This is a genomic window from Kibdelosporangium philippinense (genome assembly GCF_021390435.2).
Taxonomy (GTDB): Bacteria; Actinomycetota; Actinomycetes; order Mycobacteriales; family Pseudonocardiaceae; genus Kibdelosporangium; species Kibdelosporangium philippinense.
Genome location: NZ_JAJVCN010000002.1, coordinates 1,772,189 through 1,884,641, shown reverse-complemented (window position 1 = coordinate 1,884,641; position 112,453 = coordinate 1,772,189). Strand labels below are relative to the sequence as shown.

The 112,453-nt window shown below is 65.9% G+C and carries 113 protein-coding genes and 1 pseudogene (2 of these 114 cut by a window edge); 56 read left to right on the top strand and 58 right to left on the bottom strand.

The genetic code is table 11. From position 1 onward, the window contains the following. The 4 genes from LWC34_RS27480 to LWC34_RS27465 all read right to left on the bottom strand — a co-directional run. Positions 1-425 carry the 5' portion of an aminoacyl-tRNA hydrolase gene (locus LWC34_RS27480; protein WP_233728005.1) on the bottom strand. 337 nt of this gene lie to the left of the window's left edge, so 425 of the gene's 762 nt are visible here — the first part of the coding sequence; its start codon is at positions 423-425; its stop codon lies beyond the left edge, outside the window. After that, positions 422-1,648: a phosphoserine phosphatase SerB gene (gene serB, locus LWC34_RS27475; RefSeq protein WP_233728004.1), complete on the bottom strand. Its 1,227-nt coding sequence runs from the start codon at positions 1,646-1,648 to the stop codon at positions 422-424. Before serB ends, LWC34_RS27480 begins: the two co-directional genes overlap by 4 nt. A gap of 78 nt (positions 1,649-1,726) precedes the next feature. After that, complete coding sequence (ctaD, locus tag LWC34_RS27470) at positions 1,727-3,487, bottom strand: aa3-type cytochrome oxidase subunit I (protein ID WP_233728003.1); 1,761 nt, start codon at positions 3,485-3,487, stop codon at positions 1,727-1,729. A gap of 154 nt (positions 3,488-3,641) precedes the next feature. Then, positions 3,642-4,877, bottom strand: coding sequence for an aldehyde dehydrogenase family protein (locus LWC34_RS27465; protein WP_233728908.1), 1,236 nt, complete (start codon positions 4,875-4,877; stop codon positions 3,642-3,644). Between the two features lie 49 nt (positions 4,878-4,926). On the opposite strand from LWC34_RS27465, the gene LWC34_RS27460 reads away from it, so the two are divergent. Genes LWC34_RS27460 through LWC34_RS27450 form a run of 3 tightly spaced genes read left to right on the top strand, consistent with a single transcriptional unit; the run spans position 4,927 to position 8,629 of the window. Further along, positions 4,927-6,324 (top strand): amidase, encoded by a 1,398-nt coding sequence (locus tag LWC34_RS27460; protein WP_284051653.1) that lies wholly within the window; start codon positions 4,927-4,929, stop codon positions 6,322-6,324. Beyond that, entirely contained in the window at positions 6,321-7,049 is a 729-nt protein-coding gene (locus tag LWC34_RS27455) for a class I SAM-dependent methyltransferase (RefSeq protein ID WP_233728001.1), read from the top strand. Before LWC34_RS27460 ends, LWC34_RS27455 begins: the two co-directional genes overlap by 4 nt. A gap of 38 nt (positions 7,050-7,087) precedes the next feature. After that, a complete protein-coding gene (locus LWC34_RS27450; RefSeq protein WP_233728000.1) occupies positions 7,088-8,629 on the top strand; it encodes a hypothetical protein in 1,542 nt (513 codons plus the stop codon). A 51-nt stretch (positions 8,630-8,680) separates the two neighbouring features. Here LWC34_RS27450 and LWC34_RS27445 read toward each other — a convergent pair whose 3' ends face one another. Then, entirely contained in the window at positions 8,681-9,388 is a 708-nt protein-coding gene (locus LWC34_RS27445) for a M50 family metallopeptidase (RefSeq protein WP_233727999.1), read from the bottom strand. Positions 9,389-9,452: 64 nt separating this feature from the next. On the opposite strand from LWC34_RS27445, the gene LWC34_RS27440 reads away from it, so the two are divergent. Both LWC34_RS27440 and soxR read left to right on the top strand, forming a co-directional pair. After that, positions 9,453-10,673: a putative hexosyltransferase gene (locus LWC34_RS27440; RefSeq protein WP_233727998.1), complete on the top strand. Its 1,221-nt coding sequence runs from the start codon at positions 9,453-9,455 to the stop codon at positions 10,671-10,673. Positions 10,674-10,709: 36 nt separating this feature from the next. After that, complete coding sequence (gene soxR, locus LWC34_RS27435) at positions 10,710-11,243, top strand: redox-sensitive transcriptional activator SoxR (protein WP_233727997.1); 534 nt, start codon at positions 10,710-10,712, stop codon at positions 11,241-11,243. Here the strand turns inward: soxR and LWC34_RS27430 are convergent. Continuing rightward, the gene (locus LWC34_RS27430; RefSeq protein WP_233727996.1) at positions 11,215-12,027 is read right to left on the bottom strand and encodes an ABC transporter permease; all 813 of its coding nucleotides are present in this window, start codon (positions 12,025-12,027) and stop codon (positions 11,215-11,217) included. The genes soxR and LWC34_RS27430 overlap by 29 nt on opposite strands. Then, positions 12,024-12,941, bottom strand: coding sequence for an ABC transporter ATP-binding protein (locus tag LWC34_RS27425; RefSeq protein ID WP_233727995.1), 918 nt, complete (start codon positions 12,939-12,941; stop codon positions 12,024-12,026). The genes LWC34_RS27430 and LWC34_RS27425 overlap by 4 nt, the downstream gene beginning before the upstream one ends. Before the next feature lie 30 nt (positions 12,942-12,971). Here LWC34_RS27425 and LWC34_RS27420 point away from each other — a divergent pair, with 30 nt between their 5' ends. From LWC34_RS27420 to LWC34_RS27410, 3 genes are read left to right on the top strand one after another with little or no spacing between them, the layout of a single operon-like run. After that, positions 12,972-14,300, top strand: coding sequence for a sensor domain-containing protein (locus tag LWC34_RS27420; RefSeq protein WP_250109452.1), 1,329 nt, complete (start codon positions 12,972-12,974; stop codon positions 14,298-14,300). 39 nt (positions 14,301-14,339) lie between these two features. Further along, the gene (locus tag LWC34_RS27415; RefSeq protein WP_233727993.1) at positions 14,340-15,002 is read left to right on the top strand and encodes a sensor histidine kinase; all 663 of its coding nucleotides are present in this window, start codon (positions 14,340-14,342) and stop codon (positions 15,000-15,002) included. Further along, positions 14,954-15,607, top strand: coding sequence for a LuxR C-terminal-related transcriptional regulator (locus LWC34_RS27410; protein WP_233727992.1), 654 nt, complete (start codon positions 14,954-14,956; stop codon positions 15,605-15,607). Before LWC34_RS27415 ends, LWC34_RS27410 begins: the two co-directional genes overlap by 49 nt. A 7-nt stretch (positions 15,608-15,614) precedes the next feature. Here LWC34_RS27410 and LWC34_RS27405 read toward each other — a convergent pair whose 3' ends face one another. Beyond that, positions 15,615-16,235: a response regulator gene (locus LWC34_RS27405; protein WP_443667756.1), complete on the bottom strand. Its 621-nt coding sequence runs from the start codon at positions 16,233-16,235 to the stop codon at positions 15,615-15,617. A 496-nt stretch (positions 16,236-16,731) separates the two neighbouring features. Here LWC34_RS27405 and LWC34_RS27400 point away from each other — a divergent pair, with 496 nt between their 5' ends. The 6 genes from LWC34_RS27400 (at position 16,732) to LWC34_RS27375 (ending at position 20,863) form a co-directional block, all read left to right on the top strand. Next, entirely contained in the window at positions 16,732-17,238 is a 507-nt protein-coding gene (locus LWC34_RS27400) for an RNA polymerase sigma factor (protein ID WP_233727991.1), read from the top strand. A gap of 72 nt (positions 17,239-17,310) precedes the next feature. Continuing rightward, complete coding sequence (locus tag LWC34_RS27395) at positions 17,311-18,213, top strand: ABC transporter ATP-binding protein (protein WP_233727990.1); 903 nt, start codon at positions 17,311-17,313, stop codon at positions 18,211-18,213. 73 nt (positions 18,214-18,286) lie between these two features. Next, positions 18,287-18,496, top strand: a complete 210-nt coding sequence (locus tag LWC34_RS27390) for a hypothetical protein (RefSeq protein WP_233727989.1) — start codon at positions 18,287-18,289, stop codon at positions 18,494-18,496. Next, positions 18,466-19,014, top strand: a complete 549-nt coding sequence (locus LWC34_RS27385; RefSeq protein WP_233727988.1) for an ABC transporter permease — start codon at positions 18,466-18,468, stop codon at positions 19,012-19,014. Before LWC34_RS27390 ends, LWC34_RS27385 begins: the two co-directional genes overlap by 31 nt. Before the next feature lie 5 nt (positions 19,015-19,019). Continuing rightward, positions 19,020-20,246, top strand: a complete 1,227-nt coding sequence (locus LWC34_RS27380) for a sensor histidine kinase (RefSeq protein WP_233727987.1) — start codon at positions 19,020-19,022, stop codon at positions 20,244-20,246. Then, positions 20,243-20,863: a response regulator gene (locus tag LWC34_RS27375; protein WP_233727986.1), complete on the top strand. Its 621-nt coding sequence runs from the start codon at positions 20,243-20,245 to the stop codon at positions 20,861-20,863. Before LWC34_RS27380 ends, LWC34_RS27375 begins: the two co-directional genes overlap by 4 nt. A gap of 146 nt (positions 20,864-21,009) precedes the next feature. On the opposite strand, the gene LWC34_RS27370 is transcribed toward LWC34_RS27375, so the two are convergent. The 4 genes from LWC34_RS27370 to LWC34_RS27355 are packed head-to-tail and all read right to left on the bottom strand — an operon-like array spanning position 21,010 to position 25,090. Then, positions 21,010-23,460 (bottom strand): NAD(P)/FAD-dependent oxidoreductase, encoded by a 2,451-nt coding sequence (locus tag LWC34_RS27370; RefSeq protein WP_233727985.1) that lies wholly within the window; start codon positions 23,458-23,460, stop codon positions 21,010-21,012. Then, positions 23,461-23,667, bottom strand: coding sequence for a ferredoxin (locus LWC34_RS27365; protein ID WP_233727984.1), 207 nt, complete (start codon positions 23,665-23,667; stop codon positions 23,461-23,463). Beyond that, positions 23,664-24,269 carry a ferric reductase-like transmembrane domain-containing protein gene (locus LWC34_RS27360; protein ID WP_233727983.1) on the bottom strand — a complete coding sequence of 202 codons (606 nt, stop codon included), beginning with the start codon at positions 24,267-24,269 and terminating at the stop codon, positions 23,664-23,666. Before LWC34_RS27360 ends, LWC34_RS27365 begins: the two co-directional genes overlap by 4 nt. Then, positions 24,266-25,090, bottom strand: coding sequence for a DUF4142 domain-containing protein (locus LWC34_RS27355; RefSeq protein ID WP_233727982.1), 825 nt, complete (start codon positions 25,088-25,090; stop codon positions 24,266-24,268). The genes LWC34_RS27360 and LWC34_RS27355 overlap by 4 nt, the downstream gene beginning before the upstream one ends. Positions 25,091-25,370: 280 nt before the next feature. Here LWC34_RS27355 and LWC34_RS27350 point away from each other — a divergent pair, with 280 nt between their 5' ends. Genes LWC34_RS27350 through LWC34_RS27320 form a run of 7 tightly spaced genes read left to right on the top strand, consistent with a single transcriptional unit; the run spans position 25,371 to position 31,167 of the window. Next, positions 25,371-25,895 carry a sigma-70 family RNA polymerase sigma factor gene (locus LWC34_RS27350; RefSeq protein ID WP_235730070.1) on the top strand — a complete coding sequence of 175 codons (525 nt, stop codon included), beginning with the start codon at positions 25,371-25,373 and terminating at the stop codon, positions 25,893-25,895. A gap of 7 nt (positions 25,896-25,902) precedes the next feature. Next, complete coding sequence (locus LWC34_RS27345; protein WP_233727980.1) at positions 25,903-26,610, top strand: anti-sigma factor family protein; 708 nt, start codon at positions 25,903-25,905, stop codon at positions 26,608-26,610. 55 nt (positions 26,611-26,665) lie between these two features. Beyond that, positions 26,666-27,520 carry an AAA family ATPase gene (locus tag LWC34_RS27340; protein ID WP_233728905.1) on the top strand — a complete coding sequence of 285 codons (855 nt, stop codon included), beginning with the start codon at positions 26,666-26,668 and terminating at the stop codon, positions 27,518-27,520. Beyond that, positions 27,517-28,860 (top strand): vWA domain-containing protein, encoded by a 1,344-nt coding sequence (locus LWC34_RS27335; RefSeq protein WP_233727979.1) that lies wholly within the window; start codon positions 27,517-27,519, stop codon positions 28,858-28,860. Before LWC34_RS27340 ends, LWC34_RS27335 begins: the two co-directional genes overlap by 4 nt. Then, on the top strand, positions 28,860-29,927 hold the full coding sequence (locus LWC34_RS27330) for a sensor histidine kinase (RefSeq protein ID WP_233727978.1): 1,068 nt from the start codon (positions 28,860-28,862) through the stop codon (positions 29,925-29,927). The genes LWC34_RS27335 and LWC34_RS27330 overlap by 1 nt, the downstream gene beginning before the upstream one ends. Then, positions 29,918-30,562 carry a response regulator gene (locus LWC34_RS27325; RefSeq protein ID WP_233727977.1) on the top strand — a complete coding sequence of 215 codons (645 nt, stop codon included), beginning with the start codon at positions 29,918-29,920 and terminating at the stop codon, positions 30,560-30,562. The genes LWC34_RS27330 and LWC34_RS27325 overlap by 10 nt, the downstream gene beginning before the upstream one ends. A gap of 44 nt (positions 30,563-30,606) precedes the next feature. Continuing rightward, positions 30,607-31,167, top strand: coding sequence for a histidine phosphatase family protein (locus tag LWC34_RS27320; RefSeq protein ID WP_233727976.1), 561 nt, complete (start codon positions 30,607-30,609; stop codon positions 31,165-31,167). Here the strand turns inward: LWC34_RS27320 and LWC34_RS27315 are convergent. Continuing rightward, on the bottom strand, positions 31,139-32,566 hold the full coding sequence (locus LWC34_RS27315; protein WP_233727975.1) for an MFS transporter: 1,428 nt from the start codon (positions 32,564-32,566) through the stop codon (positions 31,139-31,141). The genes LWC34_RS27320 and LWC34_RS27315 overlap by 29 nt on opposite strands. Positions 32,567-32,667: 101 nt before the next feature. Here LWC34_RS27315 and LWC34_RS27310 point away from each other — a divergent pair, with 101 nt between their 5' ends. Both LWC34_RS27310 and LWC34_RS27305 read left to right on the top strand, forming a co-directional pair. Beyond that, positions 32,668-33,507, top strand: a complete 840-nt coding sequence (locus LWC34_RS27310) for a helix-turn-helix transcriptional regulator (RefSeq protein WP_233727974.1) — start codon at positions 32,668-32,670, stop codon at positions 33,505-33,507. A gap of 72 nt (positions 33,508-33,579) precedes the next feature. Next, positions 33,580-34,476 (top strand): LysR family transcriptional regulator, encoded by an 897-nt coding sequence (locus tag LWC34_RS27305; protein ID WP_233727973.1) that lies wholly within the window; start codon positions 33,580-33,582, stop codon positions 34,474-34,476. Positions 34,477-34,760: 284 nt separating this feature from the next. Here LWC34_RS27305 and LWC34_RS27300 read toward each other — a convergent pair whose 3' ends face one another. The 3 genes from LWC34_RS27300 to LWC34_RS27290 form a co-directional block, all read right to left on the bottom strand. Next, positions 34,761-35,945 (bottom strand): glycine C-acetyltransferase, encoded by a 1,185-nt coding sequence (locus tag LWC34_RS27300; protein WP_233728904.1) that lies wholly within the window; start codon positions 35,943-35,945, stop codon positions 34,761-34,763. After that, positions 35,945-36,976 carry an L-threonine 3-dehydrogenase gene (gene tdh, locus LWC34_RS27295; protein WP_233727972.1) on the bottom strand — a complete coding sequence of 344 codons (1,032 nt, stop codon included), beginning with the start codon at positions 36,974-36,976 and terminating at the stop codon, positions 35,945-35,947. The genes LWC34_RS27300 and tdh overlap by 1 nt, the downstream gene beginning before the upstream one ends. Positions 36,977-37,085: 109 nt before the next feature. Next, positions 37,086-40,163, bottom strand: coding sequence for an amidohydrolase family protein (locus tag LWC34_RS27290; RefSeq protein WP_233727971.1), 3,078 nt, complete (start codon positions 40,161-40,163; stop codon positions 37,086-37,088). 196 nt (positions 40,164-40,359) lie between these two features. Here LWC34_RS27290 and LWC34_RS27285 point away from each other — a divergent pair, with 196 nt between their 5' ends. After that, positions 40,360-41,016, top strand: a complete 657-nt coding sequence (locus tag LWC34_RS27285; protein WP_233727970.1) for a response regulator transcription factor — start codon at positions 40,360-40,362, stop codon at positions 41,014-41,016. A gap of 61 nt (positions 41,017-41,077) precedes the next feature. On the opposite strand, the gene lpdA is transcribed toward LWC34_RS27285, so the two are convergent. Next, positions 41,078-42,463 (bottom strand): dihydrolipoyl dehydrogenase, encoded by a 1,386-nt coding sequence (gene lpdA, locus LWC34_RS27280; protein WP_233727969.1) that lies wholly within the window; start codon positions 42,461-42,463, stop codon positions 41,078-41,080. A 58-nt stretch (positions 42,464-42,521) separates the two neighbouring features. Here lpdA and LWC34_RS27275 point away from each other — a divergent pair, with 58 nt between their 5' ends. Next, positions 42,522-46,016 carry an AAA family ATPase gene (locus LWC34_RS27275; protein ID WP_233727968.1) on the top strand — a complete coding sequence of 1,165 codons (3,495 nt, stop codon included), beginning with the start codon at positions 42,522-42,524 and terminating at the stop codon, positions 46,014-46,016. A 229-nt stretch (positions 46,017-46,245) separates the two neighbouring features. Here LWC34_RS27275 and LWC34_RS58170 read toward each other — a convergent pair whose 3' ends face one another. Continuing rightward, entirely contained in the window at positions 46,246-47,637 is a 1,392-nt protein-coding gene (locus LWC34_RS58170; protein ID WP_233727967.1) for a GGDEF domain-containing protein, read from the bottom strand. Between the two features lie 88 nt (positions 47,638-47,725). Between LWC34_RS58170 and LWC34_RS57115 the strand changes: the two genes are divergently transcribed. Next, complete coding sequence (locus LWC34_RS57115; protein ID WP_284051652.1) at positions 47,726-47,860, top strand: hypothetical protein; 135 nt, start codon at positions 47,726-47,728, stop codon at positions 47,858-47,860. A gap of 201 nt (positions 47,861-48,061) precedes the next feature. On the opposite strand, the gene paaE is transcribed toward LWC34_RS57115, so the two are convergent. The 6 genes from paaE to paaZ are packed head-to-tail and all read right to left on the bottom strand — an operon-like array spanning position 48,062 to position 53,675. Next, positions 48,062-49,129, bottom strand: a complete 1,068-nt coding sequence (gene paaE, locus LWC34_RS27265) for a 1,2-phenylacetyl-CoA epoxidase subunit PaaE (RefSeq protein ID WP_233727966.1) — start codon at positions 49,127-49,129, stop codon at positions 48,062-48,064. 1 nt (position 49,130) lies between these two features. Continuing rightward, positions 49,131-49,619 carry a 1,2-phenylacetyl-CoA epoxidase subunit PaaD gene (gene paaD / locus LWC34_RS27260; RefSeq protein ID WP_233727965.1) on the bottom strand — a complete coding sequence of 163 codons (489 nt, stop codon included), beginning with the start codon at positions 49,617-49,619 and terminating at the stop codon, positions 49,131-49,133. Then, on the bottom strand, positions 49,613-50,434 hold the full coding sequence (paaC, locus tag LWC34_RS27255) for a 1,2-phenylacetyl-CoA epoxidase subunit PaaC (protein WP_233727964.1): 822 nt from the start codon (positions 50,432-50,434) through the stop codon (positions 49,613-49,615). The genes paaD and paaC overlap by 7 nt, the downstream gene beginning before the upstream one ends. 6 nt (positions 50,435-50,440) lie before the next feature. Continuing rightward, positions 50,441-50,722, bottom strand: a complete 282-nt coding sequence (gene paaB, locus LWC34_RS27250; RefSeq protein ID WP_233727963.1) for a 1,2-phenylacetyl-CoA epoxidase subunit PaaB — start codon at positions 50,720-50,722, stop codon at positions 50,441-50,443. Beyond that, positions 50,719-51,645: a 1,2-phenylacetyl-CoA epoxidase subunit PaaA gene (gene paaA, locus LWC34_RS27245; protein ID WP_233727962.1), complete on the bottom strand. Its 927-nt coding sequence runs from the start codon at positions 51,643-51,645 to the stop codon at positions 50,719-50,721. The genes paaB and paaA overlap by 4 nt, the downstream gene beginning before the upstream one ends. Further along, the gene (paaZ, locus tag LWC34_RS27240; RefSeq protein WP_233727961.1) at positions 51,642-53,675 is read right to left on the bottom strand and encodes a phenylacetic acid degradation bifunctional protein PaaZ; all 2,034 of its coding nucleotides are present in this window, start codon (positions 53,673-53,675) and stop codon (positions 51,642-51,644) included. Before paaZ ends, paaA begins: the two co-directional genes overlap by 4 nt. Positions 53,676-53,737: 62 nt before the next feature. Between paaZ and LWC34_RS27235 the strand changes: the two genes are divergently transcribed. After that, complete coding sequence (locus LWC34_RS27235; RefSeq protein WP_233727960.1) at positions 53,738-54,508, top strand: enoyl-CoA hydratase/isomerase family protein; 771 nt, start codon at positions 53,738-53,740, stop codon at positions 54,506-54,508. Here the strand turns inward: LWC34_RS27235 and LWC34_RS27230 are convergent. After that, positions 54,505-54,828 carry a hypothetical protein gene (locus tag LWC34_RS27230; RefSeq protein ID WP_233727959.1) on the bottom strand — a complete coding sequence of 108 codons (324 nt, stop codon included), beginning with the start codon at positions 54,826-54,828 and terminating at the stop codon, positions 54,505-54,507. The two genes, LWC34_RS27235 and LWC34_RS27230, sit on opposite strands and share 4 nt — an antisense overlap. A gap of 96 nt (positions 54,829-54,924) precedes the next feature. Between LWC34_RS27230 and LWC34_RS27225 the strand changes: the two genes are divergently transcribed. Continuing rightward, positions 54,925-55,422: a hypothetical protein gene (locus LWC34_RS27225; protein ID WP_233727958.1), complete on the top strand. Its 498-nt coding sequence runs from the start codon at positions 54,925-54,927 to the stop codon at positions 55,420-55,422. 6 nt (positions 55,423-55,428) lie between these two features. Here the strand turns inward: LWC34_RS27225 and LWC34_RS27220 are convergent, their stop codons facing one another. Then, complete coding sequence (locus LWC34_RS27220) at positions 55,429-56,604, bottom strand: thiolase family protein (RefSeq protein WP_233727957.1); 1,176 nt, start codon at positions 56,602-56,604, stop codon at positions 55,429-55,431. 75 nt (positions 56,605-56,679) lie between these two features. Here LWC34_RS27220 and paaI point away from each other — a divergent pair, with 75 nt between their 5' ends. Beyond that, the gene (paaI, locus tag LWC34_RS27215; RefSeq protein WP_233728903.1) at positions 56,680-57,048 is read left to right on the top strand and encodes a hydroxyphenylacetyl-CoA thioesterase PaaI; all 369 of its coding nucleotides are present in this window, start codon (positions 56,680-56,682) and stop codon (positions 57,046-57,048) included. Further along, positions 57,045-57,629 (top strand): TetR/AcrR family transcriptional regulator, encoded by a 585-nt coding sequence (locus LWC34_RS27210; protein WP_233727956.1) that lies wholly within the window; start codon positions 57,045-57,047, stop codon positions 57,627-57,629. The genes paaI and LWC34_RS27210 overlap by 4 nt, the downstream gene beginning before the upstream one ends. A gap of 72 nt (positions 57,630-57,701) precedes the next feature. On the opposite strand, the gene LWC34_RS27205 is transcribed toward LWC34_RS27210, so the two are convergent. Together LWC34_RS27205 and LWC34_RS27200 are read right to left on the bottom strand one after the other, a co-directional pair. Then, positions 57,702-58,085: a histone-like nucleoid-structuring protein Lsr2 gene (locus tag LWC34_RS27205; RefSeq protein WP_233727955.1), complete on the bottom strand. Its 384-nt coding sequence runs from the start codon at positions 58,083-58,085 to the stop codon at positions 57,702-57,704. Between the two features lie 154 nt (positions 58,086-58,239). Beyond that, the gene (locus tag LWC34_RS27200) at positions 58,240-59,631 is read right to left on the bottom strand and encodes a glycoside hydrolase family 28 protein (protein WP_233727954.1); all 1,392 of its coding nucleotides are present in this window, start codon (positions 59,629-59,631) and stop codon (positions 58,240-58,242) included. A gap of 197 nt (positions 59,632-59,828) precedes the next feature. On the opposite strand from LWC34_RS27200, the gene LWC34_RS27195 reads away from it, so the two are divergent. From LWC34_RS27195 to LWC34_RS27175, 5 genes are read left to right on the top strand one after another with little or no spacing between them, the layout of a single operon-like run. Then, positions 59,829-60,524 (top strand): energy-coupling factor ABC transporter permease, encoded by a 696-nt coding sequence (locus LWC34_RS27195; protein WP_233727953.1) that lies wholly within the window; start codon positions 59,829-59,831, stop codon positions 60,522-60,524. After that, positions 60,521-60,856, top strand: coding sequence for a PDGLE domain-containing protein (locus LWC34_RS27190; RefSeq protein WP_233727952.1), 336 nt, complete (start codon positions 60,521-60,523; stop codon positions 60,854-60,856). The genes LWC34_RS27195 and LWC34_RS27190 overlap by 4 nt, the downstream gene beginning before the upstream one ends. Next, complete coding sequence (gene cbiQ / locus LWC34_RS27185; protein ID WP_233727951.1) at positions 60,857-61,618, top strand: cobalt ECF transporter T component CbiQ; 762 nt, start codon at positions 60,857-60,859, stop codon at positions 61,616-61,618. It begins immediately after the preceding gene. Then, positions 61,609-62,346, top strand: a complete 738-nt coding sequence (locus LWC34_RS27180) for an energy-coupling factor ABC transporter ATP-binding protein (protein WP_372496590.1) — start codon at positions 61,609-61,611, stop codon at positions 62,344-62,346. Before cbiQ ends, LWC34_RS27180 begins: the two co-directional genes overlap by 10 nt. After that, positions 62,343-62,981, top strand: a complete 639-nt coding sequence (locus tag LWC34_RS27175) for a histidine phosphatase family protein (RefSeq protein ID WP_233727950.1) — start codon at positions 62,343-62,345, stop codon at positions 62,979-62,981. Before LWC34_RS27180 ends, LWC34_RS27175 begins: the two co-directional genes overlap by 4 nt. 52 nt (positions 62,982-63,033) lie before the next feature. Here the strand turns inward: LWC34_RS27175 and LWC34_RS27170 are convergent, their stop codons facing one another. From LWC34_RS27170 to LWC34_RS27130, 9 genes are all read right to left on the bottom strand, one after another. Further along, positions 63,034-63,309, bottom strand: coding sequence for a hypothetical protein (locus LWC34_RS27170; protein WP_233727949.1), 276 nt, complete (start codon positions 63,307-63,309; stop codon positions 63,034-63,036). Positions 63,310-63,715: 406 nt separating this feature from the next. Further along, the gene (locus tag LWC34_RS27165) at positions 63,716-63,871 is read right to left on the bottom strand and encodes a hypothetical protein (protein WP_233727948.1); all 156 of its coding nucleotides are present in this window, start codon (positions 63,869-63,871) and stop codon (positions 63,716-63,718) included. Continuing rightward, positions 63,868-64,869 carry a proline racemase family protein gene (locus LWC34_RS27160; protein ID WP_233727947.1) on the bottom strand — a complete coding sequence of 334 codons (1,002 nt, stop codon included), beginning with the start codon at positions 64,867-64,869 and terminating at the stop codon, positions 63,868-63,870. Before LWC34_RS27160 ends, LWC34_RS27165 begins: the two co-directional genes overlap by 4 nt. Position 64,870: 1 nt before the next feature. Next, positions 64,871-65,773, bottom strand: a complete 903-nt coding sequence (locus LWC34_RS27155; protein WP_233727946.1) for a dihydrodipicolinate synthase family protein — start codon at positions 65,771-65,773, stop codon at positions 64,871-64,873. Beyond that, positions 65,770-67,026 carry an FAD-dependent oxidoreductase gene (locus LWC34_RS27150; protein WP_233727945.1) on the bottom strand — a complete coding sequence of 419 codons (1,257 nt, stop codon included), beginning with the start codon at positions 67,024-67,026 and terminating at the stop codon, positions 65,770-65,772. The genes LWC34_RS27155 and LWC34_RS27150 overlap by 4 nt, the downstream gene beginning before the upstream one ends. Further along, positions 67,023-67,226 (bottom strand): 2Fe-2S iron-sulfur cluster-binding protein, encoded by a 204-nt coding sequence (locus LWC34_RS27145; protein ID WP_233727944.1) that lies wholly within the window; start codon positions 67,224-67,226, stop codon positions 67,023-67,025. Before LWC34_RS27145 ends, LWC34_RS27150 begins: the two co-directional genes overlap by 4 nt. After that, entirely contained in the window at positions 67,217-68,365 is a 1,149-nt protein-coding gene (locus LWC34_RS27140; protein ID WP_233727943.1) for an NAD(P)/FAD-dependent oxidoreductase, read from the bottom strand. The genes LWC34_RS27145 and LWC34_RS27140 overlap by 10 nt, the downstream gene beginning before the upstream one ends. Positions 68,366-68,434: 69 nt before the next feature. Further along, the gene (locus tag LWC34_RS27135) at positions 68,435-69,013 is read right to left on the bottom strand and encodes a helix-turn-helix domain-containing protein (protein WP_233728900.1); all 579 of its coding nucleotides are present in this window, start codon (positions 69,011-69,013) and stop codon (positions 68,435-68,437) included. A 79-nt stretch (positions 69,014-69,092) separates the two neighbouring features. Further along, positions 69,093-70,322, bottom strand: coding sequence for a branched-chain amino acid ABC transporter substrate-binding protein (locus tag LWC34_RS27130; RefSeq protein WP_233727942.1), 1,230 nt, complete (start codon positions 70,320-70,322; stop codon positions 69,093-69,095). A gap of 420 nt (positions 70,323-70,742) precedes the next feature. Here LWC34_RS27130 and LWC34_RS27125 point away from each other — a divergent pair, with 420 nt between their 5' ends. Both LWC34_RS27125 and LWC34_RS27120 read left to right on the top strand, forming a co-directional pair. Continuing rightward, positions 70,743-72,296: a methionine--tRNA ligase gene (locus tag LWC34_RS27125; RefSeq protein ID WP_233727941.1), complete on the top strand. Its 1,554-nt coding sequence runs from the start codon at positions 70,743-70,745 to the stop codon at positions 72,294-72,296. Positions 72,297-72,439: 143 nt separating this feature from the next. Next, positions 72,440-72,979 carry an AAA family ATPase gene (locus LWC34_RS27120; RefSeq protein ID WP_233727940.1) on the top strand — a complete coding sequence of 180 codons (540 nt, stop codon included), beginning with the start codon at positions 72,440-72,442 and terminating at the stop codon, positions 72,977-72,979. Positions 72,980-73,014: 35 nt separating this feature from the next. On the opposite strand, the gene LWC34_RS27115 is transcribed toward LWC34_RS27120, so the two are convergent. Next, positions 73,015-75,330: a penicillin acylase family protein gene (locus LWC34_RS27115; RefSeq protein WP_233727939.1), complete on the bottom strand. Its 2,316-nt coding sequence runs from the start codon at positions 75,328-75,330 to the stop codon at positions 73,015-73,017. Positions 75,331-75,682: 352 nt separating this feature from the next. Between LWC34_RS27115 and LWC34_RS27110 the strand changes: the two genes are divergently transcribed. Beyond that, complete coding sequence (locus LWC34_RS27110) at positions 75,683-75,949, top strand: hypothetical protein (RefSeq protein WP_233727938.1); 267 nt, start codon at positions 75,683-75,685, stop codon at positions 75,947-75,949. 16 nt (positions 75,950-75,965) lie between these two features. Here the strand turns inward: LWC34_RS27110 and LWC34_RS27105 are convergent, their stop codons facing one another. Next, on the bottom strand, positions 75,966-76,568 hold the full coding sequence (locus tag LWC34_RS27105; protein WP_233727937.1) for a CGNR zinc finger domain-containing protein: 603 nt from the start codon (positions 76,566-76,568) through the stop codon (positions 75,966-75,968). 60 nt (positions 76,569-76,628) lie between these two features. Here LWC34_RS27105 and LWC34_RS27100 point away from each other — a divergent pair, with 60 nt between their 5' ends. Both LWC34_RS27100 and LWC34_RS27095 read left to right on the top strand, forming a co-directional pair. Continuing rightward, positions 76,629-76,988 carry a nuclear transport factor 2 family protein gene (locus tag LWC34_RS27100; RefSeq protein ID WP_233727936.1) on the top strand — a complete coding sequence of 120 codons (360 nt, stop codon included), beginning with the start codon at positions 76,629-76,631 and terminating at the stop codon, positions 76,986-76,988. Next, positions 76,985-77,383: an SRPBCC family protein gene (locus tag LWC34_RS27095; RefSeq protein WP_233727935.1), complete on the top strand. Its 399-nt coding sequence runs from the start codon at positions 76,985-76,987 to the stop codon at positions 77,381-77,383. The genes LWC34_RS27100 and LWC34_RS27095 overlap by 4 nt, the downstream gene beginning before the upstream one ends. 29 nt (positions 77,384-77,412) lie before the next feature. On the opposite strand, the gene LWC34_RS27090 is transcribed toward LWC34_RS27095, so the two are convergent. From LWC34_RS27090 to LWC34_RS27080, 3 genes are read right to left on the bottom strand one after another with little or no spacing between them, the layout of a single operon-like run. Beyond that, positions 77,413-77,613, bottom strand: coding sequence for a hypothetical protein (locus tag LWC34_RS27090; RefSeq protein ID WP_233727934.1), 201 nt, complete (start codon positions 77,611-77,613; stop codon positions 77,413-77,415). Next, positions 77,588-77,983 carry a carboxymuconolactone decarboxylase family protein gene (locus LWC34_RS27085; RefSeq protein WP_233727933.1) on the bottom strand — a complete coding sequence of 132 codons (396 nt, stop codon included), beginning with the start codon at positions 77,981-77,983 and terminating at the stop codon, positions 77,588-77,590. Before LWC34_RS27085 ends, LWC34_RS27090 begins: the two co-directional genes overlap by 26 nt. Then, positions 77,980-78,675 carry a dienelactone hydrolase family protein gene (locus LWC34_RS27080; protein ID WP_233727932.1) on the bottom strand — a complete coding sequence of 232 codons (696 nt, stop codon included), beginning with the start codon at positions 78,673-78,675 and terminating at the stop codon, positions 77,980-77,982. Before LWC34_RS27080 ends, LWC34_RS27085 begins: the two co-directional genes overlap by 4 nt. A 37-nt stretch (positions 78,676-78,712) precedes the next feature. Between LWC34_RS27080 and LWC34_RS27075 the strand changes: the two genes are divergently transcribed. Continuing rightward, a complete protein-coding gene (locus tag LWC34_RS27075; RefSeq protein WP_233727931.1) occupies positions 78,713-79,738 on the top strand; it encodes a right-handed parallel beta-helix repeat-containing protein in 1,026 nt (341 codons plus the stop codon). 112 nt (positions 79,739-79,850) lie between these two features. Then, on the top strand, positions 79,851-81,122 hold the full coding sequence (locus LWC34_RS27070) for an MFS transporter (RefSeq protein WP_233727930.1): 1,272 nt from the start codon (positions 79,851-79,853) through the stop codon (positions 81,120-81,122). Here the strand turns inward: LWC34_RS27070 and LWC34_RS27065 are convergent. Both LWC34_RS27065 and LWC34_RS27060 read right to left on the bottom strand, forming a co-directional pair. Then, positions 81,030-82,073, bottom strand: coding sequence for a FecCD family ABC transporter permease (locus LWC34_RS27065; protein ID WP_233727929.1), 1,044 nt, complete (start codon positions 82,071-82,073; stop codon positions 81,030-81,032). The genes LWC34_RS27070 and LWC34_RS27065 overlap by 93 nt on opposite strands. Further along, positions 82,070-83,113, bottom strand: coding sequence for a FecCD family ABC transporter permease (locus tag LWC34_RS27060; RefSeq protein WP_372496589.1), 1,044 nt, complete (start codon positions 83,111-83,113; stop codon positions 82,070-82,072). Before LWC34_RS27060 ends, LWC34_RS27065 begins: the two co-directional genes overlap by 4 nt. Positions 83,114-83,201: 88 nt before the next feature. Here LWC34_RS27060 and LWC34_RS27055 point away from each other — a divergent pair, with 88 nt between their 5' ends. The 4 genes from LWC34_RS27055 to LWC34_RS27040 are packed head-to-tail and all read left to right on the top strand — an operon-like array spanning position 83,202 to position 88,287. Further along, positions 83,202-84,875, top strand: coding sequence for an ABC transporter ATP-binding protein (locus tag LWC34_RS27055; protein WP_233727928.1), 1,674 nt, complete (start codon positions 83,202-83,204; stop codon positions 84,873-84,875). Then, positions 84,872-86,572, top strand: a complete 1,701-nt coding sequence (locus LWC34_RS27050) for an ABC transporter ATP-binding protein (protein WP_233727927.1) — start codon at positions 84,872-84,874, stop codon at positions 86,570-86,572. Before LWC34_RS27055 ends, LWC34_RS27050 begins: the two co-directional genes overlap by 4 nt. A 13-nt stretch (positions 86,573-86,585) precedes the next feature. Next, the gene (locus LWC34_RS27045; RefSeq protein WP_233727926.1) at positions 86,586-87,569 is read left to right on the top strand and encodes an iron-siderophore ABC transporter substrate-binding protein; all 984 of its coding nucleotides are present in this window, start codon (positions 86,586-86,588) and stop codon (positions 87,567-87,569) included. A 4-nt stretch (positions 87,570-87,573) separates the two neighbouring features. Then, complete coding sequence (locus LWC34_RS27040; protein WP_233727925.1) at positions 87,574-88,287, top strand: SDR family NAD(P)-dependent oxidoreductase; 714 nt, start codon at positions 87,574-87,576, stop codon at positions 88,285-88,287. A 4-nt stretch (positions 88,288-88,291) separates the two neighbouring features. Here the strand turns inward: LWC34_RS27040 and LWC34_RS27035 are convergent, their stop codons facing one another. From LWC34_RS27035 to LWC34_RS27020, 4 genes are all read right to left on the bottom strand, one after another. After that, entirely contained in the window at positions 88,292-88,570 is a 279-nt protein-coding gene (locus LWC34_RS27035; RefSeq protein WP_233727924.1) for a YggT family protein, read from the bottom strand. 63 nt (positions 88,571-88,633) lie between these two features. Further along, positions 88,634-88,831, bottom strand: a complete 198-nt coding sequence (locus LWC34_RS27030; RefSeq protein ID WP_233727923.1) for an MbtH family protein — start codon at positions 88,829-88,831, stop codon at positions 88,634-88,636. Positions 88,832-89,457: 626 nt separating this feature from the next. After that, entirely contained in the window at positions 89,458-89,802 is a 345-nt protein-coding gene (locus LWC34_RS27025) for a hypothetical protein (RefSeq protein ID WP_233727922.1), read from the bottom strand. 16 nt (positions 89,803-89,818) lie between these two features. Further along, positions 89,819-91,120: a lysine N(6)-hydroxylase/L-ornithine N(5)-oxygenase family protein gene (locus LWC34_RS27020; protein WP_233727921.1), complete on the bottom strand. Its 1,302-nt coding sequence runs from the start codon at positions 91,118-91,120 to the stop codon at positions 89,819-89,821. 112 nt (positions 91,121-91,232) lie between these two features. Between LWC34_RS27020 and LWC34_RS27015 the strand changes: the two genes are divergently transcribed. Then, entirely contained in the window at positions 91,233-92,177 is a 945-nt protein-coding gene (locus tag LWC34_RS27015; protein WP_233727920.1) for a methionyl-tRNA formyltransferase, read from the top strand. A gap of 1 nt (position 92,178) precedes the next feature. Here the strand turns inward: LWC34_RS27015 and LWC34_RS27010 are convergent, their stop codons facing one another. Together LWC34_RS27010 and LWC34_RS27005 are read right to left on the bottom strand one after the other, a co-directional pair. After that, positions 92,179-94,272: a putative bifunctional diguanylate cyclase/phosphodiesterase gene (locus LWC34_RS27010; RefSeq protein WP_233727919.1), complete on the bottom strand. Its 2,094-nt coding sequence runs from the start codon at positions 94,270-94,272 to the stop codon at positions 92,179-92,181. Positions 94,273-94,902: 630 nt separating this feature from the next. Then, complete coding sequence (locus LWC34_RS27005; RefSeq protein WP_233727918.1) at positions 94,903-95,334, bottom strand: MarR family winged helix-turn-helix transcriptional regulator; 432 nt, start codon at positions 95,332-95,334, stop codon at positions 94,903-94,905. Between the two features lie 46 nt (positions 95,335-95,380). Between LWC34_RS27005 and LWC34_RS27000 the strand changes: the two genes are divergently transcribed. Genes LWC34_RS27000 through LWC34_RS26990 form a run of 3 tightly spaced genes read left to right on the top strand, consistent with a single transcriptional unit; the run spans position 95,381 to position 98,589 of the window. Next, a complete protein-coding gene (locus tag LWC34_RS27000) occupies positions 95,381-96,892 on the top strand; it encodes an MFS transporter (RefSeq protein WP_372496587.1) in 1,512 nt (503 codons plus the stop codon). Positions 96,893-96,929: 37 nt separating this feature from the next. Beyond that, positions 96,930-97,445, top strand: a complete 516-nt coding sequence (locus LWC34_RS26995) for an ImmA/IrrE family metallo-endopeptidase (protein ID WP_233727917.1) — start codon at positions 96,930-96,932, stop codon at positions 97,443-97,445. After that, on the top strand, positions 97,438-98,589 hold the full coding sequence (locus tag LWC34_RS26990) for an MAB_1171c family putative transporter (protein WP_233727916.1): 1,152 nt from the start codon (positions 97,438-97,440) through the stop codon (positions 98,587-98,589). The genes LWC34_RS26995 and LWC34_RS26990 overlap by 8 nt, the downstream gene beginning before the upstream one ends. Here the strand turns inward: LWC34_RS26990 and LWC34_RS26985 are convergent. Continuing rightward, positions 98,543-99,310, bottom strand: a complete 768-nt coding sequence (locus tag LWC34_RS26985) for an SGNH/GDSL hydrolase family protein (protein WP_233727915.1) — start codon at positions 99,308-99,310, stop codon at positions 98,543-98,545. The two genes, LWC34_RS26990 and LWC34_RS26985, sit on opposite strands and share 47 nt — an antisense overlap. Before the next feature lie 33 nt (positions 99,311-99,343). Here LWC34_RS26985 and LWC34_RS26980 point away from each other — a divergent pair, with 33 nt between their 5' ends. Beyond that, positions 99,344-100,438: an FAD-dependent oxidoreductase gene (locus LWC34_RS26980; RefSeq protein WP_233727914.1), complete on the top strand. Its 1,095-nt coding sequence runs from the start codon at positions 99,344-99,346 to the stop codon at positions 100,436-100,438. A gap of 112 nt (positions 100,439-100,550) precedes the next feature. Continuing rightward, positions 100,551-103,124: a PEP/pyruvate-binding domain-containing protein gene (locus LWC34_RS26975; protein WP_233727913.1), complete on the top strand. Its 2,574-nt coding sequence runs from the start codon at positions 100,551-100,553 to the stop codon at positions 103,122-103,124. On the opposite strand, the gene LWC34_RS26970 is transcribed toward LWC34_RS26975, so the two are convergent. After that, the gene (locus LWC34_RS26970; protein ID WP_233727912.1) at positions 103,121-104,047 is read right to left on the bottom strand and encodes a helix-turn-helix transcriptional regulator; all 927 of its coding nucleotides are present in this window, start codon (positions 104,045-104,047) and stop codon (positions 103,121-103,123) included. The two genes, LWC34_RS26975 and LWC34_RS26970, sit on opposite strands and share 4 nt — an antisense overlap. Before the next feature lie 889 nt (positions 104,048-104,936). Between LWC34_RS26970 and LWC34_RS26965 the strand changes: the two genes are divergently transcribed. After that, positions 104,937-105,389 (top strand): helix-turn-helix domain-containing protein, encoded by a 453-nt coding sequence (locus LWC34_RS26965; protein WP_233727911.1) that lies wholly within the window; start codon positions 104,937-104,939, stop codon positions 105,387-105,389. Here the strand turns inward: LWC34_RS26965 and LWC34_RS26960 are convergent. Both LWC34_RS26960 and LWC34_RS26955 read right to left on the bottom strand, forming a co-directional pair. Then, positions 105,346-106,506: an MAB_1171c family putative transporter gene (locus tag LWC34_RS26960; protein WP_233727910.1), complete on the bottom strand. Its 1,161-nt coding sequence runs from the start codon at positions 106,504-106,506 to the stop codon at positions 105,346-105,348. The two genes, LWC34_RS26965 and LWC34_RS26960, sit on opposite strands and share 44 nt — an antisense overlap. Before the next feature lie 30 nt (positions 106,507-106,536). Next, positions 106,537-107,016, bottom strand: a complete 480-nt coding sequence (locus LWC34_RS26955; protein ID WP_233727909.1) for a hypothetical protein — start codon at positions 107,014-107,016, stop codon at positions 106,537-106,539. Positions 107,017-107,062: 46 nt separating this feature from the next. On the opposite strand from LWC34_RS26955, the gene LWC34_RS26950 reads away from it, so the two are divergent. After that, positions 107,063-107,947, top strand: a complete 885-nt coding sequence (locus LWC34_RS26950) for a TIGR03854 family LLM class F420-dependent oxidoreductase (protein ID WP_233727908.1) — start codon at positions 107,063-107,065, stop codon at positions 107,945-107,947. A 32-nt stretch (positions 107,948-107,979) separates the two neighbouring features. On the opposite strand, the gene LWC34_RS26945 is transcribed toward LWC34_RS26950, so the two are convergent. Continuing rightward, complete coding sequence (locus tag LWC34_RS26945; protein WP_233727907.1) at positions 107,980-108,483, bottom strand: hypothetical protein; 504 nt, start codon at positions 108,481-108,483, stop codon at positions 107,980-107,982. Between the two features lie 81 nt (positions 108,484-108,564). Here LWC34_RS26945 and LWC34_RS26940 point away from each other — a divergent pair, with 81 nt between their 5' ends. After that, entirely contained in the window at positions 108,565-109,683 is a 1,119-nt protein-coding gene (locus LWC34_RS26940; RefSeq protein ID WP_233727906.1) for a glycosyltransferase, read from the top strand. Here LWC34_RS26940 and LWC34_RS26935 read toward each other — a convergent pair. Together LWC34_RS26935 and LWC34_RS26930 are read right to left on the bottom strand one after the other, a co-directional pair. Then, positions 109,663-110,620: pseudogene (locus tag LWC34_RS26935) on the bottom strand (sigma-70 family RNA polymerase sigma factor). The gene LWC34_RS26940 and the pseudogene LWC34_RS26935 overlap by 21 nt on opposite strands. A 70-nt stretch (positions 110,621-110,690) precedes the next feature. Further along, positions 110,691-111,713, bottom strand: a complete 1,023-nt coding sequence (locus tag LWC34_RS26930; RefSeq protein ID WP_233727905.1) for a hypothetical protein — start codon at positions 111,711-111,713, stop codon at positions 110,691-110,693. Between the two features lie 101 nt (positions 111,714-111,814). Between LWC34_RS26930 and LWC34_RS26925 the strand changes: the two genes are divergently transcribed. Beyond that, positions 111,815-112,186 (top strand): VOC family protein, encoded by a 372-nt coding sequence (locus LWC34_RS26925; RefSeq protein WP_233727904.1) that lies wholly within the window; start codon positions 111,815-111,817, stop codon positions 112,184-112,186. 17 nt (positions 112,187-112,203) lie between these two features. Here the strand turns inward: LWC34_RS26925 and LWC34_RS26920 are convergent, their stop codons facing one another. Continuing rightward, a protein-coding gene (locus LWC34_RS26920; RefSeq protein WP_233727903.1) for a class I SAM-dependent methyltransferase crosses the window boundary here: on the bottom strand, positions 112,204-112,453 show its 3' portion. Its footprint extends 530 nt past the window's final position; the window shows 250 of its 780 coding nt (coding positions 531-780); its start codon lies off the right edge, out of view; its stop codon occupies positions 112,204-112,206.

The following is a 112,453-nucleotide window of genomic DNA, read 5'->3' as shown; positions in this document are numbered from 1 at the left end:
TCGCTGCCGGAGATCTGCAAACGGCTGATCTCCTTGGGCGTCTCCACAACCAGCCCAGGAACCAGTGCGCGCACCGCGGCACCGTCCACTTCGACCGTCACGCCTGGAAACGCCTGCGCGGCTTGCCAATGCGCGCCGCGTGCACGACGGGAGACCTTTCGGATGTGCCCGGCGATCCACGCACTGACCGGCTCGTGCCACTCGCCTTCCGGCTCGGAACGCGGGTCAAGGCACACAGCGATGGCCGCCGCGGCCGCAGCTTCGAGCAACGCGGTCCGCGTCGGGACCGGGTCGCGTTCGATGCGGAGGATCACCGGCATGGCGCGGACCAACTCAGGTTCGGTTTCGACCTGGTTGGTCTGGTCCGCCGGAAGAGCCAGCCACGACGCATAGCGCGCGGCCAGTGGAGCAAGGATCGTGGTCACAGCCGTTCGCCGTCGATGCCGTCGGCCGCGTCAGCTGCCTCGACCTCAGCACGGGTCACGCCGAGGACGAAAAGAACAACGTCCAAGTACGGGTGGGACAACGCCGTGTCGGCGACCTCGCGCAAAGCTGGCTTGGCGTTGAACGCGATCCCCAAACCGGCTGCGGAAAGCATGTCGATGTCGTTGGCCCCATCGCCCACGGCGACGCACTGAGCCAACGGCACGTCCGAATCGTCGGCGAAGCGGCGCAGCGCGACCGCCTTCTCCGCCCGGTCGACGACCTGGCCGACCACACGTCCGGTCAGTTTGCCGTCCGCGACCTCGAGTTCGTTGGCCGCACAGAAGTCCAGGCCCAAATCGTCGACCAGGGGCTGGATCACCCTGGTGAACCCACCGGACACGACGCCGCACCGGAACCCGAGCCGCTTGAGCGTGCGGATCGTGGTGCGCGCGCCGGGCGTTAACTCCAGCGCCTTGGACACGTCGTCCAGCACGGATTCGGGCAGGCCAGTCAAAACGGCCACCCGCCGGTTCAGCGATTCGGTGAAGTCGATCTCGCCGGCCATCGCGGCGTCGGTGATCTCCTTGACCTGCTGTTCGCAGCCCGTGTGCGCGGCGAGCATCTCGATCACTTCGCCCTGGATCAACGTGGAGTCCACGTCGAACACGATCAGCCGCTTCGCCCGCCTGGTCAGGCCTTCCCGTTCGACCGCGACATCGAGGCCCACCCGGGAGGCCACCTCGACGAGCGCGTTGCGCAGCAAGCTGTCGGATTCAGGCGTGTCGTCGGCGACCGAGACGTGCAGTTCGAGCCCGGTCACCGGGTAGTCAGCTATCCGCCGGATCGCGTCGATGTTGACGCCAAGCGCGGCCATCCGGCGGGCGACTTCGGTGAACGCCCGCGCCGTGACCGGCCTGCCCAGAACGACCACAGCGTGGGTGGAACCGACCCGGGCCGGAGTCAGCGTGTCGGCGCCGACCTCGACCTCGACCCGCATCGCCACGGTCGCCATCGCCTGCTCGACGAGTTCCTGCAGGCCTTCCGGGTCGTGGTCGGTGCCGACCAGCACACCCAGGACGAGCTGGCCGCGAATCACGACCTGCTCGACATCCAGGACCTCCACGCCGTGCCGGGTCAGCACCGCGAACAAAACCGAGGAGACACCCGGCTTGTCCGGGCCGCTCACCGTGATCAGTACAGGCGTGCTCAGTGGACCGGGCAAGGCGTGTCTCCTCGGTGCGAAGCGGGGCTGTGCCTACCTCGTTGTGGGCCGCCTACCTTGGGGGTCTTGCGGGCAGAACTACCGCTGCTTGGGGTCGCCGCCGGTGATCTCGTCCGGCTGGGTCTTCTCAGCGAGCACACCCGACGGCGGCACCTTGTGGCCGACACCGGAGTACGCCTCGGCCCGGAACCGCTCGACCATGTGCGGGTAGTGCAGCTCGAACGCCGGACGCTCCGACCGGATCCGCGGCAGCTCCTTGAAGTTGTGCCGCGGCGGCGGGGACGAGGTCGCCCATTCCAGCGAGTTTCCGTAGCCCCACGGGTCGTCCGCCTCGGCGATCTGGCCGTAGCGGTAGCTCTTGAACACGTTCCAGATGAACGGCAGCGTCGAGGCACCAAGGATGTAGGCGCCGACCGTCGAGATCGTGTTGAGCGTGGTGAACCCGTCGGACGCCAGGTAGTCGACGTACCGGCGCGGCATGCCCTCGTTACCGACCCAGTGCTGGACGAGGAACGTGCCGTGGAAACCGATGAAGGTCGTCCAGAAGTGCAGCTTGCCGAGTGGTTCGTCCATGAACCGGCCGGTGATCTTCGGGAACCAGAAGTAGATTCCGGCGAAGGTGGCGAACACGATCGTGCCGTAGAGCACGTAGTGGAAGTGCGCCACCACGAAGTACGTGTCCGAAACATGGAAGTCGATCGCGGGCGCGGCCAGCAGGATGCCGGTCAGGCCACCGAAGAGGAACGTGACGAGGAAGCCGATCGAGAACATCATCGGCGTCTCGAACGTCAGCTGGCCCTTCCACATGGTCAGGATCCAGTTGAAGAACTTCACACCGGTCGGCACCGCGATCAGGAACGTCATGAACGAGAAGAACGGCAGCAGCACGGCGCCGGTCGCGTACATGTGGTGCGCCCAGACGGCCACCGACAGCGCCGCGATCGCCAGCGTCGCGTAGACCAGCGGCTTGTACCCGAACAGCGGCTTGCGGCTGAACACCGGGATGATCTCGGAGATGATCCCGAAGAACGGCAGCGCGACGATATAGACCTCGGGATGGCCGAAGAACCAGAACAGGTGCTGCCAGAGGATCACGCCACCGGACGCGGGATCGAAGACATGGGCACCGATATGGCGGTCGGCCAGCAGACCCAGCAAGGCCGCGGTCAGGATCGGGAAGGCGATCAGCACGAGGATCGCGGTGATCAGGATGTTCCAGGTGAAGATCGGCATCCGGAACATGGTCATACCCGGTCCGCGCAGGCAGATCACGGTCGTGATCATGTTGACCGCGCCGAGGATCGTGCCGAGACCGCTGACCACCAGGCCGGAAATCCACAGGTCGGCGCCGACGCCAGGGGAATGGATCTTGTCCGACAGCGGGGTGTAGGCGAACCAGCCGAAGTCGGCGGCGCCACCCGGGGTCAGGAAGCCGGACAGCACGATGATGCCGCCGAACAGGTACAGCCAGTACGAGAACGCGTTCAACCGCGGGAACGCCACGTCCGGCGAGCCGATCTGCAGCGGCAGGACGAAGTTGGCGAACCCGAACAGGATCGGCGTCGCGTACAGCAGCAGCATGATCGTGCCGTGCATGGTGAACAGCTGGTTGTACTGCTCCTGCGAGAGGAACTGCTGTCCTGGCACGGCCAGCTCGGTACGGATCAGCATGGCCATCGCGCCGCCCACCATGAAGAAGGCGAACGCGGTGACCAGGTACATGATCCCGATCTGCTTGTGGTCCGTCGTGCGGAACAACCGCAGGAGGTACGAACCCTTGACCGTCTTACCCGCCGGGAACGGTCGGGTCGCGATCGGCTTGGGGGCTACCGCCGTCACTCCGTGCCTCCAGTGGTGGATCTCGTTCGGGGCCGCGCCGAGACAGCTGTCCGGGCGACGGTCTGGATACTATCCCCCGCTACATATCCGGGCGCGCGAGGGGAGCCAACCGCATCTTCACCGACGGCAACTCGTCGGATGTGTCAGGTTTGGGCTAGTGAGCTGGGACGACGGCGTACTGCCTGAGCGTGAGGTCGGTGTAGGTGACCGGTCCGCGAGGACCAGGCACCTTGTCGATGTTGATGCCGGTCTCGGGCACCGCGAGCAGCTTGAATCCGTCGAGCAGCCTGGTCGTGGCGTTCCAGAACACGCCGGTGCCGGTGTAGGCGTCCATGAATTTCTCGGCGGTGGCTGAGTTCTCCGTCACGATCCCAGCGGCCAGGCCCGAGGTCTTCTCGTTGGCCACCTGCGCCGCTTGGACGGCGTCGTCGACCGGCGAGACGGTCACGGTGGCCTCTTTCTCGGAGTCCAGCGCCCACTCGTAGCCGATCGGATGCTCGTGCGGCGGCAACGACGCGCGCACCCCCGCCTTCTCCAATGTCTCCAAGACGCTTGGAAGAACATCTGCATAGACGGCCGAGTCGATCAGCAGCAGGTTGAGCCGGTTGCACACGCCCAACCGGTCGAGGCTGCGCGCGATCAGGTCGTACGCCTTGGCCAGATCCGCCCCACCGTCCAGGTAGAGCACGCCGCCGCCGTCCGCGTGAGCCAACGTCCGCACGCCGTGTTTGGCGGCCTCGAACCCCAGCTCACGAGTACTGTCGCCGCTGCCACGCAGGATCACCAGCGGGACGAGGTCGGGAAAACGGACCAGAGCCGCGGCGGCCGCCCGGTCGGCGCTGGGGACGAGCTGGATGACGGCCGGGTCGATGCCCGCGTCCTTGAGAGCAGGCGCGATGACCTCACGAACCAGGGCGGTGGCCGAGCCGAGCGCGGCCGAACCCGTGCGCAGGACGCCCGCGTTGCGTGACTTGATCAACTGGGAGGCGACGTCCACGGTGACGTTCGGCCTGGCCTCGTAGTTGGCGCCGATCACACCGACCGGCCTGCGGCGCTCGACCAGTTTCAGGCCGTCCGGCAGGTCACGGACCGGGGTCTCACGTTCCGGATGCGGCACGCCAGCGAGCAGGACCAAAGAATCGGCCATGGCCGTGAGCCTGGCCTCGGTGATGGTCAGCCGGTCCAACAGGCCCGAACTCATCCCCGCGGCCTTCGCGGCCTCGACATCCTGGGCGTTCGCATCGAGCACGGCGTCCGCGTTGGCCCGCAGCCGCTCGGCCATCCCGGTCAGCGCGGCATCGATGGCCTGCTCGGATGCCGTGGCCAGTGAGGGCGCCGCCTGTTTCGCCGCGCGTGCGCAAGCCTCGACAACCTGATCAACCACCGGTATCTCCTCTCCAGCGAGGTGACTAGTCTGCCGCACGGGATGGCACCATCCCATGCGAGGCGAAACACAAGTCCACAGGAGGCGCGTCGTGACGGAGTTCGTGGGCCTGCAGCGGACCGCTGAACTGGTCGCTGCCGGCGCGACGAGCTCGGTCGACCTCGTCACCGAAGCGCTTGACCGGATCGAGAAATCCCAGCCGAGCCTGAACGCGTTCCGACGGCTGCGCAGGGACGCCGCCCGTGCCGAGGCCGCACAGGCCGACGAACGTCTGGCGGCTGGCGACAAGGCCCCATTGCTCGGCGTGCCGATCGCGGTGAAGGACGACACGGACATCAAGGGCGAGCCGACCGCGTTCGGCTGCGCGGGCGAGTTTCCGCGCAAGACCGCGGACTGCGAGATGGTCCGTCGGTTGCGCCAGGCCGGTGCGGTGATCGTCGGCAAGACCAACACCCCGGAGTTCGGCCAGTGGCCGTTCACCGAGGGGCACGCGTTCGGGGCCACCCGCAATCCTTGGGACATCAGCTACACGCCCGGCGGATCGTCGGGCGGATCGGCCGCGGCTGTGGCCGCGGGCCTCGTACCCGCCGCGACAGGTTCTGATGGCCTTGGCTCGATCCGGATCCCGGCCGCGTGGACCGGGTTAGTGGGCGTGAAGCCAACTCGTGGGTTGGTGTCCAGCGAGCCGTTGCCGGATATGTGGAACGGTCTCGCGACGCACGGACCGTTGGCGAGGACCGTCGAGGACGCGGCGCTTTTGCTGGACGTAATCGCCGCCACCGGCACCCGGATGCGGGACGGCGCGAAAAGCGCGCCGGGCCGGTTGCGTATCGCGTTGGCGCTGCAGGTTCCGTTCACTCTGCTGCCCGCACGGCTTGAGCCGGAGGTGCGGTCGGCCGTGGTCCGGCTCGGTCGGGTGCTTGCCCGGCTCGGGCACGAGGTCACTTTGGCGAGCCCGCACTATGGCTTGGTCGGGCTCGGCGTCTTCGCCCGATCGCTCGAGGGCCTGAAGGACGCGGCGCTCGACGTGCCGGACATGCGCCTGCTGGACAAGCGCACGCAGCAGAACCACCGGATGGGGCGGTTGATCGCGCCCCTGGTCAAGTTTTCACGCCTGCACGAACGGGTCGAGCGCCAACGGATCGGCCGGATCTTCGAGGCGGCCGACGTGATCCTCGCACCGACCACCGCGACTTCGCCGACTCCCGTCGGCCATTACGACGGACTGTCGAACTTCGGCACGACACGGACCATGATCGCGGCGTGCCCGTATGCGTGGCCGTGGAACATCCTGGGGCTGCCGGGCGTGAACGTGCCCGCTGGGCTGACGAACAAAGGTCTGCCACTGGGTGCACAGCTTGTCGGGCCAGAGAATTCCGAGCCGTTGTTGCTGTCGCTCGCCGCGCAACTGCAGAAGGAAGAGCGCTGGCACGAGCGCGTTCCGCCAGGATGAACGCGCGCCTGGTCGACCTGCTGACCGCCGAGCCGGTGGAAATCGGCGAGTACGTGGACGTGCTCGGCGACATGGACGAGCCGCCCACTGGCTTGGCGCAGCGGCTGATGCGCACGAGCTTCGTGCCGCAGATCTACGAGCGCTACTGGCGGCCGACGCTCGGCCGGGTGGCGAAAGGCTTGACCGGGCCAAGCATGGCCGAGGAGCACCAGTTCGCATTGGAGAACCTGGCGCTGCGCAAGGGTGATGTCGTGCTGGACGTCGCGTCCGGCACAGGCGGTTTCACCAGGGACTTCGCTCGGGTGGTCGGTTCTGAGGGCCTGGCGATCGGCCTGGATTCGTCCCGCACGATGCTCGCCCGCGCGGTCGCCGCGGGCGGCGGCGCCGTCTATCTACGAGCTGACGCCGTTCGACCGCCGCTACGCGATGAGTCGCTGGACGCGGTGTGCTGCTTCGCGGCGCTGCACATGTTCGCTGAGCCGATGGTCGCGCTGGACTCGTTCGCGCGCTTGCTCAAACCCGGTGGCCGCGTCGCGTTGCTGACCAGCGGGCGCCGGACGTGGGAGCCGATGCGCACAGTGGACACCGTGTTGGGCCAGGCCAGCGGGCAGCGCATGTTCGACCGAGGCAAGATCGCGGAGTCCTTGCGTGCCAGGGGTTTCACCGCAGTGGTCGAACGGTACGCCGGTGTCACCCAGCTGGTCGCGGCCCGCAAGGGTGAATGACCTGGCCGGGGTTCGCACGGTCGAGGACGCTGACAGGAGTGGCCTCCTCTCGGCAGAAGCATCTGAACCAGGCGCTGATGCGCATCCCACGGCGAGCCGAGAACACCGATCGCGATTCCTTGGCCGCGACCTACGTCTCGGCCGGATCCTTCTCGGCGATGTTGCATTCGACCGACCACCAGATCCTCTACGGCCGTAGAGGCACCGGCAAAACGCACGCTTTGCTGCACCTGACCGATCTGGTCAGGCAGACCGGAGACGTGGCCGTGTACGTGGACCTGCGGACAATCGGCTCCACCGGCGGGGTCTACGGCGATCCCACGGTGAACCTGGCCCAGCGGGGAACCCACCTGCTCGTGGACACGCTCGAAGCGCTGCATGACGAGCTGCTGTCCACGGCTGTGGAGGTGGACGGACGCGAGGCGCTGCTGCCCGCGTTGGACGCTCTGGCCGAGGCTGCTACATCTGTACAAGTCGTTGGACAAGTGGAGCATGAGACCAAGGTCGGCGACGGATTCTCACAGCACCAAGGCGTCCATCTGGCCATGCGAGGCGCTCGGATCTCGACCGGCCGCCACGACATGGCCAACCGCGAAAGCCGCCTGCGGCGCAGCGGCATCGAGCAGCACCACGTCGTGTTCGGTCCACTCAACCGGGCGCTGCGCGACATCGTCCGCGCGCTCGGCGGCGCCCGGTTGTGGCTGTTGTTGGACGAGTGGAGCAGCATCCCGCTCGATCTGCAGCCGCTGCTCGCCGACCTTGTGCGGCGCGGGATCCTGCCGGTCACCGGGGCGACGGTCAAGATCGCGGCGATCGAGCGGCGCTGCCAGTTCCGGAGCGGCCCGAGCGCAGGCAGCGACTACTTGGGGATCGAGGTGGGCGCGGATGCGGCGCACGCGGCGAGCCTGGACGACTTCCTGCTGTTCGACCATGTCCGCGGCCGTGCCCAGGACTTCTTCCAGCGGCTGTTCCACAACCACCTGAGCCTGCGGCTGTCCGAAATGCTCGGTGAGCCGCAGTCCGATGTGCTCGACCAGATTTTCAAGCGTGGCGCGTTCACCGAACTCGTCCGTGCCTCAGAAGGCGTCCCGCGAGACGCGATCAACATCGCCGCGCTGGCCGCGCAGAACGCCCGCGACGAACCCATCGGCGTCGCGGACATCCGACGCGCGGCCCGTGACTGGTTCCTGCGCGACAAACAGACCGCGATCACGAGCAACGAGCCGACACGGCAGACCCTGCGGCTGTTGGTCGACGAGGTTGTCGGCAGGCGCGGATCGAGGACATTCCTGATCAGCCATCTGGCGTGCCCGGACGCGATCGACGAGCTGTACGACGCGCGTCTCCTGCACGTGGTGCGGCGCGGTGTGGCCGACCGGCGCCACCCGGGCCATCTGTACGACGGATTCGCGGTGGACTTCGGCTGCTACGTCTCGCTGCTGCTTGACGGCTGCGTCAGCGGCCAGCCGACGGACAAGAGCGGCTGGCTCACCTCAGCCAAAGGGATCCCGCCCGCCGGGTTCAACTTCGCCAAGGAAGCCATCGACCTCGCCAGGCTCGGCCACCCCGCCAGCGATTGACCAGGCGTTTTTGACATACGTTCAACTCGTTGGACAAACGCACAACGGCCCTCACGTGGTGATTGCTGGTTCCACCAACCACATGCCGCCAAGGAACAGCGCGCCGATCGCGATGACCATGAACATGCCCACCCAGAACAGCCCAGGCGCGCCGGTCAGCCGCGCCAACTGGTCGGCGTCGGAATCGCGGGCCTGCCTGCGCCGCCGTTTGGCCTGCAGTTCCCAGACCGGCCGGACCCCGCCGAACAGCAGGAACCACGCGACCAGGCACGCGAACGCGGCCTGCACCTCAGGCGAGGTCACGAGCGATACCGTGACCAGGACGGCGCCGGTGACCACCACGGACACCACGCCGAAGACGTTGCGGATCATGATCAGCACGGCCAGCATCAGCGCGGTCATCACCCACAGCAGCAAGGTGATCTTGCCAGCGACCATCAGTGCGGCCAGGCCGAGACCGACGAGGGACGGCGCGATGTAACCCGCGAACGCGGTCAGCACCATTCCGGGTCCCGTGGGCTTGCCGCGTGACACCGTGACACCCGAAGTGTCCGAATGCAGGGTGATCCCACGTAGCCGACGGCCAACCAGGACGGCCATCAGGGCGTGACCTGCCTCGTGCACGATCGTGATCACGTTCCGGGCCAGTCGCCACGGCTCGCCGGACAGCACGAGCAGCAGGGCCACACCGCCGGTCACCAAGATCACCGCGGTGGGCGGGTCCGGCTGCGTGCCGAACAGCTCATCCCAGAAATCCACCGCGACACCTCACCACACGCCGTGTTGGCGGCCGGTGAACTCCCAGGTCAGTGCTGGTGGCGCGGTGCGGCGACCTACGCTGTTGATGAAGAACGAGCGCAACGACGATCTGCACCGCAGAATGTCTCGCACCATGCCCAAAGGACTGACCATGGCGACGATCGCCGTGCGTGCCCGGCCGTACCTGCACGCCATCGGCGTTTTCGTGCTGGTCCGGCTAACCGGTCTCGTCCTGCTCGCAATACTCGCGGGCAACCGTCACCGCGAGCTGTTCGACGTGTTGAAGTCATGGGACGGCGACTGGTACCTGGCAATCGCCGAGAACGGTTACGACAACGTTCCCCCACGGTTCGTCGACGCGGGCGGGCAACGAACACCGACCACGCCGCTCGCGTTCTTCCCGCTATATCCGACACTCATTCGCGTTGTCGCGCCGATCACCGGTTCGGATAGCGCGACGGCGGCTTTGCTCGTCAGCTTGATCGCGGGGTGTGTGGCGGCCGCGGGCATCTTGCGGGTCGCGCGGGTCATCGATCCACGGCCGAAGACCGGTTTGTTGCTGATCGCATTGTGGGGCGGCGCGCCAATGGCCATCACGTTGTCGATGGCGTACACCGAGGCGCTTTTCACCGCCCTTGCCGCATGGGCTCTTGTTGGCGTACTGGAACGAAACTGGCTTCTGGCCGGAGTGTGTACCGCGTTCGCCGGACTGGTCCGGCCGTCGGCGTCGGTTCTGGTCGGCACGGTCGCACTCGCCGCGATCGTGGCCGTGTTCCGGGCGGGAAAGACCTGGCAGGCCATGGTGTGCGCGGTACTGAGCCCGGTCGGCCTGTTCGGCTGGTGGGGCTACGTGGCCAAGCGGACCGGCAGCCTGACCGGCTGGTTCGACATTCAGCGGCAGGGCTGGTTCAGCTACTTCGACGGTGGCCAGCAGACGGTGCGATTCTTCGGCGACATCATCGACACCGGCAATTCCGTGATGGAAACCGTCACGATGCTGCTGGTGATCGCCGCGGTCGTGCTCACGATCTTGATCATTTCCGCGCGTATTCCGTGGCCATTGTGGCTCTACGGCGGCGGAACGGTGTTGATGGTGCTGGTCACCGCGGGAATCACGTACTCGAAGGCCAGGTTTCTGATCCCGGCATTCCCGCTGTTGATCCCGGTCGCGCGGGGACTGGCCAATCGCAAGCGCCACACGATGATCGCCGCGACCATCGCCTACGTCCTGTTCGGCAGCTGGTTCAGCGCGTATTCGCTGACCGGGTGGACGCTCGCGATCTGACGCACGCTGCCCACCAGCGCGGATACCATCGCGGACATGTCCCCCAATACCGAGCTCACCGTCGGCGAGATGGCCAGACGGGCCGGTGTCCCCGTTTCGACGTTGCACTTCTACGAGGCCAAGGGGCTGATCTCGAGCCGGAGAACCGCAGGCAACCAGCGCCGGTTCCGCCGGGACACGCTGCGCCGGATCGCGTTCATCCGGATCGGCCAGCGGGTCGGCGTCCCGCTCAACACCATCGCCGAAGTACTCGACCAACTGCCGGAAGGCCGCGTACCCAACCGCATGGACTGGGAACGGGTGTCTGAGTCCTGGCGGGCCGAACTGGACGCCCGGATCGAGCAACTGCTGCAACTACGCGACGACTTCAGCGACTGCGTCGGCTGTGGCTGCCTGTCGCTTGACCGCTGCGCCCTGGCCAACAAGGACGACCAACTCGCCGTGCACGGGTCTGGGCCACGCAGGCTCATTGAGGCACGCGGGCGGAAATCCGCGGACCCGCTCCCCTCCGGCGAGTCCGCGGATTGTGATCCCTGTGGGGTCATTCCCACCGGAACAGGCGGCTGCTGACGAACCCGAGCCCGATCGTGTACGCGAGCAGCACCACCAGGTGCAGTGGCTCGGGAAACGAGCCTTCCCACGCCCGCAGCATCGCCTGCGAACCGGCGCCAAGTGGCGAGAAGTCGGAGATCTTCCGTACGACGTCGGGCATCAGCGGCCCTGGCGTCCACACGCCCGCCAGGAAGGCCAGCGGGAAGAACACCATGGTGCCGATCCCGTTCGCGGCCTTGCCGTTGGGCGCCAGTGCGGAGATCAGCAGGCCGACCGCGAACATCGCCGCGACGCACAGCAAAAAGGCCAGCACAAACCCGAAGAACTGACGCGGGACAGGCACATCGAACGCCAACGCGGCCAGCGCGAGCACACCTGCGGTGACCGTGGTCAACAACGCAAGGTTCACGATGCCCTGCGCCAGCAGCAGTGCGACCGGGCGGACCGGCGTCACGGCCAGCCTGCGCAGGATCCCGCGCTCCCGATACGTGGCCAGCACGCTGGTCAGCGCGTTGAGCGCCATCATCCCAATGATCATCGTGACGACCGGCGGCAGGTAGTAGTCGATGAACCGGCCGCCGCCGAACTCCTCGCTGGGATTGCCGGTCGACGGGAGCAAACCGAAGATCATCACCAGCAGGACCGGAATGAACGCCACGAAGAAGATCAGCCCAGGATCGCGCAGCATCAACCGGAACTCGCTCCCGGTCAGTTTGCCAAGCCTGGTCAGTACGCTGCCCCGTCCCGTCGTCACGTTGAAGTGGCTCATTTCCTGTGCCTTGTCCATGACCTGCGTACTCACGATTCCTCCACCAAACGTCGGCCCGTCAGCGCGACGAACGCGTCTTCCAAGTTCGTTTGCTCGACCCGGAGATCGAGCGGCACCACGTTGCGGCTGGCGAGCGTGGCGCTCACCGCGTGCAGCAGGTTCCCGTTGCCGCTCACCACGATCTGGCTCGCTGTGTGCGCCACCTTCGTGACCTCGGGCAGATCGCTCAGCACGCGGTCGTCGAACGCGGTGGACGCACGGAACCGCACCCGCTGCCCGCCACCGTCCACTCGGGACACCAGGCCTGCCGGGGTGTCGAGGGCGACCACGCGCCCCGCGTCGACCAAGGCGAGGCGATCACAGAGGCGCTCGGCTTCCTCCATGAAGTGGGTGACGAGCACGACGGTCACTCCCCTGTCCCGGATCTGCTCGACCAGCTGCCAGGTGTCGCGCCTGGCCTGCGGGTCCAGGCCTGTGGTCAGCTCGTCGAGGAAGGCGACCTCCGGGTTGCCGACCAGCGCCAACGCGATCGCCAAGCGCTGCTGCTGACCGCCGGACAGCTTCTTGAACGGCGTGCGGCGCTTGCTGGTCAGGCCGAGATCGTCCAGCAGCTTGTCGCCGTCGGCGGGGTTCGGATAGAAGGACGAGTAGAGGTCCATCGCCTCGGCCACCCGCATCTTCTCCGGCAGTTCGCTTTTCTGCAGCTGCACGCCGACTCGCCGGCGTACTTCCCAACCGTCCTTGCGGGGATCGAAACCGAGGACGGAAATGTTCCCGCTGTCCGGAACACGCAATCCCTCGACGCATTCGACGGTCGTGGTCTTGCCCGCGCCGTTCGGACCGAGAATTCCGAATATCTCGCCACGCTCGACCGTGAAAGAAACGTCTTCGACGGCGACTTGTTCGCCATATCGCTTATGCAGATTCCGTACCTCGATGACTGCCATTCCCGGCTCCCCTCGAATGTTCCACTTTCGATGGGAAGAACGTTATTCATCGCACTGGCCGGTGCGAATCCGTCTGGAACCAAACCTGAGGTGGGGCTAGCTATACCCCAGCACCTACGCCTGCGGGCAGTGCGCGGCGAGGCACGGATCGGCCAGACTTACCGCGTGCTGCGCGAACACGCCCTCGCCCTGGTCCGTGGGCTGGCGCTGTTCGCACTGTCTTTGCTGGCCACAGTGCAGAGCGCGGTCGCGCTTGTCGTCTCGTGCGTCGGGGTGCTGGCGGGGTTCAAATGGGAACGGTGGTTACAGAATCTGGTCAGACGCCTGGTGGCGCGCTGGACTGACCAGCAGGTTCCGGTCCCGTACTGGCCGAAGCCGGGACCGCCGCAGCCGGACCGGGACGGCTTCTATCGCTGGCACAACCAGCTCTATCAGAAGCCCGGCCAGGTCGCCCGGATGGAGCGCTTCGTCTGGCTGCTCAAGGACCCGGCCACCCATCGCGACCACCTGTGGGCGCTGACAGCCCCGCTGACCAGCGGTTTGACCGTGGGCCTGCCTGTGGTTCTCGGCGTGGCCGGTTTCCTGGTCCACCCGCTGTGGGCGCTGCTCGGGGTCGTCGTCGGGTTGGCGATGGCGCCGGTCACGCTGCGGACCTACTGTCAGTGGACCGGCGGGCTGCTGCGGCCACCCGGCCGGGCCGGGCGTACGTCGTTCTGGTCGTGGCTCGTGGCGGGCGGAATGGACCAGCTCCGGCTCGCCGCCACGTTCGGCCTGTCGTTGCTGGGTATCCCGGTCATCGGCGCAGCGGTCGCGACGATCAGCGGAGTCCTCGGACCTTTGGGCGTTCGGTACCAACCGGCAAGGGCGTTCCTCCGAGACCGCCGACGGCAGATCGGCAACTGGTCAGGCGTACCGATTGCAGACCCGTATCTGCCGAAGCCGCCACCGCCGACGCCTCGGCCGGACGGCAAGTACCAGCACGGCCGGATGCTGTACGACTCGCCGAACATGATCGTGTACGTGCAAACGGCGAAGGCGTTGCTGCACGACAAGGCCACCTGGCGTGACCTGCTGTGGCTGATCCTGGATCCGCTGGTCACGCTCGTGCTGGCGGTCGTGCCTGTAGTGCTGTTCGTTGTCGGATTCCTCGGCTACTTCTGGACGTGGGTGTGGTCGCGCCCGATCAACCTGGTCGTCGGCTCCGACATCGGCAAGGACTGGGCGTATCTCGGCGACGCCATCCCGTCGCTGCGCGACCTTCCCGGCTGGGTCACCCCGCTCGCCGGGCTGGTGGCGGCCGCAGTTGGCCTGCTGGTCACGGAGTCCTGTCTCACGGCGCACGGCTACTGGAGCAGGTGACTGCTGGGGCCGACCAAGTCCGCTGAGCTGGCACAACGCGTGGCCCACCTGAGCGAGACCAGGACCGACGCCACCGACACCCAGGCCGCCGAACTACGCCGGATCGAGCGCGATCTACACGACGGCGCCCAGGCCAGATGGGTGGCCATGGGATTGAACCTCAGCGTGGTTGAGCGCCTGATCGACCAGAATCCGGAGGCGGCCAAGAAACTTCTAGCCAGCGCGCGTGACGCGTCGGCGGAGGCTTTGGTCGAGTTGCGTCAGCTGGTCCGCGGCATCATGCCGCCGGTGCTGTCCGAGCGCGGGCTCGGCGACGCCGTGCGGGCGTTGGCATTGGACAACCCGCTGCAAGTGCACGTGTCCGTCGCAATCCCTGGCCGAGTGGACGCGCCAGTCGAGGCGGCCGTGTACTTCGCGACCAACGAATTGCTCACCAACGCGGCCAAGCACGGCCACGCCGAACGAGTCAGCGTCGACCTGAGGTTCGTCGACGGAAAACTGCGGGTCACGGTGGCCGACGACGGCCGGGGCGGGGCTGATCCGGCAGGTGGCAGCGGGTTGCACGGCATACAGCGCCGACTCGCTACATTCGACGGCGTACTCACCCTGACCAGCCCGCCGGGCGGGCCGACCACCGTGACCTTGGAGGTCCCGTGCGCGTTGTCCTCGCCGAGGACCTCTACCTCCTCCGAGACGGCCTGACGTTACTGCTGGAAGCCAACGGATTCGAGGTGGTCGCGGCCGTGTCGACCGGCCCTGAGCTGGTCAAAGCCTTGGATGAACAGCGCCCGGACGTGGCCGTCGTCGACGTCCGGCTGCCGCCGACGTTCACCGACGAGGGCCTGCAGGCGGCTCTTGAAGCGCGCCGCAAGGTCCCCGGCCTGCCGGTGCTCGTGCTTTCCCAGCATGTCGAGCAGTTGTACGCACGGGAGCTGCTGGCAGATGGTGCCGGCGCGATCGGCTATCTGCTGAAAGATCGCGTGCTCAATTCGGACCAGTTCATCGACGCGGTCCGCCGGGTCGCCAACGGCGGCACCGCCATGGATCCAGAGGTCATCTCCAAACTCCTGGCCAGCAACGCGCGCCACGAGCCGCTCGCGGAGCTGAGCCCTCGGGAGCGCGAGGTCCTCGAGCTGATGGCCAGCGGAAAGTCGAACGCCGCGATCGCGGCTCAGATGTTCATCAGCGAGGGCGCGGTGGGTAAACACACGGCGAACATTTTCTCGAAGCTCCGGCTGGCGCCGTCCGACGACACCAACCGCCGGGTGCTCGCCGTGCTCGCCTACCTCAACAGTACGGAGGCGTAGGCCCAGATCAGAGGCGGTGGCGCACTTCCGCGGCCAATACCGCGGCCTGGGTGCGCCTGCGCAGCCCGAGCTTGCCGAGCACGCTGGAGACGTAGTTCTTGACCGTCTTCTCCGCCAGGTTGAGCCGCTCGGCGATCTGCCGGTTGGTCAGGCCCTCGCCGATCAGCCGCAACACCGAGCGTTCCCGCCGGGTCAGCGCGTGCAACGGATCACGGGCCTGCTCCGGCTGGGGTTCCTCGGAGAGCCTGCCACCTGCGCCGACGATCCGGATCGCGCTGGTCAGCTCGGCTCCGGCGACGTGTTTGGGCACCACTCCGGCCGCGCCTGCCTCGATCGCCGCAGTCATGGTCTCCGGGTCGACGAACGGGGTCAGCATCAAGCACCGCACCTCTGGGCAGCGCAGCTGTAGGTCCCGGCACAGTTGGACGCCGTCGCCGTCCGGCAGGCGGACATCTAGAACGGCCACATCGGGGAGCTGCTCCGGGACCTGGGCCAACGCCTCGACCACGGTGCCGGCCTGGCCGACCACCAGCATGTCGGTCTCATCGGCGAGCAAGGACGCAAGACCGCGCCGGACCAATTCATGATCGTCGACGATGAAGACGCTGGTCATCACTGTTTCAGTCACGAGCTAGTCGGTGCGCCGCGCGGCACATCTAGATATGCCGCGCGGCGCACCCGCGCCCGGTCGAGCGGCGCGGCCCTGCCCCGCGTCGCTCGACCGCCGGTGCCTTCAGCACCGGGGGTCTCGTGAGGTACTACGCAACGACTCCGCGGTGACGGAATTCTGTCGATCAAAATAACCGCAAAAGAATTCAACCTCACCGGAACTCGACCGAGTCGCAACGTCTCCCACGCTACGTTTTTCGTTTGAGGGCGGCCCATCTGATGGAGGTTCACTCGAATGGCCGAAGTTAGCTCTCGCCGTACCGCCGTTACAGTGAAACGCCTTATATCAGTTGAGATTCTCACCACATGGGACACGGGCCGAATGGCCCTCCCGGGCCCGTGTCACTCGGTAGATGCTTCCATCGAAACATCGAAGAAATATGTTCAATTAACAACTACTCGACATCGAGACGGCCTTGCACTGGGAACGTGCTGGGCCGATCGGGGGTGTGGTAATGCCGGTCCCGGACGCACGTACGCGTACCGACGACTACTGGCAGGAGTGCATCAAGATCCGACCGACGCTGGTCAGGATTGCCGCCCGGCGTTGCGCGGCACCGATGGACCCCGATGACATCGTCAACGAAGCCCTGATCCGCGGGGCCGAATTCGACGACCTGGACATGAGCAGGGTCGAACAGTTCCTGGTCTCCACAGTCACCCGGCTGTGCGCGGATGAGGCCAGGCGCCGCACAGTGGCCACCCGGATGGCCAACCACCCACGGCTGGTCCCCCCATCCGCCGAGGATCCCGCCGAGTTCGCCTGCGACAAAGCCGAAGCACGGTGGCTCGCGATCAGGATCCTCGCTCTGCCCCGGCGCGACCGTGCGTTGGTCGACATGCTCGCGGACGGAAAACCGCACAGCGAGATCGCGCGGGAGCTCGGTACGACGACACAGGGCGCGCATTCGGCGCTCTACCGCCTGCGCAAGCGGATCGGGGCGCATCGACCAATCGGTTGATACGCATATCCGCCACTCCGATGGCTGGTGAGGCGATCCGGTAACCCGCCCACTCAACGCATGCTGCGTGGCATGTCAGTCATCGAGGTAGCCAACCTGCACAAGAGGTACCGCGACAAGGTCGCGGTACGAGACGTGTCCTTCAGCGTGGCCGAGGGTGAGATCTTCGGCATCCTCGGCCCCAATGGTGCGGGCAAGACGACCACGGTCGAGTGTGTGGCCGGTCTGCGTGTCCCCGACAGCGGCAGGATTCGCGTGCTGGGCAAGGATCCCCGCCGCGACGCGGCGCAGCTGCACACCCAGGTCGGCGTGCAATTGCAGGAGAGCCACCTACCGGAACGGCTGAAGGTACGGGAGGCACTGCACCTCTACGCCTCCTTCTATCCCGACCCGGACGACTGGGAGCGCCTGATCGACGAGTGGGGCATGGCCGAAAAACGCGCCACCCCTTACGGCAAGCTCTCCGGTGGCCAGAAACAGCGGTTGTTCATCATGCTCGCGCTGGTCGGCAGGCCACGTGTGGTGTTCCTTGACGAGCTGACCACCGGCCTTGACCCGGCGGCGCGCCGGGAGACGTGGGGTCTGATCGAGCGGCTGCGGCAGACCGGCGTGACCGTCGTACTCGTCACGCATTTCATGGAAGAGGCCGAGCGGCTGTGCGACCGGCTCGCCGTGATCGACGACGGCGCCGTCGTCGCCATCGACTCACCGGGCGGGCTCGTGTCCCGGATGGACAGCCATCAGGTCATCCGCTTCCGCGTCGACCGGCCGTTCGACCAGGGCTTGCTGACGACGATCCCCGAGGTCAGCGAGGTGGCGCAGAACGGACGCCATGTCGTTGTCACCGGCCGGGGCGACCTGCTCTACGCGGTGACCGCGGTGTTGGCCCGTAACCACATAGTCGCCGCCGATCTCCGGGTCGAACAAGCCAACCTGGACGACGCCTTCGTCGCGCTGACCGGCAAGCGTTTCTGACCCGGTTCCTGTTCATCGTTTGCACTTCCGAAATTCACGCCGTCCGTTAAGCACGGCTTCATTAGGAGAACCCATGTCCGGCACCGGCACGCTCACCATGACCGAGCTGAAACTCTTCCTGCGCGACCCCGCGTCGACCATCGTCACCATCGCGCTGCCCGTCGCGATCGTCGTCGTCTTCGGCGTCATCGCACAGCCCAACGGCGACAAAGATCCGATCATGACGTACTTCCCGACCATGGCGCTCTCGCGTTGGGCCTCGCCCAGCTGGCGCTCAACCTGACGCCGACGACGCTGGCCGGATACCGGGAGAAAGGCATCCTGCGCCGGATGTCGACAACGCCGATGAACCCGTCCAAGGTGCTCACCGCACAACTGGCGATCAGTTTCGGCCTCGCCACGATCGCGGGCATCTTGGTCGTCCTGGTTGGCCACGTGGCCTTCCAGTTCACGTTGCCGCAGCACATCGGCGGCTTCTTGGCGGCGTTCGCACTCGGCTGCACGGCATTGTTCGCCGTCGGCCTGCTCGTCGCGGCGATCGCACCAAGCGCCCGTATCGCGACCGGGATCGGGGTCGGTCTGTTCTTCGCCAGCCTGGTGTTCGGCGGGGTGTTCATGCCCGCCGAGAACCTGCCGTCGTTCCTGGTCCGGATCGGCGACTTCACCCCGCTCGGCGCCGCCATGCAGTCGCTTCGGGCCAGCTGGGGTGGCACCATGCCGGAGCCGCTGCACCTCGCGGTGCTCGGCACGTACACGCTCGTCGCCGGTCTTGCCGCGGCCCGGCTCTTCAGGTGGGAATGAGGTCGATGCTGCAGATCGGAGAGACACACGCGCACCGGGCCAGGTGGATCTACACCGGGATCGCGTACGCCGCACTGGCGGCCGCGGTCTTGTGGAGCCTGGTCGACCGGAGGGCCGCACCACAGCCACAGTTGACGGTGGTGCTGGCCGTGATCGCGGCGATCTGGATCGCCGTGGTCGCCATGTGGTGGCCGGTCTGGCCGCGCGACCGGGTCTGGGCGGTGGTCGCGTATCTCGGCCTGCTGGCCACGAGCACCGCGCTGATCTCCACGAGCGACGCGTTCTCCTCGTACGTGTGGATCGGCTTTCCATACGCTTTCGCGATTTTCCCGGCCCGGTGGGCGGTTTTCGCGGTGACCGCGAACGCGATCAGCACATTCGTGATCCAGGAAGGCGCGTTCCAGACTTCGCCCTATGTGGTGATGCTCGCCGTCGCCGGGCCGGTGATCTTCGCGGGGTGGGTCGCCGGGCTGGAGAGCGAACGCCGCAAGCAGGCGATCAGCCAGCTCACCGAGACGAACGAGCGCTTGGCCAAAGCAATGGAGGAGAACGCGGGCCTGCACGCACAGCTGCTTGTGCAAGCCCGCGAGGCTGGCGTACTGGATGAGCGTCAAAGAATGGCGCGCGAAATCCACGACACACTGGCGCAGGAGCTGGCCGCGCTGATCCGCCAGTTGCACGCGGCCAACCGGGTTCGTGAGCAACCCGAGAAGTGGCAGCACCACATGGATCAGGTGCAGCTGTTGGCCGAGCGCGGCCTGTCCGAGGCGCGCCGATCCGTCCAGGCGCTACGCCCGGAGCCGTTGGAGAAATCCAGGCTGCCCGAGGCGATCGAAGAGATGGCGCGAAACTGGAGCCAGGTCTCCGGCGTGCCAGTTCGCACCGAGACAACAGGCACGCCGGAGCCGATGATCGCGGGCATCGAGGTCGCTCTGTTCCGTGTCGCCCAAGAGGCGCTGGCGAACATCGCCAAGCACGCGGCCGCAACCCGCGTGGGCATCACACTGTCCTATATGGACGACGTCGTTCTGTTGGACGTCCGCGACGACGGCGCCGGGTTCGACCCCGGCGACACCGCGCCGGGGGACGTGGGCGGATACGGTCTTGGCACGATGCGCCAGCGGCTGCTCGGAGTTGGTGGCACGCTGGACATCGAGAGTACGCCGGGCGAGGGCACCGCGATCGGAGCCAGCGTCCCGGCGATCCGGGCAGAGGGTGAGGCGATACCGTGATCCGGCTGTTGATCGTCGACGACCATCCGGTGGTCAGGGACGGACTTCGGGCCACGTTCACGGGCGAGCCGGACATCGAGGTGGTCGGCGAGGCTGGCAACGGGCGCCAGGCCGTGGACATGGTGGCCTCGCACAACGCCAACGTCGTGCTGATGGACCTGCGAATGCCCGAACTGGACGGCGTGCGCGCGATCCGCAGGCTCAAGGAAACCGCGCCGGACACCAGGGTTCTGGTGCTCACCACGTTCGACACCGACAGCGACGTGCTGCCCGCGATCGAGGCTGGCGCGACGGGTTACTTGCTCAAAGACGCGACCACCGAGGAGCTGCTCAAGGCGGTCCGTGCCGCGCACCAAGGCCAGTCGGTGCTTTCGCCGTCCGTGGCCAACCGGTTGATAGGCCAAGTGCGTAAGCCGCAGCGCGGCACGTTGACCCCGCGGGAGCTGGAAGTGCTGAGACTCGTCGCGGCGGGTGCCACGAACCGGGAAGCGGCGTCGAAGTTGTTCATCAGCGAGGCCAGCATCAAGACGCACTTGTTGCACATCTACGCCAAGCTCGACTCGCGCGACCGGGCATCCGCTGTGGCCGAGGCTTATCGACGTGGGCTACTGGATTGACCGGTTTTCGCGAAGCCGCGCTTTATTAAGTGGGGCTTACAAAAAAGCCCCCTCGTCAGCGAGCGGTCGGGTTGCTCGCAGCGAGGAGGCTGCACCGCGACGGCCGAGGGCCCGGCCGCCGCGGCGTTGCTCAGCTAGCCGTGTCTCTAGCCGAACCCTCTGACCGCTTCGCCTGCCGGGAAGCGGCTGTCTTCTGCGCCAGGCCGTGCGACTGGTTGCATCGACGGGAATGACGGGTGTTCCATGCCTGGCCGCGCGACGGGCTGCATCGCCGGGAACGACGGATGCTCCATCAACGGCATGGGCGGACGTTGAACCGGACGCATCGCCGGGAACGACGGATGTTCCATCATCGGATCGACCGGTCGCTGCACGGGTTGCATGTTCGGGAACGACGGGTGCTGGTTGGCAGGCATAGGCGGCACGGGCGGAAGCGGCTTGCGCTCCGCGCGTTCCGGCCGACCCGCCCGACGCTGCCGCGATGGCGGCGGTGCGGGACGCATCGCGCCCGCTGGCGTGTCCGGCACGTCGATGTTCGGGATGGACAGGTTCGACAGCGACAGGTTTGGCGCTGACAGGTTCGGAATCGCCGTGGTCGGCGGCAAAAGCGGCTCCGACCGCACCGGCGGGATCTGCTCGGTCATCGGACCGCCGTCCTGACCGAACCTCGGCATCTCCGGCTTGGCGTGCCTGCCGGACGGCTGCTCCACCGGAGCCATCGCACGCATCGACGGCGGCTCCACTGGCGGCATTCCGCGCATCGACGGCGGTTCAACCGGTGGCATCCCACGCATCGACGGCGGTTCAACGGGCGGCAAACCACGCATCGACGGCGGCTCGACCGGAGTCATCCCACGCATCGACGGCGGCGGTACGGAAGGCATCCCACGCATCGAAGGCGGTTCAACCGGTGGCATCCCACGCATCGACGGCGGCTCGACTGGCGGCAAACCACGACGCGACGGCGGTTCCACCGGCGGCATCGCACGCATGGAAGGTGGCTCCGCGGACATGCCACGCATCGAAGGCCGTTCAACCGGAGTCATCCCACGCACGGACGGCTGCGGCATCTGACCGGAGCTCATCGCCGCCCGCGGCATCGCGGGCATCGGACGCGACATCTGCGGCCGGTTCACCGGAGGCGGCACCGGCTGCATATTCCGGCCAGTCCCGGGCGGTGGCCCGACCGGCGCTGGTGGCCGGGCCACCGGCTGCATCGCGGGCACGGACATCGACGGTCCGACGCGCGCGGGTGTCACCGCTGCCATCGCGGGAACCTGCGTTGGCATCTCTGCCAGGGTGTTCTGGCGTGCGGGCGGTGCCGGTGGCCGCTCAGCCGACTGTGCGGCAACGGGTTCGGTGACCGGTGCCTTCGACGGCTTCGGCACGACCGGGCGACGGCCCTTGGTCTCGGTGGGAAGCGGCATTTCCTCGTGCAGCTTCTCGGTCCACTTGATCATCGCGCGCGGCGCGTCCCAGCCGCAGACGCCGACCAGCTTGCCGTTGCGCACATATCCGGTGATGCCAGGCGTTCCTGGGGCGCCATCGGCCAGGTGCACGGTGTCTTTCCCGAGGGACGGGACACCGGAGATCTGCAGGCGCACACCGTACTGTCCGGACCAGACACGCGGGATCGGCATGAACGGCGTGGCCTTTTCCCTGCCGAGCAGGAGGTTCTCGGCCGCGTGCCGTCCCATCTCGACCGCGTTGATCCAATGCTCGACGCGCCGTGGCGTGTCGTCGATCCGCAGGTTGGGCCAGCGGCCGCAGTCACCGGCCACCACCACATCCTGCGCACCGGCGGCGAACAAAGTGGACTCACACAGCACGCCGTCCTCGAGGATCAGACCTGATCCACGCATCCACTCGACGGCGGGGATCGCGCCGACCGCCATGATGACGGCGCCCGCGACCAGCAGCTGGCCGTCAGTGGTGTGCATCGCGACGGAATCGTCGGCACAGATCCAATTTCGGATATCCGTGCCCATCGCCATCCGCACGCGGTGCTTGCGGTGCAGCTTGTCCACCGCGGCGGCGACATCGTTGCCGAGGTTGCGCAGCGGGAACCGGGAACGGCCGACCATGACCACGTCCCGGCCCATCTTGCGGGCACTCGCGGCGACATCACATCCGATATAGCCGGTGCCGAGCACCACGATCGGCAGGTCGCTGCGGGAGATGACCTTCTTGACCGCCAACGCCTCGTCCACTGTGCGCAGTGTGTGCACGCGCGGGCTGTGCCGCGGGACACCCTTGAGGTGCCGCGGTTCCACACCTGTGGCGATGATCAGGCCGTCGTACTTGATCTCCTCGCCACCCGGCAGGTGCACGACTTTGCGCTGTGTTTCAAGTCGTTCCGCGCGGGTACCCAAGCGCCAGCGGGCGCCGGTGTCGATGTGACGCTGCAGGGTCAGATCGGCCGGCCGGTCGCTGCCTGCCAGCAAGTCCTTTGACACCAACGGCCGGTGGTATGGCCACCGCGCCTCGTCACCGATGATCACCAGCTCGCCGTCGTAGTCGAGTTCCCGGAGGCGTTCCGCGGCCCGTAAGCCCGCGACCCCCGCGCCCACGATGACGATGCGTTCGAAGTCGGTCATCTAAACCCTGTCCACCTTGATGGCCTGCATGGGGCAGCAGCGTGCTGCTGCGGCCGCCTGCTCGACCTGATCCTCTTCCGGTCTCTTCGTGTAGAAAAGCCGCCCGTCGGGGCTCAGTTCAAACAGGTCGGGTGCCTCCATCTGGCAAATCGCGTACCGCTCACAGCGGTCGTTGTCCACTTTGACCCGCAGCTTGCGGCCTCTCATACCTGTTCCTCCACCAGTCCGATCTGGACGAGCATCGTGGTGGGAACGAACCGGAGAACTGAGAGAGTCACCGCTGGGATCAGCAATGTCAATCCGGCGAGCCATAGTACCGAGAGGTGACTATTAGCAGCAGCAGCGAGGATCGAGTGTACGACCAAAAGCGGGAGCGCGGCGTAGGCCGTTCGGTGTACGAATTGCCAGCGACGGGAGGAAGTCCAGCGATGCAATCCGGCCGTGAGGAAGATTGCGATCATCAATTCGAGGCCGATGATCGCGATCGCGTACCGGAAGAAAACGCCGTCGCCGAAAGGCACACTGATCTGCGCGAACGTGAATGCGCCCTCGGCAAGGAAAAGGAAGCCCATCGCGTGCACGCAGCCGAACGTGATCGTAAGTGTGGCGAGGACCATATGCCCCGCACGCAAGGTCTTGCGCTCACCGAACCTGCGCGCCCAGCCAGTCTTGGTCAGTACGCCCCAGCAGATCGTCAGGCACATCAGGGCATACGAGGCACGGGCCGAGACCGCAGCGACACCGCGCAGGCCCTCGTCTCTCGGTCCACCGACCGCGAGCACAACCGTGTCTGTAACCGTATGGATCACCGTGCGAGTTCCTTGTCTACGAACAACCTGCTCCGCTTACCGTCTCCGCCACCACGACCGTTGCGGCCGCCGCGACCGCGACCGCGGTCATCATCGTCGTCATCGTCGTCATCGTCGTCATCGACGCGCCGCGCGACCGGCTCTTGCCTGCCACGACGACGATTGCGGCTGGTGGCGAGCCACAGCAGGAACACCGTGATCGCGACCAGCAGAGGCACCAACGTAACCGCGACGACCATATCGGTGCCCTGGGCGTCCTGCGACAGCTTCAGCGGTGTCGCGTCGTCCAAGTTGGCGAAATCCACATTGTTCGTGCTTTCCAGGATCGTCATGTGCTTGAGCACGATCGTGTTGGCGGTTGTCACGAACTTGCGGATCTCAGGATCCGTTGTACTCGCGCGAACCTGAGCGATCAGCGGGAAGATCATCCCGTGCGCCGAGCGCAACCGCATCGCCCAAACAGAGTCAAACTGCGCGCCGGTCGATGTGGCCATCTCGGTGAGCCAGCCCTTTTGCGCGTCGTTCGGCTCGGCGGGCAACTCGAAGGCGTACAACGACGCGACGCGGCGTACTTCCTGGTCAAGGACAGCGTGATCGGTCATCAGGGTGCGACCGACCTCTTGCACCTTGGGGTCCGAGGAACGCTCCTGCGCCATCTCTCCGGCTGGCATCTCCCATAAGCCCGCTAGCCGGACCTTGGTGAGCAGTTCGCCGTCGATGTCGCTGAGCGGCGGGGTTCCCGGCTGCGCGGCTGCCGCCGCCTGACCCGCCATGAACAGCGTGATCAGCAGGAACACCAACGACGCGAGCGATCGCTTCACGGCATCCTTCCTTGTCTCTCCGGGCGTCCGCGATGGACGGACACATAAGCGACGTTGCTGGAAAAGGCCGTGCTAGGTCCACACAGGACACTCGCATGTCCCGCGCTTGCCCACTGGTGTGTCCTCGCGGGGCACCCGGTTTACGCCTTCATCGATGGATACGGGCGGGGTCGCCGGGCGGTTCAAACAAAAATTCCGCAACGATTTGGCACTGGACGGACAACGGTCGTCCCACCAGGATGTCAGCGTGGGACGCCACAGCCATTCCGCAAGAGCCCTACTGGGTGACGAGCTACGCCGTCACGGGCATACCGAAGAAGACCTGGCCACAGCCTTGTACCGGGACTTCGGCACGCCACTGATGGCGTTCGCGCTCAAGCTGACCGGCAACGACCGGCACTGGGCGGAGGACGTCGTCCAGGAAACCCTGATCAGGGCTTGGCGCAACGCCGAGAAGCTGGACCGCAGCCCGGACATGCTGCGTGCCTGGCTGTACACGGTCACCCGGCGGATCGTGATCGACGGACGGCGCAGCCGAAAGGCGAGGCCGCAGGAAGTCGAGGAGCCGGATGCCAACTCGGTCGGCGTGCCCGACGAATCGGACCGCACCCTGAGCGCGATGGTCGTCTACGACGCGTTGCGGGTGTTGTCGGACGAGCAACGCGAAGCGATCATGCAGACCTATCTACGTGACCGCACGGTTAATGACGTAGCCGAGACACTTGGCGTTCCTCCGGGTACGGTCAAGTCGAGGCTGTACCACGCGGTCCGTGCATTGAGGCGCGCGCTGCGCGATCGGGGGTGAGTCGGGAATGGTGCATGCGTCAGGTCATGTCGATATAGCCGCGTACATTCTCGGCGCGCTCGACGAGCCCGACAACACGGCGTTCGAGCAGCATCTGCTCGACTGCGCCCGGTGTCAGCTGGACTTGGTCGAGCTACAGGATGTGCCCGACCTGCTGGACAAGGTCAAGCACGACGCGCCCGCGTTGCTCGTGCCTGTGCCTGGCCCGCAGGTGCTGTCCTCGTTGCTCGAAGAGGCCACCAAATCGCGCCACCAACGCAGGCACCGGCAGTGGTTCGCCGCGGCGGCCGCCGCGGTCCTTATCGTCGCCGCGCCAGTGGTCACGATCATGGCGACCAGCGGCGATCCGGTGCCGATCGCCGCGACGCCACCGTTGAACGTGAAGATCGAGCAGCCTCCGCCACCGACGAGCGACTCGCCGCAGATCCTCAACGGGGTCGGCGGCGAGATGGACGCCAACGTCACCATGTTGTCGCAGGACTGGGGCACCCAGATCTCGATGGAGCTGCGTGGCGCGGTCGGTCCGCGCAAGTGCCTGCTCGTGGCGGTGTCCACGCGTGGCGAATCGGAGACGGTCACCAACTGGCTGGTGCCGCCCGGCGGCCGCAGTGAGCCGCTCAAGCTCAGTGGTGGCACGACTTTTCAGCCAAGCGACATCGCGCGTCTGGAAGTTCAGGACGACAAGGGCCAGGTCCTGCTGTCCGTGGCTGGCTGAGGGTCCCGACCAGCTAATCTGAGTGAGCAAGCGCTCACTCAGGAGGACGCCCGTGTTGTTCGACTCCGTTGACGAGGTGGCCCAGCGGCTGGCCGGTGCCGGCTACCTGACGTCGACCGCGATCGCGACCACGGTCTTCCTTGCCGACCGGCTCGGCAAGCCGCTGCTGGTGGAAGGTCCCGCCGGGGTCGGCAAGACCGAGCTCGCGCGGGCCGTGGCCACCGCGACCAGCTCGGAACTGGTGCGCCTGCAGTGCTACGAGGGCATCGACGAGGCCAGAGCGCTCTACGAGTGGAACCACGCCAAGCAGCTGCTGCGGATCACCGCGGGCCGTGACGAGGGCTGGCACGAGGCGCGCGCGGACATCTTCACCGAGGAGTTCCTGCTGCCGAGGCCGCTGTTGTCGGCCATCCGCAACCCGACGCCGACGGTGCTGCTGATCGACGAGACCGACAAGGCGGACGTCGAGATGGAGGGCCTGCTGCTGGAGGTCCTCGGGGATTTCCAGGTCACGGTGCCTGAGCTGGGCACGATCACCGCGACCCGCAAGCCGTTCGTCGTGCTGACGTCGAACGCCACTCGTGAGCTGTCCGAGGCGTTGAAGCGCCGTTGCCTGTTCCTGCACATCGACTTTCCCGAGGCGGATCGAGAGCTGGAGATCGTGCGGATGCAGGTGCCGGAGATCTCCGGCGCGCTTGCCGAGTCCCTCGTCCGGGTCATCGGCGCGCTGCGCGGCCTTGAGCTGCGGAAATCGCCATCGATCGCGGAGACGATCGACTGGGCGCGCACCTTGCTGGCGCTCGGCGCGGACCACCTGGACGAGTCGGTCGTGCACACCACGCTCGGGGTGGTGCTGAAGTACGAGGCCGACAAGAAGCGCGCGGCCGCCGAACTCAAGGTTTTCGGGTGAGCGTTCCGGAGCGCCTCGTGGAGTTCGTCGAGGCGCTGCGCGAGCACTCGATCCTCGCCGGACCAGGCGAGACTGTCGATGCCGCCCGCGTACTGACCGTGCTGGGGATGGACGACCGGGAGCGTGTCCGCGAAGGCTTGGCGGCTGCTTTGCTGCGCCGCTCCGGCCAGCGCACGGTGTTCGACCAGGTCTTCGACCTGTACTTCCCAGGCTCGGTGGGTGGCCCAACCGATGAACCAAGCGACCTGGAGTCGCTGCGAGAGCAGCTCATACAGGCGTTGGCTGCCGGGTCCGCGGCCGATCAGCAAGCGCTCGCGCAGGCAGCGGTCGAGGCGTTCGGCCGCTTCGGCGAAGGCACCCAAGGCGCGGGCGGATGGTCGGCGTATCAGACCTTGCAGCGTCTTCGTCCGGAAACGCTGCTGGTCAGGGTCCTTGCCGCACTCGGGGCCGAGGATCCCGGGTTCCTCGCGGACGTCCGCCGCGACGAGATCCGCAGGCAGATCGGCGGGTTCCGGCGGATGGTCGAAACGGACGCCCGGCGCCGGACGGCCGAGCTGCGCGGCCGGGAGACCGTGGCCCGAAACGCTGTCGCGCCGCCGTCGGACCGGGTCGATTTCCTCACCGCGGGCCGCACGCAGCTCGCAGATATGCGTCGCGCGATCTATCCGCTCTCCCGAAAACTTGCCACTAGATTGGCCGCGCGAAGGCGTCGGGCGCGGCGTGGCGAGATCGATGTGCGGCGGACGTTGCGACGCTCGATCGCCTTTGGTGGCGTTCCCATCAAGCCTGCTTACCGGCACCACCGCCCCGGCCGCCCAGAGCTGGTGCTGCTGTGCGACATGTCCGGGTCCGTCGCGGGCTTCGCGAACTTCACACTTCTACTCACGCAGGCGCTGCGCGATCAGTTCAGCAAAGTGCGGGCCTTCGCGTTCGTTGAGACGACCGACGAGGTCACGCACCTGGTCAAGGCCGGCGCCGAGGACCCGGCCGGGCTGGCCACCCGGATACACCAGGAAGCCAAGCTGACCAGGTGGGACGGGCATTCCGACTACACGCACTCGCTGCAGGTGTTCGTGGACGAATACCTCGACGCGGTGGGCCCGAAGACCTCGGTGCTGATCCTCGGCGACGCCCGCAACAACGGCGGCGACCCGAACCTGGCCGCGCTGCGCCGGATCGCGCGGAATGCCCGACACACATACTGGTTGAACCCAGAAGCACAACGATTGTGGTCTACCGGGGACTCCCTCGCGCACGAGTACGCCGACGTCGTCGAGATGCACGAATGCCGGACCGTGCACCAGTTGTCCGAGCTGATCACGCGATTGCTCCCGGTCTGATGGTCCGTCGTTGGGCCCGGTTGGTCGTCGGCCTGGCGATCGGCGCGTGCCTGGCTGTGGTCGAGCTCCTCTACGTCGCGGTCCGGTGGCCGCGTAGCTGGGCCGTGGCGCTGGCCGAGGTGGAACGCCGCAGGTTGGCGCGGTGGCACGACGTCGAAAGCTCGTCTGATTACGACCACCGGGCTGCCGTGAAGTACCTGGCGCTTCGCTCGTTGGTCGGTCTGCTCGGCGGCGGCACGTTGGTCGTGCTGGCCTACGGGTTCGGCGCGGCGGCGATGGGCGTGTGGCAGCTGACCGACGGCGTGATGCAGCCGCTGCAACTGCTCGCGGTTGTTCCGCTCGGCCTCGTCCTGTTGTACCTGGCCATTCAGGGCCTGGTCGGCGTGACGGCGCTCGAGAAGAGCCTCGCGCTGCGCTACCTCGGGCCGAGTGAGCAGGAGTTGCTGCGTCGGCGGATCACTGAGCTGTCGCTGAGCCGGGCCGGGGTGGTCGAGGCGGTCGACGCCGAACGCCGCCGGATCGAGCGGGACCTGCATGACGGCGTCCAGCAGCGGATCGTCGCGTTGGCCATGCTGTTGGGCCGGACCCGGCGCCGCCCGGTGGACGACCGGGACGATCTGCTGGCCCAGGCCCACGACGAGGCGCAGGAAATCCTGAACGACCTGCGGGATGTGGCGTGGCGCGTCTATCCGACCGTGCTGGACAACCTTGGCTTGGCGGAAGTGCTCGCCGGGGTGGCCGAACGCGCCGGAATTCCTGTGAAGTTGAGCTTCACCGTCCCGGATCGTTTGCCAGCTCAGCTGGAAACCGTGGCGTACTTCGTGGCCTCAGAGGCGGTCACCAACGCGGCCAAGCACTCCCGCGCCGACCTGGTCACGATCGAAGTGGCCGGGCACGAGAACATGGTCATCGTGCGGATCACAGACAACGGGATCGGCGGCGCCGACACGACCGGAAGCGGCCTGTCCGGTCTGGCCCGCCGGGTGGCCGCACTGGATGGCCGCTTCACTGTGACCAGCCCTGATGGCGGACCGACGGTCGTGACCGCCGAGTTGCCATGCGGATAGTTCTCGCCGAGGACTCGACCCTGCTGCGCGAAGGCCTCATCCGCCTGCTCGCTGAAGAAGGCCACGAAGTCGTCGCCGCGGTCGGCGACGGAACCGCGCTCGTCGAAGCAGCCGCCGCGAAGCAACCGGACGTATGCGTCGTGGACGTGCGCATGCCGCCAACACATACCGACGAGGGCCTGCGGGCCGCGTTGGAGATCCGCGAACGCTGGCCGGAAATCGGCGTCCTCGTGCTGTCGCAGTACGTGGAGAAGCGCTACGCGACCCAGTTGATCACGTCCGACGCGGGCGCGGTCGGCTACCTGTTGAAGGACCGGGTCGCTCAGGTCGGCGAGTTCCTCGACGCCCTGGACCGCGTCGGCGCGGGCAACGCGGCCTTCGACCCGGAGGTCGTCCGGCAACTGCTGGCGCGCACCACGCACACCGATCCGCTGTCCCGTCTGACATCTCGCGAGGTGGATGTCCTCAGACAAATGGCGGAAGGTTGTACAAATGACAAAATCGCCAGCTCACTGCACATCTCCCGGAGCGCTGTGGAGAAGCACGTGAACTCGATCTTCGACAAGCTCGACCTGCCTCGCAGCACCAGCCTCAACCGCCGGGTCCTGGCCGTTCTGCGATACCTCGGTACCTGAAATCACAGTCCAGGCCCGGTGCCCGCGAACTACGGTCTAGTTACGTGACCATCTACCTCGCCAGGCACGGCCAGACCGCCTACAACCAGACGCGCCGGTTCCAGGGACAGATGGACGTCCCGCTTGACGAGACCGGGCACCAGCAGGCCAAGCAACTGGCCATCAAGGTCGCCGACCTGGGCATCGTGGCGCTCTGGGCGAGCCCGTTGGCCAGGGCGCGGCAGACCGCCGAGGCGGTGTCGGCACATCTGGGGTTGCCGATCCAGTTCGACGCCCGGTTGATGGAAACCGACACCGGAATCTGGACCGACAAGATGTACGACGACCTGGCCGCCGCAGATCCATACGCCTACGAGGGCTGGGTGACGGCAAGGCCGGACTTCGGGTTCGAAGGCGGCGAAACGTACGTCCAGCAGACTGAGCGTGTGATGGCCGCGCTCACCGAGATCGAGCAGGGACCGGGTCCGGCTCTCGTGATATCCCACGGGATGTCGATGCGGCTGGCCCTGACCCGGCGAGGCGGGGACACCTGGTTGGCCAAAGAGGCCATCCCGAACACCGCGGTGATCGAACTCCCTAACGCGGGTCCGGCAACCGACGGCTGAACAAGGCGACCACCGCCGCGACAACCGCCTGAACTCCCATCACCACAACGAACGCGTCGCGCATCCCCAGCACGTCCGGTTCGCTCAGCCACAGGAACAGCGAGCCGAGCGTGGCGACACCGAGCGCGATGCTCACTTGTTGGACCGTGACCAATGAACCGCTACCGACACCAGCCAGCTCGGCGGGCACGCGCGACAGAATCACCCGGAACAGCGTGGTCACCATCAGGCCCTGACCGAAACCGGTGACCACCATCGCGGGAGCCAACGTCAGCACGGTCACATCGGGCCACGCCACGAGAATCGTCGCGATCGCAAGGACGACGCCACTGCCCTGGATGGTGGCGCCGACCGTGAGCACGCCGCGCCCGAATCGAGCCACTAACTGACTCGATATCAAGGACGCGACCAGGAACGCCACCGCCATAGGCGCAATTGCGAGCCCAGCTGCCAACGGGCCGTAGAGCAGGCCTTCCTGCAGAGTTAACGCGGCGACGAACGTGAAAGCGCCGTATGCAAGGAAAAACGGTCCGCTCAACAATAGCCCGCGCTTGATACTCCGCATCCGCAAGACGGCTGGCGGAAGCAACGCGATCCGTCCGGCTCGTTCCATGCGCCGCTCCACTATGACCAGCCCGGCGAACAGAATCGGGCTGGCCGCGAGGAGCAGCCATGTCCACAGTGGCCAACCAGCCGCGTGGCCTTCGGTCACTGGCAACAGCAACGTGAACAGGCCAAGGCCAAGCAGCGCGGTACCGGCAACGTCCACAGTGGCTGGGTTGGCCGACCTGGTCTCCGGGATGCGCCGCGCGAGCACCAACCCCAACAGTCCAATAGGGACATTCACAAGGAAGATCGGCCGCCAGCTCGTTCCCGCGATGTCCGCTGCCACAAGCACACCGCCGACCAGCTGCCCCAGAACCATGGCCATCCCCGCGTTGGCCCCGTACAGCCCGAGTGCCCGCGAGCGGTGCTCCCCCGCCGTTGTCGCCTGGATCGTGGAAAGGACCTGCGGGAGCATCATCGCTGCCGCCGCACCCTGCGCGATCCTGGCCGCGACCAGCACACCCGCGGTCGGCGCGAGACCACAGGCCAATGAAGTCACCGTGAAAGAAGCCAGGCCGAACTTGAAGAGCCGCTTACGCCCGTAGGTGTCGCCCAATCGCCCACCGAGAACCAGCAGGACGCCATACGCGATGCCGTACCCCGCAACGACAAGCTCAAGCATGGTGGCCGAGGCATTCAGGGTGCGGTCGATCGTCGGCAGGGCCACGTTGACGATGAAGAAGTCGAGAATCGGGAGGAACGCGCCAAGCAGCAACGTGATGAGCCCCGGCATCGTCAGGCTCGCTGCCTCAACCGGCGCCGTCGTGCCGCGCCGGATCGTGGGTGTGGTCATGGCGTTCACGATTCGCCCGGCCTTAGCCTGGTACCAGAGCGTAGTTATCCAGGTGTGCCCACTACCTGGTAACAGGATCAACTGCCAGGCATCCTGGAACCGTGACCGCCCCACCACTGGCCAAGGCACGCGATGACGTGCGACGCAGCGAGCTGGCCGCGTTCCTGCGCAGCCGCCGTGAACGCATCAGCCCGGAACAGGTCGGCCTGCCGCCGGGTGGCCGCCGCCGCACGCCAGGTCTGCGCCGCGAGGAGGTCGCGCAGCTCGCCGGGGTCGGCGTCACCTGGTACACGTGGCTCGAACAGGGCCGTGACATCCGAGCGTCCGACCAGGTGCTCGACGCACTCGCCAGAACCCTCCGGCTGGACGCGCACGAACGCGCCCACATGTTCACGCTTGCCGGGTCAGCCCGGCCGGTCGCGGCGAGCACGTGCCGCGCCCTGTCACCGCAGATGCACCTGATCCTGGAACAACTCGGCCCGATGCCAGCCGCCGTGTTGAACGCGCGAATGGACATCCTCGGCCACAACCCTGCTTATGGATGGGTGTTCGGGCTCGACGACGTCCCCTTCGAAAGCCGCAACGCGATGTTGCTGTTGTTCACTGATTCCCGGCTGCGTGAGCGCCTGCTGGACTGGTCGGACACGGCGCCGAGGGCGGTCGCGCAGTTCCGCGCGTCCATGGCCGAGCACGTCGCCGATTCGAGCTGGAAGTGCCTGGTCCGCGACCTGCGAGCGAAGTCACCGGAGTTCGACACGCTCTGGGACCAGCACGAAGTGCGCTGGATGGAGAACCTGACCAAACGGTTCGACCATCCCGACGCCGGGCTGCTGAAGTTCGACTACACCAACTTGTGGTTCGGGCCACGAAGTGAGACCCGATTGTGTACGTTCACGCCATCCACACCGGACACGTGGACCAAGCTCCGAGCCCGTTTTTGATCGTTCCATCCCAGGTCCGGCGACATTCAGGCCATCGGAAGGCAAGTCCGGCGAAGATGGAGAATGGGTCGTGTGATCGACCCTCGACGGTTGCGAGTGCTACGAGCGCTGGCAGACCACGGGACAGTAACCGCAGCGGGTGAGGCTCTACACCTCACACCGTCCGCGGTGTCCCAACAACTGGCCGCGCTCGAATCCGAGACCGGCCAAGAACTCCTGCGCCGACGCGGTCGGCGCGTGTCGCTGACGCCTGTCGGCGAGTTGCTCGTCGAGCACGCCAACGCCGTCGCGGCCGAGTTGGAACGTGCGCAGGCCACGCTCGCGTCGTTCGCCAGCGGCACGAGGGGGCGCGTCGAACTGGCCAGCTTCGCGTCCGCCATCACGCAGGTGGTTGCGCCCGCGATGCGCAAACTCCGGTTCATCACCCCGGACATCACGCTGGTCGTCCGGGATGCCGAGGGCCACGCGAGCGTGCCGTTGCTGCTGGACGGCGAGATCGACATCGCGATCACCGAGGACAGCCGCCTGAGCCCGCGGACCGATGACTCCCGGTTGATCCGGTATCCGCTGTACACCGAGCCTTTCGATGTGGTCGTGCCCGAGCGCCACCCGCTGGCCAGCCAGAAAACCATCACCATCAGGGACCTCGGTGACGACGAGGACTGGATCGCCCCGTTGCCCGGCAACCCATGCCGGGACATCGTCGAGGTGGCCGGAAACAACCCGCGCATCACGCACACGTCAGACGATTTCCGTGCGATCGTCGCGTTGGTCGCGGCCGGGGCTGGTGTCGCGTTGGTGCCACGCAATGCGTTCACCAAAACGCGCGGCGCGGTCCGGATCCCGATCGCGGAGGCGCCACCTGAGCGCCGGGTTTTCGTCGCCGTTCGGCGTGGGAGTGGCGAGCATCCGCTGTTCCAGATGGTCCTCGGCGCCTTGGTCGAAGAGGCTCGCGGCGGTTCGAAATGAAGTTCGGCTTCAAAGTTCAGATGATGGCCACGGCAGCTCCAGGTGAAGCTCTACTTCACAGGCCGGTGCCGACCGCAGCAGCGGGTATGAAGTTCCGCTTCACAAGACCGGCAGCACACGCGGCGGTGAAAGATGAAGCCCGCCTTCACAGTCCACCCACCTCGCCAGTGTGCCCATAAAGTCCCGCTGCACAACAACAGCACCACTCACGGCAGCGAGAAATGAAGCTCTCCTTCATAGACCGTCGGCATGCCGATGATTGGCGAGGTCTGGACGAAACGGGTTCAGCTGTCCAGTTTTGCCCGTGCCGCAACGAAAGCGTCCACCGCGCGATTGACGTCGTCGGTCGAGTGCGCGGCCGACATCTGGGTCCGGATCCGGGCCTTGCCGTGCGGGACGACCGGATAGGAAAAACCGATTACGTAGATCCCCTGATCCAGCAACAGATCCGCGAGTTTGCCTGCCAGTGCCGCTTCGCCGATCATCACCGGGATGATCGGGTGCTCGCCGGGCAGCAGGTCGAAGCCTTCGTCGGTCATCCGCGACCGGAACAGCGCGGTGTTCTCACGCAGCTGCGTCAGCAATTCACCCGACGAGCTGAGCAACTCCAACGCAGCCAACGAAGCCGCGGTGATCGACGGCGCGAGCGAGTTCGAGAACAGGTACGGTCGCGAGCGCTGCCGGAGCATTTCGACGATCTCCGCGCGACCGGAAACGTAACCACCGCTGGCACCACCGAGGGCCTTGCCGAGGGTGCCGGTCATGACGTCGATCCGGTCGGTCACGCCGAATAGCTCAGGCGTGCCACGGCCGGTCGGGCCGGTGAAGCCAACCGCGTGCGAGTCGTCGACCATCACCAATGCGTCGTAGCGCTCGGCCAAGTCGCAAATTTGGTCAAGGGGCGCCAGATAACCGTCCATCGAGAACACGCCGTCGGTCGCGATCAGCCGGTAGCGGGCGTCGGCGGCGTCCTTGAGCTGGCGCTCCAGGTCGTCCATGTCGCGGTTCTTGTAGCGGTAACGGCGGGCCTTGCAGAGCCGGACGCCGTCGATGATCGACGCGTGGTTGAGCTCGTCGGAGATCACCGCGTCCTGGTCGGTCAACAGCGTCTCGAACAACCCGCCGTTGGCGTCGAAGCAGGAGCTGTAAAGGATCGTGTCCTCGGTGCCGAGGAACTCCGAAAGCTTGGCCTCGAGCTGCTTGTGCGGCTGCTGGGTGCCGCAGATGAACCGGACCGAGGCCATTCCGAAGCCCCACTCGTCCAGCGCGTCCTTCGCCGCCGCGACCAGCGTCGGGTGGTCGGCGAGGCCGAGGTAGTTGTTGGCGCAGAAGTTGAGCACCTCGTCGCCGGAACCGACCCGCACGGCCGCCCGTTGCGGAGTGCCGATCACCCGCTCGGCCTTGTAGAGGCCCGCCGCGCGGATCTCGTCCAGCCCGGCCCGCAGGTTCTCGCGCATCGCGCCGTACATCAGCTCTCCGTCCAATCCAGAATGACCTTGCCGCAGTTGCCGTCCCTCGCGGTGGCGAACGCAAGGTCGAACTCTTCGGCCTTGTACCGATGGGTGATCACGGGGGTCAGGTCCAACCCGGCTTGCAGCAGGACCGACATGGAGTACCAGGTCTCGAACATCTCCCGGCCATAGATGCCTTTGATGTGCAGCATCTTGAGCACGACCGTGCTGAAGTCGATCGGGAACTCGGCGGCTGGCAGGCCGAGCATCGCGATCCGGCCGCCGTGGGACATGTTGGCGATCATGTCGCGCATCGCGGTGGGCTGGCCGGACATCTCCATGCCCACGTCGAAGCCTTCGGACATGCCGAGCACGGCCTGCGCGTCGGCGATCGAGGCGTGGCGCACATTCAGCGCCAGGTCCACGCCGACACGTTTGGCCAGTTCAAGCCGGTGGTCGCTGACGTCGGTGATGGCGATATTGCGGGCTCCGGCGTGCCGGGCGACGGCCGCGGCCATGATCCCGATCGGACCGGCGCCGGTGATCAGCACGTCCTCGCCGATGACCGGGAACGACAGCGCGGTGTGCACGGCGTTGCCGAAGGGGTCGAAAATCGCGGCCACATCCAGATCGACCGGGTTGCGGTGCACCCAGACGTTCTGTTCGGGCAGCACGGCGTACTGCGCGAAGGCGCCGTTGCTGTGCACGCCGAGGCCGCGGGTGTTGGCGCACAAATGACGCCTGCCCGCTTTGCAGTTGCGGCACTTGCCGCAGACGAGGTGGCCTTCCCCGCTGACCAGGTCGCCGACCTTGGCCGTGGTCACGGCCGCGCCGACCTCCACGACCTCGCCCGCGAACTCGTGGCCGACCACGAGTGGCGTGCGGATGGTCTTGGCGGCCCAGTCGTCCCATGCGTCGATGTGCAGGTCCGTGCCACAGATACCTGTGCGCAGTACGCGCACCACCACGTCGTTCGGGCCCGGTTCGGGGTCTGGGACGTCGGTGAATTCCAGGCCCGGGCCCTCGACCAGCTTGACGAGTGCCTTCATGCGGGCAGTGTGGACCCGGGCCTGTTGTGCAGTCCATCAGGACTTTCTGAAGTCGCTTGTTAGCGCAGCTTGATTAGCCTCTCTGGTTGGACACTGACCTGGGGATCTGTCAGTGGTCGCAGCAGATGTGGTTCGCCCATTCGGGTTCGTGCCACCAGTGCCGCTTCTCCGCCGACGGCAACGCGGGCAGCACCGTGTTGGCGACCTTGCCCTGTGCCAGAGCCTGGCTTCGGAAAGGCGCCAGCAGGTCGTCGACGGTGTGCTGCACACCGCCGATGAACGTGCGCCGCACGGCAGCCGCCGCCTTGATGTCTGCCAGCGGGTTGCCGTCCACGAGCGCCAAGTCCGCGTAAGCGCCAGGTTTCAGCACACCGATCCGGTTCTCCAGGCCGAGCCAGACCGCCGGGTTTCGGGTCGCGGTGGTCAAGGCCTCGCGCGGGGTGAACCCGTGCTTAACCATGGCCCGGAGGTTCTGGTGCAAAGAAACAGCCACGTTGTCCAGCGGCGCGTCCGTGCCACAGATGACCAGCCCACCGCCGCGGTGCACACGCAGCACCATGTTGACGTTCGCCGCGAGGACCTTGTCGAAGTACGTCGACATCGGTGAGCCGAGCCCGTCGATGACGCCCTTCAGCAAGTCGTACTCCCATTGCGGGAACAGGACTTTGGTGCGTTCGTCGGTGAACAGCGACTTGTCGTCGCCGTAAAGCACCTTGGACTGGAACAACGTCGGCGTCACAGACATACCGGATCGGGTGAAAAGCGTGACCGCGTCCTGATAAGCCCGGCCGATCCGGCTGACCGTGTGCGAATATCCCAGCCGGTTGGTCGCGCCGGTGTGCTCCATCCCGTCCATGCCGATGTTCGCGGCCGGGTACAAATAATGCGACGACAGCGGAAGACCAGCGGTGTGCGCGGCCCGGATGACCATCTGCTGGTATTCCACCGGCATCCGGACGTACGTCTTGATCATGTCGTATTCCAGCGCGATCGCCCGGGACATCTCCAGGTCGAGTTGCTTGCGCGACAACGTGGGACGCATGAAGTTGTAGTAGATCCGCGAGCCGTCGACCGCCTCGCCGGTGGCCAGGAACCGCGGCCCGATCTGGCTGCCGGATTCCAGCGACTCCCTCGTCTCCATCATCTGATACGCCGGATCGCCCGGCGAGCGCGTGGTCGTGATGCCGTAGCTCAGCCACAACCTGCCCTGCCTGGCACCCCATTCCCGGCCACGCAAATGCCAGTGCACGTGTGCGTCGATCAACCCGGGCATCGCGACAAGCCCGCTGGCGTCAACGGTTTGCGAGCCAGCGCGATGCGGCCGGATCTCGGCGATCCGCCCGCCCTCGACCACGATGTCGATGTCGTTTCGTATCCGATCGGATTCACCGTCCCACACCGCACCGGCGTGAATGATCGACCGCTCCGGCGGGCGTGGACGGCGCCAGGTGGACGTCAACCTGATCGAACGCGGTCGTCCACCACTGATCTTGGCCACGCGCAACCGCCCATTGGACATATACACCAACGAGTGAGAGCCTTGCCAGGCAAGCGAATCTGTGACCTCGTCGGTCACCTGCCTCGGGTCGCCGATCAGTTTGCCCGCCGCGTCGACCGGCGCGATCCAGGCGACACTCTCCACCACGAACGCCAGGTACTTGCCATCCGGCGACCACAGTGGACCGTCGTACGCCCTGGTCGCGATCGACCGGAACGGCATCGGCTCGGCGTACCTCAGCTCGCCGCTGCGCAGGTCCACGGTCAGGATTTGGCTTGTGCCCTCACGAAAACGCCGGGAGAACGGTTTGACCGCGGCCAGCGCGATCACGGTGCCGTCCGGCGACCAGCTCGGCCGTCCCGGCTGGAACAGCTCGGGTGTGACCTTCTGGACGTTGCCGGTGGCCACATCGAGTGTCCACAGTGCACCGCCCTGGTCGATGTAGGCGACCTTGCGCCCGTCCGGCGACCAGCGTGGCATTGTCTGCGCGCCAGGCAGTGACGTCAGAACCGTGTCCGTGCCGCTGGCCAGATCGCGGACCCACAGGTCGGCGGTGCCCAGCCGGTCGCTGGCGTAGAGCAGGCGCGTGCCGTCCGGCGAGAAGTCCGGGTCGGCGTTGAAGTAGTCGTCGGCCACGATCCGTTTCGGTGTGCCCCCAGTGCTGGACACGAGGTAGATCGCGTTGAGCGCGCGGTAGGCGATCTGTGTGCCGTCCGGTGACACCGCCGGGCTCACGATCCCGCGTACCTGCTTGGGCGCCTGCGAGTCGAGATCCCGCACGCGGTGCCGGTAGTTGCGTTGGGCGACCGTGACGCCAGCTTCGATCGGGATGTCCTTGACCGTCTCGCCGGACCTGCGCCGGATGCGCCCGTCGGCCACGTAGAGGACGTCCTGCCCGGCCCACGAGGCCGCGAACCCGAAGACGTCCTCGTCGCTCGTGAGTTGCCGGTCGCCAAGCATCAGATGGGTTTCCGCGCCGCGTTGCCGCATATAGCTCGGTGTTTGGTCGTCCGGGCCGAATGCCGGGCCGTAAAATCGGTCCACCCCAGTGGCCGTGACGAGGCGCCTGCGCTCGCCGGTCGCGACGTTGATCGAGTCGATCGCCGTGTCGTTGGCTGTGAAGACAAGGCGCTGTCCGTCCGCCGACCAGTTCGGCGCCGCTTCCTCGTCTGGCGTCGCCGCCGTCACCGCTGTCATCGTGCCCGAGGCCAGATCCAACAGCCAGATTCCGTAGCCACCGTCCCGGTCGCTGCTGAACGCCAGGCGTTTGCCGTCTGGTGAGAAGGCCGGTTCGCGATGGTCGAACGGGCCGTTGGTCAGTTTGCGCGGCGCCCCACCATCCGCGTCGATGATGTAAAGGTTGAAGTTGCCGTCGCGGTATGACTGGAACGCGATCTGCTTGCCGTCCGGTGACCACGATGGCAGCGTCGCGTCCTGCAAGTCGTCGGTGAGCCGTTTCGCCCGTCCTCCAGTCGCGGGCACCACCCAGATCCCGGTCACCAGGTCGATCACGATTCGCTTGCCGTCGGGGGACAGCGCCGCGGACATGTTGGTGCCCTCACGTAAGACGATTTGGTCTTGGCCTTCCGGGGCGGCCACCGCGTTCGCCCCGCTCGCGATGGTCAGACCTGCGGCGACTTGCCCGCTGCGTAAAAGAAGTTCCCGACGTGTCAATCCTTCAGGTGACATTCTTACCTCCCCCGGCAACTATGCCGCGCCGGTTGACCGGAGTCCATCGGCGTTGACCACACGGCGGGTATATCCCGCTACTGACCGCTAAGCTCGAATGTCCATAGGGAGGTGGGCATCGCATGGACGACCGGGGGCCCCGGCGCTACACAGTGGACAGTCAGCGAGTTCCCGGCCGCGCGGGCAGGATGGAAAGGTGAACCGGAAGGCTGTGCCGCGCCTGCTGATCGTGGCTGACGACGAAGAGCTCATCTCCCGGCTCGGCGAGTTGCTTGACGGCGCCGGGTACGCCCACGACGTCGACCCGAGCATGGCGAGGGCACTGGACTCGTACTACGACGTCGTGCTCGTCGACCGGGGCACGGACAACCTGGAAACCCTCGCCGCGATGCGCCGCAAGGCGATGACGGCGCGCGCGTTGGTGCTCTCCACGATCGGATCCGACAAAGATCAGGCCGACGCGATGGCCGCGGGCGCGGACGACTACCTGACCACGCCTTTCCTGCCAGCGCGGCTGCTCGGCAAGATCCGCGGCCTGCTGCGCAGGCACATCGACAACGCCGAGACGATCCCGTTCGGGCGCGCACAGCTGGACGTCCGAAAATACGAAGTTGTCCTGCCCCGCGGCAAGCGAGTGTCGTTGTCAGTCCGGGAATTCGACCTGCTGCGCACGCTGGTGGCCCGGCCGACCGTGATCTACCCGAAGGCGGAACTGCGCACGCGGGTGTTCGGCACCGACGCCAGCGAGTCCACCGTGGACACCTACGTCTACTACCTGCGCAAGAAACTCGGCCAGGGCGTGGTCCGTTCGGTGTACCGGCTCGGCTACAAAGCTGGCGCGATAGCACCGTAAATCCGGGGGGATCCGGGGGTCGGTGCGAACTTCCCGCGTTCGCACCGACTGAGCCCCGGGATCAGAAGTTGATCATGTGGCCGGCCAGGCCGTGCACGGCTTCCTTGACCGCTTCGCCCAGCGTCGGGTGGGCGTGCACGTTGCGGGAGACCTCGTGCACGGTGAGGTCCCACTGCTGCGCGAGGGTCAGCTCGGGCAGCAACTCGGTCACGTCCGGGCCGATCAGGTGCGCGCCGATGATCTCGCCGTACTTGGCGTCCGACAGGATCTTCACGAAGCCAGCGGTGTCGCCGAGGCCGTGCGCCTTTCCGTTGGCGGTGAACGGGAACTTCGCGACCTTCACGTCGAAGCCGCGCTCCCGCGCCTGCGCCTCGGTCCAACCGAAGCTGGCGATCTGCGGCTGGCAGTAGGTCGCGCGCGGGATCATCACGAAGTCCAGCTCCATGGTCTCCGCACCGGCGATCGTCTCGGCCGCCACGATGCCCATCGACTCGGACGCGTGCGCCAGCATCAGCTTCGCGGTCACGTCACCGATCGCGAAGATGTGCGGCACGTTGGTGCGGCCACGCGCGTCGATGTCGATCGCGCCACGGTCGGTCAACTGCACGCCGGTGTTCTCAAGGCCGTATCCCTCGACCATCGGCTGGAACCCGATCGCCTGCAGCACCTTGTCCGCCTCGAGGACCTGCTGCTGGCCGTTCTTGGACACCGTCACCCGGACGCCGTTGCCGGTCTCCTCGATCGTCTCCACCTTGGTGGAGGTGAGCACGTCGATGCCCAGCCTGCGGTAGCGCTTGAACAGCTCGGCGGACACCTCTTCGTCCTCAAGCGGGACCATCCGGTCGAGGAACTCGACGATCGTGACCTTCACGCCGTAGTTGTGCAGCACGTACGCGAACTCCACGCCGATCGCGCCAGCACCGGCGATCACGATGCTCTGCGGCACGTCCTCGGCGAGGATCTGTTCCTCGTAGGTCACCACGCGGTCGCTCTTGCTGGTGCCCGGCAGCAGCCGCGGCTTGGCGCCCGCGGCGATGATGCAGTGGTCGAACGTGATCCGCTCGCCGTTGACCTCGATGGTGTTGGCGTCAACGAACGTGCCACGGCCATTCACCTCGGTGATGCCGTTCTTCTTCATCAGGAAGTGCACGCCTTTGACGCGCCCGTCCGCGACCTTGCGGCTGCGGCGGAACGCCTCGCCGTAGTCCAGGCTGACCGTCCCATCCACCTGGATGCCATACGACTTGGCTTCCTTGGTGAAGATGTGCGCCAGTTCGGCGTTGCGCAGCAGCGCCTTCGACGGGATGCAGCCGACGTTGAGGCATACGCCGCCCCAGTAGCGCTCCTCGACGACGGCCGTCTTCAGGCCCAGCTGTGCCGAGCGGATCGCGGCGACATAGCCGCCGACACCGGCCCCGAGGACGACGACATCGAAATGTGTGGTCATGGTCTTAACCCTATGTCGGTCCGATTAGGGTGACCGAACCGACGAGAGGGGGCTCACGATGGGACGTGCGCGACTACCGGACCACCTGCGGTTACTGCTGGACGAGCAGGCCGACGTGATCGACCTCTATTCGTTCGGCCCGTGGCAGGTTCCGGCCGGGTTGCTCGCCGAGATCACGGAGCGAGCCCGCGCCCTCAACAATGACCCCCGCGTCGCCGAGCTGCCGTATCAGCTCAACGATTTCTACAGCGAGAAAGCCACTGTCGTCGCTGCCGAGCTGTGGGGCATGATCCCGTGGCTTGCCGGAGTGGCCGCCATCCGCGGCGGCACCTGCGCCGACCTGGAAAGCCGCCTGCTTGAGGATTTCCGCGCGGAGAAACGGCTGGCCAGCTTCGCTTCCACCTGGTTCACCGCGCCGACCAGCAAGTTCCGGCCGCCGGGCGAGTGGCTGGTCGCCGCGGCAGGCGATGACCTGGACAAACGTGCGCTGGCGGTCCAGCTGGCCAGGGAATGCCTCGATGTCTTCGCCGGGATCGAGCCGTTCGAACGGCGCCGCCAGGCGACCATCGCCTTGTACGAGCTGAACATGCCGGACGTTCGTAAGCCCATAGCGCACACCGACCTGGCTAATCATTGGGCTCGTTCGGCGACCGACGACATCCTGGCCGATCTGCCCGAGCTGGCCGGAACCGTGAACTACCTGGAGTGGGTGGTCCAAGGGTTCGTCGCGGCCCACGACCGGCTCCGGTCGGTGATCTCCGGGTGGGAGGCCGCGTCGGCCGTCGCGTGCCTGGCGCAGCAGGCGGGCATCTGGGAGAGCCCGAGCGAGTTTTCCGTGTTCAGCGATGGAAACCTGTACGAGGACGTCAAGAAGTACATAGGTCAGCCGTTCGCCGAGGGCTGGGCGAACGAGGTCCGGGCTTGGCTGGCGCGCGGTGTGGTCGAGGGCGAGGTGGACGCGTGCCGGGCGTGGCTGGACATGGGCGTGCGCCTGGAAGCGTGCCTGCGCGGTCTGCCGGACTTGCCGAACTCGGCGGGTTCGCAGCTGCCGGTCGGTTCCTTTCAGCGGACTGTCAACGATCTGTTCCGTCGGCGCCCACTGGTCAATCCGCTTGAGCAGAAGTTCGCGGTGGCCACCCGGGAACGCCAGGAGCCCGCTGTCGCGACACCCGAGATCTCCCTGGTGGGGCAGCCTGAACTGACGGCCGCTCTGCGTGACCTCCGAGTCGAACGGCCAGGTGCGGGCCATCAGGTCCGGCTGCTGGTCGCTGGGCAGGACGCGACCGGGCGCCGGACAGCCGTGAGCGCGTTGATCCAGAACCTCGTGGACAACCACGTGGTGTCCTCGTCTCGCTGGGTTTCCGATCCGATATATGCCGCCCTCGACGCGAGCACCGCTTTGCAGCAGCTGACCAGGGATGTCCGCGAGTGCCTCGCGGAGAAGACACTGCTGGTGATCGACGGGCTCGACCGGATCATCGGCTTCGACCGATGCGGCACGGCCGTGGCCGAGGAATTGCGCCGCAGCCTCAAACGGCATCCGGAGCTCAACGTCATCGTGGTCTGCGGGCCGGGTGGCGACACGAGGCTGTTCGATACGAATCCCGCGCTGTACCAGTTGTTCCGCGTGGCCAGGACGACCGAGTTCACCGACAAGCACTACGCGGAACTGCTCAAGCGGGCCGTTGCTCGCCGGGGCGCGACGATCAGCCGTGCCGTCAGCCTCGGCGCGGGCGTGCTGCTCACGCGCACTCCCCCGTTGCTGAACCTGCGCGGGGCACGCCTGGTCGAGCACCTCGCCGAGCAGTCAGTGCGCGCGGCACGTAAACGCGCGAAGGTCGGGCCGTCCCGGTCGGTGACCGTGACCGAGGCCGATCTGCCACGCCAGCTCGTTCCTGGCGACCTCGCCGGATCCGACCCGCAGGCCGAGCTCGACTCGTGCGTGGGCCTGGAGAAGATCAAGCGGGAACTGGCGCTGCTGGTGGCCGAGGAGAAGGCGCACCGGATGCGCCGCGAGGCAGGCATGGTCGTCGACGCCCGCGCCCGGCACATGGTCTTCACCGGTCCGCCCGGAACTGGGAAAACGATGGTGGCCCGGATTCTCGGCCGGATGTTCGCGGCAACTGGGGTCCTGACTTCGGGGCACATCGTGGTCGTCGACCGCGCGGATCTCGTCCATGGCGAGGGCTGGGAAATCGGGCCGCGGGTGCGTCGGCTGGTCGACCGGGCCGTTGGTGGCGTGTTGTGCGTCGAGTCCGCGCACGAACTGCAACCCAGCGAGGACGACTGGCGCAACCGCGAGACCGTGAACGCGTTGGTTGCCGCCGTGCAAAGTCACGCCAAGGACCTCGTGGTCGTGCTGACCGGTCCGGACGCTGGCGTCAACGGGCTGTTGAAGTCCGAGCCGGATCTGGCCGCGTACTTCCCTTCCGTGCTGCGGTTCCCGGCGCTGACCGAGGACAATTTCGTGACGCTGTTCGAGGCCAAGTGCGAGGCCGCCGGATTCACGCTGCGGGACGGCGTCGTACAGAAGGTCCGCAGTCTGGTGAAGTCGACGCCGACCGGGAACGCCCGGCTGGCGATCGGACTACTCGAACGCGCCATCGCCCGACAGGCCCGACGCGTGCTGGCCGATGGCGTGGTCGCGGAGAACGAGTCCCTGCACGAGATTTTGGTGGAGGACGTGCCGGACACGCTGGCCACGACCTCATGGGTGGAGCTGCCGCACGACCCGCTGTCGGAGATCGACAAGCTGATCGGGCTGGATTCGGTCAAGCACGAGGTCCGGCTCTTGGTTGCCGAGGCCAAGGCCGACCGGATGCGCCGCGAGGCCGGGATCCCGTTGGCCGTGCCGACCCGCCATCTTGTTTTCACTGGCAGTCCGGGCACCGCGAAGACGACCATGGCTCGGCTGCTCGCGGCGGTCTATGCCAAGCTCGGCCTGCTCTCGTCCGGGCATCTGGTCGAGGTCTCCCGCGGCGACCTGATCGGCGAATACCTCGGGCAAACCGCACCCAAGGTGCGCACGGCCGTGGCCAAGGCACTCGGTGGTGTGCTGTTCATCGACGAGGCGTACTCGCTGACCGAGGCGTGGTTCGACGACTACGGCTCGGAAGCCATCGCCGAGCTGATCAAGCTCATGGAGGAGCACCGTGAGGACTTGGTTGTCATCGTCGCCGGGTACGACGCGAAGATGGCCAAGTTCCTGGACAAGAACCCGGGCCTGGCGTCCCGGTTCCCGTCCAAGCTGCGATTCGGTGACTACACCGACGACGAACTGGTCGCGATCTTCAAGGCGATGACCGAGAAGGCTGGCTACGAGCTGCACGCCGATGTCGGCCCGGCGATCCGCAAGCTGCTCAAGCGCACGCCGCGGGGCGAGTCGTTCGGCAACGGCCGGTTCGTCCGCAACGTGTTCGACCGGGCGGTGGCTCTGCAGGGCCACCGAATCACCAGCAGCGCGGAGTCCCCGGAAGTCCGGCTACTGCTGGCCAAGGACCTGCCAGAAGCGCTGGACACAGGCCCAGATGTGGCAACTGGCCAATACCTCTGACATTTGCACAAAGGCGAAACCCCAGGTCAGGAGATTCTCGCTCGCGACCCGCCGGAGCCAAGCACCGACCAGGCGATTCTGACACTTGGATGGCGCCTCTTACATTCGTACGAGGATAAAACCCAAGGTCGGAAGCACATCAATCCCGCCCGCCAAAACCCGCCGCTGACCAGGCGTTTATGACAACCGGATGAGGCCTCTTACATCTGCACAACGAGGAATCGGCTGGTCAGGACGGGATGTCCGTGCGGCGGCGCAACGGATTCGCCTGTAAGGGAATGGCCGGTGGCGCGGGAGCCGGAGCCGAGCCATTCTCGCTCGGCCTGGCCAGGCAGATCTGGTTGCGGCCCGCTTCCTTGGCCGCCAACAAAGCCGCGTCGGCCGACAGGACCAGGCGGTCGACGTCCACACCGGAATCCGGGTAGACGGCCGCGCCCATGGACACCCGGATGCCGTCGAGCACGATGGTCTTGCCGGTCTTGGCGTGCGTGATGGACACCGGTGTGTGCGCCAGGCGCAGCCGGATTCGTTCGCCGACCGACAGCAGTTCGGTGCTGCTCGTCCCGGGTAGGACGACTGCGAGTTCGTCGCCGCCCCATCTCGCGGCCAGGTCGCCGCGGCGGATCTCGGAGCGGACCACTCGGACGACCGCTTGGAGAGCCTGATCGCCCGCCGGGTGGCCATAGCTGTTGTTGATCTCGCTGAACTTGTCGACGTCCATCATCAGCACGCCGACGTTCGCGCCCACCAACTGCGCCCGGCGCAGTTCGGCGTCCACCACTTGGGACCAGAATGTCGGCGCCGCGAGGCCGGTCTTGTCGTCGGTCCGGGCCTGACGCTGGTACTGCGGCAACAGCAGGTCGCGATGGAGAGCCAGCACGGTGACCATCAGCACCGGCACAACCCACGGATTGGACGCCTCCAGCGCGCCGACCGCGATGCCAAGGCCGAGGGCGGCGGCGACCACGAGCTGGTCGGACAAGTCGCCGAGCGCGCTGCGTGCGGTGGCCTCGGGCGAGGACAGCAGGATTGCGCCGACGACCATCGCGTAGTTGATGAGCCACCAGGTCGTGGCCGCCGCTACGACGATGACCAGTGACCATGGCCCGACCGGGACCCGTGGCGCGTCGACCAGGCCACCGGCGCGCAGTACGGCCGACGCACACGCGCTGGCCAGGATGAACGTGGCCGCGGAGAAGATCTTGCGATGCCAGATGAACTGGCCGTACACGCGCGCCCAGCAGAACGTGTAGGCGATCACCACGAGGGCGACTACGAGCGGTAGCGGCAGCAGCAGGACTCCGGTGAACACCCAGAGTGACTTCAGGTTCGTGTACGGGACGCCTTCGACGGCCAGTTCGCGCCTGCGTTCGATGCTCCGAGCCGCTTCCAGATGCAGCAGCGAGGCTCCGGCGAGCACTCCGAACCACACCCATTCGGTGCGACTTACGCTCACATGCAAGCTCGCCATGACCGTGACCAGGACCGCCACCAGGTCCGTGACCAGCACATACGCCAGCGAGGCTCGCGGAAGCGACCAGAGACGCCACTTTCGGGGCGAGACCCAGCGCAGCCTGGGGTTCACACTCATCACCAGGCCCGTATCTCGAACGCGGGTCACCCGGTGAACGGTAATCGGCAAGGTCACCCGTGTCTTTCGGCCAGTCGGGGGTCTTGTGCCGATCCGATGTGTACAGAGAGGAACGACCGTGAACGGCAACGAATGGGTTCAGCGCGGGAACGAATGGTTCGCCGGCAACGAGTGGTTCGCTGGGAATGAATGGTTCATCGCGGGCAACGAGTGGTTCACCGGCAACGAGTGGTCGGTCAAGGCCGCTTGCTGATGTAGCTCCCCCAGGTGGCGGGCTCGCCCTCGCTGAGCCCGCCACCACGGTGCCTTCACACGACCAGCCCGGTGGCGATGGCTGGCCCGAAAGCACTACCGAGCTGATAGCAGAGAGTGAACAGGCTCCGTTCGATCGCTCGGTGGGCTGCCGGTGCCGCACGCCCGGCTCTGATCGCGTATCAGGCCATTCCGGCCCTGATCACTGGTCGAAGTCGATCTCCACAGCGTCCGAAGTGGGCACGGTCTGGCAGGTGACCACGAATCCGGCGTCGACCTCCGCGTCCTCCAGCGCGAAGTTGCGGCGCATGTGGACCTTGCCGCTGACCACCTTGGCCCGGCACGTCCCGCAAACCCCGCCCTTGCAGGCGAACGGCAGGTCCGGACGGACTCGTTGGGCGCCTTCGAGCAACGTCGTGTCACGGGCGACGACCGCGGTGGTGGTCCTTCCATCGAGCCGGACGGTCACTTCGGCGCTTGGCCCGGTCGTGCCAGGGTCGACGTGCTGGACCTGCTCAGGCGGCTCGTCTTCCACATAGAACAGTTCGAAGTGGATACGGTCGCGCGGGACACCCAGTTCGGTCAGTACTTCGCGGGCATCGGTGACCATGCCAAACGGCCCGCACAGCCACCAGTGATCCACTTTGGACACCTGCAGCAGCATCGGCAGCAGGATCCGGAGTTTCGCCGCGTCCAAGCGGCCGGTGAACAGTTCGGCCTCCCGCGGTTCACGGGACAGGACGTGCACGAGCTCCATCCGCGCTGTGTAGCGATCCTTAAGATCCGCGAGCTCGTCCGCGAACATAACTGTATTGGTGCGGCGGTTTCCGTAGAGCACGACCGCGCTCGCGGCCGGGTCCTGCAACACCGTCGACAAGATCGACATCACTGGCGTGATTCCTGAGCCAGCGGCCAACAGCACGTGCCGGGCAGGCGTGGAAGCGGGCGTGAAATCGCCGGTGGGCGGCAGTACCTCGATGGTGTCGCCTGGTTTGACCTCGTGCACGAGCCACGGCGAGAACGCCCCGCCGGGCACCTCACGCACGCCGATCCGAGGTTTCAAGCCGACCATGGCACAGATCGAGTACGAGCGGCGTTCGTCGCGGCCGTCGATGATCCGGCGCAACGTCAGCGACTGGCCCGCGCGGAAGGTGTACTCCGACGCCAGTTCCTCGGGCACGTCGAAGGTCACCGCGACGGCATCATCGGTGAGGCGCTCCACGTGAGCCACGGTCAGCTTGTGGAATGTGCGGCGCAATGAAGTGGTCACGTCAGATCTCCTTGACGTGTTCGAACGGTTCGTCGCACGCCTGGCAGCGCCGAAGCGCCTTGCAAGCTGTGGCGCTGAATTCCGACAACAGCTCGGTGTCCAGTGAGCCGCATTGCGGGCACGCGACCCGTTTCGGTGGTGCGGTCAATGTCAGCGGGATCAGGCCGTTGCCGCGGGGCGCAGAGCTCGGCGGGGCGATCCCGGCCGACGCCAGCTTGTCCCGGCCGGACGGCGTGATCCAGTCGGTGGTCCACGCAGGCGACAACACCGTGCGAACGTCGACCGAGTCGAATCCGGCCTGGTGCAGCGCCGAGTACAGGTCGGCACGCATCGCATCCATTGCGGGACAACCGGTGTACGTCGGCGTGATGGTCACGACCACGCCATCCGAAGTTTCTGCGACGTCACGCAGGACGCCCAGATCGGCCAGGGTCAGCATGGGCAGTTCGGGATCAGTGACCGTCTCGGCGACGGCACGCGCGCTCACCATGTCGCGTCCGGGTGGGCACGGGCGACGCTCTGCATTTCGGCCAGCAACGGCTCCAGGTACCTGGTCTGCGCCGCGGGGCGGACGGGTGGCTGCTTGAGCGTGCCAGCGGTCATGACCTGCGCGATCACCGCGTCGAACTCCTCGCGCAACGAGGCGTCGTCATCGAAGAGCTCGTCGACGTACGGCCACACCGCGTCGATCCCGGCTTGCATGCGTTCGTGCGACAACTCGGTGCCGTCGCCGAGCCGGACGACCCAGCGGGCCGCGTAGTCACGGTGGTAGGTCAGTTCCTTGATGCCCTTGGCCGCGATCGCCGCGAGGACCTGGTCCGGCGAGTCGACCAGACGCTGCAAGAGCGCCAGCCGCCACGTGCTGAACACCAGCAGCCGGGCCATCGAGACCGCGAAGTCGCCGCCCTCCAACTCGACCAGCCGGACGTTGTGGAAGTCCGCGGCGTCACGGAAAAACGCCAGCGCGTCCTCATCGGACTGGGCAACCGACGGCACGATCGACGGATCGGCCTTGGCCGCGCGCGCCAGCAACAGCCGGGCCTGGCCGAGCAGGTCGAGGCCGATGTTGGCCAAAGCGACCTCGTCCTCGAGTTCCGGCGCCGCTGCGACCCATTCCTGCAGCCGGTGCGACATGATCAAGGCGTCGTCGCCGAGCCACAGGCATGAACGGGCGAGCTCGGCAGCGTCCAGACCGGACGGAACCGTGGTGTCCAAGCCTGCCAACGGATCGGCGAACCCGGTGCCGAAGGCCCACCGGGCGTCGTTGTCTTCGGTAAGCGCCTCGTAGGCGTTGTCAAAGGACATATCGACTCACATGTGGGGGACGTCTTCGGGAATGTCATAGAACGTGGGGTGCCGGTACACCTTGTCGCCGCTCGGCGCGAAGAACGGATCCTTCTCGTCCGGGCTGGACGCGGTGATGTGGTCGGCCCGCACGACCCAGATGCTCACGCCTTCGTTGCGGCGCGTGTAGAGATCGCGGGCGTTGTGGACCGCCATCTCGTCGTCGGCGGCACGCAGCGATCCGACGTGGACGTGGTTGAGGCCACGCTTCCCACGCACGAAAACCTCGTACAACGGCCAGTCATTCATGCCGCAGCCTCCTTGTGCTTGGCGGCGTACGCGGCGGCCGCGTCGCGCACCCACTGGCCGTCCTCGTGTGCCTTGCGGCGCCGGGTGAGCCGGACCTCGTTGCACGGACCGTTCCCGCTGACCACTTCCTTGAAGTGCGCCCAGTCGATCTCGCCGAAGTCGTAGTGGCCGCGCTCGGCGTTCCACTTCATATCCGGGTCGGGCAGCGTGACGCCGAGTTTCTCAGCCTGCGGCACGCTCATGTCCACGAACCGCTGGCGCAGCTCGTCGTTGGTGTGCCGCTTGATCTTCCACGCCATGGACTGCGCGGTGTTGGTCGACTCGGCGTCCGGCGGGCCGAACATCATCAGCGACGGCCACCACCAGCGGTTGGTCGCGTCCTGCACCATGTCGCGCTGCGCCTGCGTGCCACGCATCATGGTCATCAGCAGCTCGTAGCCCTGGCGCTGGTGGAATGATTCCTCTTTGCAGATCCGGATCATCGCCCGCGCGTATGGCCCGTACGAGCTACGGCAGAGCGGGACCTGGTTGCAGATGGCGGCGCCGTCGACGAGCCACCCGATCACGCCGACGTCGGCGAACGTCAGGGTCGGGTAGTTGAAGATCGACGAGTACTTCTGCCTGCCTTCAATCAAGCGCTCGGTCAGGTCGGTGCGGTCGGCGCCCAACGTCTCGGCCGCCGAGTACAGGTAGAGCCCGTGGCCTGCCTCGTCCTGCACCTTGGCCAGCAGGATCGCCTTGCGGCGCAACGAAGGCGCCCGCGTGATCCAGTCGCCTTCCGGCTGCATGCCGATGATTTCCGAGTGGGCGTGCTGCGCGACCTGGCGGATCATCGTCTTGCGATAGCCCTCAGGCATCCAGTCACGCGGCTCGATCCGCTGATCGCGCTCGATCGTGGTGTTGAAGTCTGCTTCGAGGTTCACGACGACTTCTCTCGTTTCTCGACGAGCGTGAGGACGTCGTACTTCGCGACGGACTCGCCTTTTTGGTTAGTCACGTCGGCGTCCCACCGGACCTCGCCGTACTCCTGGTCGTTGCGTGGCGTGATTTGTTTCGCGGTCAAGGTGACCGTCAGCGAGTCACCGGGGAACGTGGGCGTCAGGAAGCGCAGGTTCTCCAGGCCGTAGTTGGCCAGCACCGGACCGGGGTCTGGCTGAACGAAGAGGCCCGCTGCGAACGACACGACGAGGTAGCCGTGCGCGACGCGGCCGCCGAAGAACGGGTTGGCCGCGGCCGCTTCCTCGTCCATGTGCGCGTAGAACGTGTCGCCGGTGAACTCCGCGAAGTGCTCGATGTCGGCCATGGTCACTTCACGCGGCCCCGCCACGACCGTGTCGCCCAGACGCAGGTCCTCAAGGTGCTTACGGAACGGGTGCTCGCCTTCGGTCCGTTCGGTGCCGGGCACCCAGCGGTTGGTCACGGCGCTCAGCACGCGTGGGCTGCCCTGGACGGCCGTGCGCTGCATGTGGTGCAGCACGCCACGGACGCCGCCCATCTCCTCGCCGCCACCGGCGCGGCCCGGGCCACCGTGCACCAAGCCGGGCAACGGCGAGCCGTGGCCAGTGTTCTCCTTGGCGTTCTCGTTGTCGGTGACGAGGAGACGGCCGTGCCATGGCGCCACGCCGATGACGACGTCCCGCGCGAAAGCGGTGTCCGCGGTGACGACCGATCCCGCGAGGCTGCCCTGGCCCCGCACGGCGAGCTCGATGACGTGCTGCGTGTCGCGGTACGGCATGAGCGTGCTGACAGGCCCGAACGCCTCGACCTCGTGCGGCTGTGCCTGGCTCGGATCTTCGGCCACCAGCAGAACTGGCGAGATGAACGCGCCACGCTCGGCGTCGGCGTCCACGACGGACACCTGGTCAGGGTCACCGAACGCGACCCGCCCGGCCTCCAGCAAGGCCTTCAGCGACCGGCGGACTTCCTCACGCTGCTCCAGGCTCGCCAGCGCGCCCATCCGGACGTCCGGGTTGGCCGGGTTGCCGACCTGGATCTTGGCAAGGCGCTCGCTGGTGGCCTGGGCGACATCGTCCAGCAGCGCCGTCGGGACGAACGCGCGCCGGATGGCGGTGCACTTCTGGCCCGCTTTGACGGTCATCTCGGTGACCAGCTGCTTGACGAACAGGTCGAACTCGGGCGTGCCCGGCGTCGCGTCCGGGCCAAGGATCGAGCAGTTCAGCGAGTCGGCCTCGGCGTTGAACCGGACCGAGCGGCGGACGATGTTCTCGTGCGTACGCAGGCGCTGCGCGGTCGAGGCGGATCCGGTGAACGACACCAGGTCCTGCTCGGTGAGGTGGTCGAGCAGATCGCCGGCGCTACCGGCCACGAGCTGCAGTGATCCTTCCGGCAGGATCCCGGACTCGATGATCAGCTCGATCAGCTTGACCGTCAGGTACGCGGTCTGGCTCGCCGGTTTGACCAGGCTCGGCACACCAGCGATGAACGCGGGCGCGAACTTCTCCATCGGTCCCCATACCGGGAAGTTGAACGCGTTGATCTGCACAGCGACGCCGTGCAGCGGCGTGCAGATATGTTGCGCGAGGAACGTGCCGCCCTTGCCGAGCGGTTCGACGTTGCCGTCGACGTAGACCGTGTCGTTAGGCAGCTCGCGACGGCCCTTGCTGGAGTAACCGAACAGCGTTCCTATGCCGCCGTCGACGTCGAACTTGTTGTCGCCCTTGGTCGCACCCGTGCGGTGAGACAGCGCGTAGAGCTCGTCACGGTGCTCCATGAGGTACGAGGCAAGGACCTTGAGCAGCGCCGCGCGCTGATGGAAGGTCATCGCACGCAGCTCGGCGCCCTTGTCACGGCCATAGGCCAGCGCAGCCGCCATGTCCACGCCCGCCGACGAAACACGTGCGATCTCTTCGCCGGTCACCGCGTCGTGCAGTGGCGCGCCTTCGTCATCCGGCGTGTGCCACCGGCCGGACACATAGCTGCGCAGCGGAGCCATCCTGGTCGACCTCCAGCTCGAATTACTAACCGTCCGTTCAGTAGGCATGGTAGCTTGACGGCATGGCCGACGAAAGCGGTGTGACGCTCGTTCGCGATGGCGCAGTGGCAACTATCACGATGACTTCGGCGGCGTTGAGCACACGCGTGAAGACCGATTTGCTCGACGCGATCAGCCAGGTCGGCAAGGATTCCGAGGTCCGAGCGGTCGTGCTGACCGGGACGGGGAAGGCCTTCAGCGTCGGCCAGGACCTCAACGAGCACGCCGAGACGTTGCGAGCCGACGCGGCGAACGCGTTCGAGACCGTCGAGCAGCACTACAACCCGATCGTCCTTGGCCTGGCGACGATGCCGAAGCCGGTCATCGCGTCCATCAACGGGCTGTGCGTCGGCGCGGGATTGGGGTTCGCGCTCGCGTGCGACCTACGGATCGCGTCGGCCAAAGCGAAGTTCGGAACCGCGTTCACCGCGATCGGGCTGACCTGCGACTCCGGCTTGTCGGTCACTTTGGCCAGGGCGGTGGGAGCGGCGCGGGCCAGTGAATTGATCTTCCGTGCCAACACGTTCAGCGCCGAGGAAGCGCTGACGTGGGGCATCGTCGGGCAGGTGGTCGAACCGGAGAACCTGGCCGAGGAGACCGCGGCGCTGGCGCAGAAGTTCGGCAATGGCCCAACGTTGGCGTACGCAGAGGCCAAGGCGGCGATGGCCGTTTCGTTGAGTCAGGCCTTGGCGGCCGAGGGCGCCGGTCAGGCACGCCTCGGCGTCACCAAGGACCACCAGAACGCTGTTGAAGCTTTTCTTAACAAGCAAGTGCCGACATTCGAAGGCCGTTAGACCCGGCGGATCTTGTGCGCGCGGGTGTCGATCCACTGCCCGTGCGGCGACTGCTCGATCATCGGGTCGGCCCACCACAACCGGACGCTGTCCGGACGGACCTCCTGTAGCCGAGCCTCGCGCCACTCGCCTTCGTATTCGACGAGCCACCGGTCAGCCAGGCAGGACATCCCGTCCCGCCGCACGATGTCCTCGGCTTCGTCCAGGCTCGTCGGATCGGCCAGCGCGGCGTTGAACACCGTGGTGGCCTGCCAGTGGTCGCCTACCGCGACCACGTAGCCGATGATCTCGTCGTCCTCGTCGCGCCGAATCGTGTGCATGGCGCCCTTTTTAGCCGATCTGACGGTTTGGGCGCTTTTGATTTAGCGAGACTTGAAGTGGGACCCCTCCCAGTGACGAACGCTTACAAAGCTTGCATGCGCCACCATGCCGCCGTTCTCACGGCCCTCGTCCTGGTCCTGTCCGGTTGCGGCAGCGAAGCACCGGTCGCCCAGCAAACGCCGTCGCCAACCCCGACGACAGCCACCACAACCTCAACGACGTCGTCGGCCCCACCCACCACATCCAGCAGCCCGGTACCGACGAGGACGACGAACCCGAACCCGCTCGCCGCACCGAGCACGAGGGTGAAGGACTGCTACGACGGCGACTGCGTCCTGGTGCTGACGAAGCCAACGACAGTCCCGTTGGACGGCAAGAAGCTTGGCTACCCGTCCATCCGTGTGACGGCCATCAGCACGGAAAAACTCACGTTCACCGTCCGCGGCTCGGAGGGCGGCAGCACAACCATGTCGTTCGGACCCGGCATCGGCAACGGGAAACTCGGCATCAGCGCAACATCGGCGCTCGAGGTCGGCCTCACGACGGTCGACGGCAAGCCCGCACTGGTCCTCCAGCTCGGGCCTGCCGCATAAGCCGTCTCAGGGCCGCTCGAACGCGACCGTGACGCCCTGACCGACGCCAACGCACAGCGTCGCGATGCCACGGTTGGTGTTCTCGCGCTCCATGCGGCCAAGCAATGTGACCACCAGGCGCGCGCCCGAGCAGCCGAGCGGGTGGCCCAACGCGATGGCCCCGCCGTCAGCGTTGACACGCTCCTCGTCCAGCTTCAAGCGACGGATCACCGCGAGGCTCTGCGCAGCGAACGCCTCGTTCAACTCGACCGTCAGGTCGTCACGTTGCCAACCCGTGCGAACGAGCACCTTCTCCGTCGCGGGCACGGGCCCGAGTCCCATGATGTGCGGTTCGACGCCCGCGCTCGCGCTCGCGACAACCCGCGCGCGGGGGTTGAGGCCAAGGCGCTCAACGGCAGCCTCGCTCGCGAGCACAAGTGCCGCGGCGCCGTCGGACAGTGGCGAAGATGAGCCAGCGGTGACGATGCCATCCTTGCGGAAGACGGTCTTGAGCTGGCCGAGCTTCTCCAGCGTCGTGGCGCGGCGCGGTCCTTCGTCGACGGTCACCGTTCCATCCTTGACGGGCACTGGAACGATCTCGTTCTCGAAGCGCCCCGCGTCGATGGCCGCGAGCGCACGAGTGTGGCTGCGCAATGCGAACGCGTCGGAGTCCTCGCGGGTGATGCCGTCCAGAGTGGCCACTTCCTCGGCCGTCTCGCCCATCGAGATCGTGCTCTTCGCCGGGAACTTCGGGTTGGTGAACCGCCATCCCAGCGAGGTGTCGGCGACCTCGCCCGGCTTCGCCCACGGCGTGCCCGGCTTGGCCATCACCCACGGCGCCCGAGTCATCGACTCGACACCACCGGCGACCACGATGTCCGCATCGCCCGATTTGATGGCGGCCGCGGCGGACGCGACCGCGGTCAACCCGCTGGCACACAACCGGTTCACGGTGAAACCTGGAACCGTGTGCGGCAGGCCGGCCAGCAGAACAGCCATCCTTGCGACGTTGCGATTGTCCTCACCGGACTGGTTGGCCGCACCAAGAATTACTTCGTCGATTTCGTCGCCGGACACTCCCGCGCGGCGAACCGCTTCGGCCACTACGAGTGCCGCGAGATCGTCCGGCCGTACGCCGGCGAGAACTCCGCCGTACCGGCCCTGCGCGGTTCGAACACCGTCAACCACGAATGCCTCAGCCATACCCGTTATTATCAACCGTCCATTCGGTCAGTTGGCAAGGTGGTGAATCCGGTGTCACACAATGCGGCGCACGACATGTTCGAAGCGGATACCGCGTCGCGGGCGCTGGGTATTGAACTGATCGAAGCAGCCGACGGCCGCGCGGTCACCAGGATGCGCGTCACAAAAGACATGGTGAATGGGCACGACATCATGCACGGCGGGTTCGTTTTCCTGCTCGCGGACACGACTTTCGCGCTCGCCTGCAACAGCCACGGACCGGTCACGGTCGCCGCTGGCGCCGACATCACTTTCGTCACATCGGCAAGGGCCGGAGAGGTTCTCACAGCGCACGCCGTGGAAAAGACACGCTACGGCCGTAGTGGTATTTACGACGTGACCGTGGATCGGGATGGCGAAGTGATCGCCGAGTTCCGTGGACGCAGCCGGGTGATCAACCGATGACCCGCCGCGGACGCCCCGGATACGACCTGGAATCGCTGCTCGCGGTCGCGGTCAAACTGTTCAACGAGCGCGGATACGAAGCCACCAGTATGGAAGAGCTGTCCCGCAAGCTCGGAATCACCAAATCGGCGATCTACTACCACGTCGCCAGCAAGGACGAACTGCTGCGCCTCGCCGTCGACCGGGCGCTTGACGGCCTGTTCACGGTGGCCGACGAGGCGACGGCGATCGAAGGCCCGGCGATCGACCGGCTGGAATTCCTGATTCGCGGCAGTATCAAGGTGCTCGTCGACCGGCTGCCGTTCGTCACGCTGCTGCTGCGCGTGCGCGGGAACACCAAAGTGGAGCGTGCCGCGCTGGCGAGGCGGCGGGAATTCGATCAACTGGTGACCGAGTTGGTGAAACAGGCGGAAGCCGAGGGCGACGTGCGGCAGGACATCGATCCGTCGGTGACGGCCCGGCTGCTGTTCGGCACGGTCAACTCACTCATCGAGTGGTATCGGCCAAGAGGCGGGCTCGGCAGCGCCGAGCTGGCCGACGCGGTCTGCGCGATCGCCTTCGACGGGCTTCGAACCCGATGACAAAATCGGACAGAAATCCATTCAAGGCGTGACTGGAAGTGGCTCTCCCCTCGGCCACTTCCAGCACCGGCATCACGAGGAGAATGCCGGCTCGCCCTTCTTCTTCTTGCCGGTGTGCGCGGCCTCGAAGGCGTCGATGACGTTGGCCGGAATACGGCCGCGGTCGGAAAGCTCGAAGCCGTTCTGCCGAGCCCAGTCCCGAATTGCCTTGGTCTGCTCGCGGCTTGCCGGCGAACCTGGCCGCTTCGTCGGCGAAGCGCCGCGCTTGACGCGGCCACCGGTGCGGCGCGCGGAGTTCACGAACTCCTCAAGGCCGGAACGCAACTTCTCGGCGTTGGCCTCGGTCAGGTCGATCTCGTAGCTCACGCCGTCGAGTGCGAAGCTCACGGTGCTGATGTCGTCGGCGGCTGTGCCGTCGAGGTCATCAACCAACTGGACGGTGACCCTCTGAGCCATTAAAGGTTACCTCGATTTGCGACAGTGGTGACAATGGGTAACTCCTGCTGATCGAATCAACCCGGTGCAGGAGTTATGGGAGACTATAGTTTGTCACTACCGGCACTTCGCAACTACCAGTCTTCTCCGCGTGGCGGAGCACACCGGACATGCATCAGATAGGTTTTCCGTTGACTGTCACGTTTGTGAACTTGCGACCATCAACGTTGTTGAGGATGTTGGCGGTGTTCGCAACCCCGGTGAACTTACAGTCGGCGGCGATGAGTCCCTTGACATGAGCGTTCGGTAGACCACTGACGTCGAACACCCTTGCGGCCTTCCTACAGGACGAGTTGGTGATGCTAAACGGCCCGAACGCGGGCGGGAAGTTACCGGTCTGGTTGTTGTAGGTCGAGGTGACGAACACGAAGGAACGCTGGAACGTGCCCGTCACCGCGTCAAGGTTGATGTTCTGCGAGAAACCGCCACGTTTCGTGTTGGACTTGACGTAGAGCGCGAACTTCGTCGCGCCAATCACATTCAACTTGTGGGCGTAGACGTTCCGGATACCGCCGGTCTGCTCACTGCCACAGGTGATCGCGCCCCAGTTGCCGTTCATCGTGCAGTTGACGACGACGATGTTCTGACATGGGACGTCGATCCTGCGCCCGTCGGCGTCCCGGCCGGCCTTGATGGCGATGTTGTCGTCGTGCGCGCCGAGGGTGCGGTTGGCGATGACGACGTGGTCACAGGACTCGGGATCGACCCCGTCGGTGTTGTTCGATGCCGTGCTCGGGTCGGTCTTCACACCATCGACTGTCACGTTCTTGCACAGGGTTGGGTGAATTTGCCAGAACTTGGGATTTTTTAGCGTGACGCCCTGGATAAGAACCGTGTCGCAGTTGTACGGCTCGATGAACGTGGACCGCGCGGTGTGCCCGGCTCCGGGAAAGACCCGCTTCGCCGGATCGGTAACGCCGGCCGCGATCCGGGATTCGAGCCAGGCCCGGTCCGACCCCTTGTTCCAGGACGAAGTGGCATTCGCGTCCAGGGTGCCACTTCCGGTCAGCGCGATGTTCGACTGACCGTACGCATAGACCATCGGCGAGCGGTTCATGCACTCGATGCCCTCATACCGGGTGAGCACCACAGGAAATTTCGAGGCGTCCGAGCTGAACTTCAGTACGGCCCCGGATTCCAGGTGGAAGTCCACGTTGCTCTTCAGATGAATGGCCCCGGTGACATAGTTGCCCTTGGGCACGATCACATGCCCGCCGCCCGCGGCGCTGGCCGCTTCGATGGCCTTACGGAACGCCGCGGTGTTGTCGGTCGAGTTGTCCCCTTTTGCCCCGTACTTCGGGTCGGTGGCGACAAAATTCACACCCGGAAAATTGGGTAGCTTGGTGGCCGCGACGATGTCGTTGGCGGCGGGCCACGGCAGTGCCGGTATCGCCGCGGAGAGCGCGATCGGTTCGACATAGGCCGTACGGAGTAATGCCGGAGAAATAGGGGCGACCACGGCAGCCGCGGCTATCGCACCGGTCCGGAAGAGCTGACGGCGATCCATCCATGCCTCCAGGTGCTCGAAGGTGCCCAGCGGCGGATGGGTAACCCGACTGTAAACGTTTTCACCACATCGGGTCCAGTCGCGGCCAAGCCCGGGCACCGCCGGCGCCGAACCGATACTCAGGTGCAGTTGCCAACCTCTGGTGACAACCGGGGCTTGGCGATTAGGGTGAGTCGAAGCCTGATAAGGAGGCCACCATGTCCACCTCGGTGGCGATGCATATGAGCGACGGCCTGCTCAACGCCCCGACGTCGATCCTTTTTGGCGCGGTAGCGGTGATCGGGCTGGTGATAGCGACGATCGGGGCGCGGCGCGACCTCGACGACCGCACAGCACCGATGGCAGGTCTGGTCGCGGCGTTCATATTCGCCGTACAGATGTTGAACTTCCCCGTCCTGCCTGGCGTCAGCGGGCACCTGCTCGGCGGCGCGCTCGCCGCGATCCTCGTCGGACCGTTCGCAGGCGCGCTGTGCGTAACGATTGTGCTTGCCTTGCAGGCATTGTTGTTCGCCGACGGCGGTTTGACCGCTTTGGGCGCGAACATCACGAACATGGCGTTGATCGGTACCACCGCCGGGTTCCTGGTGGCCGTGGCGCTGCGGAAACTGGCCACCCGTAACAAGTTCGGCCTGGTCGCGGTCGCCTTCTTCGCCGCCTTCTGCAACACCGTCATCGCTTCGCTCGGGTTCGTGCTCGAGTTCGCGATCGGCGGCGACTCGGCATTCGCGCTGGGTGGCGTGGCCGCGACGGTGATCGGCGTGCACTGTCTCATCGGGATCGGCGAGGGCATCATCACGGCGTTGACCGTCGGCGCTGTCGCCGCGGTACGACCGGATCTGGTGTATCTGCTGCGCGGTACTTCACGTCCGCTCGTGATCAAGGAGGCGTCGTGACTCGCCGTCGTAGCCTTTTCTTCATCGGTTTCGCGCTCGTAGCCCTGATCCTGGCCGGCGGTGTGTCGTATTTCGCCGACTCGAACCCGGACGGTCTTGACCACGCGACGCTGCAAGGCTGCGAAGTCGGCGCGGACGAGCAATTGACCGGCAGCTGCATCGCGCAGGGCGCCACTGACCACTCGATGAAGGACAGCCCGCTGGCCGACTACGCGGTGGGCGGCAGCGAAGCAACCACCGGCCTGGCCGGCGTGATCGGCGTCATCGCGACCCTGGTGGTGGCGGGCGGGCTGTTCTGGTTGCTGCGCAAGCGTTCCCCCAAGGACTCCTAGATGGGCGCCGGGCACAGTCACCTGCTTTACCGCGCGGGTGACTCACCGGTGCACACGCTCGCGCCCCAGGTGAAGATCATCTCGGCGCTGGCGATGGTGCTCTGCGTTGTGGCAACACCCCGGACGGAATATTGGGCGTTCGCCGGGTACTTCCTGGTTCTGCTCGTCGTGTGGGCGATCGCGGGCGTGCCGCCGAAGTGGTTCGCCGCGCGCGCCATGATCGAGATTCCGTTCGTGGTGCTGGCTTTGCTGCTGCCGTTCGTCGGCGGCGGGCAGCGGACGTCGTTCTTGGGCCTGTCGGTGTCCATCGAGGGAACGCTGGCCGGATGGAACATTGTGATCAAAGGCACGCTCGGTGTGCTGGTGTCGCTGACCCTGGCCGCCTCAACGAGCCACCGTGACCTCATCGCTGGTTTGCAGCGGCTGCGCGTGCCCAGCTTGATCATCACGATCGCCACACTGATGATCCGGTACGTCGAGGTGATCGTCCAAGAGGCGCGACGGATGCGGATCGCGCGCATCAGCCGCGGCCACGACCCGCGATTCCTATGGCAGATCGGCGCGACCGCACGAGGAATCGGAACACTGTTCATCAGATCGTATGAACGCGGCGAGCGTGTGCACATCGCGATGCTGTCCCGAGGCTTCTCAGGCGTCACGCCCGAGCCAGCTCGGCCACGCCCCGGGGTGCGACTCTGGGCGGCAGGCCTGGTGCCCGCAGCCGTGTCACTCGCAACGCTTACGGTGGCGCTGTGGACGTGACCCCAGCACTGCTCGTCGAAGGCCTGGCATACGCATATCCCGACGGGACGCAGGCTTTGTTCGGCGTGGACCTGCGGATCGATCCCGGCGAGCGGGTCGCCGTGCTCGGCCCGAACGGCGCAGGCAAAACGACCTTGGTGATGCACCTCAACGGTGTCCTGCAGGCGGGCGCGGGCAGCATCACAGTGGCGGGGCTGCCGGTCACGAAAGCGAACCTGAAGGAGATCCGGCGCCGAGTTGGCGTGGTTTTCCAAGACCCGGACGACCAACTGTTCATGCCGACCGTGGCCGAGGACGTCGCCTTCGGGCCCGCGAACTTCGGCGTGACCGGCGACGCGCTGGAATCGGCGGTGTCGTCGGCGTTGGCCGCGGTCGGGATGGCGCATTTGCCGGACAAGTCCCCGCTGCACCTGTCGTTCGGGCAGCGTCGCAGGGTCGCTGTGGCGACAGTGCTTGCGTGCGACCCTGAGATCATGGTGCTGGACGAGCCGTCGGCGAACCTGGAGCCAATCGCCCGGCGCGAACTGGCGGAGGTGCTGCTTTCGTTGAACCGGACCATGTTGATGGTCACGCATGACCTGCCGTACGCGCTGCAGCTGTGCCCGCGCAGCATCCTGATCGACGGCGGCGTGATCGTGGCCGACGGGCCAACCGAGAAAATCCTGGCGGATACGGATTTGCTCGCGCAGCACCGACTTGAACTGCCGTACGGGTTCCAGATCCCGTGACGCGGATTTGGCTGATCCGGCACGGGCAAAGTCGCGCGACCCCAGAGAGCCGGATCACGGGACCGGCCACCAATCCGCTGACCCCGCTTGGTTTTCAGCAGGCAGCGGTGGTGGCCGAGGTTTTCGACCACGTTCCTGACCTGGTCGTCCACTCGCCTTACCCGCGGGCCCAGCAGACAGCTCAGCCGACCATCGAGCGGTTCCCGTCAGCTCGGGTCGAGCAATGGCCGATCGAGGAATTCACGCAAGTCGGCCGCTTCGACAAGCCGAGGGCGGATGATGCCAGATACTGGGAAGCCGCCGATCCGTACTATCGGGACGACCCTCGCTCCGAGTCCTTTGTAGACGTTTACGCTCGAGCCCGCCGGTTTCTGGTCCGCTTAGCCGAAACAGAGAGCTCTCTCGTTGCGGCTTTCACCCATGGGATGTTCATGCGCGTTGTCCTGTGGGCGATCCTGTCCGGCTCGGAGGTTCCCGACAGCGCAAGCATGCGGCGATTCCATGTCTTCCGGAAGGCCATCGTCATCCCGAATTGCTCGATCTTGCCGTTGGTTCACAGTGGCAAGCGAGGCTTCCAGCTGCGGAGCGCGTCTACAACTCATCTCCCAGCGTCGCTGCAGAGCGGCGGACGCTGAGCCGGGACCGCGTTGGCAGTCCCGGCTGCGCGGAAGTACCAGCGAAAGCCGGTCAGGACACCTGCACCATCAGGTCCCACTCCGACCTGGCGTCCGACCACCGGCAGTTGAACCCGAGCGCCCCGTTCTTTCTCACCCATTCCCTGCCCTTGGCAGTGCAGATCTCGAATGAAGGGTATTCCCCGGCCTTGACCCAGCCGTCCATCGCGCTCACCGCGGACGAGGGAATGTCTTGCGCCGCGCTTGCGAGGGGCGCGGCAGCGAGCACGGCGGCTCCCGCGAGCATTCCGCCGATCAGGACCCTGGCACTCAACTTCTTGATGATCACTCACTCCTCCGGTCCAGCACGGGCTCTTACCCGACGTAATCGGAGGCTAACACCGTGTTTTCGTTGGCACTGCCCCTGTTCAGGCTGCTTCAGCGACACCTGAAACCGGATGATCTTGCCAACCGTCGGCCACCCGTACCTCATCAAGGCCAGGCGCCCCAACGGTCGTGACCGACAGCAACGCGTGCCAGCGACACGCCAGAGGTCGTCCCGCAACCCAGCCACATAATCCCCAAGGCGGTTCGACGAATGACGATCCGGGCATGCTCACTGTCCGAACTGGACGACAAGAAGCCTGTGATCCAGATCCCCCACCAATCACCAGACACTAGACACCAGACATCCCACCGAACATCAGGACATCAGGACATCCCCCACCGCTCCCGGGGGGCGTCCCCGATCCATTCTATCGGTGGGGGTTGATCAACAGGGATTGTGTCGTGTGCGATGTGGACAACTCGGCGCCTGTGGACAACTCGGGGATGTGGATCTTCAGGCACTTGCCTTGCCCGCCGAACTCCGTACGCTCGGCATTGGCATTGCTTTCCTTCTGTCCGTTCAAAGTCTGAATCCGTTGGGGAAAGGATCGGTGGGGTCCAACAGGTATTGAGCCATACCGGTGATCCAGGCGCGACCGGTGACTGTAGGGACGACTGCGTCGAGCGTAGCGACGGTGGTCTCCTTGCTGAGCCGTCCGATGAACGAGGTCCCTAGCAAAGACTCGTTCACGAAGTCTTGCCCGATGGCGAGTTCGCCACGGGCGTGCAGTTGCGCCATCCGTGCGGAAGTGCCTGTGCCGCATGGGGATCGGTCGAACCAGCCAGGGTGGATGACCATGGCGTTGCGGGAATGGCTGCCGTCAGCCCCGGGGGCTACCAGTTGTACGTGTTTGCATCCGGCGAAGCGCTGGTCGCTTGGATGCACTGGTCGCCGCTCGGCGTTGATGGCCGCCATGATTCGCAGGCCTGCCGTCAACATTCTGTCCTTTTCGGACTTGTCAAAGGGGATTCCCAGGTCCTTGATGGGCAATATGGCATAGAAGTTCCCGCCGTATGCCATGTCGTAACGGACCTCACCGATCCCCGGCACGGTCACGACAGCGTCGAGCTCCAAAGAGAACGACGGCACGTTCTCGATGGTGACCGATTCGGCGCGGCCGTCGCGGACGAGGACTTCCGCGACGACCAAGCCTGCTGGCGTGTCCAGCCGGATGGTGGTGACAGGTTCGACTACTTCGACCATGCCGGTCTCCACAAGCACAGTCGCCACACCGATCGTGCCGTGCCCGCACATGGGCAAGCAGCCGGAGACCTCGATGTAGAGAACTCCGGTGTCGGCGTCCGGTCTGGTGGGTGGCTGCAATATCGCGCCACTCATGGCTGCGTGCCCACGCGGCTCGTTGACCAGGAACTGGCGAATGTGATCAAGGTGCTCGACGAAGTACGCGCGTTTCTCGGCCATGGTGTCGCCGGGGATCACGCCGACTCCGCCGGTGATCACGCGCGTCGGCATGCCCTCGGTGTGCGAGTCGACTGCGGTGAAGTAACGAGTGGCCCGCATTTCAAGCCACCCCTACCGCTCGCTGCATGTCGGCTTCCAACACCGCGAGCTGCTCTGTCGACAGTGGACCGCGGGGCGGTCGGCATGGTCCGCCATACCGACCGACGTAGTCCATCCCGTACTTGATCGCCTGGACGAACTCCGTTCGCGAGTCCCACCGGAACGCGCCGACCATGGCCTCGTACATGGCGCGGGCGTCAGCGACCTTTCCTTCAAGGGCAAGGGAGAACAGGCGCACGGATTCGGCCGGGAAGACGTTCGGGAAGCCAGCGAACCAGCCGGTCGCGCCCATCAGCACCGACTCGACCAACACGTCGTCGGCTCCGGCGACCACGGTCAAGTTCGGCGCCTGGTCGCGGATTTCGGTCACCCGGCGGACGTCGCCGGAGAATTCCTTGACCGCGACCACGTTGTCGATCTGGGCGATCTCCGCGAGCAACGCTGGCGTCAGATCGACCTTGGTGTCGAACGGGTTGTTGTAGACCATGACCGGCAGGCCGACTGCCGCGACCTGTTCGAAGTGCTTGATCACTTCGCCCGCATTCGCTCGGTACAGCGTGGGTGGCAGACACAGCACGCCATCCGCGCCATCCTCGGCCGCGGCCTCGGCCCAGTACCGAGCCTGGTGGGCGCCGACGCCGTGCACGCCGACCACCACGATTCCCCGGTCTCCCACAGTGTCGATCGCGGTGCGCGCCACGGCCCGGCGCTCGTCGTCGGTGAGGGACGAATATTCGCCGAGCGATCCGTTCGGACCGACGCCGCGGCATCCGTTCTCGATCAGCCACTGGCAGTGTTCGGCGTATCGGTCCAGGTCGACTCGGAGTCCGGCAGGCGCGGCCAGGTCTTCGGCGTACGGCAACGCGGTCGCGACGATGACGCCGTCGAGCTTTTCCTGTGTCACTGTTCCTCCTCGGCTGCGAGTTCGCTCAGACGAAGTGGCGCCGCGATCGGGCGCCGGTCGGTGAAGGCCACTCCAGTCAGGTCGGTCGCGTTGCGCAAGCAGGTCCGGCCTTGGCAGCGGCCAAGGCCCACTCGGCTGACCAGCTTCACGGTTCGCGGCCCAGTTGCTGCCCTTGTTGTGACGGCGTCGCAGAGCGCGCCATACGTGACCCGTTCGCAGCGGCAGACGATCGTGTCGTTGGCCAACCAATCCCACCACCCGGGTTGCAGTGGGTGTGCCTGGGCCAATGCTGCCGCGAATCTGCGGCCCTGGCGTACTTTTCGCAACGCATCGAGCGGTACGTCGCCACCGACGGCGGCAATCCCGGCGACGGTTCCCTCTGCCGCGGCGAGATCCGCACCGCCGATGCCGGTGATTTCTCCGGCCGCGAAGACACCGGGAACTGAGGTTGCCTGCGTCAGGCCGACTTTGACGAAACCGTCGGCCAGTTCGCATCCGGCTGCGACCGCGAGCTCCAACTGTGGCGTGAATCCGTAGCCGACGCAGATCGCGTCGACCTCGATTTCCTCCGTGTCTAGGACGTTCCAGTTGTCGTCGACGGTCGCGACGGTCGACGACCGGACCTGGTCGTCTCCGTATGCCGCCACCACGGCTGCCTGAGTTCGGTAGGGAATCCGGTGGCGTGCAAGCAAAGCCATGTACCGCGCGGCCTCGCCAAGTTTGTGCCGACCGGCGAGTGGAGTACGCAGCCAGCGCGCCGGGGAATTCGCTTCCAGCACACCGGCCACCGAGGCGCCGACGTCGATGAGCGACTTCGTGACCGCGAGCAGGAACGGCCCAGTCCCAGCCACGAGCACGCGTTTGCCGATCGCGAGGCGCTGTTCTTTGGCCAGGGTCTGTGCCGCGCCCGCGGTGTAGACGCCGCGAATGTCCCAGCCAGGAAACGGAATCACTCTGTCGTACGCGCCGGTCGCCAGGATGAGGGCATCGGCGTCGATCGAGCGGGCGCGCCGGTCCGGCCCATCCGCGGGACCGGAAAGTACGTGCGCTCGGCGTCCTTCGATCGCCCAGACCACAGTGGACGACAGATGCTCCACGCCGGGCACAGTGCGCGGCTGGTCGAACGGTTGCCGGAAAAACTGGCCACCAACCGACCGGCCAGCGTCGATCAGCACCACTCGCGCGCCATGGCTCGAAGCGGCTCTTGCGGCGCTGATACCTGCGGGTCCGGCGCCAACGACGACCACGTTCATGATCGAGTCCGCACGTCGTCACCGTCGACCGCTATTCGCTGACACGCACGAATGTCCTGGATGTCATTAAGCGTGACTACACAGTCGAAGCACACGCCGATCCCGCAGAACACCCTGGCACGGCCCACTTTGTGCAGCACAGCGGCCACGGTCTGGCCAGGCTGCGCGGGCACTTTCTGGCCGTCGACGGTCACGTGCATGACGTCACCTCCGGGCGATCCACGCGGAACGGCAACGGGTCGACAACCGGCGGCCGTCCCAGGAACAGGTCCGCGATCAGCTGGCCTGTTCCGGCGGCCAAGCCGATTCCGGCGCCTTCGTGCCCGGTCGCGTGCCACAGCCCAGGGACGCGCGGATCCGGCCCGATGACCGGCAGGTGGTCGGGAGCGTACGGCCGGAAACCGCCGTACGCCCGCATGACCGGTACTTGAGCCAACCCGGGAAACAGCCTGACGGCCTTGCGCGCCAGTTCGCGCAACACGGGTACGCGCATGGTGTCGTCGAATCCGACGCGTTCGCGGCTGGAGCCGATCAGGATCGTGCCTCCGCGGGTCGATTCGACCACTGTAGACGTCTGTAGGTCGGCCGCGCCGCTCTCGACCGCGCCGACGTAGTCCGCGTCGTAAACCTTGTACCGCACAGTGAATGAGGTGTGGCTCGTCACGAGAACCACTCCCCTACGCGGCTGGATGTTGATCGGCGCGCCCGCGCGTTCGCTGAATTGACCGGCCCACGGGCCGCACGCGTTGATCACCGCGCCGCACGACAGGAATCCCTCGGATGTGCGGAGCCCGCCTGGTCGGACTCCGATCGCGGTCACGTCTCCGCGGACCTGGCCACCTCGGCGCTGCACGGCGGCCAGCAATGTCGTAGCGGCCAGGACGGGTTGCAACTGGGCGTCGTCCGGGTAGTGCATGGCAGCCGTGACTGCTGGGGTGAGGTTTGGCTCAAGTGCCAGTGCCTCCGATGCCGTGATCAGGTCTGCGCGGACGCCGGCCTGGCGCTGGTGGTCAGCGAACTCGGCCAGGGCGTCGGCGTTCTCCAGCGCCACCACCAGGCCGCCCTTGGCGTCCCATTCCACCTCCGCCAACTCGGGTCCGAGCAGCTCACGAAGGGTGGCCAGCAGTTTCGGCCACCGTGCGACGGAGGCTTGGGCCAGGGCAAGTTCGGGGCCGGGTGGCTTGTCGGAAAGCAGGACGTTGCCTTCGCCCGCCGCGGTTGTTCCACCTGCGGGCGTGCCGCGGTCGATCACGGTGACCCGGAGCCCGGCCGCGCTGAGCGCCTCGGCGCACGCGGCGCCGATGATGCCCGCTCCGACGACGACGACGTCCGGCTGCATGACCACCACCGTTCATTAAAGTGAACGACAGCAGGGTAGTCGGAGATCCGTGGCTCATCCAATCGGCCGTTAGGGGTGCACGGGCGAGGCCACGGCTCCAGCGGGATATTGCAGCAGCAAGATGGACATCACCGGACCGTCGATGGCCTCGTAGATGTGCGGCCGATGAGCCGGGAAACAGATGTAGTCGCCCGGACCGAGGACGTAAGGCTCGTCCGGCGGGCCAAAGCGCAGCTGACCTGCCGTGACGGCAACGTGCTCAAGGCCGGGATGGCCGTCGGAGTGCTGGATCGCGCCGGGCCGGACGCGCTGGTCGTAAATCTCGACCACGGTGTCGGTCAGGTCCATCCGGCGCAGCAGCCGCAGGTCGACCGCGTTGCTGCTGAGCACGTCGAGGCTCGCCGAACGGACCAGCACCACGCCGGGATCGGTCCGCTCGGTCAGCAGGCTCGACACCGGGACGTTGAATGCGTTCGACAAACTGAACACGGTCTCGATTGTCGGGTTCCCGGTCCCCGACTCGAGCTGCGAGAGCGTGCCCTTGGCTATCCCGGAACGCCTGGCCAGTTCCGACAGCGACAGACCGGCTTGCCCACGCAACGCCCTGAGGTTCGCGGCCAGTACCTGGCCAGCCTGTTCCCTGACCACACCGGCCTCCTCGCGCTCGCGGAGCCCGAGGCTACCCAACCGCAGCTGGGTAGACCTCGGCACATACCGACGAAGGGGCTCAGCTTCCGGTGTACGTGCCAGACTCCTTCACGGCCCACTTGCCGTTGTCCACTTCGTACACCGTCAGAACCTTGTTGGTGCTGTCGCCGTACTGGTCGAACGCGACCTCGCCCGTCGCACCACTGCCCTTATAGCTCTGTACCTGGTCACGCAACGCGCCGCGCTGCGACTCGCTCCAGGTGCCGTTCGGGCCGAGGGTGTTGGCCAGGCTGGTGATGATGGCGTTCGCCGCGTCGTACGAGAAAGCCCCGAATCCACCGTATCCGTCGGCGTACTTCTTCGCGTTATACGCGTCGACGAATGCCTTCGCGGACGGCTGCGAATCGGTTGGCGCACCGACCGACGTCGCGAGGTCGCCCGGGCGGCCACCGAGTGCGATGTACTTGTCGTCGAAGATGCCGTCACCACCCATGACCGGCGCCTTCAACCCAGCCTCGCCTGCCTGCTTGCTCAACGGCGCGGCCACCGGGTACTCGCTGCCGACGTAGATCGCGTCCGGCTTCGCCGCCTTGACCTTGGCCAGCACGCCGTTGAAGTCGGTGTCCTTCTCGCTGACCCGCTCCTTCGCGACGATCTTGGCGCCGAGCTTGGTTGCCTGCTTGATGAATTCGGTCGTGAGGCCCACGCCGTAGGTCTTGCCGTCGTCGATGATCGCGATGGACTTCTTGCCCAACTTTTTGACCAGGTGGTCCGCAGCGTACGGGCCCTGGTAGGCGTCCGTCGTGACGGTCCGGAAGTAGTTGTTGAACTGGCGCTTGGGGTTGGCCGGGTCCGGGCCGGTGGTCAGCGACGGGTTGGTGTTACCCGGCGAGATCTGCACGATGTTCTTGGCAGCGAGAACGGGTTGGACGCTCTGCGCGACCGAGGAGTTGTACGTTCCGAGCACGCAGACAAGGCCATCGGTCGCGGCCAGCTTGGACGCTGCCTGGATACCGATCTGCGGGGTTGCCGTGTCGTCTTCCGGCTGCAGAACAAGCCGATAGCCCTTGACCGTGCATTTCTCGTTGGCCTGGTCGACGGCCAGCGCAGCCGCGTTCCTGATGCCGAGGCCGATCGACGATTGGCCACCGCTCAACGGCGCGATCAGGCCGATAATCAGCGAACCTTTACTTGTGTCGCATCCGTTGCCCTGCCCGGCCGCACCCACTTCGGTCTTGTTGGTGCCGCACGCGGCGAGCAGGAGCAAACCGGCGACCAGCGCACCGGCTTTCGCTGTCGGGTTGTGCACTTGATGTCCTTTCCTGGCGCCGCTTGCCTATTTTGTCGGCTACGACGCGATATCTGCCATTCGGTGCTGAATTGAATTCAATCGCTGCCGTGCGGCAATCGCGGCCAACCTAATGGCAGAACTTGTAAAAACATGGCCTATCCATTTCTTTGTTGGCCAGCTCCTGCCACATTGGTATAGAACTGCGCGTCGCTGTCTAGACCAGTTGTCGCATTTCACGGCTGACGATCCGATGGCAGTTTTCAATCAACATCATCTGTGAATGGCCCGTCCATGGCCGGACGGACGCGCAGCGGTCCGTAAGACACCGTCCGGCGGGGCCGCCGTCCGCGCGGACAACAGGCCGCCTCGCCCGGCCGAGGCCATCAGCCCACAGGTCGATAAGCTTGGGTGTCCGGCACGCAAGGGGTTAGGAACATCATGGCCGAGGCCGCTTTCATTTCGACGACCATCCCGTACGTGAACGCGCAGCCGCACCTTGGGCACGCCTTCGAGTACAGCCAGGCGGACGCGTACGCGCGCCACATGGCCAGCCAGGGCATGGACGTCTACTTCCTCAGCGGCTCGGACGAGAACAGCCTCAAGAACGTGCTCGCCGCGGAGAAGGAAGGCATCACCGCGCGCGAACTGGTCGACCGCAACGTCGTCTTCTTCGAGCAGATGGCCGCCGACCTGCAGACCAAGCTGTCCCGGTTCATCCGGACCAGCGTCGAGCAGGACCACATCGACGGCGCGATCGAGATCTGGCGCCGGATGGAAGCAAGCGGCGACATCTACGCCAAGGACTACGAGGGCCTGTACTGCGTCGGCTGCGAGCAGTTCTATTCGCCGGCCGAGCTGATCGACGGCAAGTGTCCTGAGCACCTGACCGTGCCCGACCTGGTCAGCGAGCGGAACTACTTCTTCCGGCTGTCGAACTACCAGGACAAGCTGCTGGCCGCGCTGGAGTCCGGCGAGCTCAAGGTGGTCCCGGAATCGCGCCTCAACGAGGTCACCAGCTTCGTGCGGTCCGGCCTCGAGGACATCTCGATCTCCCGGTCGACCGGCCGCGCCCGCGGCTGGGGCATCCCGGTGCCCGGCGACGACAACCAGGTCATGTACGTCTGGATCGACGCGCTGACCAACTACACCAACGCGCTTGGCTGGACCAGGGACGCGGAGGAGTACCAGAAGTACTGGGTCGACGCGGCCAAGCGCGTGCACGTGGTCGGCAAGGGCGTGACCCGGTTCCACGTCGTGTACTGGCCGGCGATGCTGATGTCCGCGGGCCTGCCGATGCCCACCGAGGTCGTCGTGCACGGCTACATCACCGCATCCGGACAGAAGCTCAGCAAGTCGACCGGCAACGTGATCGACCCGGCCGACCTGATCGCACGGTTCGGCTCACACGCCGTGCGCTACTTCCTGCTCGCGGAGTTCTCGCCGTTCATCGACGGCGACTTCAGCGAGGAACGCCTGATCGCGCGATACAACGCCGACTTGGCCAACGGCCTGGGCAACCTGCTGTCGCGTGCGACGAGCATGACCGTCCGATACCGGGATGGCGTCATTCCCGCGCCAGCCGAGATCGGCGACCCCGAGCGTTCACTGGCCGAGCAGCTCGTCGCCAGCGAGCAGGCGTCCATCGCGGCGATGGCAGGCTACGACCACCGCGAGGCCCTGGCTCGAATTTGGGACCTGGTGCGCCGGACCAACGCCTACGTCGACGAGCGCGCCCCATGGCACCTGGCCAAGGACCCGGAGCAGGCCGCCGCGTTGGACACGACGCTGCACTACCTGATCGGTGCGGTTCGCCAGCTTGGCCGTCTGCTGCTGCCGTTCCTGCCTGAGGCCGCCGAGACGATCGTGCGCACGCTTGGCGCCGAGCCCGACAAGGTGCCCGGTGCGCAAAACTGGCTCGACGCGCTGGCAGGCGTGCAGGTCACGAAGTCCCCGGCACTGTTCCCGCGGATCGAGGCGCCCGCCGAAGCGTGACCCGATAGCAAGTCGTGCTGGCCCTGCTCGCGATGAGCGCTGGTTCGATTCTCGCCGCGGTATCCGTCTAGTTCCGGGTCGCGAAATCCGGCGAACGAGTGTCAATCGGAGAACTGGACGAGGCGGTCCGACGTTGTCCCGATATGGACATTACGGTCGAGAGCCGAGCGCTGGTGGTCGTGGCGGGCTTGCCGGGATCGGGCAAGAGCACGCTGCTGCGGCACGCCAAGGCCAACGTGCCGATCTCGGTGCTCGACACCGACCAGGTGCGGGCGCTGCTGGGGCGCCTGCTGCCGTCTTCACTCCCCTACGGCTGGTACCGGCCGTTCGTGCACATCTTGCACACCGCACGGTTGCTGGCGACCGTGTTGTTCTCGTCGCGGCCGGTTTTGGTGCATGATCCCGCGACTGGTGCGGGCGCGCGGACGGCGTTTGCCCTGATGGGCGCGCTTTCTCGGCGGCACAAGCATTTCATTTGGATCGATTGCACGCCCGCTGAGGCGCTGGCTGGTCAGGTGGCGCGTGGACGGGTGCTGCTCAAATGGTCCTTTGCCCGGCATATGCGCAGGTCGCCGCAGGTGCGGTCACGGTTGTTGGCCGGGCGGCGTCCGCAGGGCTGGCACACGGCGCAGGTGGTCGACCGGACCACCGCGAGCACTGGGTTGCAGCTCAAAGTCGCGTGAGCGGGGGCAGGTCGACCTGCCCCCGCTTGCTCGCTCTATCCGCGCAGATAGACGATCTTCAGCTGCGGTGACGAGAGGATCTCGTGCTCGCAGAACCGGCCACGCACCCATTTGCCTTCGGCGTACAACCGGGTCTGATCAGCGAAGAAAGGCGAAGTCGGGTCGGTCGATTGTGCGTATGTAAGAAGCGTTCGTACATCTGGACAACGGTCGTTGTCGAACGAAACCGCCTGGATGTAGCTCGATCCGTGGACCAGCTCTGTATTGCCCTTCGCCGGGTCCCAAACCGGGAGCTGCACGTTGAGCACACCGAGTTGATTGGGCGCGCCGTGGACCGGGATCCGTTCGCCGTTGCGCACGACGAACTGGTGCTCGCCGAGCGGCGCGTCCATCGGGATCTTGGCGGCGCGCAGTTCGGCCACGGCGTCGGTGAACGCTTTGCGGACCGCCGGGCTGTCGGTGTTCAACGTGTTCGGCGTGCGGACCGGATCCGCGGCGTTGAACGGCACCTTCCATGAGCCTGGTGGGACCTTCAGCCAGAACCGCTCGAACAGCAAGGATCCTCTACTCCAAGTGGAGTACGTCTTGTCCATTTGTCTAATCGCCGTGCAGGCGTCCGCGACATCCGGCAGGTCAGCGCACATCCTTGCCGTGTCGTCCGCTGCGAGCTGAGCGGTCAGGCTGCGATCGGCGAACAAGGTGTCCTGGATGGCCTGCCGGGAGAACCTCTTGCCGTCCAGCTCCGTGATGGCCATCCGGGTGCGGGGGCCGCGCTCGGTGCCGACGTCGCCGATGATCCGCGGGTAGTTGGTGATCGGCGCGGCCGGGTTGGTCAGCCATGCGCTGTCGTTGGAGTTGGCGACGTAGTCCCTGCGTGTCAGCTGTGGCTGCCTGGACGGGCCAAGCAGTCCTGGCAGGATCGCGTCCGGGTCGTTTCCCCAGGCACAGCTGGTTTTCGCGCCGTCGAGCACGGCCACCCCGGTGCTCGGGAACACCGTGGCGCCGAGCGGGGTGTTGCAGCGCGTCGCCATCTCGTCGGTGATGTGCGGGACCACCTGGATGTCCGCATAGGTCGCGTTGCCGGACCGGTCGGTGGCGATCGTGTTGACCCACGGCGAGCCGAGGGTGTCCGACAGCGCCTTGACGATGCCGCGGGTGTCGCGGGCCTGCGCCATCTCGAACCACGTGTTGCCGGATCGGAGGTTGCCCCAGTTCGCGTCCCGCATGACGTACGCCGTGCTGCTGGTCCACGCCAGCGGCAGGCCGAGCGCGGAGTCGATCACCGGGCCGTATCGCGTCGACCAGAGTGTCCGTTCCGCTGTGGACAGACTGCCGTCCTGGTTGCGGCTCTGCACAGCGACCTTGCGGCTGGTCATCTGCTCTGGTTTGCCGTCGACCAGATAGGTCGTCGGCGCGCCGGGCACGAGTTGCAACTGGTACAGGCTGAACGGCCGTGGAGTGGCCACGGTGTGGGTCCACGCCACGTCCTTGTTGTAGCCGATCTGCACAAACGGCATCCCGAGCAGGCTCGCGCCTGAAACATCGAGACGGCCGGGCACGGTCAGTTGCGACTGCCAGAACCGGCGGCCGCCCTGCCAGGGGAAATGCGGGTTGCCCAGCAGCAGGCTCTTCCCGTTGGCCGTGGCGTCCCGGCCGAACGCGAACCCGTTGCTGCCCATGTCCTTCGTGACTTCCAGCGCTTCGCTGACCTTGCGCGCCGCGTCCTGCGGGATCGCGGGCGATTCGGTCGGCGCAGCCGGTGGCTTGGCCGAAGTGATCTGGTTGATCAGCAGGGCTTGGCCGCTGATCGTGGCCAGGGCGTGCATGTGCCGGTAGACGTCGAGTTCGGTGATCGGCCGGACCCACGCGGCGTCCCGGCACGCCGGGTCGGTGATGCGACGCTCGGCGACGAACCGGTTGTAGCCCGCGACGTAACCCCTGGTGACCTCTCGGGTGTCGGAGCTTGGCCCGAGTGGCTGGCGTTGATTCAGCGCCTGCTCCACCACGCCGGAGTCGTTGACTTGCTGGAAATACAGGTCACTTGCCAGGCTTGTCGACGCGCTGCCGAGCGCCGAATTACCCGGCGCGGCAGGGCCGAAAAAGCGCGACCGTTGAGCACTCACCGTGACGTAAAGGTCGGCGATCTGGCAGATGTTGTCCTTCGCGGCGGCATAGCCGAAGCCGTAACCGAGGCCGGCGAACGTATTCGCCTTGATGTGCGGAATGCCGTTCTCGGTGTAGCGCACAACGGCGGCAAAACCTCGTTGCTCCGCAAAGCTCACATTCGTGGTCAGCGGAACAGCCACGACGACCGCGGCGGTCAGCGTGATCACTCTTCTCGATAGGGACACGATCCTCTTTTTACGCCACCGCATCACGGATGGCATCCGGGAACACCCCGGGAACCGTTGACACTTCCGGCAAGCCAATGGTGTGATGCCACCGAGGTTTCCGCCGCAGAGGATCCATTGCTCGCAGACGGAGGAGACCTATGAATTCACCGGCAATCGGGCGCCGGAAAGTACTTTTCCTGTCGGCCGCGTCGTTGGTCGGATTGGCCAGCCCGGCGGTGGCCGCGCCCGCGTGGCAGTTGCGCTGAAGTCCCGTGCCGAGCAGGGATGGGCTGGGCGCGTTCGAAGGTGTCGAGGACGATCGCGCGGGCTCGCACGCTGGTGTGAAACCACCAGCAGCTTCACGCACATCATGCAGACCAAGATGCCCGGCCTCGGCTCCGCGCCGATCACGGTGATGTCGTTGCGGCGTCAGGCAAGCACGCCGACGATCGAGTTCAAGGTGATCGAGGGCGACGTCCTGGTCGGCCGCACGAACCTGGCGCCGCTACCGAACAAGTGGATCGACACCGAGGTGGAGATCAAGGTCGGCAACGGTTCGGCAGGCCACGTCGGATGGATCGTCCGCAGCGGCGGCGCCACCGTGCTGAACGTCCGCAAGTCTGGTGTGGACACGTGACGTGGGGGCGGCGTTGTCATGACGCCGCCCCGGACCGGGACCGGAACTCGCGGACCTTGTTGCGGTTGCCGCACCTTTCCATCGAGCACCAGCGCCGCTTTCCCGGCCTGGACGTGTCAAGGAAGAGCAAGTAGCAGTTGTCGCCAGCGCACTGCCGCAGGCGCTGCGAGCCGACGAGGTCGATGGCTTCCCGCGCGGCCATGGCCGCGATTTGTTTGCCCGTGACCGGCGCCGCCCAATGGCGCCGCAGGGTGACCACGTCGATCTGCGGTCGTGGCGCTTCACCCACCGCGGCGTTGATCACTTCGAGATGGCCCTTTTCGATGGCCTTGCCCTGTGCCATGGCCTCGGCGGCGTGCCATAGGGCGTTGCGGAACTGCACGACGTGGCTCAAATCCGCCATCGTGATGTCGAGGTCTTCGCGGCGGACCGGCGCGGTGTCGTTGAGCCGGGAGTCCAGCAGCCACTCGGCCAGATCGTCGGGCCCGAAGAGGATTTCGTACGCCTCGCCGACCGGCCCCGGACCGCCCGTGAGCAGCAGTTCCAGACAGAACACGCCCGCGTCGAAGTGGTAGCGCTGGCCGTCGAGTCCGGTCAGCAACCTTGTGTGGCTCGCCATGTAACCACTATATTCGGTTTCACGACCGGTTATACCGGTTACATCTCTGGGAGGAACGCGATGAGCATCGAGCAGACGTTGCTGGAGCTGGAAGAAGAGCTGTGGCGGGCCAACCGCGAAGGAGACGGCGCCTTCTACGACAAGATGCTGCGGGCCGACGCGTTGGGCGTCAGCAGGTACGGCCTGTACGACAAGGACCAGGCCGTGAAACTGATCAACGTCAACGACAACCCGTTCACGCGCTCGGCGATCAGTGACGCGAAGGTCCGGGTGGTCAACGAGACCGCCGCGCTGGTCACGTACAAGGTGGACTACACGGCGTTGATCGACGGCGCCGAGCAGGACTTCACCGCGTTGGCAACGTCCGTCTACTCGCTGGAAGACGGCGAGTGGCGCGTCGTCCTGCACCAGCAGTCGTGATCGGTCAGACGAAGGACGTCGGCTTCCAGATCGGCGTCTCCAAAACATTGCCGTACGCACCGGAAGCCGTGTGGGCGGCGATCATGAGCGACGAGGGCGTCGCGCTATGGCTCGGTAGAGGCGCCAACCTTGTCAAAGGCCAGTCGTACGAGACCGAAGACGGCACGGTCGGCAAGGTGCGGAGCCGCAACGAAGTCGACCGGGTCCGGGTGACCTGGCGGCCGAAGGATTGGGATCACGAGACCACGGTCCAGATCGCGATATCGGCGAACGCAGGCAAGACCCGGCTGACCTTCCACCAGGAACGGATGGCGGACCCGGCCGAACGGGAGCGCCAGCGCGAGCACTGGCGCCGGGTGATGGCCGACGTGGTCGACCTGTTGACGTCGAAATGAAGGGTGGCGCGTCCGCGGCGCCACCCGACCTAACGCAGGACCTTCAACTCGGCGATCTCGGATCCGCTGACACGGGCCCACGCGACGGCCGCGCCGTCGGCGTAGATCGCGATCGCGGTGTCCGGGCCGGTGGTGACGACCTGGACGGGCTGGCTCGAAAACTCGGCCAAGCACTCGTCCGACGCCACTGCCTGCAGCAACACCTCACGCGGCGCCGGACCTGGCGGCACGGGCGCGCCAGCTTCCTCGAACACCGCCTTGATGTGTTCGAGGGCCATCACCGCGCGGGAAGCCGGAGAACGCGGCCGCCTCGGTCACGATCTCGGTGATCTCCGCGGGCGCCAAACCCGAGGACAGACCGGTCCGGGTGTGTACGCGGATCGGCGTTCCCGCGCCGCCGGAGGCGATGATCGCCGAGATCGCGGCGGCTTCGCGGGTCCGCGCGTCCAGCGCCGGGCGGCTGCGCAGGTGGCCGTAGACCACGCCGACGGCCAGTTCTTCAAGGCCGGGCGCCACTTCGAAGATCTTGTCCAGCCGGGCCTTGCCGTCCGGGATCAGTTCGCCGACGACGTCCCTGCCCTTCTGGTGCAGGTCCTTCACAAGTGCCTCCTGAGGAAGTCCACCGCCAGCGCCCACGCTCGTTCGGCCGGTTCCGGCTGGTAGAACTGCGGCGCCACCCGGTTGTGGAACGCGTGGCCGCCGTCGGGCTGGATATGCAACTCAACCCCGTCGCGGCCTTCGACCGCAGCGGCCACATCGGCGACCTTCTGGGCAGGAATGTACGGATCGTTGCCGCCGAAGTGCAGCTGCAAAGGCGACTTGATCTCGTCGAGCAGGTCCAATTGGGACGGCACGCCCGAGCCGTAGAACGACAGCACGGCCGCGGGCTGGATGGCGGCCGCGGACACGAACGCGACCGTGCCGCCGAAGCAGAACCCGAGCACCGCCACGCCGCCGGTGACTTCGGGCAGTTGCGCCAGGTGCTGGTACGCGGCCGCCACATCGGCCACACCGGTCGTCATGTCGAACCTGCTGGCCAGGTCCATGGATTCGGCCAGGCCCTCGTCGTCGTGACCGGCCCGCCAGCCTGGCCGCAGGCGCCAGAACATGTCCGGCGCGGCGACGACGTAGCCCAGTTCGACCAGATCACCGGCGACCGCCTCGATGTACTCGCCGACGCCGAAGATTTCCTGGATCACCAGCACCGCCGGTCCGCCACCAGCCGGTGCCCAAACGGTCAGATCGAATTCACCATCCGGGGTACGCACGGATTCTGTACGCTGCACGCTCACGCTTCGAACCTACCTTGTCGATAAACAGGGAGGCCGAATGGTCGAGTTATTACCCAACCGGCGTCGCAGGCTGAGAACGATCCTCGCAATCGCCGCTCTTGGCACAACTCTCGCCGCATGCAATACGACTGCGGCACCGGCGCCGGAGAGTTCGACTCCGCCGGAGTGGACTTCGGAAAGCAGCAACCAACCACCGCCGTCGTCAGTGATTACACAATCACCGACCACCACGAGCGGGACACAAAAACAAGACCCGCCGCCAGCGCCACCGGCTCAGCCGAAAACCAACTGCATCAAGACCCTGAAGGCGTGCGGTTACCCCGATGCCAGCAACACGGGCTGGCAGCCGACCGGCGTCAAACTGACCACCGCTGGCGTGAACCTCACCGCCGACGCGGAGTTTCAGATCAATGAACCTGGTGCGGTGATCGACGGCAAGGACATCCGTGGCTGCGTGAGCATCAAAGCCAACAATGTCAAGATCAAACGCAGCCGGGTGCGCTGCGACAGTTACTTCCCGATCCGGGTGTACGACGGTTTCAAAGGCGCCGTCATTGAAGACACCGAAATCGACGGGCTGAACTCGGGAACCACGAATGCGGCCGTCGGTTTCGATCACTACACGCTGCGCCGGGTGAACATCCACAGCCTTGGCGAAGGCCCGCATATGGGTACCAACGTGTTGATCGAGAACTCTTATGTGCACGATCTCGCGAGCTGTGACATCTGCCACAACGACGCCATTCAATCGTCCGGCGCGCTGAATGTGGTACTCCGGCGCAATACATTCATCAATGACGCGACGGGAAAGAACGCTGTCGTGCGTATCGCTACCGAACAGGGCGATTCCAAGAATTTCCTGATCGAGGACAATCTGCTCGCCGGTGGAAACTTCGCGGTGCAGGTACGCAGCCAGGGCAACGGTTTCCCGGTCAACGTCCGGGTGATCAACAACCGGATCGTGCCGACGTGGCGGTTCGCGCCGTTCGACCACACCGACGGCGAGATCGAGACGAAAGGCAACTACCGGGACGACACGCTTGCGCCGCTCATCGCGGATTGACCCAGCCGACCAACCCAGCCGATTGACTTCCGTCCAGCGGAAGTCGGGGCTGAAACCCGCACAACCGCCACCTATGGTCTCGCGGCAACTCGACAACGCGAGGAGCGAGACCGTGACGACGAATGCGGCGACGACGAATGCGGCCCGGCGATGGCCGATTTCCCTTGCCTGGAGCGCAGTCCTGCTCGACGGATTCGACCTGGTCGTACTCGGCACGGTTCTGCCGGTCCTGCTGGACACCGAGGAATGGGGCCTGAATCCGGCCAGTGCGACGGCCGTGTCCACATTCGGCTTGGTGGGTATGACAATTGGCGCGCTGACCATCGGCGCGCTGACCGATGTCATCGGCAGGCGTAAGGCGTTGGTCCTGTCTGTCACCAGTTTCTCGGTGTTCACGCTGCTCTGTGCTTTCGCCCCATCGGTTTTCCTGTTCGGCCTGTTGCGTTTCCTCGCCGGGATCGGCCTTGGCGGCTGCCTGCCGACGGCGATCGCGATCGTCAACGAACACGCACGCGACGGAAAAGCAGGCAGCGCCACCACAACGGTGATGACGGGGTATCACGTCGGCGCCGTTCTCACCGCCCTGCTCGGCATTCTGGTGATCCCGGATCTCGGGTGGCGCGCGATGTTCATCATCGGCGCCGCACCCGCGCTCGTCCTGGTCCCGCTGATGCTCAAGTACTTGCCGGAATCCGCGACTCCGAACCGGGAACGCACCGCCTTCGGCACAGTCAAATCACTGTTCCAGGGCAAGTACCTTCGCTCGACGCTCGCGTTCTGCGTGGCGTCGTTCATGGGCCTGCTGCTGGTGTACGGCTTGAACACGTGGCTGCCGCAGATCATGCGGTCCGCCGGATACGAACTCGGCGCGGCTCTGGCGCTGTTGCTGACGCTCAACGTGGGCGCCGTGGTCGGCCTCGTCATCGCCGGTGCCGTCGCGGACCGGGCAGGCATCCGGCGTCCCACGATCCTGTGGTTCATCGCCGCGGCCGTGTTCCTTGCCTTGCTGAGCGTGAAAATGCCGCAGTTCGGTGCGTACGCGGCGGTGTTCATCACCGGATGTTTCGTGTTCAGCGCGCAGGTTCTTGTCTACGCCTACATCGGACGGACCTACGTTGACGACAACCGGGCCACGGCACTGGGCCTGGCCGCTGGTATCGGCCGCCTCGGCGCGATCAGCGGACCGATCGTCGGCGGCGCCTTGCTCGACGCAGGTGTCGCGTACCCGTGGGGCTTCTACGTATTCGCTGTGGTCGGGGCGTTCGGCGCGATCGCCGTCACTGCAGCCAAATCAACGGCGGCGAAATTCCCGAGCGAGCAGCCACGCCAGGTACAGACCGCCGATGATCGCGGTGGCGATGCCAACCGGCAACTGGGTGTCTGAGAACACCTTCTGCACCACGAAGTCGCTGACCAGCAGCAGCAAGGCGCCCATCAGCCCAGCGGCGACCGGCCCGGCGGCGGACGAACCAGTCAGCCGTCGGGCGATCTGCGGGGAAGCCAGTGCGACGAACGCGATCGGTCCGGCAGCGGCCGTGCCGATCGCGGCGAGAGCCACACTCACGATGATCAGCACCAACCGGGTGCTTTCGACCCGGACACCCAACGCTTTCGCCGTGTCGTCGCCCATCTGCAGGATCGACAGCCGGTGGCTGAAGACCATGGCGAGCGGCAGCAACGCGAGCATCGCCCACGCGACCGGTTCGACGTGCTCCCATCCGCGCCCGTTCAACCCGCCGACCTGCCAGGCCGCCGCGGACAGCGCGTCCTGCAGCGACGCGTGCGTGATCAAGTACTCGTTGGCGGCGAACAACATCGCACTGATGCCGATACCGATCAGCACCAGCCGGAAACCCTGCACTCCACGCCGGAACGCGAGCAGGTAGATCAAGATCGAGGTGACGATCCCGCCTGCCAAAGCGCCGCCCGCGGTGAGCATCATCCCGCCGTCGTACAGCACGATCACCGACAGCGCGCCGGTCGCCGACCCCGCCGTGAACCCGATGATGTCCGGGCTGCCCAAGGGGTTGTCGGTGAGCCGCTGCATGATCGCGCCGCTGATCCCGAACGCCATACCGACGAGCAATCCGGCCAGCAGCCGAGGCAGCCGCAGCTCGAGCACGATGAACTCGGCGCCAGGCGGGCCCTGGCCCAGCACGGTGTCCACCACTTCGGGCACGGTCAGCGGGTAATCACCGGTGGTCATGCTCACGAAGCCGATCCCGATGATCGCCGCGGCCATGATCAGGCACGCGACCGTGGCGCGAATATCAAGCCGCAGCGACAGCCGCGCGATCCGGATCGGGCGGCCACGCACCGCCGTGTTGACGCTCACAGCTTGGTCACCCGGCGGCGCCTGCACAGCCAGATGAACACCGGCGCACCGACGAACGCGGTCACGATGCCCACCTGCAACTCCGAGGGTTGGTTGATCACGCGGCCGAGCACGTCCGCTCCGATCAACAGGATCGGCGCGACCAACAGCGTGTACGGCAGGATCCAGCGTTGGTCAGGCCCAGTGATCAGGCGCACGACATACGGCACGGCCAACCCGACGAACGTGATCGGCCCGACGGCCGCGACGGCCGCGCCACACAGCAACGTCACCGCGATGACGCCGACAACCCGCGTGCGTCCGACGTGCGCGCCCAACGCGGTCGCGGCCTGTTCACCGAGCGCCAACGCGTTGAGCGAACGCACCAGCAAAAGCGCCAGCACGATGCCGACGACGAAGAACGGCAGCAACTGCGTCACGGTGTCCATCTGCCTGCCGCTGAGCGAGCCGACGTTCCAGAACCGGAACGAGTTGAACGTCATCGGATCTATCAGCAGGAACGCGTTGACCAACGCGTAGAGCACGGCACTGACCGCGGCACCGGCCATGATCAGACGGTCCGGGGTCGGCCCGCTGCGCCCGGTCGACCCAAGCAGGTAGACGGCGACCGTCGCGGCGCCCGCGCCGACGAACGCGAACCAGACATACCCGGACACGCTGGTCACGCCGAAGAGGCCGATTCCGAGGACCACCGCGAACGAGCCGCCCGCGTTCACGCCGAGCAGGCCGGGTTCGGCGAGCGGATTGCGTGACAGCGCTTGCATCAACGCGCCCGCGAGGCCGAGGCCCGAGCCGACCAGCAGTCCCAGCAGGGTCCGTGGGATCCGGACGGAATGGATGATCACCGCGTCGCGTGACCCGTCGTTGTGCCACAGCACGTTCCAGGTCGACGAGAACGGGATGTCCTTCGAGCCGAACCAGATGCTCAGCATGCACACGAGCATCAGCCCGGCGAGGGCGCCGATCAGCCCGATTGTTCGGGAAGTCCGTAAGGAGGACTTTGTCCGGGATGTGCTCTTCGTGTGGCTTGTCACCCTCACCACACGCACCACCACATCCGAGAAGTCGACGATTGAGGTTAGGCTAACCGAAGTTGTCGGGCCATTACATCACCGAGCGGGAGGCGGCGTGACCTCAGGGGGAAGTGTCCTGCGCCGAGCCATCACTGGTCAACGGCGGGACGTCGTCGCTGCCAGCGTGCTGGCCGCGGGACACCAGGGCGGCGAGGCGCTGGTCCCTGTCGTCATCGGTCTCACGATCGACCAAGCGGTCTCCGGCGGTTCGGTCAGCGCGCTGCTGCGCTGGATCGCCGTGCTCGGGGCCGTGTTCATCATGCTGTCTTTCAGCTGGCGCTTCAGCACTCGCTGCGGCGAGCGGGCGATGGAACGAGCAGCGCACGAGATCAGGACGAAACTCACCGAACGTGTCCTGGATCCCCGGGGCGGCGCGGAAACAAAGCACCTGCCCGGCGCGCTCGTGAACATCGCGACCAGCGATGCCAAACGCGTCGGCGCGATCAACGGCGTCATCGCGTACGCGGTGGCCGCGTTGGTGGGCCTCGTGGTGAGCGCCATCGCGTTGCTGAACATGTCGATCTGGCTGGGCCTGCTCGTGCTGCTCGGTACGCCTCCGCTGCTTGTGCTGGGGCACCTCATCGGCCGTCCTCTGGAACGACGCAGTGACGAGGAGCAGGATCGCGCCGCGCACGCGTCCGGCGTCGCCGCCGATCTGATCGCCGGGCTGCGGGTGCTCAAAGGAATTGGCGCGGAACGGGCCGCGATTGAACGGTATCGCCAGACCAGCCAGGATTCGTTGGGCGCGACCATCCGCGCGGCCAGGGCGCGGGCTTGGCACGACGGCGCTTTGCTGTCGTTGACTGGGATCTTCATCGCGATCGTTGCCCTGGTTGGCGGAAAACTCGCGGTGTCAGGGGACATCAGCATCGGTGACCTGGTCGCCGCTGTGGCTTTGTCGCTGTTCCTGCAGACGCCCTTCGCGCTTTTCTCGTACGCCAACGGGCAATTCGCTCAGTCACGGGCCTCCGCGCAGCGTGTGGCCGAGGTGCTCGACGCGGAACCGGCCGTGTCCGGCGGTGCCGGCAAGGTGGCCGAGTTCTCCGGCCAGGTCCGGATGTCCGGCGTCCGCCACGGCACTCTCAAGGACCTGCGGCTGGACGTGGCGCCCGGTGAACTGGTCGGCGTGGTCGCCACCGATCCGGCCAGCGCGACCGACATGCTCGCCTGTCTCGGCCGGGACATCGACCCGGCCGAAGGAGTGGTCGAACTGGACGGCCACAACCTGTCCACACTGGATATCGAACACGCGCGATCGGCGATTCTCGTCGCCGCGCACGACGCGGTGTTGTTCGAGGGAACGCTGTTGGAGAACGTCACGGCCGCAGCGCGTGGCCCGGTCGACCGCGCGATGGTCGCGGCTTCGGCGAACGAAGTCGCGTCGACGTTGCCCGACGGCGCCGACAGCGAGATCTCCGAACGCGGCCGGTCGTTGTCAGGTGGGCAACGGCAACGGGTCGCCTTGGCTCGCGCGCTCGCCGCGGATCCGCCTGTGCTCGTCATCCACGACCCGACGACGGCCGTGGACAGCGTGACGGAAGCCCGTATCGCCAAGGACCTCAAGGAAATCCGTAACGGCCGTACGACGGTTGCCTTGACCACGAGCCCCGCGTTGCTCGCCGAGACGGACCGCGTTGTGCTCGTACACGACGGTGTCGTGGTCGCGGAGGGAACGCACACGGAGCTCGTAGACAGCAACGAGGTGTACCGAGGGACGGTCCTGTCGTGAGCCGAGAACTGCTTCCCATCGCGACGCCGCCCCGTGTCCGGGCGGTCGTCGGCGAATTGCTGAGCGCGCACAAGGGGCGCGCGGTGGCTGCGTTCGGTGTCATGCTCGTCGCGACGGCCATCGGAACCGCGGTGGCGCCGTTGTTGGGCCATATCGTCGACACGGTCAAAGCAGGCCAGGACGCGTTGCTGATTCCGGTGATCTGGCTAGTGGTCGTCGCGGTGAGCCAGGGCCTGACGACCGTGCTCGGCACCGGAATGATCGCGCGGCTCGGCGAGACCATGCTGGCCACTTTGCGGGAACGGTTCGTCTCCCGGGCCCTGACGTTGCCGTTGGAAAAGGTGGAGAAGGCTGGCTCCGGCGACCTGACTTCCCGCGTCAGCAACGACGTCACGGCAGTGGCCGACGTAGTGCGCCGGGCGCTGCCCGAGCTAGCCAGGGCAAGCCTGACGATCGTGCTCACGCTCGCTGGCATGGCCGTACTGGACTGGCGGTTCGCGCTCGCCGCGCTGCTCGCGGCGCCGATCCAGTTCCACACCGTGCGGTGGTACCTCAGGCACGCTCCCCCGCTGTACGCCGCACACCGTGAGTCAGTGGGCGCCCAGCAGCAACAGCTGCTCGACACGGTCGGTGGCGCGCACACAGTCCGCGCGTTCCGTTTGGCTGACGCGCATGTTGCGCGCGTGCAGGAACGGTCGAACGCGGCTGTCGCGCTAGCGTTGAAGGGTGTCCGGATCGTCACCCAGTTCTTCGGACGCCTGAACCTGGCCGAGTTCGTCGGCCTGTCCGCGGTGCTGGTGACCGGCTTCATCCTGGTCAACAACAACGCGGTGACCATCGGTGTGGCCAGCGCGGCCGCGGTGTACTTCCACAACCTCTTCACGCCGATCAACATCGCGCTGTCGCTTGTGGACGACGCCCAGTCGGCGGCCGCGAGCATGGCTCGAATCGTGGGCGTCGCGGACCTGCCCGCGACTCCGTTGCCCGACAAGAAGCCGGTCACCGATGCGTTGGTCAAGGCCGCGAGTCTCGGCCATGCCTACGTGGACGGCCATCCCGTACTCACGGACGTGGACCTGCAAGTCGCGCCCGGCGAGCGGATCGCGCTCGTCGGCGCGAGCGGCGCGGGCAAAACAACGTTGGTGAAGCTGATCGCGGGCATCCACAAACCGTCAACCGGCACGATCTCGGTCGGCGGCGCGGATTTGCAGCCAGGGGCCGTTGCCCTGGTCAGCCAGGAAGTGCACGTCTTCGCCGGAACCCTGGCAGAGGATTTACGCCTGGCCAACCCGGACGCCACCGACGAGCACCTGCGCGCCGCGTTGGAGCTGGTCGGCTGGGACGCGGTCGATCTGGACACGGTGGTCGGCGACGGCGGCCACCGGCTGACCGTGGCGCAGTCACAGAAACTCGCGTTGGCGCGGCTGGTGCTGGCCGACCCGGCGATCGCGATCCTCGACGAGGCGACCGCCGAAGCGGGCAGCGCCGGTGCACGGGAACTGGAAGTGGCCGCCGACGCGGCACTGTCCGGCCGGACCGCGCTGGTCGTGGCGCACCGGCTGACCCAGGCGGCGAGTGCGGACCGCATCGTCGTACTGGACAACGGCCGGGTCGTCGAATCCGGCACGCACAACGAACTCCTGGCCTTGGACGGCCGGTACGCCACGCTGTGGTCGGCCTGGTCAGGCAGTCGATGAAGGGTTGTCAAGAATGATTCGCTATCTGCTGGCCGCCAGCCTGTTACTGCTGACCGCGTGTGGTTCGGGGTCGACCGGCACCGCCGCCGCTCCCCAGTCGGGCACGAACTCGAGCGCGTTCCCGGTCACCATCGAGCACAAGTTCGGCAGTACGACCATCAAGTCCGAGCCGAAAAAGGTCGCCGTGGTTGGCCTGATGGAACAGGACGCGTTGCTGGCGTTGGGTGTCGTACCGGTCGCGACCACCCAGTGGATCAAGAGTTTCGACGCGGCCATCCCGACGTGGTCGACCAGCAAACTCGGCACCGCGCCCAAGCCGACCATGCTGGTCGACGACGGCGCGGGCCCGCAGTTCGAGAAGATCGCGGCGCTGCGCCCTGACGTGATCATCGGCCTGTACGCCGGGCTGACACAGGAGAACTACGACAAGCTGAGCAAGATCGCGCCGGTTGTCGCGCAGCCGAAGGAGTACCCCGACTACGGCATCGGCTGGCAGGAGCTGACCAAGAAAGTCGGCCAGATCGTCGGCAAGCCCGCGGAAGCGGACAAGCTGGTCGCCGACTCCGAGGCGCTGATCACCAAGGCACGTAAGGACAACCCGAAATTCGAAGGCGCCACGGCCGTGATCGCGACCACGTGGGAAGGCTATTTCGTATACGGTTCGCAGGATCCGCGTACGCGCCTGCTGCACTCGCTCGGCTTCGAATCGCCGCCGGAGCTTGACGCCGTGATCGGCGACAAGTTCGGCGCGTCGATCAGCAAGGAACGCACGGATCTGCTTGACCAGAACGTCCTGGTGTGGCTGGCAGGCGACCAGACCAAGGGGATTCTCGACGGGGACCCGCTGTACCAGGGCCTCAAGGTGGCCAAGGACAAGCGCGACATCCAGATTCAGGAGAGCTCGGACTACGGCAGCGCCATGTCGTTCATCAGCGTGCTGAGCCTGCCGTTCCTGCTGCAGAACTACGTGCCACAACTGGCCGCGGCGGTTAAATGAGGACATGGCACGTGTCGCTCTGGTAACCGGCAGTTCCCGGGGATTGGGCAGTGTGATCGCCCGGCGGCTCGCCCACGACGGTTTCGACGTCGTGGTGAACGGGCTGCCGGGCGATGAGGATGTCTCGAAGGTCGCCGCGGCCATTGGCGCCACGGCTTTTCATGCTGATATCACCGATCCGGCGCAGGTCGCCAGGTTCGCGGGACCGGTGGACGTGCTGGTGTTCAACGCGACGGGGCCGCAACCGAACGCGGACGTGCTCGACGTTGGCTGGCAGGAACACCTGGACCAGCTGGATTTCTTCGTCCGCAGCCCGGTTCTGCTCGGCAGGCTGCTTGTGCCGGGGATGATCGAGCGCGGATACGGCCGGATCGTCCACATCGACTCCGAGGTCGCGGACCGGCCGCCGGTCGACCGATCCGCTTACGTCACCGCGAAGTCAGCCCAGATCGGGCTGGCATTGAGCTGGGCGCGGGAACTCGCGCCACACGGCATCACAGTCAACACCGTCGCCCCGGGATTCGTGCCGGTCGAACGGCATTCCGGCCTGCCGCCCGAAGTCGTCACCCGATATCTCGCGACTGTCCCGGCTGGCCGGATGGGCACGCCGGACGACATCGCGCACGCCGTGAGTTTCCTGGCCGGTGAAGGATCCGGATTCATCACCGGCCAACGACTGGTCGTCGACGGCGGCCGTAGCCTCGGTCACTCGTTCTAGTCGGTCACAACCAGCTCACCAGCCCACGCAGAACCACCGCGGCGACGAACACCAACGTGAACGCCAGGTCGAACGACACCGGGCCCATCCGGATCGGCCGGACCACCCGGCGCACCGGGCGGATCACCGGCTCAGTGATCCGGTAGACCACGCCGCGTGCCTTCGCGGCGGCACCACCGCCGCCACCGGCAAGGACACCCGTCCAGTCCAGGACGGCGCGGATCACCAGCACGATGATGAACAGCGTCAGCACCAGGCTGAGCAAGGCTCCCAAAGCACTCATGGCCAACTCCTCTCACCTACCACTGTGACTCGGGTTGGTGAGAGGAGTCTGAGATTCAGCTGTCTACTGGTTCTGAATGAGGGATTTGGGGCGCATGTCCGTCCAGTTGCTCTCGACGTAGTCAAGGCACTCCTGGCGGGCCGCCGGGCTGTGCACGACCGTCCATCCGGCGGGGACGTCGGCGAAGTCCGGCCAGAGGCTGTGCTGGCCTTCGACGGCATGCGCGGAGATCGCCTCGGACAGGTCGTCTTCGACAGCCACCCGCGTGACAAAGGCGCTATGTCGACAGTGGACGGAATCTCCAGGTACCATTCCGGTGTACGAACCAACTTGGCTCGCAGCAGGTCGTGCGCGCGCACCAAATCGTCAAGGATGGACACGAGACCGTCCATCGTCAGCCCCGCTGGGGTACGCACCAACGCGGACTGCTGGTAGCCGCTGAACGGACCGTCGAGTTCTCGCAGCCAGTGCATGACAGGGACCAATGGCACCTCGCCGATCCCGTCGGACACAACCGGCGTGGCAACCAAATGGATCCGCGATACCAATAGGCACAACAGGTCCCTGCACCTTGTCCGGATGCGACTCGCCCAAAGTGGAGTTCACAGTGGCGTCAGTCGGGCCGTAGGCATTGAACGTCCGTCGATCACGTCCGTACCGCGCGACCCTTTCAGTCCCTGCCAACAGGATCGCGCCAGGATGGAGCGATAACTCGCGCGGCAGCACGGCGAGCAGACTCGGCGGCAAGATCATGAACGTGCACCGCGAGCGCCACAAAGAGCTCCGACCATGTTGGCGACATCTGGGCGATCCTTTGTGGACATTACGGAGCCCTCGCGAGCGGGATGCTGAACCGCTCGCGAGAGCATGTTCGCCTGCGGTGCGACTCAGCCGATCTTCTTGGCGACAGCCAAAAGAAGCGGCACCGCTTCGTCGATCATGTACGGAATGCTGAGCACGGTCGCGAACGTCAGCGCGGCGCCGGTCGGCGGGTTGGTGTAGGGCAGATAGATCGCCCGGTCCGCCTTGGCGACCGCGAGGTTGGCGAAGACCGGCGTCTTCTTGATCCGCTCGATGTCTTCCGGCTTCTCCGCATCATGATCAGCACGTCGGTGTCGAGCAGGTCGAGCTTGTACCGCCGGTGTGTTGCTACTGCCGCACGCCGCAAGCGAAACGGCCAAACCCGCAGCGAGCGCCGCGGTCGCGAGCCTGCGTCCGACGGTCGAGGACAAAATCCGTAACCCTTGTCTACTCTGACCGGACGCCGCTCACGGCGAGTTCCGGTTGCCCGGCGGGCGCATCAATCCGCCGGGCAACTATCGCTTGCAGGATCTCCCCGACCCGGACCGCCGTATTGGACAGCAGCGACGACGTGATGCCATGCGTGTGCTCGGTCCCACCCTGCAGATAGATTCCGCCGGTCAGGTCCGACACTGTCCACACGCGATAGTCACGGTCCACTCGCAACCGCCCGTGGTCGTCGCGCACGCAGTACCGGGCGACTTCGCCCAGCTGTCCCACCGGATCCGCCGGCAGGTACCCCGTGGCATAGACCACTACGTCCGCGTCAAGGACGGTCCGCTCACTGGTGGTGAGCGTCTCGACCGTGACGCGAACTCCCCCTTCCGTTCGCACGACCTGCGTCGGCCGTGCGACGTTGAACAGCCGCAACCGTTGCGCGCCTTGGACTTTCTCGCGGTACTCACGGCGGTACAGCTCGTTGATCAGGTCAATGTCCACGACCGAGTAGTTGGTGTTCGCGTGGTAGCCCATCAACCGCCGCTTGACGTCCTCTGGCGCGGCGTAGAACTCGTCGACCGCGGCCGGGTCGAAAATCCTGTTGGCGAAGGAACTGTCATCCGAAGGGCTGTAGCCGTAGCGCGAGAAAACCGCACAAACTTCAGCATTCGGGAACCGCTCGTGCAGGAACGCCGTTACCTCAGCGCCGCTTTGTCCCGCACCGACCACCACGAACCGCTTCGGGTCGCTGATGCCGTCAACCCGTTGGAGCAGTTGGCTGTTGTGCCAGACGTGCTCGTCGGCGGTGACACCTTCGGGCAAAGCGGGCCGCAAACCGGTGCCCAACACGATGTTCCGAGCCCGGAACACCTGCCCAGTGGAGTCCTGCACGTCGTAGAACTCGCCGCCGGACACCGGTGTCACAGATACGACATCGCGGCCATAAGCGACCAGATCGTCGACCTGCGCGGCGGCCCACTCGAAGTAGTCGTGGAACTCGATCCGCAGCGGGAACAGGTTCTTGTGGTTGATGAAGTCGACAAGCCGGTCGCGCGCCTTGAGATAGCACAGGAAACTGAACCTGCTGGTCGGATCGCGCATGGTGACCAGGTCCTTGAGGAACGACACCTGCATCGTGGCGTCGTCGATCAGCATTCCACGATGCCATCCGAAGGTCGGTTGCCGTTCAAGGAACTGTGCGGTGACCGGGTGGGCAGTCTGCTCGTTGAACTCCGTAAGAGCTATCGCAAGGGCCAGATTCGACGGCCCGAAGCCGACACCGACGAGGTCATAGACCGCTGGCTCTGCCATACCCGTCCCATCTCCGGTCCCCATAGATCCAAGGTCACCCTAACCTAACTAAGGCTAGGCTCAACTACTACATTCGAGGGTGACGCTCGTCGCTATAGCGGAGGAGGGACCCATGCGGGTCGCGATGTTCGGATACCAGACGTGGGGCCACCGCACTTTGCGGGCCCTGCTGGACTCCGAGCACGAGGTGGTTCTCGTGGTCACGCATCCGAAAAGCGAGCACGCCTACGAGAAGATCTGGTCCGACTCGGTCGCCGAGCTCGCCGAGCAGAACGGCGTTCCGGTTCTTCTGCGTAACCGTCCCGATGACGAAGAGCTACGAGCGCGGCTCAAAGACGCCGCCCCGGACATCCTTGTTGCAAACAATTGGCGGACATGGCTGCCGCCGGAGATCTTCACCGCCCCGAAGTACGGCACCCTCAACGTGCACGACTCGTTGCTGCCGGCCTACGCGGGTTTCTCCCCGCTGATCTGGGCCCTGATCAATGGCGAAACGCAGGTCGGGGTGACCGCCCACATGATGGACGAGGACCTCGACGCCGGTGACATTGTGCTGCAGCGCGCGATCCCGGTCGGCCCGACGGACACGACGACTGACCTGTTCCACAAGACGGTCGACATGATCGGACCGATCACCGTCGACGCGCTGGCGCTGATCGCGTCCGGCAAAGCGGAACTGACCAAACAGGACCGCGGCAAGGCCAGCTTCTTCCACAAGCGATCCATTGAGGACAGCCTGATCGACTGGACATGGCCGGCCGAGCACATCGAGCGGCTGGTACGCGCGCAGTGTGACCCGTACCCGAACGCTTTCACCTTCTACAAAGGCGAACGGATCCGCGTAACCAAGTCTTCGGTGTCGAAGGCTTGCTACGGCGGAACGCCCGGCCGGATCTTCATCAGGGAAGGCGACGGCGTGGTGATCGTCGCAGGCTCGGACGCGCGGACTGGCCGCAACCGTGGCCTTGTCATCGAACGTGTCCGGACCGAGGATGACACCGAGTACGCGGCGACTGACTTCTTCAAAGCCATGGGCGGCTATCTGAAGTCATCCTGAGTCAAGAAAACAGGGCTCCCTGCGCGAAGTCGGCGCCCGCGTTGCGCCACCACTGGGCCTTCTCCTCCGACAGCACGCCGTCGACAATGACCTGTGCACCGGACAGGTGCACAAGGCTGGCCATGTCCAGCAACGCGTGCGTGACCGGGGAACCGGGCACCGGCTCGCGTGCGGTCAGCCACGGCGCGATGCGGACAGCGTGCAACGGCAGGTCTTCCACGCACACCATGTCGCCGGACGTCCCGCCGAAGTCGATCGCGACGGCCTTGACTCCGTTCTCCGCCAACAACCTCATGTTGTCCATGGCCTCGCCCTTGTCGGCGAGGAGAGCCTTCACGGGCATCCCGAGCCACAGCCGCTCCGGCGGCATTCCGGTGTCCCGCAACACTTTGGCGATCTCACCGACCAGGTCGCCGTCGGCTGACTGCTGCGCGGTGAGGTTCACGCTGAGCGGGATTGTCTTGTCCCAGCGGAGTTGTTCACAGGCAGTTCTGAGCAACCACGGCCCCAGCGCGAGAATGAGCCCGGTCTCCTCGGCGAGTTCGAGGCACCGCGCGTCGCACACCAAACCGTGCTCCGGGTGATCCCAGCGCAGAACCGCTTCGGTACCAACGACTTCCTTGTCCGACAGCCGCACGATCGGCCGATAGCTGACGGCGAGCTCGCCGTTCTCCCACGCGCCGGGCATGGCCGCGGCGAGACTGAACGTCCTTCGGTCGCGGTCGTGATGCTCGGGGTGGAACAGCTCCCACTGTCTTCGGCCGTTGCTCTTGGCCCGTCGCAACGTCATGTCCGACGCTCGCAGCAACTCGGAGGGATCCATGTTGCGCGGCGGGCGATCCACTACACCGATGCTCGCCGTCGCCGCGACGCCGTAGTTCTCGATGTAGACCGGCTCGGACAGCTCGTCGTTGATGGCCGCGACCATGCTCAGCACGTCAGGAGAGGTCGCCGAGTTCTCCACGACGATCGCGAACTCGTCACCGTCGAACCGGGCGACCATCGCCTTCTCACCGGCCAGCACGGCCTTCAACCGCTCGGCCACGGCAATCAGCAGCAGGTCACCGGTCTTGCGGCCGAGACCGCCCGTGATCAACGAGAAGGCGTCGAGATCGAGGTGGTAGAGCGTGACGCCAAAGGCTGGATCGGAGCGGCGTAGCACACTTTCCAGGTGCGTGGTGAAGAACTGCCGATTCGGCAAGCCGGTGAGCACATCGTGCAAGGCCTGACGGCTCAGTTCGTTTTGCAGAAGCTTGAGCTCAGTGCCATCTTCCACAACGGTAACGAAGTGTCGCGGCTGATCATCTCCGTCGCGCAGCACTGTCGCGGTCAGCGAGACACGCGCAATTTCCCCGTCCTGACGGACAAGGCGCTGACCATGCCGAAACCTTTCATGTTGACCATTCAGCACGGCCTCGTACGCCTCACGGAGGTAAGGCGCTTCGTCCGGATGCACAAGATCGAATAGCGATAGTTTCGCCAGCTCGGTGCTCGCGTAGTCGACGATTTGACTGAACGAATGGTTGGCCCTGATGAACCGGCCGGTGAGATCGGTGATCACAATGCCACTCGACGAACATGTCGCGACCTCGTCGAATCGCGCCTCACTCGCTTTGAGGTTCCACCTTGCGTCACGCACCGCCATGATCAGCGCCCGCTCGACCTCTTCCTGCTGGCGGAACACGGCCTTGCGGATTGACTCCGCGTAACAAGCACCGATCGCACCGGTGACCGAGACAACCTTCTCGGCGAGCTTCTCGACATCCTGCAATTCGGCGCAGAGCAGCAAACCGCGGCCGAGTACATCGACCGTGCAGCGGAGACTGACACTGTCCGCACAGTTCATCCCGACAAGGCGTTCGGTAAGGTCCGCAGCGAACTCTAAATCGACTGGATCTTCCCGCAGAGCGGTGACAAGCTGCGCGATCATATCCTGCAGCTGACTCTCCAGCTCGTTCTGCGACAACGGAACGTAAGTGTTGTTGCACATCAGGTACGCCCATTTACGGGCAAGCTTGTGTCGCTCACGAATGGCGTCGCTCGTGGCGACATTCGAATCATCCGGGAGCGGCGAGATCGACTCGCGCGGAGGCACCGAAAAAGCCTACCGAGGGTCAACCGGTACTCGCCACAGATTGGTTCAGCGTTCAATCGAATGGGCCAATCGGGGGATCCCCCGACTACAGGAAGCGATCGCCCGCTGATTGTGGGTGAACAATTCAACCCTCCCCAAAATCATTCCGCCACAACCAACTTACGAAGAAGAATAATTACAGACCGCACCCACCCAGCTACCCAACTACCACCCGGCCACGCGCCCACCAAGTCCACAAAGGACAAACCACCAAGGCCACCCCAGGAGCCCAGAGGCCCCCACAGCGCGTGTCCACCACTCCTACACACCGTGTCCACCGTTGCGGCACACCGTGTCCACCACTCCGGCACACCGAAGTACACATTCCGGCATCGTGAACTCGTGCACACCGCGCCGCAGCATCGCGAAGCTCCGACTCCTGCACTGCAATTCCGTTCCGGCACAAGCAAGTTCCGACGAAGGCACACCTTCAGCACCACGAAGCCCGCGATTCGTCACCGAATAGCTTCCCGTGCACTTGACCCAAGGGCCACGGTGCCGGGCGAGGCTCCCATGATGCTGCAACGTGCATCTCATTGTGCCGGAACGGTGGACACGGTATTCCGGAACGGTGGACACGGCCCGTGAGGGCTAGTGGGTCGCCAGGTCCTGGGCTGTGCGCTGATTGTTCAACAGGTCGCACTTCGGCTCGAGGAACTCTGCCAGGACCGCTCGGTGGGTGCTCACCGCTTCGGCATGGAGGGCTCGGCCTGCTTCTGTTGGTGTGACGAAGATGTTGCGCCGATCCTCGTGACACATGCCACGGACCACAAGGCCGTCACGCTCAAGCCGGGCGATCAGACGCGACAGCGCGCTCTGACTGAGGTGGATCCCGGCCGAGAGTTCCTGCACGCGACACTCCGGCTTGTCGGTCTCGATCAGCCGGTCGAGGACCTCGAACTCGCTCGCCCCCAAGCCATGCCGCTCGTTGAGCTCACGTTCGAGCGCACCCCACGTACGGGCGTGTAGGGACAACATCTCCCGCCACTCACAGACGAGCGGCCGGTCAGCATCGGCGGCCATGTTGCACAGCCTACCACTGCACCCGCATTTAATGCAAAGTCATTAAATGCGCTTGCATCGTATGCAGCTGCATGCAATAGTGCTCGTTGTGATCGAGTCAACGACTACTTCCACCTCTGATGTGCGCTGGGGACCCCGGCTTTGGGGGGCGCTGGTGGTGCTGTGCGGCGTCGTCTTCCTCGACGCTCTCGACGTGTCCATGGTCGGCGTCGCGCTGCCGGCCATCCGCGAGGACCTGAACATGTCCACCGCTGCCCTGCAGTGGGTGGTCAGCGGCTACATCCTTGGCTACGGCGGCCTGCTGCTGCTTGGCGGTCGCGCTGCCGACTTGCTTGGCAGGCGACGGGTTCTGCTCGTCGCGCTGGCCATCTTCTCCGTCGGTTCGCTGGCCGCGGGCCTGGTCAGCAGTCCTGAGCTGCTGATCGCCGCACGATTCGTCAAGGGCGTCGCCGCGGCGTTCACCGCACCTGCCGCCCTGTCCATCATCACCACGACGTTCCACGAGGGTCCGGCGCGTAACCGCGCGCTGAGCATCTTCGCGGTCTGTGCCGCGAGCGGCTTCTCCCTCGGTCTTGTCGCGTCCGGCCTGCTGACCGAGATCGGCTGGCGCTGGCCGCTGCTGCTGCCCGGCCCGATCGGCCTGATCATCCTGATCGCCGCGATCAAGTTCGTGCCGAACGACGGCCGCCCGGAACGCAACGGCCAGGGTTACGACGTCGGTGGTGCCATCACCTCGACCGCGGCCATGCTGCTGCTGGTGTTCACGATCGTCCAGGCGCCGGAGATCGGCTGGGCCAACCCGTTCACGATCGTCTCGTTCGTGGTCGTCCTCGCGCTGCTCACCGCGTTCGTCGTCATCGAGCGGCGCAGCAGCCACCCGCTGGTCCGGCTTGGCATTCTGCGATCCGGTTCGCTGGTCAGGGCCAACCTCGGCGCGATGATCTTCTTCGGGTCGTACGTCGGCTTCCAGTTCATCGTGATGCAGTACATGCAGCGGCTGCTTGGCTGGTCGGCCATCGAGACGGCGCTCGCGTTCCTGCCAGCCGCGATCATCGTGGCGGCGAGCTCGACCAAGATGGACAAGGTCATCGAGCGGTTCGGCACGCCGAGGCTGCTGATGATCGGCATCCTCGCCCTGGTCGGCAGCTACGCGTTCATGCTCGGAATGGACGTCTCGGCGAACATCATCGGGGTCGTGCTGCCGAGCATGCTGTTGCTCGGTGTCGCGTGCGCCCTGTCCATCACGTCGTTCAACATCCAGGCGACGGCCGGGGTCGAGGACGAGGAGCAGGGCCTGGCGTCCGGCCTGGTGAACACGTCGCTGCAGGTCGGCGGCGCGATCGGGCTGGCCATCGTGACCGCGGTGATCTCGGCCAACGAGACGCACACCGCCCAGGTCACCCCGGATGAGCTGCTCGCCAGCTACTTCCCTGGCCTCGCGGTGGTCGCCGGGATCGCGGTGATCGGCGTGATCGTCGCCGTCAGCGGCATCATCGCCAGCCGCAAGGAGAACAAGGCCCGCGCTATCCAGGCGGAGCCGGAACTGGTCAACGCGTAACTAACTGGGGATAGGTCCCGCGTGATACAAGAACGGTATGACGCGGGACCTCAGGGACATCCGTCGCCGCTGTGAGGCGACGGCCCGCGCTCTGCCATTGCCTCAGCCGTTCGACGCCCGCGCTCTGTGTCAGCGCGTGGCGCAGGAGCGCGGCCGCGACATCACGTTGCGGGAGATGAACGGCGGCGACAGCGGCGTGCTCGGCTTATGGGTGGCCGCGCAGTCGGCCGACATGATCTTCTACGAGGCCGCGACCACCCCGCCGCACCAGGAACACATCATCCTGCACGAGCTCGGCCACATCCTGTGTGACCACTATCCCGCCAAGCTTTCGGACAACGAGCTGCTCCGGATGCTGATGCCGAACCTCAATCCCGCGATGGTGCAACGGATCCTCGGCCGCACCACCTATGACGCGGCGGAGGAGCAGGAAGCCGAGCTGCTCGCCTCGCTGATCAGGCAGCGTGCCCAGCGGGAAGCCTTGCCAGGCCACGGAACGGACGTGGCGGGCCGGATCAACGCCACGTTCGGCTGGCCGGAACCCCATGAGTGACTGGATCCGGCTCTACGCACCCGCGATCCTGGCCTGGGCGTTCGTCGCGGGCAAACTGATCGATCGCCGGCGCCGCAACACTAACGACGGCTACGCGCTGTGGCTCATCCTGGTCGGCCTGGCCTGCTCGCTGACCGCCATGGCGCCAGGGCCGTATCGGCTGATCAGCGAGGTTTCCGGGGTGCCGAACCTCGGCAGGCTGGTCTCGCACCTGTCCATGCTGGTGGTGGCGTGGGCGGCGCAGGAGCTGATGTCACGGCTGAACGGCGCCAAGATCAGGTTCCCGTGGTGGCCGGTGGTCGTCGGCGTCGCGATCACTGTCCTGTTCGTACTCGCCGACACCCCGGTCGACGACGTCCGGTTCGCCGGACGGTACGCCGCCGAGCCTTGGGTGCTCGAGTATTGGCTGGTCTTCATGGCCGGGCTGCTGCCCGCGTTCATCCGGACGACCGTGTTGTGCTGGCGCTACGGCGGCCTGTCGGGCACGTTCACCGGCAAACTCGGCCTGCGGATGGTGTCCGCGGGCATCACGAGTTCGCTGCTTTATCACGTGCACAAGGCGTTGTTCTTCGCCGCGGCACGCTTCGACCTCGCGTATCCCAAAGGCTTCGGCGGGCTGCTCGACCGCATGTTGCCGTTGCTGGCCGCGATCTTCGTTCTGGTCGGGGCGACCATGCCGACGTGGGCGCCGAAGCTCGGCCTGAACGCCTTGGTCGACTGGCTGGCCAAGCTGCGGACCTTCCACCGGCTGCGGCCGCTGTGGCTGGCGCTTTACCAAGCCACGCCCCAGATCGCGTTGATCCCGCCGCGCTCGGCACTGGCCGAAGTGTTGCTGCCCAACGATTTGGACCTACGGCTGTACCGGCGCGTGATCGAAATCCGGGACGGGCGTCTGGCTTTGCAGCCCTACCTCGATCCCGGCAGCGCGGCCGGAGCTGATGACGCCCTGGTCGAGGCGACGATGCTGGCCGCCGCCATTGCCGCGAAACGCGCGGGCGCGCCGACCCGCGACAACGAGACGGTACCTGTCGCGGGTGGGCGTGATTTGGAGAGCGACACAGCGTTCCTGATGGACGTCGCCCGCGCGTTCCGGAAGGTCAGTCCTGCACGCGAACCGGTGCCAGGACAGGGCGTTTCGGCGTGACGTGATCGCCGGACGACTCACCGCGCAGCCGTCGTTGCACCCACGGCCACGCGAATTCCCTGCTCCACTGTAGGTTCTGGGCCCGGCGCACCCGGGCACTCAGCAGCTCACGAGGCCCAAGGTCAGTGCCGGTCAACGCGTGCTCGGCGGCCAACACGTTCAGGACCTCGATCGCGACCTCGGTGTGGCCGAGCGAGTTGAGGTGCAGCCGGTCGGGCGCCCACATCCGCCGGTCCCGTAGCTGCCGCATCGCCCACATGTCCACGACCAGGGCGCCACGCTGCTTGGCGATCACCCGGGTGTGCTCGTTGTAGATCGCCACGCGGCCACGCATCTTGCGGAACAACGCGTCCTCGACGCCGTCGACACCGGTGAACACGATCACGGTCGCGCCGGTTTCGACCAGCCTGCCGATCGCCTTGTCGTAGTCGTCCATCATCGCGTCGATGTCGACCGACGGGCGCATCAGGTCGTTGCCGCCCGCGTACAGCGTGACCAGGTCAGGCTGCATTTCCAGGCCATGGTCCAGCTGCTCGGCCAGCACCTGGCCCATCAGCTTGCCGCGGACCGCGAGGTTGGCGTACCGCAGGTCCGGCTCGTGGACGGCCAGCTGCTCGGCCACCCGGTCGGCCCAGCCGCGAACCCCATTGGGGTACGCGGGGTCGTCATCCCCCACGCCCTCGGTGAAGGAATCGCCCATTGCGACTAAGCACTTGCTCATGTCAGCCAGGCTAATCGACGCTAGGTTGGATCGATGACCAAGGCATTGATCATTGGGGGCGGCATCGCCGGTGCGGTGACCGCGATGGCCTTGCAAAAAGCCGGGATCACGTCCGAGATCCATGAGGCGTACGACACTGGGGCCGACGATATTGGGGCGTTCCTCACCATCATGCGCAACGGGATGAACGCGCTGCACGCGGTCGACGCGCACCAGCCGGTCATCGACGCCGGGTTCCCGGCGACCGACGTCGAGTACCTGGACGGATCGGGCACCAGGATCACGCTCAACCCGATGCGTGGCGGCGCGCAGACGCTCAAGCGTTCGGTGCTCTACCGCGTGCTGCACGACGAGACCACGCACCGCGGAATCCCGCTGCACCACGGCAAGCGGCTGGTTTTGGCGTCGATTGTGGACGGTGTCGTGCACGCGCAGTTCAAGGACGGCTCGACCGCCGAAGGTGATCTGCTGGTTGGTGCGGACGGTATTCACTCGGCTACGCGAGCGATCATCGACCCGGATTCACCCGCGCCGAGGTTCACTGGCCTGACCATCGCGTACGGCTACACCAAGGCTTCATCATTCCAGCAGTCCGCGGACGCGTACCGGATGATCGCCGGGAGCCGCGCGTTCTTCGGCTACACGACCGCGCCCGACGGCGAGACCTGGTGGTTCGCTCGTGCGCCCGAATTGGACCTGAGCACGGCGACCAAACAGAACTTTGTCGACCTGCTCGCTGGCGACAACACGCCAGCGGCCGAGATCGTCCGATCGACCGATGACCTGTTCATCAACAACGCTTACGACGTGCCCGAGACTCGCCATTGGTACAACGACTCCATGGTCCTCGTGGGTGACGCCGCCCACGCCGCGTCTCCCGCCTCCGGGCAGGGCGCGTCACTGGCGTTGGAGGACAGCGTGATTCTCGCCAAGTGCCTGCGGGACATCGCGGATACGCGGGCTGCGTTCGAGAAGTACACCGAGATCCGACGGGCCCGGGTCGAGCGGTTGGTGGCGGAAAGCGCTGAGCAGGGTTCGAACCCGAACCGCAGGGCGGCCGTGCCGCGTCCGGAAGACCGGCACTGGCTCTACGACTACGAGATCGACTGGAACGAAGCCATCGCATAGGCCGCGAGACATGTGCCCAGGTCAGAACTCGTGAGTGGTTAGGCGGGTTAGAACTCGCGTAACCACTCACGAGTATTTCATCAAGCGTTGAGATTGTGTTAATCTCAGCGCCATGACGACGTGGTCGCGGGATTTCGAGGACATCCGCGCCGACATGCTCGCCATCGTCGGCGGCAAGGCGGCGAACCTCGGTGAGCTCACCCGTGCCGGATTGCCGGTCCCGCCCGGGTTCTGCATCACCACCGACGCGTACAAGGAAGTCGCCGCGCTTGCCGGGATCGACGGCAGCCACCACGCGGCGAAGGCCCGTGAGCTGACCCTCGGAACGCCGATCCCCGGCGAGATCAGCAAGGCGATCGTGAGCACCTACGAGAACCTCGGACCGGACGTGCCGGTCGCTGTGCGATCTTCAGCGACAGCGGAGGATCTGCCGTTCGCCAGTTTCGCCGGCCAGCAGGACACGTACCTCAACATCGTCGGCGCCGACGCGGTGCTCGACGCGGTCCGCCGATGCTGGGCTTCACTGTGGACGGACCGCGCCTTCGCCTACCGTGCCACCAACGAGATCGACAACCGCACGGTCGCACTGGCCGTGGTGATCCAGCGGATGGTCCAGTCCGAAATGGCCGGTGTGATGTTCACGGCCAACCCGGTGACCGGGCGTCGCCACGAATACGTGGTCGACGCCAGCCCCGGTCTCGGCGAGGCTGTGGTCTCCGGCGCGGTCAACCCGGACCATTTCGTTGTGCACGAAGGCGAAATCGTCACGCGCAGGCTTGGCGACAAGCGTGTGGTGATCCGCTCGTTGCCCGGCGGCGGGACCGAGCACATCGAACGTGAGTCCACAACGGACGCCTGTGTCACAGATGACCAAGTCCTTGCACTGGCCGAACTTGGCCAACGAGTGGAACAGCATTACGGCAGCCCGCAGGACACCGAGTGGGCGATCGACGGCGACGGTGAGCTGTGGCTCACCCAGTCGCGGCCGATCACCACGCTGTACCCGCTGCCGGAGAAGACCACAAAGGACACTCGCGTCTACTTCTCCTTCACGGTGGCGCAGGGCTTGTACCGACCAATCACGCCGAGCGGGCTAGCGGCTTTCCGGATGTTGGCCAACAGTGTCAGCCAGTACGTCCTCGGCCTGCCGGTGGCCGACCCGCTCACCGGTCCGTCCGGGTTCGTCGAGATCGGCAACCGTGGGTACGTCGACGCGACGGCCGCGCTGCGCAGCGAAGTCGGACGGTTCATCATGCCGAAGGTGCTCGGTGTGATGGAGGCACGGTCGGGCAAGGCATTGAGCAGCCTGTTCGACGATCCGCGATTCAGCCTCGTCCCGACGCATCGCCGCAAGGTCATCGGCCGGTTGCTCCGGCTGGGACTGCGTTTCCAGGTGCCCTATCGGGTTCTCCAGGCCGTCATCAGCCCGGAGTCGGCGCACCGGTTCGTCGAACGTGTCGGTGACGACGTTCGCAAGCGCATCGCCTTGCCGTCCACGGCGACTCCGGCCGAGCGGCTCGACCACGTCCAGGATGTGCTGCTGCGACACGTCTTCCCGGTCGCCCCGCGGGTAATGCCCGGTGCTGTCGCCGGTTTCGCGATGCTCGGGCTGGCCAGCAAGATCGTCGGCAAGCCGGGTGAGGTGCAGGCGGTCCTGCGGGGCGTGCCCAACAACATCACCACCGAGATGGATCTGGAGCTGTGGAACCTGGTCGCCCGGATCCGGCAGGGCGACGCGGCCGAGCTGTTCGGTACCGAATCCGTCGAGGAACTCGGGAAGCGCTACCAGGCGGGCACGTTGCCGGACTTCGGGCTGGCCGAATTCCTTGAGATCTGGGGAGATCGCGCGGTCGCCGAGATCGATGTCGGGATGCCCCGCTGGTCCGATGATCCCACGCACATCCTTGGCGTGCTTAAGAATTACCTGCGACTGGACGATCCTGCCGCGGCACCGGACGCGGTTTTCGCCCGCGGCGCGGCGGAAGCCGAGGCCGCGATCGACCGGCTGGTCGCCGAAGCACCACGGCGCAAGCGTTTGCTTCGCTTCGCGCTCGGCCGGGCCCGCGCGCTGGCCGGGATCCGCGAGATGCCGAAGTACTTCATGGTGCTCGCGCTTGGCGCGGTTCGCCGTCACCTCAAGGTGATCGGTGCGGAACTGGCCGCGGCCGAGCGAATCGCCGCACCGGACGACGTGTTCTTCCTTGATTTCAGCCAGATCAGGGCAGCACTCGACGCAACGGCCTGCCACGACGTGGTTTCCCGCAACCGCGAGAGCTACGAGCAGGAGCTACGGCGGCGCCGGATCCCCAGAGTGATGCTGTCCGACGGCACCGACGTGGAATCCATCGCGCAGGCAGCCGACACCGCGGACGGTTCACTGCCGGGCACGCCAGCGTCCGCGGGCACGATTACCGGCACCGCACGGGTGATTCTCGATCCCGTGGGTGCTCATCTTGAGCCAGGCGAGATCCTGGTCGCCCCGTCGACCGATCCCGGCTGGACACCACTGTTTCTCACCGCTGGCGGCTTGGTGATGGAGATGGGTGGCGCGAACTCCCACGGTGCCGTCGTGGCCAGGGAGTACGGCATCCCGGCCGTCGTCGGCGTCGCGGACGCCACTCATCGGATCACCACCGGTCAGACCATCACCGTTGACGGTTCGACCGGCAGTGTGATCCCCGCTTAGAGCAAACCCATCTGCATGGCACGGACGCCCGCCTGGAAACGGCTGCGGGCGTCCAGTTCCACCATCGCGGACGCCACATCACCTCTGACCGTGCGAACGCTCACCCCCAGTCGGCGAGCGATCGCGTCATCGGTCAGTCCCTGCGCGAGCATCCGCAGCACGAGTTCGTGCCGCGACCTCGTCGGTTTGCCCTTCGGCACCTGGCTCACTTCGACGCTCTGCCCCCACAGCCCGTCTGCCAGCGCGATCAATGACCGCAGTTCGGATTCGGCGCGGATGACCCGGCCCGCACCGGATTCACTGAGCACCACACCGACAAGCCCGTCCACCACTATCGCCCTGACCGGCACGTTCGCGGTCGCACGCGGCGTGTAGCCGCGTTTGCCCAGCCAGACCGCGTAATCGACGGTCGCGATGTCGGTACGCCAGAGCATCCGCAACCCCGCGCCACGGCGGAGTATCCCGTCCGCGATGTGCTCGGCGAACTCGTATGACCGCGGATCGTAGATCGGCGTCATCACGACGACTTCGTTTCGGACCCGTGCCGCAAGCCGCTCGACGACCGCCATCACCTCGTCCATATCGGACAGCGGTGCCGCGTCGTCCAGCCTGCCGGTGGTTTGTTCGTGCAGTGACACAAAAGTCTCGACGGCCGCCGCACTCGGCATCGGCCCACCGGACAATCGCCGCGCTGCCAGCGCCGGTAGCGCCAAGCAAGGCTGGATCGCCCGCACCGCACCGGCTTCGACCGCGGAGTTCATCACCAGCCCTTCGGTGCGTAGTTCCGCCAGCACGGTCGCGCATTGCTGCGGTGACCACGCCAACGCGTGTTCGAGGCGTTCTGGCTGCCATCGTGACCGGGTCAGTAATGCCCGGTAGCCGATCTCAGCCTGGCCGCCCACGCCAAGCCTGTGGCTCTTCATGCTCGCCCTCACCCTCATTCGACCCGATGAACACCGGCCGAGTTCCCTTCCCCTCCTTGACCGCCGAAAAAATCGGCGCACACTTCGCCTCCCGTTCCACAAGAGCACGGAAGCGGCGGTGAAATACCGCCCGCACGGCGTGGTGTCCTCGTCGTCTTGAGTCGAGGATGACCCGCCGGAGCCCCGCGAACAAGCAGGACGCGGCCAATGCGCCCGGATGCCGCGCCGATTCGCTCACGCGGCCGGTCGGCATCCTTTTCGCTACCACAGCGGCAAAAAACCCGCACATTCCGCAATTTGCGGACTGCAAGCGCACCCATGCGCCGCCCACCCGGCGGACAGGTGCCGTACCGCTGGAAGGGAACTCCCCCATTTGCCCCCATTGCAAACGTTGCACGCTGCTACTCTTGTCCATCCATAGTGGACTCCAGCGGAATCGTCGCCGTGCACTGGCGCGCCGACCTCCTCCTGAAGAAGTCCGAGTACTGCCGCCCCACCGTAGCCACCGGCTCTGACGGACCGTTGAATCTTCGCTGACCGACTCGTAAGACGGGGCTAAATCCATGCGCCGATCCCGGTTGTCCCCCGACTGGCCTATCGGCGGCGCCGATCTGTGCGATGTGGAGCCACGGAATACTGACACTCCGTTCATCACCGATCACTGCTTGCTTTTTACGCCGTCCACAATGGAGAGCGCGGACAGCGACCAGCCGGACACGGCGTGCTACGAAGCCGCCCCCGACGGTACACAATGGACAGTTTGGCCGTGTCGACCATGGCACCCCTTGAAAATCGTTCTTCCCCAGTAATCCGGATGCTGTGCGGAGCGTAAACCAGCGTTACGGCTCCGTCAACGCAAGCTGGCGATGTACCATTTTACGAGCAACTGATGTTTAGCCCGTTCCGCGGCGTCGAGGGAGGCAAGGTGACCGCGCGGTTCTCGATCGCCGAGAAGCTCGACCGGCTGTTCCAGCGCGTCCGCCCCGCAGGTCAGGGCGAGTACAGCCACAACGCGGTGGCCGAGGCCATCAAGGAAAACCAGGGCATCTCCATCTCGCACACGTACATCTGGCAGCTGCGCACCGGCCGCAGGGACAACCCGACGATTCAGCACCTGACCGCGCTGGCCACGTTCTTCGGCGTGCCGGTCGCCTACTTCCTCGACGACGGGGAGACCGAGCGGATCGACGGTGAGCTCGAACTGCTTGCCGCACTGCGCGACACCGGTGTCACCGAGATCGCGCTGCGGGCCGCTGATCTCTCGCCGAGCAGCCGGGAGACGATCAGCAACATGATCCTCAAGGTGTGGGAGCTGGAGAACGAGCGGAAGAAGACGGATTGACCTCGTCGGCGAACTCGGCCGGATAACGCGACACGTGGTGCGCCCGGCTGACCGAGGCCAGCCACCTGGCCTCTTCCCGCTCGTCGGCGCCACCCGGCATCGCTGTCCAACCGTCGAAATTCGGCTGCTCACCGGCCTTCTTGCGGCGTAGCGCGACTTCGATCCAGCACGCCTCGGCGAGGTGTTCACTCCGCACGCCACGCTCAGCCAGGAACTCCCGCGCCCGTGCAGGCGTCTGCGGTGGCACGTAACGACGAAGTTCCAGCATGCCGTCCCGGATCTCGATCAACCGCCGGTACAGCCGAAGCCTTGCGGTGGCGAGAATTCCGTCGGCGCTTGGCAACTTCTCGGAGACGTACAAGATCATCTCAGGGAACGTTTCCCGCATGGTGCGCCACAACGGCGCCAGCGCACGCATGGATCGGCGCAGGCCAACGAGTTCGCGCGCGAGACCCCAGCCCGGCACCAGAACCCCGGCGACGATCAGCAGTCCGGACACCGGAAGCATGCTGTCGGAGATCGCCACGACAAGATCCGTTGGCAGTGGCAGGCCTGCCGCGTGAGCAACGATGTACGCGGACTTGTACACCGCGAAGAGGAAGTTGAGAGCGGTTCCAGCGCCCATCAACCACATCCCGATACGCAACGGATTCGTCGGCGAGGCCCGGCTTACCCGCCAGACCAGCAGACATCCCGTGCTCAACACCGTTGCCAGGTACGCCTCAAGCAGCAGCCAGTACCCGAGTTCCGGCGTGGAGATGTGCGACTCGGTGAGCAAATCCTCGGCAGAACTGTGAATGCCGTCGCGGGCAACTGTGAAAAGCCCGACCAGGACCGCCGTGACTCCCATCGCCAGCAGGACGTGGTAGCGCCTCGGCCGGCGATCGGTGATCAGCGCGACGAAGCGCAGCAGGCTGACCGAGGCCACGACAGCAAGCAAATGCTTGACCAAGGTGTCGCCGTTGGTACCGAGCACGCTCTGGATGGCCGCGCCGACCGGCTCGACAGCGATGGTTTTGATGATCGCGATGGGCAGGAAGATCAGCCACACCGCCCGTTGCTTCGGCCCGCGCCGCAACGACGGCAGCCACCCGGCCACCAACCCCCAGAGCAACACCAGAAGTATCGCGTTCAGTGGCACAGCCTCCTACGAGTACGGACTGAACACCTCGGTCATCTGGGAAAGCGCGTCACGTGACCGTTGCTTGGTGCCGCCACCGCGGATCAGCGACGCGAGCATCTCCGCCTCTTGTTCCTGCTCAGTGGCGTAGTCGACCCGGCCAAGCACCCGGCGCACGACATCCGGACTGATGCTCGGCAAAAGCTTGCGTAGCACCGAAGAGTCCATGCTCAGCCGGTGATCGCACAGCATGTGCGCGAGTTCGTGCAGGATGATGTGCTCGGAATGCAGTTTCGACGTGGCCGGCTCGTACAGGACGTAGTCGACGTCGGCCAGCGACACCCACATCCCGCACGGCGCGGACGCCGACAACCCGGGAATCGGCTTGAGTTCGAGGCGACGACCACGCAACTCACTGACGTGAGCACAGAACGTGACGAGATCGAACGGCTGCGGGATGCTGAACCCTCGCAGGCGCTCTTCGCACTGTCGCCGCAGTTTCCCCATCCCCAGTCCTTCCCGTTCTGCAGGCTACCGGGCGAGGATGGTCGGTATGAAGGTCCGCATCGGGGTCGGTCTCGGCCCGCACTCGGATTTCGTCGAGGCGATCGATCACGCGGAAGAGATCGGCATCGACTCGCTCTGGTTTTCCGAGGTGGTGTTCGCCGAGCACGTAGACCCGTTCATCGGCATGGCATACGCCCTGTCCCGTACCAGCAAGATGAAGGTGGGGACGGGCGTCGCGGTGCTGCCAGGACGTAACCCGCTCCTGGTGGCGAAACAACTGGCATCGCTGGCAGCGCTAGCCCCCAAACGAGTGCTTCCGGTCTTCGGCCTGCAACCGGCGAGGAAACCGGAACGGCAAGCGTTCCCGGCGCCGACTGGCAAGCGCGGGGACCTGTTCGACGAAACCATGTACGTGCTCCGTCGCCTGCTCACCGAGGACTCGGTGACGTTCCACGGCGAGTTCCACAGTCTGGAAGACGCGCGGATCCGGCCACAGCCCAAGCGAATGGACATCTGGCTCGCCGGAACGGCACGGCCGGGGCTGGAACGCACCGGACGGCTGGCGGACGGGTGGCTCGGCAGTTTCCTCACGCCCGCCCAATGCCGGTTGGCCAAGCGGACGATCGAAAACGCGGCACTGGAAGCGGGCAGGGAGATCGAGGCGGACCACTACGGCATCAGCCTTGCCGTGGCTCCCGACGGCATCCCGCCTTCACTCATCGAGGCCGCTCCGGCGCGGCAGCGTGAGGTCGATCCGCGTGAGCTGATCCCACAGAGCTGGGAGGCCGCGCAGGAGTTGATCGAGCAGTACATCGAGGTGGGGTTGACGAAGTTCGTGGTCCGCCAGGTGGATCCGGCTTCGGCCATGCGGCCCTTCCTTGACGACTTCGCGGCCAAGCTGATGCCGCTGGAACGCGACATCGGGTCGTGAGTGGTTATCCGTGTTCTAACCCGGATAACCACTCACGACCTCGGTCCTTGCCCGGTGCCGACTTCCCATGGGTCGCCCGGGACCACATAGGACCCCGGCAAAGCGTTGCCGTTCTTGAACAACGCCATCTTGCCGGTGTTGAAGTCGAACGTGGCCGTCAGGAAGACCCACTCGTTCTGCGGCAGGATCGTGCGCCAATCCTCTGTCGCGGCGAAGGTTTGGGACGCGCTGCCGTCGATTCGCCTGCCAAGGGCGACGACTTTCATCACACCGTCGACTTGGATCAGTTCGAGCAAGGCTCGCACGGCATGGTCGTCGGAGTTGCCGGACAGGACTCCCGCGATGCCGATGGCGCCGTAGAAGTCGTTGGGATTCGCTGACCCGGAGTTCGGGCTTGGGCTCTGGCCGGTCATTTTGACCCAGCCCATCACCGTTGTTTGCTGCACGCCGGATCTCACCGAAACCCTTCGCTCCCTGAACACCATGGTGGCCTCGCAAGCCATGGTGCTCTTCAACGCGAGCCCGAAGATCCTCATCAACCCGATTTGACCTGGCCGTTCACGTCAGCCATCGCTCGCCGGAATTCGTCCGTTGATCCGCGGACTAGGCTGCGGGGAATGCGCATCCTGTCCAGTTTTGTCGGCGGACGCGGCCACTGGGGGCCGATGGAACCGATTGGTCGTGCGGCGGTTCGGGCCGGGCACACGGTAAGAGTGGCCTGTGGCGAGAGCATGGTTAGCCAGGTTCGTCAGGACGGGTTCGAAGCGTGGCCAGCCGGTCCTGACTTTGGCGGCGGTGGTATCCGGCGTCCGTTGATCAAACCGGACCAGGACAAGGAAGACCGGGATCTACGCGACGGCTTCGCTGACCGGGCCGCCAGAATCCGTGCGGCCCACCTACTCGAAACCGACTGGCGACCCGATCTGATCCTGTGTGACGAGGTGGACTTTGGCGCGATGATCGCCGCCGAAGTCCTCGGCATCCCATACGCCTCAGTCCTGAGCAACGCCTCTGGTTCCTTCGTGCGCGCGTCTGTGATCGGCGAGGCGCTGAACGAAGTGCGCGCCGACCACGGCCTGCCAGCGGACCCGGGCATGGAGATGCTCAGCCGCCACCTTGTGCTGTCGCCGTTTCCGCCCAGCCTGCGGCATCCCGGCTTCCCGCTGCCGCCCAGTGCCCGCACTTTTCGGGCACAGGATGTTGTCGAGGCGAAACCCGAAGAGCCGACGATCTACTTCACCCTCGGCACCGTCTTCAATACCGAGTCAGGCGACCTCTTTCCCCGCGTTCTCGCCGGATTGCGCGAGCTGCCCTTGCGGCTGATCGTCACGGTCGGCCCCTACATCGATCCCGCCGAATTCGGCCCACAGCCCGAGCACGTGCGCATCGAGAAGTACATCCCGCAGCACGAAACCCTGCCGCAGTGCAGTCTTGTCGTGTCGCACGGTGGCTCCGGCAGCATGACGGGCACCATCGCGCACGGCCTTCCCACAGTGCTGATCCCGATGGGCGCCGACCAGATCCTCAATGCCGCGCGGGCCGCTGACCTTGGGTTCGGCCGGATTCTCGACGCCTTCACCGCGACTTCTGCCGAGGTGAAGGCGACGGTCGTCGATGTGCTCGATGACCGGTCCTATCGGCAGGCTGCCACGCGTCTGCGGGACGAGTTGGCTGACCAACCCGACACGGTTCACGCGATCCGCCTGCTGGAGGGCCTAGTCGAGCGCCAGCGGTAAGCCGAACTTCTCGAACAACGCCAGGTCGAAGAACGTGGTCGAGTGCGAGATGCCCTCCTCGGTCAGGGTCAGCACGACCAGGTTGTACGCCGAGTACACGCCGTCGCGCCGCCAGTACGCGCCGAAACCCGGCTGGCCGCCGTTGGCGATGACCGGGACCAGGCGCAGCTCCCCCGGCTGGATCGGGCAGCGGTTGGCCAGGTGGCGGCCGATGTTCTCACGGCCGCGGTACCAGGTGAGCCATGGTGGCATGTCGAAGATCGCGTCCTTGGTGAACAGCGCGACGATCTCCGGCACGTTCTTCGCCTCGAACGCGGCCACGTACTTCGCCAGCAGTTCGCGCTGTTGCGCCTCCGTCGGCTCGGCGACTTTGTCCTCGCTCGGCGAGATCTGGTCGAGCTGCGCGCGGGCTCGCTGCAGGATGCTGTTCACCGCCGCGGTCGAGGTGTCCAGTGCTTCGGCGACTTCCGCGGCGCGCCACTTCAGTACGTCCCGCAGGATCAGCACGGCTCGTTGGCGCGGCGGCAAATGCTGCAGCGCCGCGATCAACGCGAGCCGGATGCTCTCCTTCGATGCCACGATCGACGCTGGGTCGTCGGCGTCCGGGAACGGCTCGAGCCACGGCACTTCGTTGCCGTCGGCGAGCGGGTCCGACGGGTCGCTGTCCGGGTTGCCGAGGCCCGCGGGCAACGGCCGTCGCTCGCGGCCGTCCAACGCGGTCAGGCATACGTTGGTGGCGATCCGGTAGAGCCAGGTCCGCAGGGACGAGCGGTTCTCGAATTTGTCGAACGACTTCCACGCCCTGATGAACCGTCTCCTGCACCAGGTCCTCGGCGTCGTGCACCGAGCCGAGCATCCGGTAGCAGTGCGCGAGCAATTCCCGCCGGTACGGATCGGCCTGCTGCAGGAAGTCGACGGACTCGGCTTCGACAGTCATCACGTACTCCTTCCCCCAGTCATGGATCGTCTCTTGCTCGCGCAGTAAAGACCAGGGGTCCGACAAAAAGTCAGCGCTGTTCCGCGCTGAGCCTCGTCAACCACGCCGCGACCTCGACAGATGGCAAAATACGGTCCAATTGGACCGTTGGTCGCATGCGCTCGAACAGCCGGCCAGGCGACCAGGTTCGTGGGTACGGCTGAGGCTCCAGCAACACCACGCGACGCCCGTCCAGCACCGGGATGTCAGCAGGCCGTCCCTCACCCCAGATCCACGAGCCAGCGTGATCGACGAGGTTGAACTGGCCAGAAACCCCGCCTGCCGGTCGCAAGTCGCCGTCCGTGGCCGCCGCGACCCACACAGGGTCCGGTGGTGTCCCCGCAATCAGACCGTCCCCTTCCGAGGCGATCAGGGTCGCGGCGAGCAACGTCTGCAGCTGAAAGTTCCCACTCACGCCCGAGACAGTCAGCTCGTAGCCCTGACCAGAAGCACGGTGCAGCACGACGAACTGCTCGTTGTCGAGCACAGCCAGCAGTTCGACGAGAAACCCCAGGTCCTCCCGCAACGGCCCAACGCGCTCAACCAGTTCGGTCAGCGCGTCACGGTTAGGCAAGTCGGCGCGTGCCTCGGCGTGCTGCAGCACGGCGATCGCAGGCGCGCTCCACGCCCCCACCGCGTACCACGCGAAAGCCACCGCCTGCGCGTCCTCCTCCGAATGCACGCCCGAAAGCACGGAGACGGTCTCGTCATACGAGTCGTCATCGAAGGCGGGGCGTTCCTTGCCCTGCGGCCACGTCTCTATAAAGGTGCCGACGCGCTGCAAAGTATCGATCAACCCGGTGACGATCATCGGCACGAGCGGGCCTGGCGCCGCCCCGAGCTCGACCAAAGCCCCGCCGAGCACAGGCAACCGGCCAGCGGCATCGACGGGCATCTCGCCGAGCAGTGCCGCGATCCGAGGTAGCGCAGTGTCCAGTTCGGACCGTGAAGCGTGTTGCGCGGCCTGCCACGCGGACACGATCGCGGGATCATAGGAGCTCTCGTCCTTGTGCCGCACGGAAAGTTCAATGGCGTCGACGGCCTGATCAAGCATGGCGCGAGCGTACAAGTGGCGACCAGGTGTGAATCTTCAGTGTCCGAGCCTTCCGGTCTAGCTTCGATGCTGGTATCCGTCCCCAGGCGAAAGTGACCGTGATGACTGGACGCGTAGTGCACTTCGAGATTCCGTTCGACGACGAGACCAGGGCGACGGCCTTCTACACCGCCGCGTTCGACTGGAACCTGCAGCAACTGCCCGGGTACACGCTCGCGGCCACCGGGCCGACCAGTGACCTCGCGCCGAGCGAGCCCGGCTTCGTCAACGGCGGCCTGCTGACCCGCGACGCTGGTGGCGCGGCCAAACCGGTGATCGTGGTCGACGTGCCGAGCATCGACGCCGCACTGGCCAAGATCGAGGAGCTGGGCGGGAAGACCGTCTCCGGCAAGCGTGCCGTCGGCGACTTCGGCTTCGCCGCGTACTTCAACGACACCGAAGGCAACCTGATGGGTCTGTGGGAAGCTGCCTAGCGACCCGGGCGGGCGCCCTACCGGGTGCCCGCCCGGTGCAACGTGGCTTTGAAGTCCAACGAGATCCCGCCATTCGCCTGCATGTGCTCGGCGCCGGCGATGAACCGCAGCCGGAACTGCTCCGCCTTGTCCTCTGGCAGCGCGGCAACGGCGTCGGTGAGCCCGCGAGGCGTCAACCAATCCCACAACGCGGCGGGATCTTCCATCGGAACAGGCATTTCGACGGAATCCGTCGCGATATCTATAAATCCGGCGGATTCGATCAAT

What these genes read in the sequence shown, in the direction of transcription:
- paaB (WP_233727963.1), bottom strand. Translation starts at nt 50,722, where the DNA reads ATGAATGACTGGCCGTTGTACGAGGTTTTCGTGCGTGGGAAGCGTGGC.
- LWC34_RS27370 (WP_233727985.1), bottom strand. Translation starts at nt 23,460, where the DNA reads ATGACCGACTTCGAACGCATCGTCATCGTGGGCGCGGGGGTCGCGGGC.
- LWC34_RS27230 (WP_233727959.1), bottom strand. Translation starts at nt 54,828, where the DNA reads ATGCACACGATTCGGCGCGACGAGGACGACGAGATCATCGGCTACGTG.
- LWC34_RS26930 (WP_233727905.1), bottom strand. Translation starts at nt 111,713, where the DNA reads ATGCTTGATCAGGCCGTCGACGCCATTGAACTTTCCGTGCGGCACAAG.
- LWC34_RS27290 (WP_233727971.1), bottom strand. Translation starts at nt 40,163, where the DNA reads ATGTCACCTGAAGGATTGACACGTCGGGAACTTCTTTTACGCAGCGGG.
- LWC34_RS27120 (WP_233727940.1), top strand. Translation starts at nt 72,440, where the DNA reads ATGGACATTACGGTCGAGAGCCGAGCGCTGGTGGTCGTGGCGGGCTTG.
- LWC34_RS27390 (WP_233727989.1), top strand. Translation starts at nt 18,287, where the DNA reads ATGTCCGGCACCGGCACGCTCACCATGACCGAGCTGAAACTCTTCCTG.
- LWC34_RS27020 (WP_233727921.1), bottom strand. Translation starts at nt 91,120, where the DNA reads ATGGCAGAGCCAGCGGTCTATGACCTCGTCGGTGTCGGCTTCGGGCCG.
- LWC34_RS27380 (WP_233727987.1), top strand. Translation starts at nt 19,020, where the DNA reads ATGCTGCAGATCGGAGAGACACACGCGCACCGGGCCAGGTGGATCTAC.
- soxR (WP_233727997.1), top strand. Translation starts at nt 10,710, where the DNA reads ATGTCCCCCAATACCGAGCTCACCGTCGGCGAGATGGCCAGACGGGCC.
- LWC34_RS26970 (WP_233727912.1), bottom strand. Translation starts at nt 104,047, where the DNA reads ATGAAGAGCCACAGGCTTGGCGTGGGCGGCCAGGCTGAGATCGGCTAC.
- LWC34_RS27315 (WP_233727975.1), bottom strand. Translation starts at nt 32,566, where the DNA reads ATGACCACACCCACGATCCGGCGCGGCACGACGGCGCCGGTTGAGGCA.
- LWC34_RS27105 (WP_233727937.1), bottom strand. Translation starts at nt 76,568, where the DNA reads ATGGCGAGCCACACAAGGTTGCTGACCGGACTCGACGGCCAGCGCTAC.
- LWC34_RS27075 (WP_233727931.1), top strand. Translation starts at nt 78,713, where the DNA reads ATGGTCGAGTTATTACCCAACCGGCGTCGCAGGCTGAGAACGATCCTC.
- LWC34_RS26940 (WP_233727906.1), top strand. Translation starts at nt 108,565, where the DNA reads ATGCGCATCCTGTCCAGTTTTGTCGGCGGACGCGGCCACTGGGGGCCG.
- cbiQ (WP_233727951.1), top strand. Translation starts at nt 60,857, where the DNA reads ATGGGCGCCGGGCACAGTCACCTGCTTTACCGCGCGGGTGACTCACCG.
- LWC34_RS26990 (WP_233727916.1), top strand. Translation starts at nt 97,438, where the DNA reads ATGAGTGACTGGATCCGGCTCTACGCACCCGCGATCCTGGCCTGGGCG.
- LWC34_RS27225 (WP_233727958.1), top strand. Translation starts at nt 54,925, where the DNA reads ATGCGCCACCATGCCGCCGTTCTCACGGCCCTCGTCCTGGTCCTGTCC.
- LWC34_RS27200 (WP_233727954.1), bottom strand. Translation starts at nt 59,631, where the DNA reads ATGGATCGCCGTCAGCTCTTCCGGACCGGTGCGATAGCCGCGGCTGCC.
- LWC34_RS27040 (WP_233727925.1), top strand. Translation starts at nt 87,574, where the DNA reads ATGGCACGTGTCGCTCTGGTAACCGGCAGTTCCCGGGGATTGGGCAGT.
- LWC34_RS27400 (WP_233727991.1), top strand. Translation starts at nt 16,732, where the DNA reads ATGCCGGTCCCGGACGCACGTACGCGTACCGACGACTACTGGCAGGAG.
- LWC34_RS26965 (WP_233727911.1), top strand. Translation starts at nt 104,937, where the DNA reads ATGTTTAGCCCGTTCCGCGGCGTCGAGGGAGGCAAGGTGACCGCGCGG.
- LWC34_RS27365 (WP_233727984.1), bottom strand. Translation starts at nt 23,667, where the DNA reads ATGAGAGGCCGCAAGCTGCGGGTCAAAGTGGACAACGACCGCTGTGAG.
- LWC34_RS27425 (WP_233727995.1), bottom strand. Translation starts at nt 12,941, where the DNA reads ATGGCAGTCATCGAGGTACGGAATCTGCATAAGCGATATGGCGAACAA.
- LWC34_RS26955 (WP_233727909.1), bottom strand. Translation starts at nt 107,016, where the DNA reads ATGGGGAAACTGCGGCGACAGTGCGAAGAGCGCCTGCGAGGGTTCAGC.
- LWC34_RS27110 (WP_233727938.1), top strand. Translation starts at nt 75,683, where the DNA reads ATGCAGACCAAGATGCCCGGCCTCGGCTCCGCGCCGATCACGGTGATG.
- LWC34_RS27345 (WP_233727980.1), top strand. Translation starts at nt 25,903, where the DNA reads ATGGTGCATGCGTCAGGTCATGTCGATATAGCCGCGTACATTCTCGGC.
- LWC34_RS27045 (WP_233727926.1), top strand. Translation starts at nt 86,586, where the DNA reads ATGATTCGCTATCTGCTGGCCGCCAGCCTGTTACTGCTGACCGCGTGT.
- LWC34_RS27420 (WP_250109452.1), top strand. Translation starts at nt 12,972, where the DNA reads ATGGGAAGAACGTTATTCATCGCACTGGCCGGTGCGAATCCGTCTGGA.
- LWC34_RS26980 (WP_233727914.1), top strand. Translation starts at nt 99,344, where the DNA reads ATGACCAAGGCATTGATCATTGGGGGCGGCATCGCCGGTGCGGTGACC.
- LWC34_RS27015 (WP_233727920.1), top strand. Translation starts at nt 91,233, where the DNA reads ATGCGGGTCGCGATGTTCGGATACCAGACGTGGGGCCACCGCACTTTG.
- paaZ (WP_233727961.1), bottom strand. Translation starts at nt 53,675, where the DNA reads ATGGCTCCGCTGCGCAGCTATGTGTCCGGCCGGTGGCACACGCCGGAT.
- LWC34_RS27145 (WP_233727944.1), bottom strand. Translation starts at nt 67,226, where the DNA reads ATGCACGTGACCGTCGACGGCCAGAAAGTGCCCGCGCAGCCTGGCCAG.
- LWC34_RS27195 (WP_233727953.1), top strand. Translation starts at nt 59,829, where the DNA reads ATGTCCACCTCGGTGGCGATGCATATGAGCGACGGCCTGCTCAACGCC.
- LWC34_RS27235 (WP_233727960.1), top strand. Translation starts at nt 53,738, where the DNA reads ATGGCCGACGAAAGCGGTGTGACGCTCGTTCGCGATGGCGCAGTGGCA.
- LWC34_RS27035 (WP_233727924.1), bottom strand. Translation starts at nt 88,570, where the DNA reads ATGAGTGCTTTGGGAGCCTTGCTCAGCCTGGTGCTGACGCTGTTCATC.
- LWC34_RS27220 (WP_233727957.1), bottom strand. Translation starts at nt 56,604, where the DNA reads ATGGCTGAGGCATTCGTGGTTGACGGTGTTCGAACCGCGCAGGGCCGG.
- lpdA (WP_233727969.1), bottom strand. Translation starts at nt 42,463, where the DNA reads ATGACCACACATTTCGATGTCGTCGTCCTCGGGGCCGGTGTCGGCGGC.
- LWC34_RS27005 (WP_233727918.1), bottom strand. Translation starts at nt 95,334, where the DNA reads ATGGCCGCCGATGCTGACCGGCCGCTCGTCTGTGAGTGGCGGGAGATG.
- LWC34_RS26950 (WP_233727908.1), top strand. Translation starts at nt 107,063, where the DNA reads ATGAAGGTCCGCATCGGGGTCGGTCTCGGCCCGCACTCGGATTTCGTC.
- LWC34_RS27455 (WP_233728001.1), top strand. Translation starts at nt 6,321, where the DNA reads ATGAACGCGCGCCTGGTCGACCTGCTGACCGCCGAGCCGGTGGAAATC.
- LWC34_RS27000 (WP_372496587.1), top strand. Translation starts at nt 95,381, where the DNA reads ATGCGCTTGCATCGTATGCAGCTGCATGCAATAGTGCTCGTTGTGATC.
- LWC34_RS27300 (WP_233728904.1), bottom strand. Translation starts at nt 35,945, where the DNA reads ATGTACGGCGCGATGCGCGAGAACCTGCGGGCCGGGCTGGACGAGATC.
- LWC34_RS27100 (WP_233727936.1), top strand. Translation starts at nt 76,629, where the DNA reads ATGAGCATCGAGCAGACGTTGCTGGAGCTGGAAGAAGAGCTGTGGCGG.
- LWC34_RS26925 (WP_233727904.1), top strand. Translation starts at nt 111,815, where the DNA reads ATGACTGGACGCGTAGTGCACTTCGAGATTCCGTTCGACGACGAGACC.
- LWC34_RS27210 (WP_233727956.1), top strand. Translation starts at nt 57,045, where the DNA reads ATGACCCGCCGCGGACGCCCCGGATACGACCTGGAATCGCTGCTCGCG.
- LWC34_RS27325 (WP_233727977.1), top strand. Translation starts at nt 29,918, where the DNA reads ATGCGGATAGTTCTCGCCGAGGACTCGACCCTGCTGCGCGAAGGCCTC.
- paaC (WP_233727964.1), bottom strand. Translation starts at nt 50,434, where the DNA reads ATGTCCTTTGACAACGCCTACGAGGCGCTTACCGAAGACAACGACGCC.
- LWC34_RS27275 (WP_233727968.1), top strand. Translation starts at nt 42,522, where the DNA reads ATGGGACGTGCGCGACTACCGGACCACCTGCGGTTACTGCTGGACGAG.
- LWC34_RS26945 (WP_233727907.1), bottom strand. Translation starts at nt 108,483, where the DNA reads ATGAGGATCTTCGGGCTCGCGTTGAAGAGCACCATGGCTTGCGAGGCC.
- LWC34_RS26975 (WP_233727913.1), top strand. Translation starts at nt 100,551, where the DNA reads ATGACGACGTGGTCGCGGGATTTCGAGGACATCCGCGCCGACATGCTC.
- LWC34_RS27125 (WP_233727941.1), top strand. Translation starts at nt 70,743, where the DNA reads ATGGCCGAGGCCGCTTTCATTTCGACGACCATCCCGTACGTGAACGCG.
- LWC34_RS27150 (WP_233727945.1), bottom strand. Translation starts at nt 67,026, where the DNA reads ATGAACGTGGTCGTCGTTGGCGCCGGACCCGCAGGTATCAGCGCCGCA.
- LWC34_RS27160 (WP_233727947.1), bottom strand. Translation starts at nt 64,869, where the DNA reads ATGCGGGCCACTCGTTACTTCACCGCAGTCGACTCGCACACCGAGGGC.
- paaI (WP_233728903.1), top strand. Translation starts at nt 56,680, where the DNA reads ATGTTCGAAGCGGATACCGCGTCGCGGGCGCTGGGTATTGAACTGATC.
- tdh (WP_233727972.1), bottom strand. Translation starts at nt 36,976, where the DNA reads ATGAAGGCACTCGTCAAGCTGGTCGAGGGCCCGGGCCTGGAATTCACC.
- LWC34_RS27205 (WP_233727955.1), bottom strand. Translation starts at nt 58,085, where the DNA reads ATGGCTCAGAGGGTCACCGTCCAGTTGGTTGATGACCTCGACGGCACA.
- LWC34_RS26995 (WP_233727917.1), top strand. Translation starts at nt 96,930, where the DNA reads ATGACGCGGGACCTCAGGGACATCCGTCGCCGCTGTGAGGCGACGGCC.
- LWC34_RS27140 (WP_233727943.1), bottom strand. Translation starts at nt 68,365, where the DNA reads ATGCAGCCGGACGTCGTCGTCGTCGGAGCGGGCATCATCGGCGCCGCG.
- LWC34_RS27395 (WP_233727990.1), top strand. Translation starts at nt 17,311, where the DNA reads ATGTCAGTCATCGAGGTAGCCAACCTGCACAAGAGGTACCGCGACAAG.
- LWC34_RS27460 (WP_284051653.1), top strand. Translation starts at nt 4,927, where the DNA reads ATGCGAGGCGAAACACAAGTCCACAGGAGGCGCGTCGTGACGGAGTTC.
- LWC34_RS27330 (WP_233727978.1), top strand. Translation starts at nt 28,860, where the DNA reads ATGGTCCGTCGTTGGGCCCGGTTGGTCGTCGGCCTGGCGATCGGCGCG.
- paaD (WP_233727965.1), bottom strand. Translation starts at nt 49,619, where the DNA reads ATGGTGAGCGCGCGTGCCGTCGCCGAGACGGTCACTGATCCCGAACTG.
- LWC34_RS26985 (WP_233727915.1), bottom strand. Translation starts at nt 99,310, where the DNA reads ATGAGCAAGTGCTTAGTCGCAATGGGCGATTCCTTCACCGAGGGCGTG.